Raw genomic sequence first — 113,981 nt, 5'->3', positions numbered from 1 at the left:
AACGGGAAACCCTGGCGCTGACTGAGGAATTGCTGGACATGCGTCAGCAGGGCCGAACCGATGAGGCCCGGGAGTTCCTGCTGGATGAGGTGTCACCCGCCTACACAACCTGGCTCGATCGCATCAATGCGTTCATTGACCATCAGGAAGACTTCATAACCATCAACGTTGATGCGGTGAGGGATGCCGCCGGAGACTTCAACAGAATGATCTTCCTGGTGACCGGTATTGCCGTGTTGCTGAGTATCTTTGTGGCCGTTCTTATTATCCGCAAGATCCGTTCAACCCTGGGGGCGGAGCCGGATGAAGTGGCTGATGCCATTCGCCGGCTCTCCGACGGCATACTGGATCAGGATATCCAGACCAGGTATCCGGACAGCGTCATGGGTGCCCTCAAGGAAACGGTGGAGCAACTGGCCGGAATTATCCGCGAAGTCCGGCAATCCGCCACGGAACTTTCCAGAAGCTCTTCAGAGTTGTTGTCGACTTCCGATAACAACAACCGCCAGATTCGCATCCAGTCCGAGGAAGCGGAACAAATGGCAACGGCCATCAACCAGATGGCAGCCACGGTAAATGAGGTGGCGGGATTTGCCTCCAGTGCCGCCACCGCGACAGGCAAGGCTGATCAGGAAGTGGAAACCGGTAACCGGGTGGTCCAGGAAACGGCTGTGTCCATAGGCGAACTGGCAGACACCCTCGAAAAAGCCGCTATAACCGTACACCGGGTATCCGACGACAGCGCCAACATCGAAAAGATCATTGAAGTCATTAACGCCATTGCCGAACAGACCAACCTGTTGGCGCTGAATGCGGCTATCGAAGCGGCCCGTGCCGGCACTCACGGCCGTGGCTTTGCCGTGGTGGCCGACGAGGTGCGTTCACTGGCAACCCGTACCCAGGATTCCACCCGCGAGATCCAGGAGATGATCGGCAAGCTGCAGAATGGGGCCTCGGAGGCGGCGGAAGTGATGGAGACCAGCCGTGACCTGGCAAAAACCACGGTAGAAAAGACCCGCTCGGCAGAGCAGGCACTGGCGCAGATTCGTCAGGAAGTGGGCGAGATCAACGATATGAACGCGCAGATTGCCAGTGCAGCGGAGGAGCAAAGCAGTGTGGCGGAAGAGGTGAACCGCAATATCAGCCGTATTCACGACTCCACCGTGGAAACCTCGGCCGGGTCCGAGCAGGTGGCCGGTGCCAGCCGCAATCTTGCCACCCTGGCGGAGCAGCTGAGTGGGCGGGTCAGTGTGTTCCGGCTCAGAGGCTGAGGCCGCAGATCAGTAATGCCATGGTGGCCAGCAATACCGCGACATTCACACCCAGAACCGTATTGAGCCGTTGCGGATCGGCAAGCAGTGACGGTAATCGGAAGGTGATCCAAAAGGCTGCCGGCAGCGGTGCCAGTGCAAGGGTGCTCCAGGGGGGTAACCAGCCCGTCACCAGCCCCGCTGACAGCACGCCGTAACCGGCCAGTAACATGATACCGACGAACCTGGCAGCAGCCGGTTTGCCAAGCGCGATGACAAGGTGGCGCCGTCCGGCCTGTCGGTCGGCGTCGGCATCGGGGATCTGGTTGATCAGCAAGAGCTCGCTTACCAGCAGCAGGCTGATCGCGGACACGGTCAGGGCCGCCGGGTCCATCCGGGCATCCAGGGCCACCAGGCTGCCCAGTATCATTACCGGCCCGAAGCCCAGCCCCGGCGCCAGAAGACAAATGACGGGAGAACGGGTAATCCACCGGGTATAGGTCAGTACCAGCAGAACACCGGCCGCGCCGGGAACCAGCATCGGTAAGCCCCGAAGCCAGACAAAATACAGTCCGATTGCGACCACCAGTAATAATGCGCCGGCGGCAGCAAATAACACCCGCTTCGCGGCGGAAGGCAGCTCCGGAAGCGCCCCGCTGCCACCGGAGAACGGGGTACGCTGAGTGATCAGATCCAGCCCCGAGATAAAGTCCTCGTATTCGTTGAGCAGATTGACCGCTGCATGAGCCAGCACCGCACCTGTCAGAACCAGCAGGGTATCCAGTAGTGCCGGCGGTTCACCTTGCTGCCAGGCCAGTGCCACGCCAAGACCCGCACACAGGGGTGCGAGTACCAGGAAATTGGGACGGGAGGCGCGAACGACCGCGGCAGATTCAGACATAGCCGGCAGCGAATACCAGCCCGAGGACAATGGGCATCACTACGAGACTGCCCAGGTTGCTCAGCAATACCAGCGAAGCCACCTTGTGAGGTTCCTGCTGGTACTGCTCAGCCACCATGTAATTGAGCACCGCCGGGGGAAGGGCTGCAAAGACCCACAATGCCGCCACCTGCATACCGGGAAGATCCAGCAGGGCGATCATTGGCCATGCCAGGATCAGCCCCGAGGCCGGGCAGGCAATGGCACCCAGCATGCCCAGCTTCCAGTCACTGAAGTCCACATCGAGCATGCGCACCCCCAGCGCAAACAGCATCAGTGGAATACAGACACCGCCGAGCATGTTCAGGGTTTCCAGTAGCCATTCCGGCAGGGGAATACCCGAGAAATTGACCGCCAGGCCGGCAATGCTGGCAAAGACGATGGGCAGGCGCAGCCGCTTCAGGATCGAGGTGTGGGGGTCCAGCATGTACAGGCCCACTGAAAAGTGCAGCAGCATTTCAACGATGAACAATACGATAGCCGCCGGCAGTGCTGCATCGCCAAAAGCGAACACCAGAACGGGGATGCCCATGTTGCCGGAATTGTTGAACATCATCGGCGGCAGGAAGGTTTTCAGGTTCAGGTTCAGCACCCGCGCCAGCGGATACAGGACAATCCCGGAGCCCAGCACGACCACCGTTGCGGCCAGAGCCAGACCGGTATACTCCTGCAGCGGCGCCTGCTGGTCAGCCAGCACAGCGAACACCAGCATGGGGACGAACAGCTCCATGTTCAGCGTATTCAGGCCCTGGATATCGGGTGTGCGATAGCGACCATAAAGCGCGCCACAGCCGGCAATCAGGAACACCGGCAACATCGTGGACAGGATCTGGGCAACCATGGAAAAGCTCCGAACAGGTACCGGGGTGGAAATCAAACCGTTAGGTTCGCAAGTATTGGCGGCTCCGGGCAAGCAAAACCTGTGACACTGCGACCAAAGGCGGATCGTGCCCCTGTGCCATGAATCAAACACCGGGTTGCAGGGGCTGTCGCTACTGCCACAGAATAAAGCGGCACTTGTCCACATCATAACGGAGGTTTTCCGTGCCCGACGCCTTTGATCTGCCCCTTTCGCGGGAAAACACCTGTTCCGTCAAGTTTGATGCCCGCAAGGCGGTATTCGGCAGGGAGGATGTGATTCCGCTGTGGGTCGCGGACATGGATTTCCCGGCCCCGGAGGCCGTCACTGAGGCACTTGAGCAGCGCGCAAGACACCCTGTCTATGGTTATACACTGTTTCCCGAAAGCCTGTATGAGGCGATGATTGACTGGTTTGGCAATCGCCATGGCTGGGTCATTGAGCGTGACTGGGTGATGATGGCGCCCGGGGTGGTGCCTTCGCTGCATGCCGCGGCAATGGCGTTTGCGGGTAAGGGCGAAGGAGTGATCATCCAGCCTCCGGTGTATCCCCCGTTCTTCAGTTCCGTTCGCAAAACCGGCAGGACAGTGATCGAGAACCCGCTTGAGCAGATGGACGGCCGTTACCAGATGAACCTGGAGCACCTGGAGGCCTGTGCCGCGCGGGAAGATGCCAGGGTATTGCTGCTTTGCTCGCCCCACAATCCGGTCGGTCGGGTCTGGAGCGAACAGGAGTTGCGGGCGGTACTTGAGATTACCCGTCGCCACGGGGTGCTGGTTCTGTCCGACGAGATTCACTGCGATCTGACCTACACCGACAAGCCCGCTCACCACATGCTGGCCAGCCTGGCCACCAGCGAGGATGCCCTGGTAACAGCGGTGGCGCCCAGCAAAACCTTCAACATGCCGGGGCTTGGGCTGTCGGCCCTGGTGGTGCCGGATGCCGGGCACCGCAAGGCATTGAAGGAAGTATTCGATACCATGCACATGAATCAGTGCAATCCGTTCAGCGTTGCCGGCTTTGAGGCGGGCTATCGCCATGGCGGAGAATGGCTGGATCAGCTCATGGCCTATTTGCAGGGCAATCGTGATTTCGTTCTGGACTACATCAAGACAAAGCTGCCGGAGATACGGGTGACCGCGCCGGAGGGAACCTACCTGTTATGGCTGGATTGTCGTGCACTGGAGATGACCGATACCGAACTGAAGCACTTTTTTGTACACAAGGCCGGCATCGGCATGAATCCGGGCCTCAGCTTCGGTGAGGCCGGCGGTGGATTCATGCGAATGAACATCGGTTGCCCGCGGCAGGTGCTGGAAACGGCCCTGGAACAGATCCGGCAGGCGGTGGCACCCGGGCCGAACTGATTCCCCCAACGCCTGCCGGTTGTCCGTTCAGCGATATTTGCGGCGAAGTTCGGTGGTGCGGGTGGCGAGGAAAAGCCCCGCCAGGATCAACAGGCCACCCACAACGTGGAACAGGCCAAGCCGCTCACCGAGGAAAATACCGGCCATCACGGAGGCGAATACCGGGGTCAGGTACATGAAAATGGCGGCCTTCGCGGGACCAATCCGGTGCACACCATGGTTCCAGAATGCGTATGCCAGAATACCGGGGAAGATCGCAAAATACATCATGGGCAGTGCAGTGGCGCGGTTCACCTCGAATCCACCGGAGAAGAACAGCAGGTCCACCAGATAGAAAGGCAGTATGACCAGTGCGCCGCAGGAGATCTGAACCGTGAGAAACGTCAGAGGAGGCAGTGGTACGGCCTGCCGCCGGAGTAACACTGAAAACAGGCCCCAGCTGAAGACGGCCAGAACCATGATCAGGTCGCCGGGCTGCGCCTGCAGGCCGGTCAGCACGGAAAGGTCCCCCCGGGCAACCACCGCCAGGATGCCCAGAACCGCCAGTGCGATCCCCACTGCCTGTATCGGACGGGTCCGGTCACCCAGCAGTATCCATGCAAGCAACGCCACCATGATAGGGATGGTGGCGTTGATCAGGGCAATATTGGTGGCACTGGTTGTGACCGCGGCCAGGTAAAGCAATGAGTTGAAGGCGCCTACGCTGAAGGTGGCGAGGGCCAGTATCGAAAGCCAGTGCTGGCGGATGACCTGCCGCTGACGCCACACACCGGGCAACCCGAAAGGCAGCAGGATCGCCAGGGCGATCACCCAGCGCCAGAAAGACATGGACATGGGTGGAATGTCAGCCACTGTCCCCTTGGCCACAACCGCATTGCCGGCCCAGAATAACGGGGTCAGAACCAGCCCGGTGTAGGCCAGCCACAATGAATTCGGTTTATTGTCAGGCACGCCGGCTCCTGTCTGGGATCAAAGGGCTCCCGCTTTTCTCCGGGAGCCCGACAGGATACTACTCTCCGGGTACTTCTGCCTCCGTACCAACGTGGTAGGCTGCAAAACCGGCCATCACCACCTGATCCACGGCCATGCCGATTACCCGGCCGTTGCTTCTTGCCCTGATCGGGTGCTGCGCGTTGGTGATGGGGTCAGACACATAACCAAGGATTTCACCTTCATCGACATTGGCACCCAGCTTCGTTTCGCTGAACAGAATGCCTCCATTTTCGGCCCGCAGCCATTCCGAGTCGTAGTACACCGGCTCGGGATCCCCCCAGACAAACATTCTGGAGATCATGCCTTCCTTGTCCATCAGGCTGGTCAGGCTGTTGACTCCGGCCTTGATCTGGTCTTCCTGGATACGGAGGGACTCGCCGGCTTCCATGGTGACGGACCGGATGCCCGCCTCAACCGCAGCATAGCGGAGCATGCCCGCGCTTCCGGTGCTGTGCACCACTGCCATACGATCAAACCCGCGGGTAAATTCAGCCACGTCGGAATTGTTCATGTCTGCCCTCAGCTGGGGGAGATTGGTGCGCTTGAGTGAGCCGGTGTGAATATCCACCAGCATGTCACAGTGCCGGATCACGTCCTCGAACAGTGAATGGGCGATCCGGTCTGCGAGACTGCCATCGGTACTGCCGGGAAAGTGGCGGTTAAGATCCCGGCGGTCGGGCAGGTAGCGGCTGCCCTGCTGGAATCCGGGCAGATTGACAATGGGTACGCCGATAACCCGGCCCGCCAGTTTGTCCGGCTCCAGGTCATAAATGGTGCGGCGTATAATTTCGATGCCATTGAGCTCATCTCCATGCACGGCACCTGTCAGGCAAAGATTGGGGCCCGGTTTGGAACCGTTGACCACGAGCACAGGCGTGGGCTGGGAAAGGCCGGCGATCTGTATGTTCGGTGCCCAGGACAGCCGGGTGGAGGTACCGGGTGAAACCTCCGAACCCAGCAGTTCCAGGCTGGTTGCCTCTTCCGGCTCCTGCTGTCCTTCAGCGGGTTGCGAAGCCTCGGACTCTTCAGCAATGGCTTCCCGATTGTCCTCGATCACCTCAAAGGGATCCGCAGAACCGGTTTCCACGGACGGTTCCATGTCTTCCTGCTGTTCCGCCGGTGCGGTGTCATCCGATCCGGATTCCGACGGTTGCAGGGGGCGGGATTGCTCCACATCCTCTACGCTTTCGTCTTCGGCGAGTTCCGCGATGAGTACGTCCTGGTTGTCGGAGTCACCGGATTGCTCGGCGTATGCAGCCTGCGGCGCTAACACGCCAATACAGAGTGTAAGGGTAAAGCCAGCGCGAAACAGTGGTGTCAGCCAGCGGTACAGCATAGTTCCTCTCGGGTCGTCAGCCAGTCGGGGGCCGGTTGTCCGGAATTTGGAGGACAGCCAACAGGATAGGGGCCCCGGACTCCCATGAATACGGCTGTGACAAAGGTTTAATGCCACTTTCATGAAGTCTTTGTGGATTTCCGCAAAATAGCCTATTCATTGAGACTACAGGATGCATATTACGGTTCTGTATCCGTTATACGTCTGTCAGGGAGTTAACAGTATGGATCTTTTGCGTATTCTGGTTGCGATTTTGTTACCGCCATTAGGGGTTTTTTTGCAGGTGGGTATTGGCAAACACTTCTGGATCAACATCCTGCTGACGATTCTGGGGTACATTCCGGGCATCGTCCACGCCGTGTATATCATCGCCAAGAAATAACCGCACTCCTTCTGAGGGGGTGCGGTTGACAGGGCTGCATCCCTGAATCAGGTGTGCTGTGTGGCATGCCAGGTGTCGTCTTTTCGGGACGCCCTGCCATCTGCTTCCAGTTTCAGCAGGTGCGCCAGTGCGGACCGTGAGGCAACACCGTGAATAGCCGCCGGAACGTCATCATACGCCTCGGCGGTCAGATCCCTGAGGCTGGCGGTGGTCAGGCTCTTCAGCACCCGGGCCACCTTGTGCTCCCGGGCCAGCCTGTGGGTGATGAGGTAATCGATCACCGCTTCGGGATGCCCCATCAGGAAACCGTGCGCGGGTGCGATGTAACGCACTGGTTCATCCAGCAGGTCGTAGAGGGATTCCAGGTAGGCCTTCATATCCCCGTCCGGGGGATTGATCACCACCGTGGACCCCTGCATGATGTGATCGCCGGAAAACAGCAGCTCCTGCTCCATCAACAGATAGCACAGGTGATTGGAGGCGTGCCCTGGGGTGTGGAGCACTTTGAGCGTTCCCGCGTCGGTGGCTATCAGATCACCGTCGACCGGTTCTTCATCGGGAACAAAGGTCTGGTCCTGGCTGGCGCCAGCGGGCGCCGGCCAGCCATATACCCGACAGCCGGTGCCGGCCTTGAGAGCCGCCACAGCCGGGGAATGATCCAGATGGGTGTGGGTCACCACCACTTTGTCGATGGCACCACCCGTGAGTTCCAGTATCCGATCGATATGTGCTGAATTGTCAGGGCCCGGGTCCAGCACCGTGAAGCGCTTGTGCCCCAGTACATAGGTGTTGGTGCCCGGGCCGGTCATCATTCCCGGATTGGGCGCCGTCAGCCGCACCACACCCGCTGCCACTTCAACCGGCTCGCCGGGAACAATCTCCGCATGGGTGGAGCCCTCCCCCTCCGGATCCAGCTTCGCGGCCTCGTCATAGGCCGGCGCCCCCGGCTCCAGAATCACGGACTTGCCTTTTTTCAGTGCCGGCCAGGGCTTGCTGGGATATGGCTCGGGCGGGTTGGCGTGAGCGTAGCGCATCAGCGCTTCGGTGGTGTCAAAATCACTCAGAATGCGCAGCGTGCGTATGGTAGGCAGCCCCAGCAGCCGCCGCCCGCAGCGATGGTCTTCCAGCGCCTCCGATGGGCTGATCCAGGCATGGTCTATCGTCTCCACCCCGTCATGGCTGGCAAGCTGGTCATCCGGTGCCACCGTCACGAAAAAGCGCGTATCAAACCGCCGGGGCGGCCCGGGCGGGGTAATCCAGTGGCCGAGATAGGCAAGCCGATCCAGAGGAATTGTCAACTTGTGGCGCTGGCACACCTCCGACAGCGTCAGTTCACCCCGGAACAGCGCATCCCGATCCTCATGAACCGGATGATCGCCTGCAACCGGTTGATCCTGCTCATCCAGCGCCAACAAAACACCGGCTTCCTCAAAACACTCCCGCACCGCGGCCAGCATATAGTCCGCACCGCCTTCGTCGAGACTCATGGTCTGACTGATATCCGAATCGCCCCGACCAATGGCATAAGCCCGGCCCTGAATATCCTGCTCGTCTACAGAGCCACCGGGAAAAACAAAGAAGCCGGGCATGAACACTGCTTCCCAGGTACGCTGCAACAGCAATACCTGCAGGCCTTCGGTAGTGTCTTTTGTCAGAACCAGCGTCGCAGCAGGGCGAATATCCATAGAGTATCCATATCTTTTTGTCAGACTATGGCTGCAGGAAAGAGGTTGGGAGGCTACTGTCAAAACAAGCTCAAGCACTTCCATGTGGCGCTTGAGCTCCGCCATCCATGGCTCCGCACAGTTTTGACAGTAGCCTCCCAACCTCTTTCATCCGGCAACGGTGTAAGCGGTCAGTAATAAATCCACAATAACGAATGTTCAACCTTATGTCCCGAGATGAAGGTGAGACGATAACAAAGTATCATTGGCTTTCCGTTAAAGCCCCTCCAGACAGGATCTTGCACTTGGCTCGAATCAAGCTCTCTTTCCCGGATGACGTTTTTTACTTTGAAACCAGGATGCCGGTGCGGATCACCGATATCAATGGCGCCAACCATCTTGGCAACGATGCCCTTATCTCAATGCTTTCCGAAGCCAGGGCACAGTTCCTGGTGAATTATGGGATTCAGGAGACTGACAACGAGGGTGTGGGCATCATCGTCACCGACCTGGCAACCATGTATCAGTCCGAATCCTTCTTCCCGGAAATGCTCCGCTTCGAAGTGGGGCTGATGGACTTCAACAAATACGGCGGCGACTTCGTATTCCGGGTAACCAAGGCTGAAAGCGGGCAGCCCGTGGCGCTGGCCAAATACGGTTTCGTGTTTTTCAATTACCGTCGCAAGTCCGTTGTGCCCATGCCCGGGAGCTTCCGGGCGCGCTTTGACGGTCACTGATCCGGCGGGCCCTGCCGGGTCCGGGGTGAGCATGGCAGTTTCCGGTGCAATGCCGCCTTGGCCATCATGTGGGCACTGACAGGCGCCGTCACGAACAGGAACAGAGTGATCAGAGCCTCCTGCACGGAAAGCCCGCCCTTCAGGAAACTGAAATAAAGCAGCGAGGCAATCAGGATACAACCCACACCGAGCGTGCTGGCTTTGGTGGGGCCATGCAGGCGCATATAGACGTCTTTCAGCCGTGCCAGGCCGATGGAGCCGATCAACGCAACAATGGCGCCGGCAACCAGGAAAAAGACAATCACCAGCTCCAGCAACAGGGGCATCTCCGAACCGTTCATTCGATCACATCCCCCCTCAAAAGGTACTTGGTCATGGCCACGGTGCCGACGAATCCCATCAGGGCAATCAGCAGGGCCGCTTCAAACAGAATGCCCAGTGACATCTGGATATCGGCCAGAACGATCAGCGCGATACTGTTGATCATCAGGGTATCAAGGGCAAGTATCCGGTCGACAATGTCGGGCCCGATGGCCAGGCGGTAAAGGTTGAGCAGGACACCAAGGCAGAACAGTCCGATCACGAATGGAATCACGGTGGCAATCACTGGAAGATCTCCTTCAGGGGCCGTTCGTAGCGTTCCTTGATCTGCTGCACCAGTTCATCCTCATCGGTCACATGAAGCGTGTGAATCAACAAGGTCTTGGCCTGGCTGTCGTAGTGGGCAGAAACCGTGCCCGGTGTCAGTGAAATGGTACTGGCCAGGATGGTGATGGCGAAATCGTCATCCAGCTCCAGCGGGAAGGTGACAAAGCCCGGTGTAAGCTGGTCGGGGTACCAGAGGATGCGCCTGGCCACGATCAGGTTCGAGAGTACGATATCAACCATCAATACAGCAAAGTACCGGAGCAGCGGCAACAGGTATCGAACCTTGGCCTGTTCCGGCCAGAAGGCCCGGGTAATGAACGGAATAGAGATACCCAGGGCCAGCCCCAGAAGCATATGAGCCACCGAGAAGCTGTTAACCATCAACAGCCAGAGCAGTGCCAGGAAAAGCGAGAACAACGGCCTTGGCAGCCAGAATTCACGACGGTTCATTCGGTCATCTCCCTGCCCGGGTGGATATAATCCCCCAGAACCGCGTCCACATAACCGGACGGCTGATAGATCAGCCTTGTGGCAGCTTCCAGGTAGTCCATCACCGGCTGGGCAAAGAGGGCGAGTGAGAAACTGATGGCGATCATCACACACACGGTGGCTGTGCGGGCATGGTCCAGCGGTCGGGTTTTGTGAATAGCCAGGGCTCTGGTAGCCGAATGCTCTTCCGGCCGCCAGAACCACCCCGAGCCCGCTCTGCTCAGGGCTGCAATGATCATCAGGCCGGAAATGAGAATGGCCGCCCAGAGCCAGAGATAGTCTGGCAGCGGGGACGATGTCTGCAGAATCCAGGCTTTGCTGACAAATCCGCTGAAGGGAGGCAGGCTGGCCATGCTGACCGCCGCCACCAGGAACACACTCCCGAGAACCCAGCGGTGGGAAAGCGGTGAGATAACGGAGAAACGGTCGTAACCGTTGTCGCGGTAACGCCCGATCAGGTCCGCCAACAGGAAGAATACGGCCGTCATACAGGTACTGTGCAGCAGATAGAACAGGCTGGCGGCCAGCAGCTGTTCGTCGTTACGTGAGAATGTGGCCAGCAGTATGCCGACGGACACAATGACCATGTACGCAGTGAGTGTCCGCAGGCTGGCGGCGCCCAGTACCCCGATACCCCCGAGTGCCAGTGTGATCAACGCGGCAGGCCAGAGCCACGCCATGACGGTGTCGTTGGCAGGCGCTGCGTCATCGAGCCCGAATACCACCAGAAACACCCGCACCATGGCGTAAAAGCCAACCTTGGTCATGATGGCGAACAATGCCGCCACCGGAGCGCTGGCAGCGGAATAGGCCCGTGGCAGCCAGAAAAGCAGCGGTAGCAGGGCGGCCTTGATACCGAATACCACCATCAGCAGCAGCGAGGCTGATTTCAGCAGGGGCAGATCCGCCTCCGGCGCGTTGGCAATCACGTGGGCAAGATCCGCCATGTTGAGTGTGCCGGTCAGGCCATAGAGGATGCCCAGCGCCAGCAGGAACAGGGCGGAGCCGGCCAGGTTGATGATCACATAGTGCAGCCCGGCCCGACTGCGCGCACGGCCACCACCGTGGAGCAGCAGCGCATAGGAGGCGATCAGCAATACCTCGAAAAACACGAACAGGTTGAACAGATCCCCGGTAAGGAAGGCGCCGTTTATCCCCATCAGCTGGAACTGCAGCAGGGCATGGAAGTGCGAGCCTTCCCGGTCAGAGCCGCGGCTGGCATACAATACGCAGAACAGGCTCAACAGGGCGGTCAGCAGCAGCATGATGGCCGTGAGCCGGTCGAGCACCAGCACGATCCCGAATGGCGGTTGCCAGTTACCGAGGCGATAGAGGGTGTAGTCGGTCAAACCGGCCTGAAGTACGGCCCACACCGCGAACACCACCAGCAGCAGGGTGGAGCCGATGCTCAGGGAACGCTGGCGGCCGATGTTATAGCGGTACATGACCAGCAGGAAGGCGCCAGTCAGCAGGGGGATGACGATGGGCATGATCATCAGATGGTTCATTGGCGATCCTCGTTCGGGTCTTCGCCATCCACATGATCACTGCGCAACTCCACCGCCGCCTTGAGCGCCAGTACCACCACGAACGCGGTCATCGAAAAACTGATTACAATAGCGGTGAGCACCAGGGCCTGTGGGAGAGGGTCGGTATAATTCTCCACCAGTCCGATCACCGCCGGGGAGGCCGTGGTCAGCCGGCCCATACTGAACAGAAACAGGTTCACGCCGTGGGACAGCAGCGTCAGGCCCAGCACCACCGAGAAGGTGCGTGCCCGCAGGATCAGGTAGACACCGGTGCTGGTGAGCATCCCCAGAGTAATGGCAACCACCAGTTCCATCAGCCAACCTCCTGGCCGGGCCCGGCCACGGTCATGAGTTTGCCGAGGTTCGCCAGTATCAGCAGCGTGGCCCCCACCACGGTCGTGTAAACCCCCAGGTCAAACAGTAAGGCTGTGGCCAGCTCGAACTCGCCGATCAGCGGCCAGTCCATATGGCTGAAAGTCGACGTCAGGAACGGATAGCCGACAAACCAGCTGCCCAGACCGGTGATGGTGGCAATCAGCAGGCCGGCGCCGATCAGTGGCCGGAAATGCGTAAGCATACGCTCCTGGGCCCATACCAGGCCGCCCGCCATGTATTGCAGGGTAAGGGCGACCGCTGTCACCAGGCCGGAAATAAACCCGCCACCGGGCATGTTGTGCCCCCGCAGGAAGATATAGGCGGATACCAGCAGGGCGATGGGCAGGGCCATGCGGGAAATCATCTGCAGGATCACCGGATGTGGCTCGGCAAAACCCTGAGCGCTGCCGGCGCTGGCCACCCTTTCCTTCAGGTGCAGGTCACGGGTGAAGGCGAAGACCGCCACGGCGGCGATACCCAGTACCGTGATTTCCCCCAGGGTGTCGAAGCCCCGGAAGTCCACCAGGATGACATTGACCACATTGGTACCGCCCCCGCCGGGAACACTGTTGGCGAGGAAGTATCCGGAGATGGTTTCGGCGGGCCGTGTCAGCACCGCATAGGCAAACAGGGCAATGCCAATGCCTGCCAGCCCCGCCAGGCTCAGGTCACGAAAGACCCGCCCAAATCCGGATTCCCTAGGGGAGGTCTGGGGCAGGAACGAGAGCGCCAGCATCATGATGACCACCGCCATGACCTCCACGGAGAGCTGGGTCAGTGCCAGGTCCGGTGCCGAAAACTGGGCGAAGGCCAGGGTTACGAACAGCCCGGTGACAGACAGCAGGAGCAGGGCCGGCAGACGTTGATGGTGGAACAGGGCGACGCCGATAGCGGACAGGCACAGGATGACGGCGCCGAAAACCACCATCGGATTGACTGCCGTCAACTCGGAGGGGCCCTGCCAGCCACTGTACCCGCTGAGCATCCCCAGGGCCGGTGCAATAGCCGCGATCAGGATAAAGGCCAGATACCGTTGCAGTGAACCGTTTTCCAGGCGATAGACCAGCGACTGGGCGAAACGGATGCTCTGCTGCATGATCTGTTCAAAAATGTTCTTGGCGTCCACTTCCGGCAACTGGCGATGAATGGCAAACAAGGGGCCGCGGGCAAGATAGAATACGACTCCCCCGATCATTGCGATCGTGCTCATCATGGCCGGCACATTGGCGTTGGCCAGGTCCGAGAAGTCATACAGCGGCAGGTGGGTCATGGAAGTGGCCATGACGGCCAGGTGAATCAGCTCGTTGTAGATGGCCTGTGGCGCCAGCCCAATCGCCAGCGAGGCGAGCGCAAGAATGAACAGCGGTACCAGCATGCCTGCAGGTTTCCGACGTGGCGGCCAGTGGGGAAGATCGACCGGCTGGCCATTGAAAAACACGTTATGAAAGATGCGAACGGAATACGCTACGGAAAACAGCCCGGCAATGGTGACCCACGTCGGAATCAGGCTGTTGGCCCAGTGGGGCGCGGTAACCAGCAAACTCTCCGAGAACAGCATCTTCTTGCTCAGATAACCGCTCATCAGTGGCAGGCCGGCCATGGCCGCCGCCGGTATGGCGGTGATCAGCATCAGCGCCGGCATGGTGCGCCACAGGCCGTTGATATTGCGCATGTCCCGGCTTCCCGTGGCCTGGTCGACAATGCCTGCCATCATGAACAACGGCGCCTTGAACAGGGCATGGGTGGTCAGGTGGAACAGGGCGGCCGCCATGGCCATTTCACTGCCCATGCCAATCAGCAATGTGATCAGCCCCAGGTGAGAAATGGTGGAGTAGGCCAGCAGGCCCTTGATGTCGTGCATGAACATGGCCACAAAGGCACCCACCATCAGGGTAACCATGCCGGTGATGGTAATCAGACTGAACCAGAGTTCGGTGTCACCCATGGCCGGATGCAGCCGGGCCATCAGGAACAGGCCCGCTTTCACCATGGTGGCCGAGTGCAGATAGGCAGACACCGGTGTGGGGGCGGCCATGGCATGGGGAAGCCAGAGGTGGAATGGTGCCTGGGCGGACTTGGTAAACGCACCGAGCAATATCAGTGTCAGGGTCAGCGGGTAGCGATCATCGCTGACGATGGTATCGGTGGCTGTCAGTATATCGCTGATCTGATAACTGCCGACAATCTGCCCCAGCAACAGAATGCCACCCAGCAGCGCCAGCCCGCCGCCCCCGGTAATCACCAGCGACATACGCGCACCCCGGCGGGCATTGCGGCTGGACCAGGTAAATCCGATCAGCAGGAAGGACACCAGGCTGGTGAGCTCCCAGAACACCAGCATGAACAGCAGGTTCTCGGACAGCACAATGCCCAGCATGGCGGTCATGAACAGCTGGATCAGAATAAAGAAGCGGCCGGCGGTGTCCTTGCCGGCAAAATAATAGCGGGCATAGAGAATGATCAGGCAGCCGATGCCGGTAATCAGTGTGGCAAACAACCAGCTCAGGCCGTCCAGCCGGAAAGACAGATCAAGGCCAATTTGTGGTACCCAGGAAAGGGAATAGACCAGTGCTTCACCAGACTGGATCCGGGGAAGATAGCTGAGCAGAAGCAGCAGGCAGATGGCCGGGGCGAGCAGCGCAACCAGCGCGTGGGTCGGCACATGATCCGGGCCGGGCTGCTTCAGCCTTGAGAGGAGCGAAGCAATGGCTCCCAGTACAGGCAAAAAGACAAGAAGCCCAATGTCCATAACGGAATTCAGCCGGTCAGGAGTGAGTTCTTCAGCGCGTTCAGCTTATTAACATCCTTCATGTATAGCTAACGTTTGAGATTTTTTCATTCTTATAAGTCAAGAACCGTTGTGTAGCGCCGCCAGTTTCCGGATGCCCTGGCGGTAGAACCCGTACGCCATGGTTCCGGCCAACAGGTTACCAGCCAGGGCCCCGGACATCAGCCCGTTGATGCCGCCAATCTGGGCACCAATCCAGAGAAAGGGCAGGAAACACAGGAACAGACGAAGGGTGGACACCAGCAGGGCCCGAAGCGCCAGCCCGAGGGCATTGCATACGGACACCATCAGCATGCAGATACCAAGGCCGCTGTAACTGAGCGGCACCCGCACGAGGTAACTGCCAAGTACATCGCTGACCTCACGATCACTGGTAAACAGTTCCGACACCAGCCCGGAGGCCATCAGCCAGATCAGCCCGATCGCCAGCTGCCACACGACGACAAAGCGAACGGCAAGCCGAACCAGTTTGCGAATCTGGCCGATCTCGCCGGCTCCCAGCATGCGACCGACCATGGGAGGCATGGACATGGTCAGCGCAAGCACCACCACAATGGAGAAAAATTCCAGGCGGGTGCCCAGGCCCCAGGCGGCAACAGCGGCGGAGCCAAAGCCGGCTACCAGTGCGGTGGCCAGCATGGCCGCCGCTGGCGGCATCAGCTGGCTGACCATGGCCGGTGCCATAATGCCGTTCAGTTGCCTGAGTGCTTTACCGAGAACGAGCTGCCTCAGGTCAAAGCGCACCCAGCCGCAGCGGAGCAGTTTGGGGTAGATGAACAGGCAGCCGATGCCAAAGGCGGTAATGGTGGCCAGGGCAGCACCGGGCAGGCCCCAGCCGAAAACAAATATGAACAACGGATCGAGGGCAATATTGGCAATGCTGGTGGCCACCATCATGTAGCCCGGCAGTTTGGTGTCGCCATGGGAGCGGCAGACACTGTAGCCAAAGTACAACATGGCACCGGTCCAGGCGGAAAGCAGCCAGGGTATCCAGTAGCTGCGGATCAGGGGCAACAGGCTTTCTTCGGCCCCGAGCACATCCATGATGCGGGTCTGTAACAGCCAAAGGCCTAAACACAGAACCAGGACCAGAGCGGCGCCAACGGTGACCACCAGCCCACCCAGGCGTTCAGCCCGGAGCTGGTCGCCTGCGCCCAGGGTTCGGGAGATGATTGCGGTGGTGGCAATGCCCAGGCCTACCTGCAGGCCGATGATGAGCTGTTGCATGGGCAGGGTGAAGCCCAGGGCCGCCAGCGGGTCGCGGCCAAGCTGGCCGATGAAGGCGCTGTCCACGAGCTGGAAGGTCATCAGTGACAGCACGCCGAAGAGCATGGGCCAGGTCATGGTAAACAACTGGCGCGGCAGGCTGGCTTGGGAGTCGGCGTTGATCACGTTGGGGGTTTCGGTTCCTGGTGTTTTGCCTGGAGGCGTGATTCTAGCAGGTTTGCTGATTTGGGCGGTGGTGCACCGGGCGGGCGGCGTTTCACAGACACGCTACGAGCACGTCCCTGTGCGCTTGACTTCGGCCATCCTTGGCCGAAGACAGTCTGTGAAACGCCGCCCGCCCGGTGCACTCAGACTCGGCAGTTATCTCCCCGCAGGTCGGATTTACCCGTAAAAGGCATAGAAGGCGAAGTCCCGTAGGTCGGATTAGGCAGAGCCGTAATCCGACAACAAGCCCGGTCAAGAATCAAAGCGCCTTCAAAGCCGCCTCATAATCCGGCTCGTCCTTGATGTCGCCCACCAACTCACTGTGCAGAACCTTGTTGTCCTCATCCAGAACCACCACCGCGCGGGCGGTAAGACCGGCAAGGGGGCCGTCCTGAATGGCAACGCCATAATCCTGCTGGAAGCTGTAGTTGCGGAAGCTGGACAGTGTAATAACGTCCTTCAGGCCTTCGGCACCACAGAAACGGCCGGCGGCAAAGGGAAGGTCTGCGGAAATAACGAGCACGACAGTGTTGTCGAGGCTGCTGGCTTTTTCGTTGAATTTGCGGGTGGAGGTGGCACAGGTTGGGGTATCGACACTGGGGACGATGTTCAGGATCTTGCGCTTGCCCTTCCAGTTGTCGAGGGTGACGTCTTCCAGGCCCTGGGTGGTAAGGGTGAAGTCGGGGGCGGTGTCGCCGGGTTGCGGTAAGGTGCCGCTGACGGTAATCGGATCGCCGCCGAGTGTTACGTTGCTCATTTTGATCTCCCTGTTTATGGCCCGATGGGTTTGTGTAAAACAACTTACTCTGTGTAGTTCATTTTGGATGCTTTTTCATCCGGTGAGGGAATTAAGTTGTTATCAGGCGGGCTCGAATCCGGGCGCCGGGTGGCGCTGTACCAGCAACAGGTAGCTGGCCAGGGCCGCGATGGCGCAGGTGGCGATGGTGGCGGCCATCACCAGGGAGGTGCCGTCGTGAAAATACCCCACCAGGGCACCGATGGTTGCGGCAACCACCATCTGGGTGAATCCGAACAGAGCGGAAGCGGAGCCGGCCATACGGGGGAAGTTGGCCAGCGCCCCGGCCATGGTCTGGGGCAGCACCATGCCTACGCCAATCATGAACAAAGTCTGGGGCAGGATCACGGCCCAGGCGTTATAGACCTGAGTCACCGCCAGTACGGCCATCAAACCGCCTCCGGCCACGGCAACAACCAGGCCCCGGACCAGTATCTGATCCGGGGCCAGTCTGCTGCCCAGGCGAACAGCGGTGAGATTGCCGACGATATAGCCGGCAACGATGCAGGCAAAGAAGGGCCCGAAGTGCTCCGGTTTTACTCCCAGGAAATCGATCAGCACAAATGATGACCCGGACAGGAAGGCGAACAGGCCGGCAAACGTCAGGGAATTGACCAGGGTATAGCCCAGGAAGCTGATGTCCGAGGCAATGGCCCGGTAGTTCTTTATCAGGCTGCCAATGCGCAGGGATTGCCGGTTTTCCGGGCGCATTGGCTCGGGAATACCAACCGCAATCACTGCTGCCATAATCAGGGCATAACCGCCCAGTGCCAGGAAGATCGACTGCCAGCCCAGCCCCACCACCATGAAACCACCCAGGGTCGGCGCAATGGCCGGTGCCAGCGCCATGATACTGGCCAGAATCGCCATGATCTTTGCCGCTTCCCGGGGCGAATAGATATCCCGCACTGCCGCCCGTCCCAGAACAGGGCCGGCAGAGCCGCCCAGGGCCTGGAGAAAGCGGGAGAGAATCAGCGTTTCAATATTGGTGGCCAGGGCACAGATAACACTGGCAACAGCAAACAGCAGGAAACCACCAATCATGATCGGTTTACGACCAAACCGGTCCGCCAGCGGCCCACAGATCAACTGAGCGAGCGCGAAACCGGCCATGTAAATACTCAGCGTCAGCTGAACCTGCCCGGTACTGGCCGCGAGCGACTCTCCCATACTGGGCAGCGCCGGCAGATACATATCGATCGCCAGCGGCCCGAGGGCGACAGCAGCTGCCAATAGTATCGTTGTCCATACACTGGTGAGTGCGAGCATCATTTATCCCGGCAACTTTGGAGTATCGCACTGGGTGTGAACCGGCCTTCTGAAACACGCTGTGAATACGTCCCTGTACGCTCGGCTCCGCCATCCATGGCTCCGCACGGTTTCAGAAGGCCGGTTCACACCCAGCGCTCTATCTGATATCGGGAGTTTACGCTTGTGAACGGCCGGGATAACGGCTTAACGCTTCATACAATGTATGAACAAATCAGATGGATGGTGTGACCAGGCTATTCATAGTGGCAGCAACACCGTTTACGTGGTTGCGGATCCAGCGGTGGGCGGGGTCATTCTGGTTTCGTTTGTGCCATAGCATCAGCATGGTGAAGGGCTTGTAGTCGAAGGGCAGGTGCGTCCAGGCAAAGTCCTTCAGTAAGTGTTCACTCATGCGCATTGGGGCGGTGGCCAGCATATTGGTTTCGCGCAGGAAACCGGGCAGGCCGGAGAAGTTGGACACAGTGACGGCCGTTCGCCGGGTAAGGCCCCTCGCGGATAGTGAGCCTTCAAAAGCCGTTTTTTCGCCGGTGCCGAACAGGATGCCGATGTGGTCCGCCTGAAGGTAATCCGCCAGGGATTCCGGGGCCTGCCGGTGGGCGGGGTCGTAGAAAACCACCATGCGATCCGCCATCAGGCCCCGTTGCATGATGTCCGTGGCTTCCGGGGCGTGTGGCGAGAGAATCAGGTCGCACAGGTCCTTGCGCAGCATGTCCGCCGTCGGTATGCCGGAGGGAATGACCTGCAGGCGGATGCCGGGGGCTTCCCGCCGGAGGACCGACAGCAGCCCGGGTAGCAGCAGGTCCCGCTGATAGTCGTTGGCGGCGACGGTGAAGGTAAATTCGGCGGTGGCCGGAGTGAACGGCGGGCCGGAGGACAGGGAGTGGAGGTCGTCCAGAATCTGGCGAACGTGGGGCCCGGCCTGGACCGCATAGCGGGTGGGCACAATGCCGCGGCCGGATTTTACAAACAGGGCATCGCCCAGGGCCTGGCGCAGGCGGTCCAGGGTGTGGCTGACGGCGGACTGGCTCACCCCCAGGCGCACCGCCGCACGGGACACGCTGCCTTCGTCCAGCACGGCGATAAAGGTGCTCAGGGAGCGAATGTCCAGGTTGAATGTATCGATCGGGTTCATGAATGGGAGTGTACTCCAGAACGGCGAGTTCCCAATAGTGCTATTGCCGGGGTGCTATTTTTGAATATACATTCAGGCTTCCTTGAGGCATGGTTCAAGGGTGAAATAAGTTGAATGCATGGTGTAGGAGAACCCGATGAAGCCGATTCTGGCGTTTGATGTATACGGCACCCTGGTCGATCCCATGGGCATGGCCGATTTACTGGCACCGGATGCGGGGGGCGCGGCGGAGTCTGTCAGTGCCCAGTGGCGGGAGAAGCAGCTGGAGTTTTCCTTTCGCAAGGGATTGATGCGCATGTATGAGGATTTCGGGGCCTGTACCCGGCAGGCATTGCGTTACGCGATGGCCAGCCATGGGTTTGCGCTGGGCCAGGAGCGGGAGGATGAGCTGATGGCCGCCTACCTTTCATTGCCGGCGTTTGATGATGCGTTGCCAGCGCTGAAATCCCTGGAGGGGGATTATCTGATGTTTGCTTTCTCCAATGGCACCTATCCGGCGTTGGAGAAGGTGCTGGGGCACAATGATCTGTTGGCGATGTTTGATGGGCTGGTGTCGGTGGATGACATCAGGAGTTTCAAGCCGGACCCGGCGGTGTATGCCTATGCGCGGCGGGCGACGGGGGCGATGGAGCAGCCGCTGTGTCTGGTGTCGAGTAATGCCTGGGATGTGATCGGGGCCCGGGCGGCGGGGTTGATGGCCATTTGGGTGCAGAGGGATGCCGGGAAGGTTTTTGAGGACTGGGGGATTGAGCCTAATGCGGTGATTCGCAGTCTTTCGGAGTTGCCTGCTACCTTGAATAACCTGTAACTCTGGTGGAAGCGAAGTGCGTCGATGGCTTTCCAAAACACGCTGTAAATACGTCCCTGTACGCTTGGGCTCCGCCATCCCTGGCTCCGCACAGTTTTGGAAAGCCATAGACGCACTTCGCCCATAGTTGAGAGCCAGCGTTTCAGCTCAATCCGATCTTTTTGCCAACCACTCTGCCATTTCCATCCAGCTTTCCCTCGGCGCCTTGCTGCCGGCCAGGATTCCCATATGACCACCGGGGGTAACCCGGAAGGTGACGTCTTTGGAGCTGACATGGTCTTCGATGCGCTTGACCGCGCCGGGGGTGGCCAGGGTGTCGCTGTCGCCGGCGATGGCCAGTAAGTTGGCGTTTACGTTTTCCAGGCGGGCCACGTCTTCGCCGATCTGGATCTGGCCTTTCGAGAGTTCGTTGTCGATCCACAGGCGCACCACGGCGTCCTGGACGATGCCGCCGGGGTAGGCGACCATGCGGTCGAGGAAGGCGGAGGTGGTGGCGTGGCTGGCGACGAATTCGCGGTCGCCGAGGCGGACGAGGAGTTCCCAGTAGCCCATCACGCTGCCGATGGGGTTGGTGAGCTTGAAGCCGATGGTGTTGGCCCAGCCGGGGGTGTGGAACCAGTGGGGTTTGACGTCGTGGAGGCGGAAGCCGGTGCGTTTGCGGATGAAGTCGGCCACGTCGGATACCCGCTGGTACATCAGCCCCATCAGGCCGGAAGCGTGGCTGTCGATGGGGGAGCCCAGCACGATGGCGTTGCGGATGTGCTGGTCGCGGCTGAGGGCGGAGTAGAACAGCGTGAACATCCCGCCCAGGCTCCAGCCGTGCAGCGACAGCTCCTGCTCGCCACTGTGCTCCCGTACCCGGTTCAGATACGCCGGCAGCAGCTCCGCCACGTAGGTATGAAGATTGTAGTGGCTGTGCTGCCGCGTAGGCACGCCCCAGTCGATCAGGTATACCTCAAACCCCTTCGCCCGCAGGAAGCGCACGAGACTGCGCTGGGGAAACAGGTCGTAGATCAGCATGTTCACCGCCAGCGGTGGCACAATCACAATCGGGGTCTTGTGGGGAGTGCGCTCCACGTTGATCATCTCGCCATCCAGCTCGATAAAATCCTCGGCCAGTGGCGGGTAGTACCGCAGGCTCACCAGCCCATCGGTATACAACGTCTCGAACGGCGTTTGCCCCGCCTGCACCAGGCTGGCGGCGCGGAATACCCGGTCGAACGCGTTGCCGGCATAAAGCGCCGTCTGTCGGGTCAGCCCCGAGGTTTTGTTGAAGACATACTGCAGTGGATCGGGCATCGAAGCATCCATCGTTGGTACGGTTTTCATCCAGAATATCTATTTCGTTTATGTCATTGTGACGGCCAGAAAGCGTTATCTGAAAAGTAACAGGGGAGGAGGGGACAGGCCTTTGGCAGACCGTGCATTGCCAGGGATGGCAATGCCGAGCCCCCATGGATGGGTTCACGGCGTGTCTGACGAAGGCCTGTCCCCTCCTCACCATCGCTCCTCAGCTAACAGGCTAGGGCCAAGATTACCGGCCAACCCCAAATGCGGCTATGGCAAGAACGTCCATCCCCATTGGCAAACCGGTCACTTCAGGCCACTGCCCAAATGCGCCAACCATTGGTATCATTCGCCCATCGCAAAACACCAACAACAGGACAACCATGCTCAGCTTCCTGCCAGCCCCGGTCATCGGCGTCATCAGTTCCTTCCTTCTGGGCCTCAACACCCTGTTCTGGTGTCTGCTGCTCTACATCCCGGCAATCCTGAAACTCATCATCCCTCACCAGGGCTTCCGGATACTGTGCACCAAAGTCATCATCTGGATTGCCGAAGCCTGGGTTGCCTGCAACACCGGCTGGATGAAGCTCACCCAGGGCACCAAATGGACCGTCCACGGCGACGAAAAACTCAAACGGGAAAGCTGGTACCTCGTGCTCAGCAACCACCAGAGCTGGGTCGACATCTTTGCCATGCAGCGGGTCTTCAACCACCGGGCGCCGTTTCTCAAGTTCTTCCTCAAGCAACAGCTGATCTGGGTGCCGGTCATCGGCCTGGCGTGGTGGGGGCTGGATTTCCCGTTCATGAAGCGCTACACCCGCGAGTACCTGATCAAGCACCCGGAAAAACGCGGTGAAGACCTCAAAGCCACCCGCAAAGCCTGCGAGAAGTTCCGCTACACCCCTGTCAGCGTGATGAACTTTGTGGAAGGCACCCGGTTCACCCAGGCCAAGCACGACAAACAGAAGTCAAAGTACACCCACCTGCTGACACCCAAGGCCGGCGGCGTGGCCTTCGTTCTGGATGCCATGGGCGATTCCATTGAAACCCTGGTGGATGTGACCATTGCCTACCCGGGCGGTGCGCCGACCTTCTGGGACTTCATGTGTGGACGGGTTCGGGAAGTAAAGATGGAAATCGACACGGTCGCCATCCCGGAGTACCTGAAGGGCCGGGATTATGCGACGGATGCCGAGCACCGCAAGAACGTAAAGAACTGGCTGGCGGAACAGTGGCAGGCCAAAGATGAACGCCTGTCGAGAATGCTTGAGGAGAACTAGCGGTTGTCGCTGTCCTCGTCGTCTTCGACTTCGTCAGGGTGCTCTTTCTTGTAGCGCTCCCACTCTTCCCAGTCGTGGGGCGTACCGGCATGTGGCCGCTTCAGGTGTTTGGCGTGCTCCATGGCGTTGTGGCGCAGGCTGTGGTCCCGCTCCTCTTCTTCCTCTTCGAAGCCATACTTCTTGAGGAATTCAGTTGGGCTGATAGGCATCCGGATTCACCTCCGCGTTAGATAGCTGCCTCTAGATATCTACGATGGTGCTCCGGCGCCGGATTTTCAAGCATCGCCAGTGCTGTCAGCCCCGCTGTCCGAGGCCGGGCCCTGTGCCGGTGTTTCCACGAGATTGAACAGAATCTGTTTACGCTCATCGTCCACACCGGCGAAGGTTACCGTCACCGGCTGCTCAAGCTGGAAAGTGCGGCCGTTCTTGTTGTGGGTCAGGCGCAGGGTAACCGGATCAAAGCCGAATTTTCCTTCCAGGGTCTTGCAGCTGACAAAGCCTTCCAGGCCGTTGGCATCAAGCCGTACGAAGAAGCCGGAGGGGGTTGTGCGGCTGATGACACCGGTCATCGGTTCTTCACCCAGATTACGGGCGAAATCACTCTTGAGCCAGCTCTCCAGGCTGTTGGCCGCCTGCCGGGCCCGGAACTGGGTCAGTTGCAGTTCGGCCAGCTGGTTTTCGTCAAGGTCTGTCAGCGGTTCCTGCCAAAGGATGGATTTAATCAGCCGGTGAACGTGGAAATCGCTGAACTTGCGCAGCGGTGAGGTAAAGGTGGTGTAGGCGGCCAGCCCCATGCCCTGGTGGGGCGCGGCGGTAAACGACAGCTCGGCGCGGGCAAGCTGGCGGGAAATGATGGCCTTGAGCGGCACTTCCGAGTCCAGCCCCTCGGTCTGCTTCATCAGGTCGCGAAAACCCTCCGCACTGGTGGCATCCACGCCGGCGAGGTCCGGGGCGTAGCCTTCGAGGAGGGCGCGAATATTGTCGGCCCGGTCGTCCCGCAAGCCGGGATGCTGGATAAACAGCCCCTTGTCCTGCTGGCCGAGGAAGTCGGCCGCGCAGCGGTTGGCGGCAATCATGCACTCTTCCACCAGCCGGTGGGCTTCGTTCTGCACTGAGGGTTCGATCAGCCGGACTCTGCGGTTCTCATCCAGCCGCAGGCGGAATTCCGGACGGTCACCGTTGACCAGTGCGTGTTCATTACGCCACTTGCGCAGCGCCGTCGCTGCCTGGTGAAGCTGGTCAAGGCTGTTGGACACGCTGTCCGGCAGCGCCTTGATGTCGTCGTCTTCCCGGCCTTCGATCAGGTTGGACACCAGTTCATAGCTGAGTTTGCCATGGGAACGAATCACCGCCCGATGGAAGCTGTAGTCGCCCAGGCTGCCGTCGTTGTTCACCTGCAGGTCACATACCAGGGCCAGGCGTTTCACGTCGGGCATCAGTGAGCACAGGCGGGTGCTGAGGGTATCCGGAAGCATCGGCAGCGGCTCACCGGGGAAATAGATGGCGGTGGCGCGGCGGAAGGCTTCCTGCTCGGCCGGGCTGCCAGGCTCGATAACCGCTGTGGGGTCAGCAATGGCAATGGACAGTTTCCAGCCGGTGGCATTGGGCTCGGCCAGCAGGGCGTCGTCCATGTCCTGGGTGCCGGGGCTGTCGATGGTGACGTAGGGCTGGTCGGTGCGATCCTCGCGCCCTTCGCCTTTTGCTTCGATGACGGATTCATCCAGTGCCTCGGCCTGCTTCTGAACCGGCTCCGGCCAGGTGTCCGGCAGGTCGAAGGTGGCAACCGTGAAGGAGCGTTCGATACCGGCCTCGCCGGCTTTGCCGATCACTTTCAGGATTTTTGCCTGGCCCTTGCCATCCTTGATTGGATGCTTGTGGATACGGCAGTAGATGTAGTCGTCCGGCTCGGCATTCTGGCGCTCCTTCGGCGGAATGAAAATCCAGCGGTTGATGCCGGGGGTTTCCGGCACCACGAAGTGGCCCTTGCCCTTCACCAGATAACGGCCCACGAAGGTGTCCAGCCTGGTTTCCAGCAGCTCGTCAATCACGCCCTGGGTCTTGCCTTTATCGCCTTCCTGCTCGGTGATATTGACTCGGTCGCCCGGAAGGACTTTCTGCATTTCCTCCGGTGGCAGGAACACATCCCTGCCTTCATCCAGTGCGACAAATCCGAACCGTCCGTTTGTGGCCTTGACGGTACCAGGATACACCACCTTTTTTTCTTCAATATCGGATTTCAGCTGGCGCAACTGGCTGAGGGCGTCGGCATTGAGCATGAACAGAACCTGACTGGATAAAATTTGAGTGTTGCGGAGGAGTATACCGGTTATGACGGTATGAGTCAGACCCGTTACGCGGGGTTAATTTCCCGGTCCTGGCCATCAACAATCAAGACCCGGTTCCGGCCCTGTTGCTTGACCCGGTAAAGCGCCTGGTCGGCCTGTCGCAGGATGGTGTCGACATCGTCGCCGGGTTGGCAGAAATAGCCGCCAACACTGACCGTAACGGGCGTTCCGGTCCGTATGCTGTCCCTTTCGATGGTTTCCCGAATACGTGAGGCGATCTGGTGCAGGGTATCCCGGTCACAGTGGGACAGCACCACAACGAACTCGTCGCCACCCCACCGGCCGGGATGGTCGTAGGGGCGTACACCTGCTTTCAGCCAAAGCGCGACGCGGCATAGGATCTCATCACCTGCCTGATGCCCCAGCTCATCATTGATGGACTTGAAGTGATCGATGTCCAGCCAGATCAGCCCGAAGCCGGTGTCTTGCCGCTGTGCCCGCTGTATCTCCTCGGCCAGTGCCTCGTCGAGCCCGCGACGGTTTTTCAGGCCTGTAAGGGCATCTATGCGCGCCAGACGGTTCAGTTCGTCAGTGCGCTGTTCCACTTTCTGTTCCAGTTCACGGGTTGAGTGTTTGAGGGTGTCCGTCATTTTTTCGAAGTGGCTGGCGAGACGGCCCAGCTCGTTATCCGGCTTGTCCAGTTGTGGGAGGGAAAAGCTGCCACCCTGAACTTTCTGCACAGCGCTCTCCAGGCTGATGATGGGCTTGAGGATGCGCGAGCGGATAATGAGATGAAACAGTATCAGGGTGATAATCAGGCTGAGGAGAAATACTGCAACCAGAGGCCACAGGTAACTGCTGGGCAGGAGGGTGTTCAGGTCCAGCAACGTAATTTCAAACCAGCCGATGGCGGGCAGGAATGCCACACCAGCGAGGTGTTTTCGTCCGTCCACGGTCACAAAGCTGCTTTCCACAGCGCCGGTGGTACCACCCCGGTTTTTCAGGATCTGCAGCATGCCCAGTACTTTCTGTTTGTCCTCGGCGTGGTCAAACAAGAGGTCCACGGTGCTTTTCTGGCCCTCGGGCTTGATGATGCTTGCAAAGTCGATGTAGTTGCGATCACGGTATAACTGGATCGCGCCATTGTAATCAACGAACAGGGTTGTAATACCTTCCTGCTCTATATCAACGATATCCTGCAGGAATGCGTCCAGATCCATGCCGGTGCCGACCATTCCGACAATGCGGTCATTCTCATCGCGCATCAGAACGTCGATCCAGAGCTTGGTGACACCGAGCTCGGTATCGGGGTTCACATTGAGATGGAAATTGCGGCCTTCCTCAATCAGTTGAAAGAACCAGGCGTCTTCGGGCTTGTCCGGATCGAGTTGATAGCGTAACTGATTGTCTTCAAACTCGTTATCGGCGTTGTTGTAGTAGTAATTGCGGGAATCCCGGAGCGCTACGAAATAGCTGTTGTCACGAAAATTGCTCCGAAAGCTTTCCATTTCACGGATGGCTTCGCGTTTTAACGCCTCGTCCTCTGGTGTTGTTGCCCATTTCACGAGGGTAGACGAATCCGCCATCTGGCGCGCAAGGCCGATTTCCCGTTCCAGTGACTGCAACAGGCGGGCACTGTCGTAACGTACCTGTATTTCAGCGACCTGTTGACCCCAGCGTTCGATAATATCCTCGGACAGCGCCCTGTAGGCCAGCCATGACGCCAGTGAAGCGGTGATCATCAGAATAGCGGCAAGACCCAGAAGGCGGGTTTTAAGGCTCAAGAGCGTCTCTCGTATCTATGGAATCTGTCCAGTAGATATCATAGAGCAGGGGTGGCAAAGAGTGTAGGAAAAACAGGCAGGACCGCGATTGCAGCCCTGCGCAGAAGGAATTCCCTGTCAGGAATCTGAGCAGGAGAGCCTGTGGGCAGACAGCCTAGTTGTATTCTGAAAACACCTTGGTCTGGCCACTCTCGTTGAACATCAGCACCTGGTAGGGATCCTTGCGGTCACCCATTTCCATGCCCGGTGAGCCCGCGGGCATACCCGGAACAGCGAGCCCCTTTGCCTTGGGGGCATCGGCAATCAGCTGATGGATGTCTTTGGCAGGCACGTGGCCTTCAATCACATAGTCGCCCACGAAAGCGGTGTGACAACTGGCCAGTGAAGAGGGCAGCCCGGCATCCTGCTTCAGGGGATTCAGGTTGTTGGTTTCCGTCACTTCCACCTTGAAGCCGTTTTCCTTCAGGTGGTCTACCCAGTCCGTGCAGCAGCCGCAGGTGGGGGACTTGTAGACATGAATGTCTTCCAGTCCGTCATCCGCCTGTAGCTGGCTGTTCAGGCCAACGGTGGCGATGAGGCCAAGGGCCAGCATGTGTTTTTTCATGACGTTACCTCAGTGGTGATGGCTGTGATCGTTATCGGGTTTGCTGCCTTCGGAGGGTGACAGCCAGAACCACCAGACAATGGCAGCCATCAGGATCAGTCCTCCGGCATTGACCAGAAGTGTGCTCATTGGTTCCCCTCCTTGCCGGCCTTATGGCTGGTCTTGAACAACCGCAGCCGGTTGGCGTTGGTGACCACCGTCACCGAGGACAGCGACATGGCGGCGCCGGCCAGTATCGGGCTCATCAACATTCCCCATAGAGGGTATAACAGCCCGGCGGCCACCGGTATACCCATGGAGTTGTAGATAAAGGCACCAAACAGGTTCTGGTGAATATTACGTACGGTGGCCCGGGATATCTCAATGGCATCCGCAACACCGTGCAGCGATCCCCGCATCAGGGTGATGCCGGCGCTTTCGATGGCCACGTCGGTTCCGGTGCCGATGGCAAAGCCCACGTCGGCAGCCGCCAGGGCGGGAGCGTCGTTGATGCCGTCGCCCACCATGGCCACGGTGTAGCCCTTGCCGCGCATTTCGCTGACGATGATGGACTTGTCTTCAGGCAACACCTCGGCACGGTAGTCATCGATGCCGGTTTTCTGGGCAATGGCCCTGGCGGTAGCGTCCACATCGCCGGTGACCATCATCACCCGGATGCCGGCATCGTGCAGGCGACGGATCGCGGCCTGTGAATCCGCTTTCACGGCGTCGGCAACGCCGATCACGCCTACCGCCTTGTTACCCAGTGCCAGGAACAGTGGCGTTCCCGCTTCCGAGGTAATGGCATCGGCCTCATCCTGTAATCCGTCCAGATCAATGCCTTCGCTTTCCAGCCAGCGACGGTTGCCCAGGCGCAGGGGCTGGCCTTCCAGTTCGCCCATTACGCCCTTGCCGTTGAGGGCTTCAAAGCCCGTGACTGTCTCCGGGCTGGCGCCTTCATCCTTTGCTTTTGCCATGATGGCTTCTGCCAGGGGATGTTCCGAGTGCTGTTCGAGGCCGGCGGCCAGGGAGAGCAACCTGCGGGAATCCTCGTCCGTGGCGTGGAGACGCGTTACAGCCGGATGGCCCTCGGTAATCGTGCCGGTCTTGTCCAGAATCACCAGGTCCAGCTTGCCGGCAGTCTGCAGGGCATCGCCCTGGCGGATCAGGGCGCCGTATTCCGCGGCCTTGCCCACGCCCACCATCACCGACATCGGGGTAGCGAGGCCCAGGGCACAGGGGCAGGCAATGATCAGCACCGTGGTGGCTGCGACCATCATGTGCACCACCGCCGGCTCCGGCCCGACGTTATACCAGACCAGTGCGGATACCACGGCAATCAGCATCACACTGGGTACGAACACCGACGAAATCCTGTCCGCCAGGCGCCCGATGGCAGGCTTCGACCCCTGGGCTTTCTTGACCAGCCGGATGATCTGGGCGAGGGCGGTTTCGCTGCCGACGCGGGTGGCCTTGTAGATAATCGAGCCGTGGGTGTTCAGGGTGCCGGCGGACACCTCGTCGCCTTCACCCTTGCTCACGGGCATGGGCTCACCGGTGAGCATGCTTTCATCAATGCGGGTATGGCCCTCGGTGATTTCCCCGTCCACCGGCAGGCTCTCCCCGGGGCGCACCCGGATATGGTCGCCGGCGCGTACCTGCTCCACCGGCAGGTCCTGCTCCTCGCCATCGCGGATCACCCGGGCCGTCCTGGCCCGAAGATCCAGCAGCCGCCGTACCGCTTCCGACGTCTTGCCCTTGGCCCGCAACTCCAGGGCCTGGCCCAGGTTGATCAGGCCGATAATCATGGCCGACGCCTCGAAATACACATGCCGCGCCATCTCCGGCAAGGCATCAGGAGCACTGGCCACCACAATGGAGTAAAGCCAGGCGGTGCCGGTACCCAGGGCAATCAGGGTATCCATGTTGGCATTGTGATGCCGGAAGGCCTTCCAGGCGCCGGTGAAGAAGTGGCCGCCAGTGGCAACCATCACACCGAGGGTCAGAACGCCCAACGTAAGCCAGGTCATCTGGTTGTCTTCGGTGACCATCATGGACCCAAAGCCCATACCGTAAACCATCAGCGCGACACCCAGGCCGAGACTGACGGCCATCTTCACCAGCAGGTTCTTGTATTGTTTGCGATCCTCTTGCTGCTTCTGGTCATCCGCCGCATCCGGATCCTCGATCACGCTGGCCCCGTAACCGGAGCTCTCCACGGCCCTGATCAGCGCCTGTGGGTCCGCGTGCCCGGTGGCCGTGGCGGTATTGTCCGCCAGGTTCATATGGGCACCGGTAATGCCATCCACCGACTTCAGGGCCTTTTCAATGGTGTTTACACAGGAAGCACAGGTGGCGCCGGTCACCGCCAGATGGATCTGGTCACCGTTATTGACGACCCCCTGTTTACTCTCCTCCATCTCGGATTCCCGCCCGGTTTCAGGTTCGGGCTGGCGCTCATCAGAATGACAGTGATCGTCCTCCGATGCCGACCCGGTAGCGGACGATTCCTCCAGGGGCGAGGCGGGATAACCGGCCTCCGTCACGATACGGGCGGCCTCGCGGGTATCAATGCCGTCGGGCAGGGCGACCGTCTGCTCATCCAGATTCACCTCAACCTGGTCCGCACTGCCGGTCAGTGGCTCCAGCGCACTACGAATCTTGCGCGCACAGCCCTGACAGGACGCGCCGGAAATCGACAGCGCCGGGTGTAATGCGGTTTTCTCATTCATGGAGCATCACTCCTTACGGGTATTTTCAGGGACAGACTCATCCCAGTGTTCAATCAATCGGCAAATCGTATGACCATCCGGCGTACCGTCCGGCATGTCCTGCCAGGCCGATAGCGCCGCCGTCATACGCTCGCGTAGCTGCTGCAACTCGGCAATCTCCCGCTCCACTTCCGCCAGCCGCTTCTGGAACACATCCCGCACCATGGGACAGGGCGAATGATGATCATCCGCCTGCTCCAGAATCTGGCGGATTTCCGGCAGCGAGAACCCCAGCTGCCGGGCCTTGCGGGCAAATCGCAGCCGTCGCAGGTCTTCTGAATCGTATTGCTGGTAGTTGTTGTCCGGATTCCGGGTGGGTTTCAGTAACCCTTCCCGGGTATAAAACCGGACGGTATCCGGATTAACGCCCGCACCTATCGCTATCTCTTTGACTTTCATAGCTACGATCACCATCGCAAAAGTTAGCCGAGTGGGTGGGTGGAACCATCTTCCGAAACTGTGCGGAGCCATGGATGGCGTAGCCCAAGCGTACATGGACGTATTTACAGCGTGTTTCGGAAGATGGTTCCACCCACCCACGGAGTGCACCCAAGCATGAGTGCTGTAGACATTAAGGATAGCCTAAAACCTGTGAGCTACTCACAGGTCAAAGGTTTTTTCAGGAGGAGTCTTTCGAGCGGAGGAAGGTACCGCAGGCTTTGCACTGGTCAGGTGCCATCAGCTTGGCCTGCCAGCCAATCTTCTGGCCACAGGCCGGACAGGCCAGCCGCAACTGCAGAATGATAATGGGGGTAATCAACAGCGCAATGAGAACGCCCAGCGGCCCCCAGCTCTCACCAGTGGAAAGCCCAAGCTGGCTGCTGAACACCAGGATGACAATCAGCGAAAAGAACGCAAAAATGAAATAGCCCTTGTTCCAGGCCTCCCACCGCCGCAGGCGTTCGTTCTGTTCGGTGGTCAGATAGTTTGAACTCATAGATCGGTACCTTGAAAGCTGATACCGGAATAGTGGTGATTCGGGGCGCTCATTTCAATCAGGTACCGACCGGTGTATCCACATTCAGCACCCCTTCGGTCAGCGCCTTCTCCAGTTCAGCGGCAGGAATCGGGCGGCTGATCAGATAACCCTGGACCAGGTCACAGCGATGATTCTTGAGGAAATCAAGCTGTTCCCGGGTTTCCACGCCCTCGGCCACCACCTGAATGCCCAGGTTATGGGCCAGATTGATCACCGCCCGGGTAATCACCGCATCGTCATGGCGTTCGGTCACATCCGTAATGAAGGATCGATCGATTTTCAGCAGATCCACCGGGAAGTCCCGCAGATAACCCAGCGAAGAATAGCCAACGCCAAAATCATCAATGGCCAGATGGACGCCCAGTTTGTGGAGCTTGGAGAGCTGGTTAAGATTATGTTCGATATTCTGGATGAAGATTTCTTCCGTCAGTTCCACTTCCAGCCGGTCTGCCGGAACACCATGGGATTCCAGTACATCCTGAATGTGGTCAACAATGCTCTCATCATCCAGTTCCCGACCGGACAGGTTCACCGCAATACGCAGGTTGGCATAGGGGCCATCCTGCCATTTCGCCAGCTGGCGGCATGCGGCCCTGACCACCCAGCGACCAATATCGGTAATGCGACCGCTCTCTTCGGCCAGTGGAATGAAATCGAGTGGGGGTAACAGACCTCGGCGGGGATGCTGCCAGCGGATCAGCGCTTCCACACTGTTTATGGATGAGTGATTGAGATCAAGCTGGGGCTGGAAATACAGTACAAACTCATCGTTGGCCAGGGCCTGGTTAAGATCCTTGTCCAGCTCCAGGCGCATGACCTCCCGGTCCTGCATGCCCTCGGTATAGAACTGATAGGTGTTGCGGCCCTGCTCCTTGGCCCGGTAAAGCGCTATATCGGCGTTGCGCAACAGGGTGTCGGTATCCAGGCCACTCTGGGGATAGACCGCCACACCCATGGTTGCAGTAACTCGGTGTTTCTCCCCCTGAACATCAAAGGGCTCGTCAAAACACTGTTTGATCTGGCCCAGCAGGTTGATGACATCGTCGATGTCTTCCACATGCTGCTGGCAAACCATGAATTCATCGCCACCGGAATAGGCGACCATGATTTTTTCATCGCTGAGGGCGTTCAGGCGCTCTGATACCTTGATCAGCAGTTCATCCCCGAACTGGTGGCCAAGGGAATCGTTGAGCATCTGGAAACGGTCAAGGTCGATCATCACCAGGGCAACCTGGCGCATCTGCCGGTCGGCGATACTCAGGGTATGGGCCAGGTCTTCCATGAAAAACCGGCGATTGGCCAGGCCGGTCAGTGTGTCGGTTGTTTCAAGCCGTGCAAGGTTCTGCTGAACGGCCTGGCGTTGATGGATTTCCGCGTCCAGTTCCCGCCTTGTTTTCAGCAGGGCCCGGTTACGCTTGAGAATCTGCTGAACCAGTAATGTTGTAAGGCTGGTCAGAAGTCCCATGCACAACATGACCACGAAAGTGACGAAAGGCCAGTCGCTGCGCTGATTATTGACCCAGGACGCAGAGGGGGTCACTGTCAGCGTCCAGTCGATGGTCGGTAATTCAACGCTGGCTGAGCTTGAAAATGAAGAATTCGTAGTGGCTGACTGGTTCAGTGCGTAAGCCGGTTCGCCATTGTCGAAGATATCAATACGGAATGACTCCAGTGCGCGACTGGTGAGCAGGTGCCTTGCAAGGACTTCCATCCGGAATACACCTGCGATGAAACCATTGTTGGCCTCACCGGAGAATACCGGCGCATATATGACCAGACCCTGCCCACCCTGTTTAAGGTCGATAACACCGGAAATATCCAGGTTGCCGGTTGTCTTCGCCTCTTCGAGTGCCTGGCGGCGTTCGGGCGAAAACGCAACGTTGTAGCCAATGGCGTCTTCGTTGCCCTCATAGGGCTCCATCCAGCGGATTACGAAATTGTCGTCAATCCACTCAATGGCCTGGTAGACGCCAAAATCGGCAAGGTAATTGCGCGCGTCCTGTTCCCAGATTTCCCTGGATATGTCCGGAGCAGCTTCCCGCCGTTTTGCCATGCGCCGTATGGCCTCCGCATGAACCAGGAATTCCCGCTCAAGGCGGTTGGCCATGGACAGGGCTTCGTTGTCCAGATTGGCCTGAATCTGTTTGCTGTCCTGCTTTTCAATACCGAAGTACAAACCCAGGGCTATGGCCAGAAACACCAGAAAAATCAGTACTGGAAACGCCGGGTTCAGCAAGCCCCTGACGAACGGGGTTGGCGCTGATGCAGGTTTGTCCACAGAGTGCTCCGGTTGATGAATTGACAGAACAGGGTATCGGCCGAATTCACCTGATTATGAGGGATAAACGCGATGACCTGTTACTAATTGTTGGATGCGCGCTTGCAATGATATCCCGTATGCGCCGTCAGGCAATGGCTGAACGATCTCGGGTTGTTGGCCTGGCGTGGGTTTTGCCAGATCAATGATTCTTGGCGTAACGGGTTTTTTGTCGGCATCAAGAAGCACCTCGACCCTGGGTTTGAGTTTCTTGCCAGGATGAACAGCGACAATCAGCGCCACGTCTCCGGTCGTCAGTTCAACCAGGGTTCCGGGCGGGTATATACCAACCATCCGGATAAAGGTTTCCACCATGTCGGCATCAAACTGTCTGCCCCGGTTGCGGTACAGAACACGGATGGCATCGGAGGCCGGCATACCGTCCCGGTAACAACGGTCACTGGTCATCGCATCAAAGGCATCGACAATCGATACCAGCCGGGCGAAGCGGCTGATCTGCCATTCCTCCAGTTGCTGCGGGTAGCCACGCCCATCCATTCGTTCGTGATGGTGGCGGGTGACATCAGCGATGATCGGGTCCAGTTCCGGGTCGGACTTCAACAGCTCATAGCCGTAGGTGGTGTGTTTCTGCATGATCGCGAATTCCTCGCGGCTCAGGGCGCCCGGCTTGTTGAGTATCTCTGGCGGCACTTTCAGTTTGCCCAGGTCGTGAAGCAGGCCGCACATGCCGGCAATCTCCAGATCTTCGTCCGGCATGCCAATAAAGCGGGCGAATGCCACGGTAAAAATAGCGACCCGCAGGCAGTGCTCGGCGGTGTAGGCATCCCGCGACTTGATACGGCTCATCCAGAACATGGCGCTGGCGTTGGCCTTGATACTTTCAACACACTCACGAATAACGGGGCGGGCATCCTGGAGGTTGAGATCATTTCCCCGCTCGATGTTACGGGTTACCTGCTCGACAAAATTCTGTGTTTTGCTCCAGGCTTCCCGGGCCCGGGGGATCTCCTGCGCCAGTGGCCGGGTTTCCTGCATCGGGCTGGAGGTAAGCTGCTTGTGCAGCGTGACCTTGTCCAGGGCGCCGGCTAACAGCTCCTCTTCGCCTTCCACCAGCACCCATTCACAGTACTGGCGTAAGATACGGGCCTGTTCGACGTTTTCGATGGTAAAGCCCTGGAACAACACAGGCACCTCGGTCCAGGGGCGGTCGAGTTTGACCACACGCATGCCGGAGGTGAGCAGGTCGACCGGGAGCCGAACCCGCACAATGCCGGATTGGGTATCGTGTGCCAACGACCCTGCCTGGGAGCGGGTTGTCGGCTTTCGCGGGGAGACTTTGCTGGTTTTACGTCGGAACCACATGGCTCTGCCAGTCTTCTGATTGTCTGACCGGAGTATGGCAGAAATCCTGTTTCCAGAACAGGTATGTGGCTACCGTACTACCCCGCCGGCAGAGGGGATCACATTTCCGGTTGTGTCACCGGCGGAATGCCAAGGCGCGGGATTTCCTGCTTGGGGCATTTGTCCATCACAACGGTGAGGCCGGCCTTTTCCGCGCGCTCCGCACCTTCTTCATTAATAACGCCGATCTGCATCCAGATCACCGGTATCTGCTGTTTGATGGCAGAGTCGATGATCGGGTCGGTACGGTCTGGAGCAAGAAAGACGTCCACCATGTCCAGTGGAGTGCTGATGGATCCGAGGTCGGCATGGACAGGTTCTCCGAGAACGGTCTTGCCTGCCAGCCGGGGGTTGACCGGTATCACCCGGTAGCCGCGACCCTGGAGATAGGCCATCACTTCATGGCTGGGACGGTTGTGCTTGTCACTGGCGCCCACAAGGGCAATGGTACGGACAGTTTCAAGTATTCTGCGTAGCTGTTCGGGATTATTTCGGGACATGGGGATACCGGTTTGTCAGGTGGCCCGGTGTGCCTCAAGACAGACAGACACCGATTCCGCGTAGCGTAACGCATGGGGCTTGTCGATTTCCACTGCCGCCCAGCTGACGGCCTCATGTTCCATCACGATGCTGAGCACTTCGTGGGTAAGGCGTTCCAGAAGAGCAAACCGGTTGCCGTCTACGTGGCTGATGATCTGCTTGGTAATGGTGCGATAGTTCAGGGCTGCCCCGATGTTGTTCTGATTGATGGCGTCTGCAGCATCGTAGGTCAGCCGAACATTAATCAGCACATCCTGCTGATTATTGATCTCCTCTTCCTTGATTCCGATATAGGCGCGTAACAGCAGATCCTTGATACGCACGGTTGCCTGGTTGTTACCCGTCACTGCAGTCATCTGGCCTCCTGTTTACCATTGGCTGTTCAGCGGTCCCGAATCAGTGTCAGGAATTCTGTGCGTGTGGCCTGGGATTTCCGGAACTGGCCCAGCATCATCGACGTCTTCATGCGGGAGTTCTGTTTTTCCACACCCCGCATCATCATGCACATATGCTGTGCTTCGATAACAACAGCTACGCCCTTGGCGCCGGTAACCGTTTCGACGGCTTCTGCAATTTCACGGGTCAGGTTTTCCTGGATCTGCAGCCGGCGTGCATACATATCAACAATGCGGGCAAACTTGGACAGCCCGAGTACCTTGCCCTGGGGCAGGTAGGCAATATGACACTTGCCGATAAATGGCAGCATGTGGTGCTCGCACATGCTGTACAGCTCTATATCCTGAACCACCACCATCTCATCCATGGCGGATTCGAACACAGCGTTATTCACCAGGCTTTCGAGGCTCTGCTTGTAACCCTGGGTAAGAAACTGCATGGCCTTCGCTGCCCGCAGTGGGGTGTCTTGAAGGCCCTCTCGGCCCGGATCTTCGCCCAGGCCTGCGATAATCTGCTGGAAATGGCTGGCCAGGTCGTCAAGCTTGTTGGTCATAAAGGATTCCGCTGTCTGTAATCGGTGTAAAGGCGAAAGCTTAAGGGAATTTGCCAATGTCCTCCAGAATTACGACAACAGGGTTCAAAAAGACCACCACAACTGATCCACATCGCAAAATGCCAGGCTGGATATGGCGGGCCCGGTTGGTTTGATTTAGAGTTTCACTCTGAGGCAGGTTTCAGGAAACCGGAATGGAACAGGTAATAGCAGGAGCGCAGGGCCTGACAACCCAACGCGCAGAGACAGGGACGCTGGAAAGCTGGCAGCACGAAGGCAAATGGTTTTCCTACGGTGGGCATGCCATATTCAGCCGCATGGCCGGGCAGGGCGATGCCCTGGTGCTGCTCCATGGCTTTCCCACTGCCAGCTGGGACTGGAACCGGCTGTGGCCAATGCTGACTCAGCACCACACGGTTTTTACCCTGGATATGCTGGGTTTCGGCTTTTCCGACAAGCCGGCGCTTTATGATTACAGCATTGAAGATCAGGCAGACATGATCGAGGGCTGGATCGCCGGCCTCGGGTTAAAAAATGTCAGCCTTTTTGCCCATGACTACGGGTGCAGTGTCGCCCAGGAGTTGCTGGCCCGGGAACAGGAAGGTGTACTGCCGTTTGCGATCACCCGGGTTTGTTTCCTCAACGGAGCGCTGTTCCCGGAGGTGCACAGCCCCCTGCTGATCCAGAAACTGCTGCGCAGTCCCCTGGGAGGGCTTATCAGCCGGGGACTGACCCGCCGCACCTTTGAACGGAATTTCCGGCGGCTGTTCGGGCCGGGTTACGCGCCAGGCCAGAAGGATATGGACGACTTCTGGTATCTGCTGACCTACAACAATGGCCGCGGCATACTCCATAACCTGATTCATTTCATGGAAGAACGCCGATGCCACCGGCATCGCTGGGTTGGTGCACTGCAGAATGCCAAACAGCCGATGCGGCTCATTTCCGGTGTGGCGGACCCGGTTTCAGGTGCGGCAATGGCAAGGCGTTATCGCGAGCTCATACCGGATGCCGATGTGGTCAGCCTGCGCAATGTCGGCCATTACCCCCATTTCGAGAATGCCGGGGAGGTGTACCGGGCCTGGCGGGATTTTTGCCGGAAAGCACAGTAATCAGGCGTCGGTCAAAACCGGGTCGGCGTCCTCCGGTGGTGCCTCTTGCTGGCGCCGGGCCGCATTGGCAACCTGATTCCTGCCCCGGGCCTTGGCTTCATAGAGTGCCTGGTCCGCCCGGTTCAGCCATACGGACCAGGTTTCGCCCTTGTCGACTTCCGCCACACTGGCGCTGGCGGTAACCTGGATACCTTCAACAAATGGGCGGGCACTGATGGTGGTCAGCAGCTCCCTGGCGACTTTGTCGGCGTCTTTCTGGCGGGTTTCCGGCAACACCAGCATGAATTCTTCGCCACCAATTCGGAACAGCCGGTCGTTTTCCCTCAGCCGCTTGCGCAGCCTCGACGAGAGCTCCTGCAGAACTTTGTCACCAGCCAGGTGTCCCCAGCGATCGTTAATCGTCTTGAAATAGTCCATGTCCAGTAATATCAGGCTGGAGACCCGTTCATAGCGTTCGCGCATCTGGATCTGGGCATTGAGAACGTCCGCCAGTTGTGACCGGTTGAGACACCCGGTTAGAGGGTCAGTGGTGGCCAGCCGGGTCAGTTCCCCCTGCAGCCGCCCGACCAGCCAGGCAAAGATCATGACGAACAGGCAGGTCAGGCCCAGGGAGAAAGTAATACGCCAGAAATCCGCCTCAGGAAACTGGATAAACGACACCACGGACATACTGATCACGAAAACGATGTTACTGATCATCGCTTCCCGCAGAGGGAGCAGAAAAAACAGTGCGGCAGCGGCGGGATAGGCCCAGTAAAGGCCCGCATGGCCGTTAAGCAGGGTGGAATAGACCGCACACACCACCGCGAGTATCGGGAAAAGACGCCCGCGCATGAAGTAGCGGCTACGAAACCTCAGAAATGCAATCACCGTTACCGCATTCAGGCAGAAAACGGCCAGTAGCAGTGCCAAAAGGATGTTGTCCTGGCGCCATTGCACCATTACCAGCGGCGCCACGGCGACGAATGCCCAGAAGTGCAGGTGGTAAACGATCTGGCGCTTGAAACCGAGCACCGCCAGGGTAGGGTTTGTGGCCAGTTTGGTTGTGGCGGCAAGAGGGTTCACAGCATACTCCGGCTGTTCATTATAGGGCCATACATCCCGATACAGGCTTTTTCGAAGTCTAGCACGACCTTCCCGGGAAGAAAGGCGGATTTCAGCCATGGCCGCAATGCCACCACTATGGCTGCGCGGCGAGCAGTTCGCTAAACTTGCGGGTCCAGTGCAAGGAGCCGATATGACCGCGATCCACACCCGCCCGCCCGCGTTGACTGTCCGTGCTGGCCGCCGTGCCTTTGAGCGATTGCAGGAAAAGCCCTTTACCGCTGCCGATGTGCACGTTGTTCCCGGCGCGGCCGGTGGCCCGAAGGCGCTGGGCATATCCGGCCTCGACAAGGCCATCTTCGGGGATTTCCTCCCGCGGGTGCCCCAGATACGCTCGCTGATCGGCTCGTCCATCGGAAGCTGGCGGTTTGCAGCGGTGGCGTCCACGGATGACCCCAGGGCACAACTGGCCCGGCTGGCGGAGCTCTATACTTCCCAGCGCTTTGCCAAGGGCGTCAGCATGGCAGAGGTCAGCCGCAAGAGTGTGCTGTTCCTCGAAGAGCTGCTTGGCGGCCATGAAGATCATATCCTCAATCATCCCTGGTACCGGCTCAACATCGTTGTGGTCCGCAGCCGTGGAATGCTGGAGCACGATACCAAAGGCCGTCTCAGCCTGGGTCTGATGAACGCGATCAGCGCGAACATGGTTAGCCGCCGGCATCTGGGCCGGTTCATGGAGCGGGGTATCATCCACGACGCCCGGGTGAAAGCGCCGCTTGCGAAACTGGTGGACTTCCCAAGCCACGAAGTGGCCCTGAGCCGCGACAACCTGATGCCGGCCCTGCTGGCTTCTGCTTCGATTCCCATGGTCATGTCCGGCGTCCGCAACATTCCCGGCGCCCCGGACGGCCTTTACCGCGATGGTGGCCTGCTGGATTACCATCTGGACCTGCCTTACCAGCAACCCGGGGTTATCCTCTATCCCCATTTCACCGACAAGGTCATCCCGGGCTGGTTCGACAAGACCCTGCCCTGGCGCCGGGGCGACGCGACCCGGCTACAGGATGTATTGCTGGTGTCGCCATCACCGGAATACCTGGATTCACTGCCCGACAAAAAGCTGCCGGACCGCAAGGACTTCGAGCGCTACCTCGGCGACGACGCCGGCCGCGAGCGGGCCTGGCGCAAGGCCATTGCCGAGAGTTACCGCCTGGGTGAAGAGTTCATGGAGCTGGTGGATTCCGGCCGCCTGAAAGACGTTTTGCGGCCGTTGGATGGGAAGCGCTGAGTTTTCCTGTATGTTTCAGCCTGCTTGTTGGGGGGCTGCATCGGTGCGGGACACCTGTCGCAAACACGCCCGTAAATACGTCCCTGTAGGGCTCGGTCGCGCCATCCCTGGCGCTCCACGGTTTGCGACAGGTGTCCCGCACCGATGCCCGCAACTTTCCAGATATGGCCAAACGTAGGTCGGATTAGCGAAGCGTAATCCGACAATGGTTGATGCGCGCAAAAATGTCATAGGCCTATGGTTGTCGGATTACGCTTCGCTAATCCGACCTACGAGGCCTGCAACGAGGCAGAGCCTAAACAGCCACAGCCTCACGCTCGGGCAGGAAGTAGACCAGTAACGCCGCCATGGCCACCAGGCCGGATGATATCCACAGGCAGGCCTCCAGACCATAAATCTGATAGACCCAGCCGGACAGAATCGTGCCCAGAAGGCGGCCGGCGGCGTTGGACATGTAGTAGAAGCCCACATCCAGGGAAACCCCATCGCCACGGGCATAACTGACAATCAGGTAGCTGTGCAGGGACGAATTGACCGCAAACAGCACCCCGAACAGCAGCAACCCGCCGATGATGGCCAGTTCCGGCGCAATGCCGGCCATCAGGGCAAGGGCAATAAGCGCGGGAATGGCGGTCAGCACCGCTGCCCAGCCGGCCGCGGCCCGGCCCGGCATGGTATCCGGATTTCGGCCGGTCATCCTGGGGGCAATGGTCTGGATGAAACCGTAGCCAATGATCCAGGTCGCCATGAAGCCGCCCACTTTCCAGAAATCCCAGCCAAAGACCGTGTGCAGGTAGACCGGCAGGGCCACCACGAACCACACATCCCTGGCCCCGAACAGAAACAGGCGGGCGGCGGAAAGCACGTTGATGGCGCGGCTCTTGGACAGGATGTCGGTGAACCTGGGTTTCGCCTTGCTCTTGCCCAGTTCCTGCTTGAGCAGGAACAGACTGCTCAGCCACACCAGCAACAGGGCCCCACCCATGATCAGAACCGCACCGGTAAAGCCGGTGGACATCAGCAGCACGCCACCGAGGAAAAAGCCCACACCCTTGAGGGTGTTTTTCGACCCGGTGAGGATGGCCACCCACTTGTAGAGCTGGCCCTGTTGCTCATCGGGAACCAGCAGTTTGATGCCGCTCTTGGCGGACATCTTGTTCAGGTCCTTGGCAATGCCGGACATGGCCTGTGCCGCCATCACCCATGGCACAGTCAGCATGGCCGCAGGCACCGCAAGCATGCCCAGGGCAATGATCTGCAGCAGAAGCCCAAGGTTCATGGTGCGATTCAGGCCCATACGGGCGCCCAGATACCCTCCTACCAGATTGGTGACCACACCAAAGAACTCATAGAAGATGAACAGCAGAGCAATCTCCAGCGGCGAGTAGCCGAGCTGGTGGAAATGCAGCACCACCAGCATCCGCAGGGCGCCGTCGGTCAGGGTGAATGCCCAGTAGTTACCGGTGATGACCAGGTACTGGCGGATGGCCGGAGTCATGCTCAGGCGGCCCCCACCCGGCGCACCAGTTCAGCGGTGCGATTGGCGTAGCCCCACTCATTGTCATACCAGGCGTAAATTTTTACCTGGGTGCCGTTGACCACCATGGTGGAAAGCGCGTCGATAATGGAAGATCGCGGGTCTGTCTTGTAATCGATGGACACCAGCGGTCGTTCCTCGTACCCCATAATGCCTTTCAGTTCACCGTCTGCGGCTTCCCGGAGCAGGGCGTTCACGGAATCCCGATCGGTGGGAGTGTCCACTTCGAACACGCAGTCTGTCAGCGATGCGTTGGTTAGCGGCACCCGCACGGCGTGTCCGTCCAGGCGACCTTTCAGTTCCGGGAAGATCTCGATAATGGCGGTTGCCGACCCGGTGCTGGTGGGAATCAGCGAGCTGCCGCAGGCCCGGGCCCGGCGCAGATCCTTGTGGGGCGCGTCGATAATGGTCTGGGTGTTGGTCAGGCTGTGGATGGTGGTGATGGAGCCGTGTTTGATACCCAGTTTTTCGTGGATCACCTTTACTACCGGCGCCAGGCAGTTGGTGGTGCAGGAGGCCGCAGTGACGATACGATCCGTGGCCGGGTCGAAAATGTCATCGTTTACGCCCACCACAATATTCTTTGCGCCTTTCTCCTTCACCGGCGCCGTCACCACAACCCGTTTCACCCCCTGGTCCAGGTACGCCTGCAGTACCTCTACCTTCTTCATCTTTCCGCTGGCCTCAATAACCACGTCGCACCCGGACCAGTCGGTCTCGGCAATGGTTTTGTTGGCGGTGACCCGAATTTTCCTGTCTTCGATGAGCAGGTTTCCCTCTCTAGCGGTGGCTTCTCGCTGCCATTTGCCGTGAATACTGTCGAACGTCAGCAAATGTGCCAGGGTGGTGGCATCCGCCCCGGGATCATTGATGGCAACGAATTCCACCTCTGGCCAATCGAAAGCAGCGCGCAGTGCCAGCCTGCCAATGCGTCCAAAACCGTTGATTCCTACTTTTATCCTGCTCATGTCGAGCTCCTTTGAATGGGTCCTGGTTGGGTGCAGGGCGCCGGATTGTGAGGCCCGTTCAAAACACGCTGTGAATACATCCCTGTACGCTCCGCTCCGCCATCCATGGCTCCGCAGGGTTTTGAACGGGCCTCACAATCCGGCTCCGCTAATATATTCAGGTCTCCGCAGCGGCGGGAAACCAGTGGCGGGTGCGGTTGGCCAGCGCAACCAGCGACAGCATCACCGGTACTTCCACCAGGACGCCGACCACCGTTGCCAGGGCAGCACCCGAGGTGAGCCCGAACAGACTGATGGCCACCGCGACCGCCAGCTCGAAGAAATTGGACGTGCCGATCAGCCCGGCTGGTGCCGCCACGTTGTGGGGCAAGGCCATTTTCTTCGCGGCAAAATAGGCGATAAAAAAGATGCCATAGCTCTGGATCAGCAGCGGTATGGCAATCAGCCCGATGGCATAGGGATTATCCAGAATCCGGTCCGCCTGCAGGCCGAACAGCAGGGTAACCGTGGCCAGCAGGCCCATAACCGTGGTTGGCTTGCTATGGTGCAACCAGTTCTCCAGCCGTTGTTCGCCCTGGCGTAACAGCCATCGGCGGGTAACCACGCCGGCAATCAGTGGCGCCACCACATAAAGCAGCACCGACAGCAGCAGGGTCTCCCAGGGCACGGTGATGTCAGAGAGGCCCAGCAGGAAAGCGGCTATCGGCGCAAAGGCGAAGATCATGATGATGTCGTTGATGGACACCTGCACCAGGGTATAGGCGGGGTCGCCTCTGGTGAGGTGGCTCCAGACGAATACCATGGCGGTGCAGGGGGCCACACCCAGAAGAATCATGCCGGCTATGTATTCCGTGGCAGTGGCCGGGTCCACCAGATCGGCGAACAGCACCTTGAAAAACAGCCACCCCAGGGCTGCCATGGTGAAGGGTTTGATCAGCCAGTTGATCACCAGTGTCAGCACCAGCCCCCGGGGCTTGCGACCCACGTTCCTGATGGCGGTGAAATCCACCTGAACCATCATCGGGTATATCATCGCCCAGATGAACACCGCCACTACCAGGTTTACATGGGCGTAGGTTAATGCCGCGACGGACTCATAGAGCCCGGGCAGCAGATGCCCACTGATGATGCCGAGCAGGATGGCCAGGGCCACCCATACCGTGAGGAAACGTTCGAACAGTCCCATCAGGCACAGTCCATTCTTGCCGGCCGGTCGGGCATGGCGGCAAGTCGTTGCCTGAAGGGCTGGAGGAACCCCGGATTATTGCTGGCCGTGGCTGTCAGCAGTTGCTGAATCCACTCGGGTAACATCGGGTGGAGGCGATAGTAGACCCACTGCCCGCGGCGTTCGTCCTCCAGTAGTCCCAGTTCCCGCAACTGCGACAGTTGACGGCTGATGCTCGGCTGGGAGGCATTCAGGGCTTCTGTCATTTCGCAGACGCACAGCTCTTCTTCCTTCTGTACCAGGAGCATGATGGCCAGCCGGTTTTCGTCAGCCAGGGCCTTGAAAACGGCAACCGGCGGATAATGCACGGCGCGACCAACGGCTTTCTGGTGCACCATGACGAACAGGCTGATGCGCTCCCGCAGTTCTTTCATGACCAGTGCAAAGGCGGCATGGCGGTTGGTGGGAACCGGGTCGGGAAAATCCCAGGCAATCCGCTGTGCCGGTTCACAGACCGACTGGCACTCATAGGCCGCCTTGTCGCACAGGGTGATGACGTAGTCCCAGTGCTCATCCAGCAGGGTGTTCATGGATTTGCTGTGAAGGGAGCGTGTGTCCAGCCCGGCTTCCCGGATGCATGCCAGTGCCAGTGGGTGGGGGTTTTCCGGGTGTGTGCCGGCACTTGCCACTTCAAACTGATCGCCGGCCATATCGCGGAGGATGGCCTCTGCCATCAGCGATCTTGCACTGTTGGCGGTGCAGAGGTAAAGCACCTTGCGCTTGTCTGACATCATTACCCCCTTATATGCTGAATCGCGCATATAACAATATGGGAATATATGTCCTTCTGCAAGCGATGAATATCAATTTGAAGACAAAACCCTGGGTCACGACGCCCGGCCGTTATGATGAAGACTCAGGCGATAGCCGGAGAAGCCGTGCAGGGTGTCCTGCAACGCCAGGACCCGCAGAGTGACCGGTACCTGCAGGTTTTCGGCGCTCAGCAATCGCAGATCAATGCGTTGAATCTGCCGTTCCTGGCGGGCCGCCTGAAGGGCCCTGTGAAAATTGTCCCGGTACAGCGGGTCCACTAACTGCTCAAAGGGCTGGCCTGCGAGATCAGCCGGGGCCTTTTGCAGCAGGCCGGCGACCTGGGGCGAGACGTAGCCGGTGATTGCCTGCTCGTCCAGCTCGCAGATGGTTGCGCCGGAGAGCTCTACCAGGTCGCGACTGCGCTGTTCGCTGTCATTGAGGGCCTGCCGCAGGATGGATTTCTCCACCTGCATACTGTTCAGGTGTTGCCGGTATTCCTCGCAGCTCCTGTCGGCATCGCGGTAGCGGTTGCGCCAGCGCCTTATACGCAGGCACAGGAGGGTGACGATCACCACCGCAAGGACAGTCATCGCCAGCCCCGCCAGCCATACGAGCCGAAACGATTGTCGGGCCGGTTGTTCGAGAAACCGTGTGTCCGGCAGGGTGGTTACCAGCCATCGATGGTCGCCAATCGCTATTTCCGAACGCAGGGAGCGGGAGCGATCAGGATTCTCGGTGTGCCTGGTCTGAAACAGCGGAATCTTGGTGTGTCGTTCGAGGGTGTCGATTCGCAGGTTGAGCGTTTCCGGGACGGAATTCCGTAACACGGTCGCGAGCCATAGCCCTACCGCAGCCGGATCCTGCACGGCCTGATCGGGCGCAGCACCATCGCTGGCGGTGACTGGAAATTCGTCGTAGCCGCTCAGCCGCGCAACAAGCGTGTTGTGCTGCCGGTGGTAGATCTCCTCGGCAAGGCTGCGGGACTGATTCTCCAGAGCCTGTGCTGTAACGCCTGTAACCACCAGTCCAGCGGCAAGAATAATTGCCGGCGCCCAGAGATGTGGCAGCGCCAGAATGTGGCCTTTCCCTGTCAGTCCGTGGCTTTCCATAGGTTGATCCGTAACCGTTGGCGATGTTTTGGGGGGACTGCTGCTCCTATACTTTAGTTCACACTTCAGAACACAGCCACAGCCCCGGAGAAACCCTGCCCGTTAAACCGCTGATCAGGCCCGGGACTGACGGGCCGAACCGTAAACCAGCAGAAATACGGTAAAGGCAGTGACAACCACCGACGGCCCCGCTGGCGTATCCAGGTGCCAGGACAGTGTCAGGCCGCCGGAAACAGCAATAAAACCGAACACAATGGCCATCCCCACCATATGCTCCGGATTGTTTGCGAGGCGGCGGGCGGTGGCCGCCGGAATAATCAGCAGTGCGGTGATCAGCAATACGCCGACAATTTTCATGGCCACGGCGATGACGATGGAAAACATCAGCATCAGCGCCAGCCGCAGGCGCTCTACCGGCACGCCTTCAACCCTCGCCAGCTCTTCATGAATCGTACTCATCAACAGGCCACGCCAGAGCACTGCCAGCAGTCCCAGGATCAGCGCAGCCCCGCCATAGATCCAGAGCAGGTCATTGCGGCTCATGGCCAGCAGATCACCGAAAAGCAGGCCGGTCAGATCCACCCGTATATCAGGCATGAAGCTCAGGGTTACCAGGCCAATGGCGAGCGCACTGTGGGCCAGAATCCCCAGCAGTGTGTCGGTGGCCAGGGTTTTGCTGCGGGAAAACATCACCAGGGCAATGGCCAGCACTACGCAGGTGATGATTACCCCAAGGTTGATGGGCACACTGATCAGAAAGCTCAGGGCGATGCCCAGCAGTGCGGAATGGGCCAGGGTATCTCCGAAATAGGCCATGCGCCGCCAGACCACAAAGCAGCCCAATGGCCCTGCCACCAGCGCCACGCCAAGGCCGCCGATCAACGCACGCCAGAAAAAGTCCCCGAGTATCGCGTCAATGATGGGCATGTGAGTGTTCCCTGTGGGCATCGTCCTGGTCGCCGGAGACCACATCACCGTGCAGATCGTGGCTGTGATTGTGGTGGTGATGGTAAACCGCCAGGCTTTCCGCCACCGGTCGCCCGAAGGTTTCAATAAAGGCCGGGTCGTGGGAGATATCGGCAGGGTAGCCGCTGCAACAGATATGCTGGTTCAGGCAGATAACCTTGTCGGTTGCCGCCATGACCAGGTGCAGGTCATGGGAGATCATGATGACACCACAATCCAGTTCGTCACGCAGGCTTCTGATCAGATCATAGAGCGCCGCCTGGCCGTTGATATCAACGCCTTGCGCGGGTTCATCCAGCACCAGAAGGTCCGGCCGGCGAGCGAGGGCACGGGCTAGCAGCAGCCGCTGTTTCTCGCCACCGGAGAGATGATGAACCGACGCATTGAGCAGATGCTCAACGCCGGTCTTTGTCAGAGCATCAACGCAAGCCTGAAGCGGGCGGCCACTGAGCAGCATGAAGCGCTTCACGTTGATCGGCAGGGTGGTCTCCAGGGTCAGATGCTGGGGAACGTATCCGATGGTGAGCCCCGGGGCCATCGCCAGGGAACCGTCGGATATGGGCTGAATACCCAGCACTGCCTTGATCAGAGTGGTCTTGCCGGCGCCGTTCGGGCCAATGATGGTGATGATATCGCCCCGCTGGACACGCAGGTCCACGTGGTCAACCACGGGCCGGTCGTCAAAGCGGACGCTTAACTGTTTCAGTTCAACCAGGGCTTCATCCGTCATGGGCGGCTTCCGCTGAGCAGCGAGGGCAGTAACCGGCCACTTCGATGGTGACGTCGTCCGGCCGGAAGGATTCCTGGGCAGCCGCCTTGGTGACAGCACTGGCAACACCGGGCGCCGTCAACTCGAGGACATTGCCGCAGGAACGACAAATCAGGAACATGCCGTTATGGCTTTTACCGGCATGGGTACAGCCTATGAACGCGTTCAGGGAGGAAATCCGGTGCACCAGGCCATGCTGCTGCAGGAAGTCCAGGGCGCGATAGACGGTTGGTGGCGCCGCATTGTGGCCGTCCTCTGCCAGCACGGCGAGAACGTCGTAGGCACCCAGGGGCTTGTGGGACTGCCAGATCAACTCGAGTACCCGTTCACGGGTGGGCGTCAGCCGGGCGTGATGTTGCTGGCAGATATCTCTGGCCTCAGCCAGGGCCTGGGCAACACAGGCATCGTGATTGTGGGGCCGATAGGGAAGAGCGCTGGTTGGCATGGGCACTGTCCTGCGAAATTTGCAACATTATAACATTAGCAGTAAACAGTGCCACGTCTGCGTTACAGCCGGCAGCGGTTATCCTGCCTGGCGGGATGCTTCCAGGGCGAGGGACTCAAGGTAGCCAAGGTCAGGAATGACGGCCTGTTCGCCTTCGACTTCCACTATCATCAGGTCAGCGGGCCCGGTGTTACCGTCGATTTTCTTGATCTGGTTTTCAGTCAGGCGGGTCTGGCTGGGAATACCCTGGGTAACCAGGGCCATGAAGGGCACCGAGTTGTGATGGTCGCCAATGGTGTTCAGCACCACTATGCGCCCACGATTGCCGCCCGGAACCGTGAGTTTGCCGCCGTTGGCCGCATCGTAGGAAATAACCGGCAGATTCAGGCCACGCCAGTCCAGTTCACTCACCAGCCATTCCGGCGTGTTGGGGGCCGGGTCGGAACTTGCGAAATCCACCACTTCCGCGATGGAAACGTTGGGTAACAGCAATTGTTTTCCGCTCATGGGGATCATTACGCAGGGCAGGGTTTGGCTGGTGTCTGTCATTACTTATTTCCTCAGGCGGAATCCCGTTTTTGCCGGCCCTTGAGCAGGCAGGATTCTTCAATCGTTTTGACGAGTTCTCGGGCCAGCTGTTCCGGCGTACCACAGAACGCGGAACAGCCGGTAGCGGCAACCGAGTCCGGCATCGAGCTGTTACCGCAACTGGAACTTTCCTGAACCCAGATGCGGCTACCGTAAGCCTTCAGCAGAGGGGCCGCAATGGCGCCGTCGTTGCCCATGCCAGAGAACACGATGGCATGGCAGCGGGCACCGTAATGGTCACCGATATTGAGCAGCACCTGGTCAATGGACGGGCCGTAGGGGCCGGGCCAGGGCGTGTCCCTCTGCTGGAGCGCTCCGCTGTCGTCCAGGGTCCATTCGTGTTCCACCGGCATCAGGATAACGTCACCATTGTGGATCCGATACCCGTTCTCGGCCGGTTTCAGCTGGTAGTGAGCGTGTCGCCCCAGTACCCGGGTCAACACTTCGGTGAAGTTGTTGTCAATGTGCTGGGCATAGACGAAACCCACGGGCAAGCCCGGTGGCAGGTTATCGAGAAAGGTCTTGACCGCTGCCGGGCCACCCAGTGATGCCCCCAGAATCCAGATTTCTTCCGCCGGCAGATCGGATGAAGCCGGCGGAATCCAGTGGGGCAGCGTGGGTGAAGTTGTTACCGGCGGTTGTTCGTTGGCCAGCTCTTCGATAGCGGCGGCGGAATCCAGCTTTTCCAGGTGCCCGAGGGACTGCTCCAGTTTGTCCAGCAACCGGCGCTCCCAGCGAAAGTATTCGGTGGTTCCGGATTTCGGGGCCGGATCCAGCCCGAACAGCACCGGGGCCTCGGTGTTCTCCAGAAGGTGATCAAACAGGACCGGATGATCCGCGTCGTCCTCCAGGGTAACCAGCCACAGGCTGGCATCGGGGAATTCGTGATAGCCCTGAAGGCGGTCAGGGTCACCGGAAAAGCAAACGTCCAAGCCGAACCTGGACGTGGCTTCCTGCAGCCGGTGGCGCTGCAGGACGATATCCGAGACGATGCCGACCGCTGGCCGTCCTGGCTGGCCGGCCATCACTGATTCCCGGTCAGCCGCGTGATGGTGTCAAGCAGCTCGGTTTCCTGGAAAGGTTTGCCGAGGTATTCGTTGACACCAATGGCCAGCGCCCGTTCCCGGTGTTTTTCACCAGTACGGGAGGTGATCATGCAGATCGGCGTGTCCTTGAGGTTGTCATCATGGCGCACAAAGCTGGCCACTTCGAAACCGTCCATGCGGGGCATCTCGATGTCCAGCAGGATAATATCCGGTTTGTGGTCCTGCAGTTGCGCCACCGCATCCAGGCCGTCTTTCGCCGTGATCACTTCCATGCCATTACGTTCCAGCAGGCGTGAGGTTACCTTCCGTACGGTGACCGAGTCGTCCACCACCATAACCACGGTTGCCTGCTCCTCCCGGCGTGATGCCTCCTTGGCCTTTTCCAGGTTGGCAATGCGCTGACGCTCGGAAAGGATGTCGGACCGGATCATCGCCGGCAGGTCAAGGATCACGACCACGTTACCATCACCCAGGATGGTGGCACCGGATACCCCCCGAACGGTACTGAACTGTGGGCCAAGGGATTTCACCACGATTTCCCGGCTGCCCATCAGACTGTCAACCTGCAGGGCCATGGGCTGCTCCGCACCCCGTACCAGGATGACGGGCAGAGGCAGAGCCTGGCCCTGGAGCTTGGGATGGTGGTCGCTGTTCAACAGGCTGCCCAGATACTGCAGGCGATACTGCTGGCCGGCGTATTCATACAGGGGCGCGTCGGGCTTGTAGTATTCCTCAAGCTCGTAGGTGCTGACCCGCACAATGCCCTCGATGGTGTTCAGCGGGATGGCGTAGAAGTCCTCACCGGTGGACACCATCAATGCCCGGTTGACGGATACCGTGAACGGCAGGCGGACGGTGAACACCGTGCCCTTGCCGACGGCGGAGTCGATATCGAGACTGCCCCCGAGCTGCTTGATTTCGCTGGCGACCACGTCCATGCCCACACCGCGACCGGATATCTGGGTAACCTGTTGGGCCGTGGAGAAACCGGGTTGCAGGATGAACTGCAGGATTTCCCGCTCGCTCAGGTCTTCATCGGCGGACATCATGCCCTGGCGGATTGCCTTGTCACGGATGACCTGGGCAGGAATACCGGCACCATCGTCGATCATACGCAGTACCACGTCACCGCCTTCGCGGGTCAGCGACAGGGTGACCTCACCGGTTTCCGGCTTGCCGGCTTTCTTCCGGTCGGCTGGCGCTTCGATACCATGGTCCAGTGCATTACGCAGCATGTGTTCCAGTGGCGCAATCATGCGTTCAAGGATGTTGCGGTCCATTTCCCCTTCCGGGTTGCGGACATCAAACTCAACTTTCTTGTTCAGCTCACCGCTGATCTGCCGAACAATACGGCGCAGTCTCGGCACCATGGAGGCAAACGGAATCATCCGGGTCTTCATCAGACCTTCCTGGAGTTCCGTGTTGATCCGCGACTGCTGTACCAGCAGGGTCTCGGTGTCCCGCACCCTGTCAGACAGGGTTTCACGCAGGTCGGCAAGGTCCGAGGAGGATTCCGTCAGTGCCCGCGACAGTTGCTGGATAGCGGAATAACGGTCCATTTCCAGGGGATCGAAGTCGTCGCCATAGTCCGGGCCGTGTTCTTTTTCGGCGCGGAACAGGATCTGGGTTTCGGTTTCAATTTCCATCCGGCGCAGCTGTTCACGCAGACGCTCGATGGTGGCCGCCATTTCGTCCAGGTTGTGGCTGAAGTCACTGGTCTGCTGCTCCAGGCGGCCACGGGTAATACTGGTCTCGCCGGCCAGGTTAACCAGCTCATCCAGCAGGGGCGCGGATACCCGGATGGTTTCCTGGGGGGCGCGCTGGGCGGCAGCGGTTTTGGCAGGCGCCTTGGACGGTGTTTTTTGGGGCTTCCTGGCTGCCGGCGCTGCCGGTTTTTCCGGCTCGGCAGGCTTTTCAGCCGCCGGCTCGGGCGCCTTCGGTGCTTCCGTTTGTTCAGGTTCCGCCCTGGCGGGTTCGGGAACCGAACCGGTGTTTTCAAACCGGTTACGGATATCAGCGACCAGCGCCACAATGGCGTCGTGATCCCTGGTAATAGCCTGCCAGGCCTCGTCGCCCGGCGTGTTGCCACCCAGATCGATCAGCCGGGTTTCCAGGGCGTGGGCTTTATCGCCCAGATTACCCAGTTGTGACAGTCGTGCGCCACCCTTGAGCGTGTGCAGCGCGCGCTGGGCTTCCTGATTGAAGTGGTTGTTGCCCGGGTCTTTACGCCAGTCGTCCAGCAAATGTTCCAGCTGATCCAGAATCTCGCCGGCTTCTTCCAGGAAGATTTCCAGCACTTCGGCGTCAACGGAATCGTCCTCGCTGGAATCGACGGTGGGCTGAGCCGTGGTTTCGGAGGGTTCGTCACCGGACAGTTCATGGGCATCATTCAGCGCCTTGATCAGTACATCGTCAGCGGCCGGTTTGTTGCCCTCCTCCAGGCTGGTGAGCATGTCCCGCAGGTTATTGTGCGCCTTCTCGCTGAGCTCCAGCAGAATTGACTGATTGTTGGAACCGGCAATCAGGGGGTCGAGAGCCTCCGACCAGGCCTGGGCCAGGTCGGCAATGGGGTCAACATCGGAAAGCCGCGCACCCCCCTTGAGGGTGTGCAGTTCCTGTTGCAACTGGGTGACACCGGCCAGTTCTTCCGGTTCGTCACGCCACTGGGCCAGGCATTCGCCAATGGCTTCGTGGATTTCCAGGCCTTCGTCAAGGAATATGCCTACCAGGTCATCGTCGGATGCCGGTGGGATGGCATCTGCGACTGACGCCGTATGGTCCTCAGCGTCACCAGTTACTGTGTCCAGATCTTCTTCCGGTTCCGCAGCAGGTGCCGGTTTGCCGGAGAGAATCGCTTCCACCCGGGCAACCAGTTCTGTCGCTGGCGGACAAGGCTTCTGCGTGGCAACCTGCTCGACCATCTGCGCCAGCCGGTCGTGGCAGGCGAACAACAGATCAATCATGTCGTCGCTGGCGCTGAGCTGCCCTTCAGCCACTTTCTCGAACAGGTCTTCGAGAACGTGGGTCAGGTCGCCAATGGCATCAACACCGGCCATGCGGGCGCCGCCCTTGAGGGTATGCACATCACGCTGCAATTCCGCTGCAACCTCACGGTTGGCGGTATCCTCACTCCAGGAATGCAGGGCACTACCGGTGGAGTTGATCAGGTCGTAGGCTTCTTCCAGGAAGATACCAACCAGTTCCGGATCAAGATGGGAAAGATCCGTGCCGTGTTCCTCTTCCGGAGTGTCTTCCGGGATTTCCGGTTCCGGGCTGTCGTCCTCGTCCAGATCGGCCAGCGGGAGCTCTTCATCCTCTCTGGTGTCTTCGTGGTTCACGTCCGTTACCGGCCGGGAGCCGGCGGCGCTATCCATGTAGGCATGGATTTCACTGATAAGATCCGGTGCCGGCCGGGGTTGTTCGTTCTGCTCCAGGGCATCCACCATGCCGGCAAGGCGATCGTGGCAGCGGAACAGCAGATCCGACAGTTCACCGGTAACGGCCAGCCGCTGTTCGGTCAGGCCTTCGAAGAGGTTTTCCAGTTCATGGGACAGGTCGCCGATCGACGGGATATCCGCCAGCCGGGCACCACCTTTCAGGGTATGCAGGTCCCTTTGCAGCAGACGCAGCAGATCCAGATTGCCGGTATTGTCACTCCAGCTCTGCAGGGCATCGGCGGTGCTGTCGATCAGGTCACGGGCTTCCTCCAGGAAGATTTCCGCCAGCTCCTGATCCATATCTTCATCGGTTTCTGCCAGTGGTGGCAGCTCGTCGTTGTCTTCTGGTGTTTCTTCACTTTCCAGATCAAAACTGCGGTCGATTTCCTCCAGATCACCGGTGAATTCCTGTTCAAAGGCATCCGGCACATCCTCTGCTGCGTCTTCGGGCGCATCCAGGGCGAGGGCGTTGAGACTGGCAATCAGCTCCTCGCCGCTTTCAGTGGCAAGGCCTGCAGCTACCTGGTCCATCATGTTGATCAGGTGTTCATGGCCGGCCCGGATGGTATCGAAGATTTCAGGGTCCGGCCGGAATCCCGGCGAAGCGGCACGCTTGTAGACATCTGTCAGCGCTCCGGAGAGCTCCGCAACGTCAGTCAGGCCAGCCTGCTGCGCGCCGTCGGTCAATTGCTGCAACTCAGCGCGGAGGGTATCCAGGGCAGAGGTCTGTTCGGGGTTTTCTGCCCATTCATCCAGAATCCGGTCGGCATCCAGCAGGATATCGAGGCCTTCGTTCAGGAACAGCTGCACCAACTGCGGCTGATTGTCTTCTTTCGCCTCGTCATCACGGGACTGGGAGCTGCGCAGTGTGGCATTGCTGACCTGTTCCAGTCGTGCCAGGAAGGCGTCTGTTCCGGGAAGATCGCCCTGGGGGTTTTCCCGGATCTGGCCCAGACCCTGGGTCAGGAAATTGCAGGCATCACCAATCAGGCCAACAACCTCCTGGTCAGCGCGCTTGTTCTGGGCACGGGCTTCCTTCACAAACCGTTCCAGCGGCGTGATGACTGCTGCGATCGGGGCTATACCGGCGGTATGGGCGCTGCCCTTGAGAGTATGAAGCGCGCGGGAAAGATCGTCGGTATAGGCTACACTGGCCTTGTCGCCAGCGGCCTGGAGGAAATCCTGCAGGGTTTGCAGGTGGGTTTCGGTTTCACTCTCGAAGATGTCCAGCAGTACCGGGTCTACAGCACTGTCTTCATCATCGGCCCCGGTGGCTCCGGCCTTCGTTGTTTCGTCAGCCGGCGCTTCCGGCTCCGATGGCGGCATGGTGCTCGCGTCGGGAATCTCGCCGTTCGCCAGGGCGGTCGCGCGGGCTTCCAGGACCGAGGTGTCGTGGGATGGCGCACGCCGTTTCTCGAAATCCTCCACCAGGTCAGGCAGAACAGAGGTCACTTCCTCCAGCAAACCGGCAATGTCATCGTTCATGAAAATGCTGCCGTCGATCACGCGGTTCAGCATGTTTTCGACGGACCAGGCCAGCTCACCGACAACCAGCGCGCTGACCATGCGGCCGCTGCCCTTGAGGGTGTGGAAAGCCCGTCGCACTTCGGACAGGGCGGTACGATCATCGTGCTGCCGTAGCAGCATGGGCAGGAATTCCCGGATGGTATCCAGGACCTCGCCGGCTTCCTCGATAAAGATCTCGAGAATTTCGTCGTCTATGAGGTCGTCTTCGTCGCTTTCCTCAGCCACTGATGGTTGTTCGGCAGCCGTGACGTCCGGCTGCGCTGCCACCTCCGGTTCGTCGGTGCCAGCGTCTGCGGCGGGCTCGGCAGCAATGTTGTCACTGTCCGTCTTGCGAGTGGTGGACATGGCTTCGGCGCGTTCGATAAGCGCTGCCACGTCGCCATCAGACTGACCTGTGCGGAAGTCGTTGATCAGCGCCGGGATGCGACTGGTAACGTCGTCGATCAGGCTGAACATCTCATCGTTGGGGCGGAGTGTCTGGTCAATCACCCGGTTCAGCAGGTTTTCTACTGACCAGGCCAGCTCACCGATACTGGTGGCGCCCACAAGCCGGCCGCTACCCTTGAGGGTATGGAACGCACGGCGAACTTCGGTCAGTGCTTCCCGGTCGTCATGATTCTGGCGCAGGCGGGGATAGAACTCGTTGATGGTGTCGAGAACTTCTTCGGCTTCTTCCACAAAGATGCCGAGTATCTCGTCATCCAGCAGTTCCTCGTCCGAGCCTTTGGCTTCATTCGAAGCGGTGTCCGTGGGCACTTCCATATCAACGACAGGGACATCTTCTTCGGTCGGATGCTGCCACGTGGGCTCGGCACCCACCGGGAAGCCAAGGGCGTTGAGGCTGTTTTCGGCAACGCTGAGAATGCTGTCGTTATCCTCAATACCTTCCGCCAGCCGTTCCAGGTAGTACTCGATGCTGGTAATGGCATCCGCCAGAGTGTCCAGCTGCTTCCAGTCGGGAACCTGCTTGCCGCCGAGCAGCACATCAGTGATATAGCGCTCTGCAGAGGCCAGCATGTCGGCAACGCGGTCCAGCGGGATAAGGCTCAGCCCGCCGCGAATGCTGTGGAGCAATCCGGGTACATGCTCGATCTCGCCGGTTTCCCACTGGGATGCGATGAAATTGACGATGGCGGTCTTGACCTGCTCAAGGGTATTGCGGGATTCCCTCAGCAGGGCGCCACTGGCTTCACCCAGTTCCCGCGAGCCCATATTGATCGACTGTCCGTCGCCGGCGGACGGCTCGTTTTCCGGTTGCCGATCACTGTCGAGGCCTGCCAGGCTGGCCTCGACATAAAGCAGGGCGCCGGCAATATCCATCAGGGTGCCGTCATCCACCACTTCTGACTGGGCAGAAAGCTTTTCCACCAGCTCAAGCTGTTCGGTGATCACCTTGCGGGGAATACCCAGGCCCAATACAGCCAGGGTATTGGCTACCTGGCGCAGGCCGGGCAGCAGTTCCTCCAGCTCATCGTTCTGCCGCAGTTCGGAGCGGACAAACAGATCCAGCTGGTCCTTGAGCTTGGCAAGTTCTTCATTCAGGGCGCTGACCACCGAGTGGATGGCATCGCGGCCGGGGCCCGATACCCGGGTTTTGGCGGCGTCTACATCATCCTCGGACGGCAGGGCATGCTCCAGCCGGTAGTCATCCCGCAGCTGGCGTACCAGGGGTGTCTCCAGTTCCCGGGCGCGGGCGACGTAATAGAGCAGGTGTTTGAGCAGGGCCTCGGGTACCTGTTGTTGCAGGATATCCACATGCTCGTCGGTCAGGCGGCGGATTTCCACATCCAGTTCCCGCAACAGTGACTTTACTGCCGTATTGACGGGGTTGATGTGTTGCTGAAGGGTTTCAACGAACGCCCCGGCTGCTTTCCAGAGTTCACCCCTGGGGGTTTTCTGGCACAGACGGATCAGCCGCTGGATAACCTTCTGCATGTAGTCAAAGTGGGCATCCAGGTCGGCCTCGCGAACCACGCCGGCGAGTGCGAACTGATACATCTGGCGAAGCTTGCGGATATGGCCCAGTACTTTCGGATCCTGCAGGCGCTGGGACACGTTGGAGGCCGGAGCAACCCGTGACGGTGCAAGATCGGGCTTGAACAGTGACGTGTCGGACAGCAGGGGTTCGCCCCTTGCCGCCCGCAGGTCATTGAGCAGTGGCAGCAGCACCATCGGGAAATCGTCCTTGCTGCTGGCCAGGTGTTCCAGGTACTGGGGAAGTTGCAGGATAGCCTGCATCAACACTTCCACCGCATCGTCCACGTTGGCGACGGTCTCATTCAGGACAGCCTGGGTGAGCTTCTCCATCTCCTCGGTCAGCAGGGCTGCGCCGTAAAGCTCAACCATCTGCAGGGTACCGTGAACCTGGTGGAGATAGTTCAGGCAGAAGCGCAGGCGTGCGGTGTCGTCGCGATTCTCGACATACGCTTCCAGTGCTTGCTGACCCTGGGTCAGCGTGTCCTGTATTTCGCCCCTAACCCAATCCAGGGCGATGCTGTCATGGTGATTGCCCATAACCACTCCGGTTATTCTTCGTCAGTCTGGCGTTTGATCCACGCCAGCACATGTTCCGAGGGTACCCTCTGTAAGCCAGGAGGCTGCCAGTCGGTCAGTTCCCCCTGGCCCAGGACCAGCAACCCCCCGGGCGCCAGCCGCTCTGCAAGCCGTTTTACGATTTCCCGCCGGCGCCAGCGCCGGAAATAAATCAGCAGATTCTGGCAGAAGATAATGTTCATTCCGTGCATGGGAGCCTGTTTCAGATCCAGCACATTCAGCCTGGTGAAACACACCCGCTCCCGGATGCCTTGTACGATCTCGACGTTATTCCGTTCTGCCGGCCGGAAGTACCTGGCCTTCAGCGCTTCGTCCATACCCACCAGCTTGCGCGCGCTGAACAGGCCGGACTGGGCCTTGTCGATGGCAGGCTTGCTGATGTCGGAGCCGGTTACCCCGAACAGTGGCTGCAGTGACAAGCCTTCCATGCATTCATTCAGCAGCATGGCCAGCGTGTAGGGCTCTTCGCCGGTAGAGCAACCCACACTCCAGGCCTCCAGGGGGCGCTTTTTCAGCGCCTCTCGGGGCCGGGTAAGCACATAGTCAGACACCAGCCGGAAGGCGTCCGGATCCCGGAAGAACCGGGTTTCCTGAACCGTCAGCCGATCCACCAGCGTGGACCATTCAACCACCGCGTCCGGGCCGGATACGATTTTCTCGTAATAGGCCTGGTAGCTGCTGCATCCGATTTCCCGCATCCGGATCCCGAGGTTGGTTTCGAGAAACGACTTGCGGCCGGAAGACAGGGTAATACCGGTGCGGTGTTCCAGCAGTGTCTGCCACTGACTGAACTGCGCCTCATCCATATCCGGAAGCCGGCGCAGGGACCAGATGCCTTCGGCAGGTGACAGATGGTTGCGTGTTTCAGCCATAAACTGTCAGCAGCCTCGGAGCGACGATCAGCTCACCACCGGGACGTCGCTGTCTTCCTCTTCTTCCTGATCGGCCGACTCTTCCTCGGGCAGTGTGAAGCCCGCAACAGAGGACCGCAGCTCGGACGCCATCTCTGCCAGGTTACCGATGGACTTCGCAGTCGCGTTGGTACCGGAGGAGGTCTGCGAGGTGATTTCCTGGATGACGTTCATGGTGTTGGAAATGTGAGCCGCAGAAGACGACTGCTGACGCGCGGCGTTGGAGATGTTCTGGATCAGTTCCGCCAGGGACATGGATACGTTCTCGATTTCCTCGAGGGCGATACCCGCGTCCTGGGCCAGACGGGCACCACGGACCACCTCGGCGGTGGTGTGTTCCATGGAGATTACCGCTTCGTTGGTGTCAGACTGGATCGTCTTGACCAGCGCTTCAATCTGCTTGGTTGCCGCAGAGGAACGTTCCGCCAGACGCTGCACTTCGTCCGCAACCACCGCGAAGCCCCGACCTGCATCACCGGCCATGGAGGCCTGGATCGCTGCGTTCAGGGACAGGATGTTGGTCTGGTCGGCAATGTCGTTGATCAGGGATACGATGTCACCGATTTCCTGGGACGATTCACCCAGGCGCTTGATCCGTTTGGAGGTTTCCTGGCTGCTCACGGATGTTGTCCATGCCGCGGATGGTGTTCTGTACCACTTCCGCGCCTTTCTTGGCGATCGCAACCGACCGCTCCGCAACCGCGGAGGATTCAGCAGCGTTGGAAGATACCTGGTCGATGGATACCGCCATCTCGTTAACAGCGGCGGAGGCGCCGGCAATTTCCTGGGCCTGGTGCTCGGAAGCGTCGGCCAGGTGCATGGCCGTGGCCTGGGTTTCCTGGGCCGCTGACGCTACCCGTACCGCGGTGCCACGAATCGCCTGTACCAGCCCGCGCATCTGGTCGATCGCGTAGTTGATGGAGTCGGCGATGGCACCGGTGAAGTCCTCGGTAACCGTGGCCTCAGTTGTCAGGTCACCATCGGCCAGGTCAGCCAGTTCGTCCAGCAGTCGCAGGATCGCGTTCTGGTTCTGTTCGTTCTGTTCCTGGGTCGTCGCCAGGCGGGCCTGGGCTTCGCGGTAGAGAACCACGCCGATCATCACAACGATACCTACCATGGCCGCCAGGATAATGAAGGCGAGGGTCGGGCTGATCAGGCGTGAACCGGCCTGGCCGGTAAATCCTTCAGCAAGTACCGAAATCTCATCAAGCAGAACCTGGGAGTTGGAGAAGATATCGCTGGCGGCAGTACGCACCTTGAAGAGGTCGGGAGAGGCTTCAAGGATCGCGTCTACGTTCTGGGATACGAACTCGAACAGCTCACCCACGGCTTCGAGGCCGTAGATGGCGTCTTCATCGTCAACCTGGGAGATGCCCATGGCGGAATTGCCGTTCACCTGGCCATCGAGAACCCGGCCGAACAGGTTGGCGTCGCGGCCGAAACGGTCTGCGGCAATAACCGCGTCTTCGTCACCGGACAGTACGTTGTTGACGGAGCGAACAATCCGTTCCGCCAGCAACGACTGGCGCTGGGCCAGGGCGATCTGTTCCGCGGGGGCGTCGTTATCCAGCAGAATCTGAACGATGTCGTCGTATTCCACCTGCAACTGCGGGATGGTTTCGTTCAGGGTGCGGGCAACTTCGTGCAGGCCAAGTACTGCATCCTGGGTGGAGAGAATGCTGTCGGCGTTGTCACGGACTTCTTCCCAGGTTGCCTGGACATCGCTGTCCTGGGCGATCTCGCTCGGGGGCAGGCCGGTATCGGGGTTGCCATCAACCACATAGCCCCAGAGGCGCTCGAATTCGTCACGGGAACGTCGCAGGGCGTCGAAGGCCGAGGCGGTACCGCCCGCTGCTTCCGTCGCGTTTTTTGCAATTTCCTGTGACAGTACCCTCAGCTCCGAAGCGTGGGCGATGTAGGCCTGATCGTTCTGGCTGTCCTTGTTGATAATAAACAGCACTGCAACGAGCAGGACGGTCAATGCGATCAGTGCGGCGATCAGGCCGGCAACCAGTTTGTTGCCTCCCTGTCCCATACTGAGTCTTCCGGCTCTATTCTTCATTTTCTGGCTCCCGGCCTCTTCTTAATATTGGCAAGTTTATTTCTGCGGGCGTTGGGCAGGCGGGAAGGTGTTCCTGCCGACGTCACCACCCTTACCATTGCGCTACATCCAGGAAGCGTTCGTCGCCAAGAAGCTCGGCGGCGGAAAACACTTTCCAGACTTCCTCGTTACGCTCGTAACCGCCATTTACAAACGGCTGAACGCTTGCAGGCACATCCTGTGGCGATGCCACGAAGCTGTCCACTGCGAAATACTGCATGCCTGAGACACCGTCCACCACCAGCCCGCTGAACACATCACCCTGTTCAACAACCAGTACCCGGCGTTCGCGGGGGCTTTTGGAAGAGCGGGGAATTTCAAAAAAGCCGGCAAGATCAACCAGTGGCAGGAGGCGGCCCCGTACATTGGCGGCGCCCATCATGAACTGATGAACCCCCGGTATATGGGTATAGCGAGGGACATGGAGAATTTCAGAGACTTCGCCCATGGGCGCCACGTAGCGCTCACCGGCCAGAACGAAGCCGATACCGTTCCAGAGTTCGACGGCTTCCTGTTGTTCCGGCAGGCCGGCAGCCATGGCGCGGCTGCGTCGGGCGATATCCGTCAGTACTGCAAAGGGGGCGGCCTGGGCGGACATGCTTACTCCACGGTTGGGGATCAGGCAATCAGGCTGTTGATTGTTTTGATCAGGTCGTCTTCAACGACGGGTTTTACAAGGTAACCTTTTGCACCCTGACGGGTGCCCCAGACGCGATCGGTCTCCTGGTCCTTGGTGGTTACAATCACAACCGGGATGGAAGCGGTTTCAGGGGCGCGAGTCAGCTGACGGGTTGCCTGAAATCCATTCAGGCCCGGCATGACGACGTCCATCAGAACCAGGTCCGGAGTTTCCGCACGGGCCTTGGCAACGCCGTCGGCTCCGTTGTCAGCAGTCAGCACTTCGTGCTTGTGCTTCTCCAGAATGGTGGAAATTTTCTTAACCTCGGTCGGGGAATCATCAACAATCAGAATGCGGGCCATGGTGTCCTCAATAGTTCTTTGCTTCAGCAGGTTTATTGTTCCGCCTGGGGAACGTACTGGCGAATCGTGTTTAGAAGCTCGTCCTTGCTGAACGGTTTGGTCAGGTACTGATCTGATCCGACAATTCGGCCTTTGGCCTTGTCAAACAGTCCGTCCTTGCTGGAGAGCATGATAACCGGCGTCTTTTTGAAAGAGGAATTGTTCTTGATGAGTGCGCAGGTCTGATAGCCGTCCAGCCGGGGCATCATGATATCCACGAAAATGATATCGGGCTGGGAGTCGGCAATTTTTGCCAGAGCGTCAAAGCCGTCTGTTGCGGTAATGACCTCGCAACCGACTTTTTTGAGAAGGGTCTCAGCGGTGCGACGAATGGTCTTGCTGTCGTCGATCACCATAATCTTCAGATTCTCGAAGTTGTCATCCATTGTCCAACTGCCTTGCGCTCTGCGACTGTCGTTATTTTTCAACCGGGGGTTTTAACACAAACGTTAGCGTTGTTCTATAAATCCCGCTCATTTATAGAGTATTGGTGGCCGGATAAAAAGTATAACTTTGTGACCAAATGTACTTTTGCCCGGGAAATCACGTAATGGGTAGGGGATTTCTCCGGATGCATTCGCGGCTCGGGTACAATACCATCTGTGAACACAGCATAGCACTTATTGACCAGAGCGCTCTGCAGACCGGTTCGTGTTTTCAACCTTTTACCTGACGAGGCATTATGACAGTCCGACTCGGCATTGTGATGGACCCCATCGAGAAGATCCATTTCAAGAAAGACAGCTCCCTGGCGATGTTGCTGGCGGCCCAGAAACGGGGCTGGCAGATCGAATACATGGAGCTGCCGGACCTTTACCTGAAAGGCGGACAGGCGAGGGCGCGAACCCGTGACCTGACAGTGCACCTGGACCCGGAAGACTGGTTCAGCTTTGCCGGCAGCCAGGACCGGGCACTGGGTGATCTGGATGTCATCCTGATGCGCCAGGACCCGCCGGTGGACCGTGAATTCATCATGGCGACCTATATTCTGGAGATTGCCGAACAGCAGGGTGCTCTGGTAGTCAACCCGGCGGCCACGCTTCGGGACTGTAACGAGAAACTGTTTGCCGCCCAGTTCGAAGACTGCACACCGCCGCTGATCGTGACCCGTTCCGCCCAACGGTTGAAGGAATTTTACGCCGAGCATGGCGATGTCATCATGAAACCGGTGGATGGCATGGGCGGGCGTTCCATTTTCCGGGTCAAGGAAAATGACGACAATCTCGGGGTGATCATTGAAACCCTGACCAACCACGGCGCGCACCAGGCGATGGCGCAGAAATACATTCCCGAGATCAAGCAGGGTGACAAGCGCATCCTGCTGATTGACGGCGAGCCGGTTCCCTACGCACTTGCACGCATCCCTTCCCATGGCGAGAATCGCGGTAACCTCGCCGCCGGTGGTCGGGGCGAAGGCCGTGAACTGACCGCCCGTGACCGGGAGATCTGTGATCGTGTGGCACCGGTGATCAAGGAGAAGGGGCTGATATTTGTGGGTATTGATGTCATCGGCGATTACCTGACCGAGATCAACGTCACCAGCCCCACCTGCATCCGGGAACTTGATGCCGCGTTTGGAATCGATATTTCCAGTCAGCTGATGGATGCCATCGAGCATCGTCTGAAATAATGACCCCCAGCCGGGCCCAACCAGAGTAGCAGCCGGCTCAAACGAGGTAAGCAGCAGGAATGGCAGTTCAGGTCAGCGATTTCGATCGGTTTTCTTTTACGCTTTTTATGGCGCTGGCGCTCCATGCCATCATCGTGCTGGGGATTACCTTCGCACCGGAAGAACCCCGTTCGTCGGCGCAGACCATGGAAATCACGCTGTCCCAGCACGATGATGAAACGGACCCGGAAGAAGCCGACTTCCTGGCCCAGACCAGCCAGAAAGGCAGCGGCTCCGAGGAAGAACCGGTGGAAATGACCTCGCCGCAGCCCACGGAGATGAGCCAGCAGGAGATTGCCGAGGTTCAGCCCGAACCACCCTCGCAGGTCGAGCCGGTGCGCCAGCAGGAGCAGCCGGTGGTCCAGACCGAAGCGAGTAGCGAGCATCAGGTGTCCAGGCCTGAAACCGCCGAACCGGATCAGGAAGAGCCGCTGCCGGTGAAAGAAAAGAAAAGTCTGATGGAGCGCAGCCTGGAAATTGCCAGCCTGGAGGCCCGGCTCGACCAACAGCGGCAGGCATACGCCAAGAAGCCGAGGGTCATGCGTGTGACGGCCGCTTCTACCCTGAAGTCGACCAACGCCTGGTACGTGCAGAACTGGGTCAGCAAGGTGACCCGGGTAGGCAATATCAACTACCCTAAAGAGGCACGACAGCAAGGCATCTATGGCACTCTGCGCATGCTGGTTTCCCTCAAGAAGGATGGGTCCATCAAGGAACTGGCCATACTCGAGTCGTCGGGAAGCACGGTGCTTGATGACGCTGCCATTCGTATCGTAAGAATGGCTGCACCGTTTGCACCTTTCCCGGAGGGTATGCGAGAGAATGTCGACGAACTGGAAATTATCCGCACCTGGGTATTCGAACGGCGGGGGCTGACTTCAGGATGACCGCATCAAAACACTCTCCACACAGCCTGCGACACCAGTTTCTGGTGGCCTCTCCCTATCTGCAGGACCCACGCTTCCACGGCGCGGTGATTTATCTTTGCGAACATTCCGATGAGGGGGCCCTGGGGCTGACGGTGAATCACCCCCTGGATATCCATCTGGGCGAGATTCTTGAGCAACTGGATATGGACGGTGGCGAGCTGGACGTGCCGGTATACGGCGGCGGTCCGGTTCAGCCGGAACGGGGCTTCGTGCTGCATTCCCCCGACGCAGGCTGGCAGAATACGGCCCGGGTGTCCGACGACGTGCTGTTGACCACCTCCCGGGATGTCCTGTCTGATATCGGGGCCGGCAAGGGGCCTGAGCACTATCTGGTGTGCCTGGGTTACGCTGGCTGGAGCGAGAGGCAGCTTGAAGACGAACTGGCCAGCAACGCCTGGCTGACCTGCCCGGCTACCCCTGACATTCTGTTCCGCACGCCCTGGGAAGACCGCTACCAGGCCGTGCTGAAACTGATCGGTGTCGACCTCAAGCAGCTCAGTGAGTTTGTCGGCCATGCCTGAGGCAGGAAACCGTCGGGTCATGGCCTTTGATTTTGGTACCCGCCGCATCGGTGTTGCCAGCGGCCAGGAAATGCTGGGAACCGGCAAGCCCCTGGCCATGCTGCCGGCCCGGGATGGCATTCCGGACTGGGACCGCATCGGCAGCCTGCTGGCGGAATGGAAGCCGGATCTGGTGCTGGTAGGCCTGCCGTTGAACATGGACGATACCGAGAACGACATGTGTGCCCGGGCCCGCAAATTCGGCAAACGGTTACACGGCCGCTTTCACATTGAGGTGGAAATGGTGGACGAACGGCTCACCAGCTACGAGGCCAAAGGCGATGTGATGGCCGCTGGCGGCAGCCGTGATTTTGGCCGTGACGGCATTGACGACCGTGCCGCCGTATTGATACTGGAAACCTGGTTTAACGAGCAGGAAACCCGTTCTGCCTGACCCTGGTCTGGCTGCTGTATAAGAGGACTGAAATGACTGCACTGCTTGATATGGACCAGCTGCTGGATGATCTGGAAGCGGGCCTGCGCAAAGTACTGGAAGACCGGGGCGTCGTCGATCCGGCGCTGATCGGCATCCGTACCGGCGGTGTCTGGCTTGCGGACGTGATGAGCAAACGCCTCGGCCTGCAGGAGCCCTGGGGCGAACTGGATATCTCCTTTTACCGGGACGACTTCAGCCGCATTGGCCTGAACCCGAAAGTGAAGCCCTCCAGCCTGCCGTTCAGCACGGAAGACCGGGACATTATCCTGATCGACGACGTCATCATGAGTGGCCGCACCATTCGCGCGGCGATGAACGAAATCTTCGATTATGGCCGGCCGGCGAGTATCATCCTTGCCACCCTGGTGGACCTGGGTGCGCGGGAACTGCCAATCCAGCCGGACGTGACCGGGAAGCTGCTGTCACTTCAGTCCCATCAGCGCGTCAAACTGCGGGGGCCGGACCCGCTGCACATCGAATTACAGGAAACGGGCAAGTAATCAGCGAACGCATAACACCAACAGGCGACCCATGACGGTAAATGACCCTTCCTCGACCTCCCTGCAGCTTACCGCGGACGGCCAGTTGCGCCACTTCCTGACCCTGGACGGGCTGGACAGGACGCTGCTGACCGAAATTCTCGACACCGCCGATTCCTTTATTGAAGTGGGGGAGCGCAGTATCAAGAAGGTGCCGTTGCTGCGCGGGCGCACTGTTGTGAACCTGTTTTTCGAATCCAGCACCCGCACCCGCAGTACCTTTGAACTGGCCGCCAAGCGCCTGTCCGCGGATGTGCTGAACCTGGACATCAGCACCTCGGCCACCTCCAAGGGCGAGTCGCTCTCCGACACCCTGCTGAACCTGGAAGCCATGGCCAGCGACATGTTTGTGGTACGCCATTCCCAGAGCGGTGCACCCCACTTTATTGCCGAAAGCGTCACCCCTGGTGTGGCCATTATCAACGCCGGTGATGGCCGCCACGCCCATCCCACCCAGGCCATGCTGGACATGCTCACCATTCGCCAGCACAAGGGCCGGTTCGAGGGTCTGAAAGTCGCCATTGTGGGGGATGTACTGCACTCGCGGGTGGCCCGTTCCCAGATCCGCGCCCTGAACGAACTGGGCGCCGCCGAAGTACGCGTGATCGCACCCGCCACGTTGCTGCCAAGGGATGTGGAAAGCCTGGGCTGCAGGGTGGAATATGACATGGCCCGGGGCATGAAAGACCTGGATGTGGTGATCATGCTGCGGCTGCAGAAAGAGCGGATGGAGGGGGCGCTGCTGCCCAGTGAACGGGAGTTCTATCGCCTCTACGGGCTGAACCAGGAAAAGCTGGCCCTGGCCGATCCCGGCTGTATCGTGATGCACCCGGGCCCCATCAATCGCGGCGTGGAGATAGAATCAGCGGTGGCCGATGGCCCGCAGTCGGTGATCCTTAACCAGGTCACCAACGGCATTGCCATTCGCATGGCAGTCATGTCCATGGCCATGGGCGGGCAGGTGGCCGATCGCAACCGCAAGCTGGCAGAGGGAGCCCACGGATGAGCAGCCTGAAAATTACCGGTGGCCGCCTGGCGATTACCGATGAGCTAACCACGATTCTTGTGCGGGACGGGCGCATTGCGGCGCTGGGTAAAGCGGCAGAACAACAGCCGGCAGACAACACTTTCGATGCTTCCGGCTGCATTGTATCGCCGGGTTTTGTGGATCTGTGCTGCAACCTTCGGGAACCGGGCAACGGCCAGAAAGGTAACATCGCCTCGGAAAGCCTGGCTGCGGCCCATGGCGGCTTCACCACTCTCTGTGCCTCGCCGGACACCTCCCCGGTGAACGATTCCGGGGCGGTCACCAATCTTATTCTGGACGTTGCCGCCAAGCGCTCGGCGGTGCGTATTCTGCCGGTGGGCGCCATCACCCGTGGCCTGGAAGGCGACCTGCTCAGTGATATGGCAGGCCTGGCGGGAGCTGGCTGTATTGCCATGGGCAACGGTTCCCGCCCGGTGAAAAATGCCCGGGTACTGCGCCGCTGCATGGCCTACGCCCAGACCTTCGGGCTGACCGTGATGTTCAGCCCCGAGAACCAGGCACTGGCCGCAGATGGCTATGCCCACGACGGCCTTGTGGCATCCCGGCTGGGTCTGCTGGGCATTCCGGAAGTGGCGGAAACCGCGGCGATGATGGAAATGCTGCTGCTGGCGGAGGAAACCGGTGTCCGTCTGCATCTGAGCCAGTTGTCCTGTGCCCGTAGCGTGGAAATGCTGGCGGACGCCCGCAAGCGTGGCATAGCCGTGACAGCGGATGTGGCCATGCACCAGCTGATGTTCACCGAAGAGGCCCTCTCCGGTTTCGACAGCCGCTACCATGTGCGGCCACCGCTGCGCTCGGAAGCAGACCGGCGGGCCCTGTTGGCCGGTGTTCGTGACGGCGTGATCGACGCTATCACCAGCCAGCATCAGCCCCATGATTCCGCCGCCAAGCAGGCGCCGATGGCAGCCACCGAACCGGGTCTTTCCACTGTTGAATCGGCACTGCCCATGGGGTTGTTGCTGGTACAGCGTGGCGAACTGGACATGAAGAGCCTGGTCCGGGCACTCACTGCTGGCCCGGCCGGGGTGGTTGGCCGTTCCGCCGGGCTTCAGGAAGGTGCAGAGGCAGACCTCTGTGTATTCGACCCGAAGGCAACCTGGGTGGCGAACGAACACACTCTCCGCTCAATGGGGCATCACGTGCCACTGCCCGGGAAAGATCTGCCGGGCGTGGTTCGCCTCACCCTGTGTAATGGTCAGCAGGCCTGGCCCCCCAGTCACCTGTAGCTCACTCCAGCATGTCGTAGAAATGTGGCAGAGGTTGCGGAACCTCTGTCGAGCCCGTCACAGTTCCTCACCTTTTTGCTTCAGAGCCCTTGATGACAGGCACCTGTGCCAACGTATTCTTGTCATGGCCGGCCTAATCTCGGCCAGGGAAATGCGGTGAAACACGCACAAACGGATGTGCGGTCGCCCGACAATAATAATTCAGGAGTCATCCCCGTGAAACTAGTCAACCTCCCGCGAAAGGCCACAGCGGTTGCCGCCCTGTGTGCCAGTCTTGCGTTGTCTCCGTTCGCTCAGGCGGAATCGGACCTCATGGAGCGAAGCTTCTGTGTGTTTGATCCGGTCGGGGCCAACGGTCCCCTGTTTGCCATTACCAAAACCTTCAAGCCGGTGGCCCTCAAGGAAGGCATCAAGCTGGACCTGCGTGCCTACACCGACGAGAAAGTCGCCGCTGAAGACTTCAAGGCGGGCCAGTGTGATGCGGTGCTGCTGACCGGCACCCGTGCCCGCGAGTTCAACAAGTTCACCGGCACTCTGGAAGCCATGGGTGCCGTACCCGGCGAAGAGGAAATGCGGCTGCTGTACAACACCCTCAGCCAGGAGAAGGCGCGTTCCTTCCTGATTGACGGCGACTACGAAGTGGCAGGCGTGTTCCCTGGTGGCGCGGTCTATCTGCACACCCGTGACCGGTCTATTGATTCGGTCGAGAAGCTGCAGGGCAAGCGCATTGCCACCCTGGACTTCGACTCCGCATCGGTACGTATGGTCCGCCACGTTGGCGCGTCGGTAGTGGGTTCCAACTCCGCCAATTTTGCCGGCAAGTTCAACAATGGCAGCGTGGACCTGGCATACGCACCGGCCGTGGCCTATTCACCCCTGGAGCTCTACAAGGGTGTGACTCCTGACGGCGGTGTCTTCAAGTATGCGCTGGCTTACATGAACTTCCAGGTGATTATCCATCGTGACCGTTTTCCGGACGATGCCGGCCAGATGGTGCGGGATCAGGCCATCCAACGCATTGATGAGGCGTACGAAATCATCGCCGAGGCTGAAGCCGGCATTCCGGAAGATGTCTGGATGCATCCGCCACAGGAAGACATAGCGGAGTACGACAAAATGCTGCGCAAGGTGCGCCTGTCGCTGCTGGAGGACGGTGTTTACGACGAACGTGCCATCAACCTGATGAAAGCGATTCGCTGCCGGGTGGACGGTTCCCGTTCCGAGTGCGCGTCCTGACCGGATGATACCCGGGAGCCTGGCGGCTCCCGGTTGCCGCACTAGCGGATGGAGTCTTTCAGCGCCTTGCCTGCCTTGAAGCCGACAGTCTTGCTGGCGGGAATGCGGATGGTTGCACCGGTCTGGGGGTTGCGGCCATCGCGAGCCTCACGGCTGCGGATGTTGAAGGTACCGAAACCGATCAGGGTTGTGTCTTCGCCCCGGGCTGCGGCGGCGGAGATCTGGTCGGTGAATGCAGTGATCACTTCGCTGGCCTTCTCCCGGGTGAGTCCGGTCTGATCTGCAACAGCGGCGGCAAGTTCAGGTTTGCGCATCGGGTACTCCTTGTTGTCATTTTTGGTCAAAGGCCGGCGGGTGCGAAACCGCCGGCTGAACAAATCTATAGCGGTTTGTGGGCCAATGTGCAAACCGGCAATCAGAATGCATTTGATTCTCCGCTCTCATTTGCGGGCGGAGTCTCATAAAAACAGGGAGTTGTCGGGGATAATGCTGCTTTGGTTACAAACTGTAACAGATAAAGGGAATGACCCCCGCCTGATAACACTAAAAACCAGAAGGTGCGAAGTTATGTCACATGTTCAGAATCCTGCCAGCCGGACTTCCCAGGGGCTTTTCCGGTTTCGCGGTGCCGTAACGGCTGTGCTGGCGGGTATGGTTCTCAGTGGTTGTGGTGTCGTCAACAACATGATCTACAAGACCACCGGTGATGTGATGCAGGGGTTCTCCCGCAATCACACCGTGCCTTACCTGCTGGAAAATGAGGACCTCGCCATGGGCTGTGCCATGAGCGAAGCGACCGCGCCCCTGCTGATGTCTTTCGGGCGGGTCACCAACGAGCCGGATCAGCTTGCAGTCATGCTTTATCTGTCCGCCGGTGGCTGTGCCGAAGAGCAGGCCCGCGAACATGAGCTCGCCAGCCTGGGGGCATTGCATGCCAGAAACGCCGAGGAAGCCGAAGATGCCACCATTCGCCAGAAGCGTGCACTTTCACTGGCGGCCAAGCGTTACCAGCGGGGCTGGAATCACCACAATGCCTTCTACGGCAAGCCGGATGAGAGCGAGTGCCCGGGATTCGATGACGATCTTGGCGAATTTATCTATATGGCCGGCCTGCTGTCGGGCCTGCAGGCCCTGAACGCTGAGATCCAGTCCACCTCGTCCATCGGTGTTCCCAAGAACATCGGTTCCACTGTTGCCCGCGCCACCAGCTGCCTGGAAAACGAAAAATGGTGGGGTGCGCCCATGGCGCTGCGGGCCACCGTCTGGGCCATGATTCCCGGGGCCCTTCCGGACGGTGAGGACCCCTTCGATCGCCTTGAGATAGCGGACGAGCAGGGCAAGGTTGCCGGCGTCCGAATCAGTCACGTCTTCCACGCCATTGCCGCCCAGAACAAGGGAGACGAAGAACGCCTGCGTTCTGTTATCCGTGACCATGCGGAGGCCATCGACGAAACACCGGCCAATCAGGACTGGCGCTTTGTGGATGCCATGGCCACCCAGATGATCGTCGCCATCTCCGACCGCATGTGGATGGAGAACACCGGGCACCGCACGCCTACCGGCAAGCTTGGAACCTTCTGGGATGACGAGAAGGAAGCCGTCGAAACCATGGATCTGGACGATCTGTTGTAAATCAATGTTCCCAGAGTGAGTTGTTATGTCCCAGGGTGGTTTTCACCGTAGTGGCCGGGAGTGGTTTTCCTCCCTGCCTGCGTGCCTGCTTCTGCTGGCTGTGGTGCTGTTTTCGACAAGTAGTGATATCCACAACCAGATGCTTCGCGGAGGCGAGCAACTGTGGAGCGGGTATTACAAGCTGAGGGCCGACCCGGTGGCACCCAGTTGTGACCCGGACCGGGACATTGAAGCCGCTGTTCAGGAGAAAATGGCAGATGACGGTGGTGATGACCCGATGGCAGCGCTGCTGGGTGAATCCGATAAAGACCCGGACAAGATCCGCCTTTCCATCGAACGCTCCGTGGAGGACTGCCGCAAGAGCTACGCCAGCTATGAAGAGCTGAAGGACAAACTGACACCGGGCGTCAAGGCCTATCGCACGGTGGAGTTGTTCGTGGCCGACCTGATCGCGTTCGGCCTGGAGTCCCAGCGTTACATTCTGGTGATCCTGGTGATGCTGTGCGCGGTAACCGCCACTCTCACGCGACACCATATCGCCATGCGGGCCATGGAAACCCGCCTGGACTACACCGTTTCCCATACCCTGCAGACGGTGGCCAACGCCATGCTGCTGGGCTCCAGCGTGATTTTCCGCCAGTCCAGTTTTGGTTCCGACAATTCCATGTCTTCCGAAGAACTGCTACTCCATAACCTGTGGATCATCGGTTTTGCCGCGCTCACCCTGGCCAGCCTTTACCGGCTGATTCGTGTGCCGGACGATTTGCAGGAAGGCGGTGAAGTGAACAGGGCCTTCCTGGCGGTGCCGCTGTACACGGTTATGTGCCTGATATCCGGCACCTACTTCGCCCTCATAGGCCACGCCTCCGGCATTGGTATCTACCTGGGCAAGATGATGGAGCTGTCGGACATGTTCCTTAACGTGGGCCTGTACGTGTGGGTAGGCATGATGCTGAAACAGACCCGCCTTGCCACCCTTGTGTTCAATGTGTTCCGGCCCTGGCGCATGCCGCCGGAACTGCTGGCAGTGGTGGCGGTGCTGGTTGCCGCGGTGCCCACGGCCTATACCGGTGCGTCCGGTATCTTTGTTATTGCCGCCGGTGCGGTCATCTACAGCGAACTGCGGGCTGCCGGCGCTCGCCGCCAGCTTGCCCTGGCCGCAACCGCCATGTCCGGCTCAATGGGCGTGGTTTTGCGGCCCTGCCTGTTGGTGGTGGTCATTGCCTATCTGAACCGGGAAGTAACCACTGACGAACTGTTCGGATGGGGGATCTGGGTGTTCGTGCTGACGGCGGTGATGTTTACGGCGGTGGCCCTGACGGTCAATCGCCAGAACAGGTTTGAACTGGCACCCGCATCCACTGCCTTTCCGCCCATGATGGGCGCGCTTAAACATCTGGTTCCCTATGCCCTGGTCATTGCTGCAGTGGTGTTGCTGTACCGTTTCGCCCTGGATGTGAAGATGGACGAGTTCTCGGCGCCCCGGCTGCTGCCGGTGATCATGCTGGCCATACTGTTGTACGAGCAAATCAGCCTGAAAAACCGCAAGGGGCGGGCCAGCGGTGAAATCAACCATCAGGGCCTGGAGCGCAGCCTGCGCTCCGCCACCAATGACACCACGGCAGAGATCGGTGCCCTGCTGTTGTTACTCGGTTTGTCGGTCAGCATCGGCGGTGTTATCGAACGTTCCCACCTGATGGAAACCTTTCCCCAGTCATTCGATAGTGCCTGGTCCGCCATGTTGCTGATGGTCGTTATCCTGGTGGTTCTGGGGATGATCATGGACGCCTTCGGCGCCGTCATCCTGGTGACCGCCACTGTCGCCGGCATCGCCTACAGCAGCGGTATCCACCCGATCCACTTCTGGATGGTGACCCTGGTGGCTTTCGAGCTGGGCTACCTGAGCCCGCCGGTGGCGCTGAACCACCTGCTGACCCGGCAGGTGGTGGGTGAAGCGGAAGTGCTGGCAGCACAGCAGGAAGAGGGCACCTTCTACCAGCGCCACGAGCGGATCATCATGCCTCTGATTGCCATGGGCATCTCGCTGGTGCTGGTGGCGTTTGTGCCGTTGCTGTTCTACGCCTGAGCCTGACGCGTGTAAGCGAAGGCATTACTTCATCTCGAAGCCCTTGCCGCGCAGGAAATCCCGCATGTGCGGGCGCAGTTTGGAGGTGAACAGCGGCTTGAGTTGTTCCGACCAGTTGGTGTCCTTGTTGCCACCAGTGCGGGCCTGATAATAGGTGTGCATGGTGGCATCGAACTCCGCCACCAGCTCCGCATCCTGCTCATCCTGGTAGTAATCTTCCTTGAGAATCGACGCCAGGGGCAGACGGGGTTTTATCTCGGGGTTCTGATCCGGATAGCCCAGGCACATGCCGAACACCGGGTAGACGTGGTCCGGCAGGCGCAGCAGCTCGCTCACTTCAGCAGGATTGTTGCGTATGCCACCAATGTAACACACGCCCAATCCCTCGGATTCCGCCGCTGTAGCAATATTTTGGGCAACCAGTGCCGTATCGATACTGGCAACCAGTAATTGCTCGGTCATACCCCGAACCACCTCGGTACCGGCTCGTTCGGCGGCATCCATTGCCCGCTTCATATCCGCACAGAACACCAGAAAATCCGAGCACTTTGCTACATAATGCTGGCCGCCGCTCAGCTCTACCAGAGCTTTCCGATTTTTCGAGCTGACAACATGGATAATGGAATAAGCCTGAACATGACTGGATGTAGCGGCGCTCTGGCCTGCTCGAATCAGATCCTCAAAAAGATCGCGACGAATTTTCCAGTCCTGGAACTTGCGGATCGAGCGGTGTGACTTGAGAAGTTCAATCGTCGGATTCATGGTGCATTCCAGTGCATCCTGAGGGAGTGCTTATCGTGCCATTGGCCAACGTCTTTAGCAAAAAAAGCCCCGCGATATGCATCGCGAGGCTCCTTTAGATATGCACAGGTTTCCAGGCAATGATTACTGGCGGCGACGGAAAGTCAGACCCAGCAACCCAAGCCCCATCAGAGCCAGCGTGCCAGGTTCAGGGACTTGAGCGGTCACTTTAACGTCATCCAGGAAGTTGCCGATGGTGCCATCAGGGCTTACCGAGGTGAACTTAACGGTGGTTGTCGTAGATGTGGCCTCAAACATGCCGTTGAACAAGCTCCACTCGCCCGTCACGTGGTCCGTCAGCGTCCAGTCTGTGCTGATGCTGTCGGAAATTAATGACAGCATAAAACTCTCGGAATTGTTCTGACGGGCGCGGTAAGCAAAACTCAGATTGTAGTTCTGCCCCACGACGGTGTTAATTTCCTGGTAAATGCCAAATGGGCCATCCATATCCGGGTGGGCGTTTAGCTCGGCAAACTGGCTGCCTTCATAGGCATTTACGCCATTGAAACCGCTCTCCCAGATTTCGATGTTGCTGCCGTTCCAGCCATCCACATCATCTGCATTGAAGAATTCCCATGTACCAGTAGTAACGTTAGGATCTTCGAAGCTTCCGTTTTCGATCAAATTAGCGCTTGCGGGGGTGACAATTGCAAGGCTGGCGCCAAGAATACCCAGAGCGGCGAGGCGATTAATGGTCATCATATTGTTTTTCCTTACCCCTTTAGATTAAACGTTATATAACAATCAGCAGGTTGCGGGCCATGACCGCAAATATTTATGGAAAACAAATACATGGGTTTAATTGGAATCCAAAGCCTAAGGTTACGTGTAAATTATTCTGACACACGAAGACCGCGCATATCGCAGTACGAGTGGTTGTAGGAGCGAAGCCGCCGGTCCACTATTAAAGGTACCTTTGTTCGGGGTATCAGAACCTATGCCAAAGAGTGACAAACCAGTCAGCACCCGCTCGGATAAACAGTCGATCGACCAGTTTATTCACCAGGTGCAGAAGATGCCGCAGAAAGGGGGCGGGCAGGGGCGGCTGATCTTTGCCCTGGACGCCACCGCCAGCCGGGAAGCCACCTGGAACCAGGCCTGTGACCTGCAAAGTGAGCTGTTTCTGGCCACCCGGGATCTCGGTGGCCTGGCCATACAGCTTTGTTACTACCGGGGCTTTCGCGAGTTCAAATCCACGGCGTTTGTCACTGAAACCGGGCAACTGCTGAACCTGATGAACGGAGTTTCCTGCCTGGGCGGACGCACACAGATCAGCCGGGTGCTGGCCCATGCCGTCAGGGAAACCCGTGCCCAGCCGGTGAAGGCGGTGGTGTTTATTGGCGATTGTTGTGAAGAGCCGGTGGACGAACTCTGCCATACCGCCGGCGAACTGGGCATGCTCAGAACCCCGGTGTTCATGTTTCATGAAGGCGGTGATGCCCATGCCAGGGCAGTGTTTCAGCAGGTCAGCAAACTCTCTGGTGGCGCCTATGCACCGTTTGACCGCAACAGTCCTAAAATACTGAAGGATCTTATGGCGGCCGTTGCGGTCTATGCATCCGGGGGTGCCAAGGCCTTGCAGGATTTTTCCAGCCGCAGCTCCCCGGAAGTAAAGCGACTGACCCAGCAAATCAGGTAAACGCCACTGTGCCATTAACGTTTCTTGTCATTATTCTCGCGGTTGTTGCGTGGTTCTGGCTACGCAGCCAACCGGCCAGCCAGCGCAAACCGGCCATTATCAAACTGGTGGTGTTTTCCGCCATCCTGATGGTGGTGGTCATGGCACTGACAGGCCGTCTGCACTTCCTGTTTGCCCTGCTGGGGTTCCTGTTTCCCCTGTTACGTCGCTTTTTGCCGGCCCTGCTGGGCGGAGCCATGAGAGGTGGTGCGGGAGGGGACGGTGCCCAGGCTCGAACCGGCAGCCAGTCCCATGTGACCAGCGAAATTCTCGACATGACATTGGACCACGACTCCGGCGACATGACCGGCGAGATCCTGAAAGGGCCCATGGCGGGGCGGGCGCTGGCGGATCTGGGCGAGGACGAGTTTATCGAGCTGCTGCAATATTGCAGACAGAATGACGACGATTCTGCCCGGCTGCTGGAAACCTATCTGGATCGACGATTTGGCGACTCCTGGCGCGCGGATGACCCCGGCACAGGTGACGGCAGCAGCGGGGAAAGCCAGGCGAGTTACCGTGGCGGTGCGCTCTCGGAAAACGAAGCTCGGGATATCCTGGGGGTGGAGCCCGATGCCACCCGCCACGACATCATCCAGGCCCACCGCCGCATGATGCAGAAACTGCACCCGGACCGGGGTGGCAGCAACTACTTTGCCGCCCGCATCAACGAAGCCAAGGAACTGCTCCTTGGCGAATGATGTCAGTCCCCCACTGAATAGGACAGAATCCGTGACAGGTGGCTGTAGGGCAGGCCGGTTTCCCGGTGCCAGTCGTTAAAGGCCGCCTGGGCCTGAACCAGGGCTTTCTTGCTGCCCGGTGAGGCATCCAGCCGCTCTTCCCGGTGCAACCCGGCGGCCACATCCGAAGACAGGATAAACCCGTCCCAGCCTACCCGGCGAAGGAAATACTGGGCCGTGTTGCCGCCCAGACGCGCGCCATTGCGCTTGAGCCACATCAGCAGCCCCACCTGATCCTCCGACGGCCACTGGGCCAGAAACGCCCCGAAACCGCCGTGTTCCCGGGCACCATCCACGATCATGCGGGCATTCTCCGGTACCGTGCGGATTTTCTGCATATTCCGCACAATGCGCTCGTCCCCGGCCAGTTCCTCCAGCACTTCCGGCGGTACCTGCTGCCAGTACAGCGGCACGAAGCCCTTGAACGCTTCTTCAAACCCCGGCCATTTGTTCTCGATCACCCGCCATACAAAGCCGGCCTTGAACACGCAGCGGGTAACCTCGGAGAGGTAACGGTCGTCGCCCATGGCCTCCAGTTCCCCGGGTTCTGCAACCCGGGGCAGAAGTGAGCGCAAAGCAACATCTCCACCCTTGCGGGCGGCCGCCTGATTGTAAATCCGGGAAAAGGACATACCGTAATATCCGAAATCTGGTTGTAGGGCTCAAGGTGTCTGGTCCACTATAAAGGAAACCAATCCAGTCAGGGAGTCACGGTTATGCCAACGATAGGATGGGTATTTCTGCTCGGGGCCATCGCCCTGGTGCTTGGCGGGCTTTTCATGCTTCGCGACAGCGGCAAAATGCCAATTTCAAAGGAAAAAATGAAGAAAATCCAGGCCAGGAAGGCGGAAGTTGAAGCCGAGGAAAGCGCCGAGGACAGGGAGCAGTGGTGAGCCTTGGCATTTAAAACAGATTAATGAGATGGGCACCATAGCTCCCGGGGCAAACGGTAAAGGCAATGTTCACGCAGCCGATGTCCCTCCGCCAAACCCGGATGGTCAAAGGTATTGTTATCGGGCTTCATGCCCAGACGCTCCATCACCGCCCGCGACCGGCCATTGCCAACATAAGTGAAGGACACAATTTCTGCCAGCCCGAGTTGCTCGAACCCGACCGCAAGCGCACCCAGGGCGGCTTCCGTTGCATAGCCCAGGCCCCAATAGGGTCTTGCCAGCCGCCAGCCAATCTCCACGCAGGGGGCAAAGGGGAAATGGTGGGCAGGCCGGTGCAGGCCCACAAAGCCGATAAATTCACCAGTGGCCAGTAACTCCGTTGCCCAGAAGCCCCAGCCGCGCTCGGCAATCAATGCCCTGCACTTTTCCGCCATTGCGTTGCTCTCGCTTCGACCCAGCGTTGCAGGAAAATATTCCATCACCTCGGGGTCCGCGTTAAGCGCGGCAAACGGCTCCTTGTCCGCCTCTCGCCACTGGCGCAGGCGGAGGCGTCGGGTTTCAAATTCAATCAACTGATTCATTATTATTGCCCGCACCCGTCACGGCCGCGTACGGGAATATCAAAATGCAGCACATTCTCCCTGATTCCGAGCTTTGAATATAAGGCAATTGCTGCCTCATCTTCAGGCCCGGTATCGGCCTGAACAAAGATGACATAAGCACCGCAATCCGCCCCTATAGTCTGTAGTTCCTGTATCAGAGATGTCGCAATACCCTTTCGCCGGTGTTCTACAGACACAGCGAGATCGTAAATATAGATCTCGCTGCGCTCCTGTTCGAATTTCCTGAGTGCATAGGCTGCGAGCCCGCCGACAACCTGCCCGTCTTCCAAGGCCGCCAACCCTGCACTCGCCAGATGGTTAGAACTCCAGGGCAAGGTTTCTGCCGCCAAGAAAAAGCACCCAAACCATCACCGTAACCCAATGAATGATCACGGGAACCCAGATGGACCGGGAAATGACGTAACTATAGCCACAGGTGGCTCCCAGAGCGCACACGATAACCAGAAACCAGGGGTCCAGGAACAGAGAAATAGCAGTAGGATTAAACGCCAGCGCGTTGACCGGATGCCATACCACGAACGCTACCGTACTGGTTCCGATAGCCCGGGCAGCCGCGTGGACACCGGACTCCAATATGTCCCGCGGTATGAGAATGCCCCTGAAGAAGGCTTCCTCAAGCAACGAGGGGAACACAAACAATATAAGGGGTAACACGGGCGCAATTTTCGAATCCAGCCATCCGACCTTCAATAACCCCGCCTCAAAGCCAACAGACACCGATACAATTGCCAGCACCGGCACCAGTGCCCAGGCCTTCAGTGGGGCCTTGAAAGGTGAGGTCAATAAACCCTGACCAAGGTTGTTTCGAAGGTATCCTGCCATCTTATGATTGCCTGAGCGCATAGTCATAAACACGGAAGGCATAGATGGTATACAAAACCATTAACACCGACTCGATAATGCCTACGATTGGATCCAATATGTCTGCATACAGGCCCGCCTCATTCAGAACTGAGGCCAGCAGAAAGTAGGGCGCGTAGACCACGAGCGTTATGATCAGCCCGCCGTTCAGCAGAATCCAGAAATGCTCTCTGGTGGACTCCCAGCTCGACTTCAGGCTCTGCAAGGGGGCTTGTTTCTTGAGCAACAGATCGAACTCGGAAAAGGCAAACCTCGCCGCCAGGAAGAGCCCGGGCAATATAAAGAGTGCAAAGCCGAAACCAATGGTGAGAATCAGCAACACGGTTAATACAAAATAGGACGGCCAGTGCTTTAGGCCCAGGGCCCAGGCCTGGCTGGCGGTTAAATCCCGGTCGTTAATGACGGAGGCGATATAAAATACGATTGCAGCACCAAATACCGGATACACAAGGGCATAGGCAATCACTGGAATGAATGACACCAAGCCGGCCTCATCGTCAGCCAGGTTCTGATAGTAGACAAAGGAGAAGATTTCGAGGGGTATAGTGAACGGTACCATGATCAGGCAGATCGCAACAAAGTTTGCCCGGAAAAAAGACCAGGTATCCAGCAAGAAAGTTTTAGTCAATGTCATCTCCGTCTGAAGTGTTGAGGGCCTGGGCCCAGGCACCAGTCCAAACCGCAGCCTAGCCCACACCCCTGTATCCTGCCACGGCGTACCGAAGGCGTGGATGTTTTTCGCAGCCATAAAAAAGCGCCCTGCTCAAAGAGCAGGGCGCTTTTATCGGTAAAGGCGGGCTTCAGGCTTTCGGGCCAGCCTCTACGATGGCGTCGGAAACATCAAACTTCTTGAAGTTTTCAACAAACTGGCCGATCAGTTCGGCGGCCTTGGCGTCGTAGTCTTCCTTGCTGGCCCAGGTATTGCGCGGGTTCAGCAGCTTGTTATCTACGCCGGGCACGTCTACGGGCACGCTCAGGTTGAGGGTGGGCAGGTGCTCGGTTTCGGCGTCGTCCAGGTCGCCATTCTGGATGGCGGCGATGATGCCACGGGTGGTGGGGATGCTGAAGCGCTCACCCACGCCGTGGGGGCCGCCGGTCCAGCCGGTATTGACCAGGAAAACCTTGCTGCCAAACTCGTCCATGCGCTTCATCAGCAGCTCGGCGTAAACGCCGGCCGGGCGCGGGAAGAAGGGCGCGCCAAAGCAGGTGGAGAAGGTGGCTTTCAGCTTGGAAGAGGAGCCCATTTCGGTGGAGCCCACCAGTGCGGTGTAGCCACTGAGGAAGTGGTAGGCCGCGGCTTCCTTGCTGAGGATGGACACGGGCGGCAGTACGCCGGTCATGTCACAGGTCAGGAATACAATATGCGACGGCTCGCCGGCACGGTTTTCGATGACGCGCTTCTCAACGTGCTCCAGCGGATAGGCGCAGCGGGAGTTTTCAGTAAGGGAGACGTCGGTGTAGTCCGGCTCGCGGGTTTCCGGGTCGATGGTGACGTTTTCAACGATGGCACCGAAGCGGATGGCGTTCCAGATGATGGGCTCGTTCTTCTGGCTCAGGTCGATGCACTTGGCGTAGCAGCCGCCCTCGATGTTGAAAACGGTGCCCGGACCCCAGCCGTGCTCGTCGTCGCCGATCAGGAAGCGATCGGGGTCGGCGGAGAGGGTAGTCTTGCCAGTGCCGGAGAGGCCGAAGAACAGGCAGGTTTCGCCATCTTCGCCCACGTTGGCGGAGCAGTGCATGGGCAGCACGTCTTTTTCCGGCAGCAGGAAGTTCTGCACGGAGAACATGGCCTTTTTCATCTCGCCGGCGTAGTGCATGCCTGCCAGCAGTACCTTGCGCTTGGCAAAGTTGATGATCACGCAGCCGTTGCTGTTGGTGCCGTCACGCTCGGGCACACATTCGAAGTTGGCGGCATTGAGGATCTGCCATTCCTGCTTGTCGGCCGGGTTGAAGCTGTCCGGGCGAATGAACAGGTTCTGGCCGAACAGGTTCTGCCAGGCGGTTTCGGTGGTCATGCGTACCGGCAGGTAGTGTTCCGGGTCAGAGCCGACGTGTACGTGGCTTACAAAGCTGTCTTTCTCGGCGATGTAGGCTTCGACACGGTCCCACAGGGCATCAAACTTTTCCGCGTCAAACGGGCGGTTGATGGGGCCCCAGTGGATGTCGTCGGAGGTGCTCGGCTCCTCGACGATGTAACGGTCCATCGGGGACCGGCCTGTGCGCTCGCCGGTCTTTACCACCAGTGAACCGTTTGCGGCCAGTTGGCCTTCGCGTCTTTCCAGTGCCAGCTCAACCAGTTGCGCTGCACACAGATCATTATAAGTGTTACTCACTTCGACCTCGCCCTCGGGATGTGATCGTGATTACCCAGGCCGTCCCCCCTGAAAAAATTGACGGAAATCTGAGCAATCGGGTCAATTCAGGCGCGCTATTATGCCAGAGACGCCGGTAAAAAACGACTGCCCCGGAAGCCGCACTGCGACTGGCTTCCGGGCCATCCAGCCAGGAATTCAGTGTAACGTATGACCGGTGAAAAGGTGATCAATATCATTTCTATCGAAGCGATAGTGAGCGTGACAGAACTGGCAATCCATTTCGATGGAGCCCTGTTCGTCAAGGATGCTGTAGCACTCTTCCTTGCCGATGGCCTCGAGCGCGCCGAGGGTCCGTTCCCGTGAACAGCTGCAACGGAAAGCGACCGGCTCGGCGTCAAACAGTCGCACCGTTTCCTCGTGAAACAGGCGGTGGAGTACTGTTTCGCTGTCCAGAGTCAGCAGCTCTTCGGCTTCTAGGGTGCTGGCCAGGTGGTTGAGACGGTCCCACAGGTCGGAGTCCTGTTCGGTATCGCCGGGCAACTTCTGCAGCATCAGGCCGGCGCTGCAGTTTTCGTCGGCAAACAGGAAGAAGCTGGTGGGGATCTGTTCGGACCGTTCGAAATATTCCTTCAGGCAGCCAGCCAGGTTTTCCTCTTCCCTCGGCACCACGCCCTGGTAGCGCTGGCCCTTGTCGGGAGAGATGGTAATGGCCATGCGGCCCTGACCCAGCAGGGCATCCAGGGATTCCTCCGTCACCGCGTGTTCGTCGTATCGGGCCAGGCCGCGAATGAATCGGTCATGGCTGCATTCAGCCATCAGCGTGCGCAGGGGGCCTTCGCCCTGGGCCTGCAGGGAAAGGGTGCCTTCAAATTTGAGAGTGCTGCTCATGAGCACACTGGCTACCAGGGATTCCCCCAGCATACGTCGCACGGATGCGGGATAAGGCGCCTGGTTGCCGATTTCGCTGTAGCTGTCGTTAAGCTTCACCCAGGCGCCCCGGACCTGGCTGTCTTCAAAGATAAATCGCTGGAACTGGTCCCGGGATGCCATGGTGTTTTCTCCTGAGCGTTAAATTGGGAATCGGTTAGTCATCGAGGCGGGGCGCTAGAGCCCGTTCTGCTCGCGGAAGCGCTGGATATCCCGGCGGTCTTTCTTCGAGGGCCTTCGTGCCGGAGGCAGTTGTGCCGCCTGCATGGTCTTGCGCTGCCAGGAGAGTTCTTCCCGGCGTTTTACGCTGTCTTCGGTCTCGTGGTAGAGCTTCTGGGCTTCGGGTGCGCCCCGGCGCCGATCACTGATGTCGTCGACCACAACAATGCGCTCCTGCCATCCCTGCCGCAGGGTCACTTTTGCGCCCGTCTCCACCAGTTTTCCGGGCTTGGTTCGCTGGCTGTTGTAGTGAACCTTGCCCCCTTCGATGGCCTGCTTGGCGAGGTTGCGGGTTTTGTAGAAACGTGCTGCCCACAGCCATTTGTCGAGTCTTACGCGGTTGTCGTCAGTGGTGGTCGCCGTCATGTCTCCTCACCTGATGAGCGTATAGCCATAGTATAGCTGGCTCACTGGCCGGATGGCAGGGGCTGGCGTTGACGCAGGGCCGGCAGGATTTCATCAAAATGATGAATCGAGGGGATGTCCGGGTGCCTGTCCCGGGCGGCCTGTTTGCTGTCGGGCGCCAGAATGGCCAGGCATTGCGCAATGCCGGCGGTGCGGGCGCTTTCCAGTACCGGGAAGCTGTCGTCCACCATCAGGGTGGCAGCAGGCCGGTAGGGCTCAAGCTGTGTAAGATCCTGCCAGAAGGCCGGGTCTTCCTTGGGCTTGCCCAGCTGGTGGCTGGAGACAATATTGTCCACTTTGCTGTCCAGCCCGGTGCGTTGCAGTTTCAGGCTCAATGGGTCCGGGTGGCAGTTGGTGACGATGACTGAGCGCAGGCCGGCACCGCGCACGGCATCAAGGAAATCCGTGACATGGGGGCGGTAACCAATGCGCTCGCCCACTTCGGCTTTCAGGCCGGTAATGTCCAGCTCCAGACGGTTGCTCCAGTAATCGGTGCAGTACCAGTTCAGCGAGCCCCGTTCAGCCATGATCATGGGGATGATGGTGTTGCGGGCTTCGTCAGGGCTGAGGTTATTGTGCTCGGCATAACGCCTGGGCAGGTGTTCAAGCCAGAAGTGGTTGTCAAAGTGCAGATCGAGCAGAGTTCCGTCCATATCCAGGAACACAGTGTCGAGGGAGTGCCAGTCCACCATAAACAAAAACAGCCTGAGGTTGATTGACCTTCAGGCTGCCGAAGTCTGCTCAAATTGGCAAGACGGGATTCTACGGATCAGTCGTCGCTTTGCTCGACGGTTTCCGGCTTCTTGCCGATGCGGGTGCAACCCAGGCAGCGCACAAAGGTCGCTTTGGCCGGATTGACCACCAGCACTTCACCGGCTTCACCTGCGTTACCGCCAAGTGCGGAAAAGGGCAGGGAAACCAGGTAAACCACACTTCCCACAACGGTGGTGGCAAACAGGGCGGGACGAACAAAGAGCGCATCTCCGGTCATTGCCAGCGCGGAGGGTTCTTCGTCAATAGCCTGGGCATGGCCGACGGAGGAAAAAGCCAGCAGGCAAACCGCTAAGGCTGTAATAACGATATGGGAAATCTTACCGGTCATTTCTTGTTTCTCCTGAGCTTGTCGGCGCTTTCTATCAACTGGTTCAGTGTTACCGGGTTAACTGGCCGATGGTCGCCCCGCCTTGGGTGGCTGACGATACATAGTTCACTTATTGTAGCTTAAGAATATGGATACTCTGTTAACTATGAATCATATTTGCGTATTTTCAAACGAATTTTCTGTTTCAATAGTTGTCTGGCTACTGCCTAACGCTGGCATCTGCTGCAGTAAACCGTGGAACGCCCGTTCATCCTGATTTCCTTCAATGTTTGCCCGCATTCGTGGCAAAGCTCCCCGGTACGGCCATAAACCAGCAGCGACTGGGCAAAGTAACCGGGTTTGCCGTCGCTGTTCACGAAGTCCCGCAGGGTGGTGCCACCCATGAGGATGGCGGCACTGAGGGTTTCGCGAATCGCTTCAGCCAGGCGTTTGTAGCGGTCCAGGCTGATCCGGCCGGCGGCGCGGCGCGGATGAATGCCAGCCTTGAACAGGGCTTCGTTGGCGTAGATGTTGCCCACGCCAACCACCACATGGTTATCCATGATGAAGGACTTCACCGGCGTTTTCCTGCCACGGGACAGGCGGTAGAGCATGGGCCCGTTGAACTCCGGCGCCAGGGGTTCCGGCCCCAGGCTGGCAATCAGCGGGTGCTGGTCGGGGGTTTCCGACCATAGCCAGCAGCCGAACCGGCGTGGGTCGTTGAAGCGCAGGCGGGTGCCACTGTCCAGTGCCAGTTCCACGTGGTCATGGAGCATGGGTTCACTCTGGTCGGTAATGACCCGAAGGCTGCCGGACATGCCCAGATGTACGATCAGCGTGCCCGATGCAGTGGCCGAGGTTACACCGATCAGCAGGTATTTGGCCCGGCGGTCCACGGTGTGGATCACGGCGCCTTCCAGTAATTCCGCCAGATTGCCCGGCACCGGCCAGCGCAGGCGGCCGTCGCGCACGGTTACCCCTGTAATGGTCCGGTTCTCGCAGTGGGGTGCTATACCTCGGCGGGTGGTTTCTACTTCAGGTAATTCGGGCAAGGCGTTCTACTCCAGAGGCACGGGCGGTAACGGATCAGTGTAATCAGTAACAAATTCCCGGCCAAATGCGGTTGTCCCGGCTAACAAGTGTACGCTAAAGTGCAAGGATACGGTTGTCGGGCAGTACCGGATCCACCAGGCAGAGAACTGGCTGGCGGGTCTGCCATGCACCTTGCAACCCTATGATTACGAACGAGGAAAACTATATGTGGTACAACGGTCTTCTGGACCTTTCGGTGATGCAGCTGGTTCTGGTTGCGCTGGGTCTTACCCACATCACGATTATCAGCGTTACGCTTTACCTGCATCGTCATTCTGCCCATAACTCGCTGGATCTGAATCCGGTGCTGGCGCATTTTTTCCGTTTCTGGTTGTGGCTGACCACGGCCCAGAACACCAAGCAATGGACGGCTATCCACCGTAAACACCATGCCAAGTGCGAAACCGAGGAAGACCCTCACAGCCCGGTGGTTCTGGGCATCCGCAAGGTGCTGTTCGAAGGCGCGGAATTGTACGACCAGGCCGGCACCCAGGAAACCCTGGATCGCTACGGCCAGCGCACCCCGGAGGACTGGGTAGAGAACAATGTCTACAGCCGCTACCGGATGCTGGGCATCCAGTTGATGGCGGTGATTGACCTGATGCTGTTTGGTGTCAACGGTATCTGGATCTGGGCGCTGCAGATGATGTGGATTCCGGTCTGGGCAGCTGGTGTGGTCAATGGTATCGGCCACTTCATGGGTTACCGCAATTTTGAATGTGCCGACAATGCCCGCAATATTTCCCCCTGGGGCATCCTCATCGGCGGTGAAGAGCTGCATAACAACCACCACACCTATCCCAACTCGTCCAAGCTGTCCCGCCGGTGGTACGAAGTGGATATCGGTTGGGGCTATATCCGTCTGTTCCAGTTCTTCGGTCTGGCCAAGCCCAAGGGTTTCAAGCCAATTGCGCACTATGTGCCGGGCAAGCAGGAAATGGATGTTGAAACCGTGCAGGCGATTACCAACAGCCGGTTCGATATCATGCGCCAGTACCGCAAGCGGGTGATGGAGCCGGTGTTGAGGCAGCAGAAGTCGCTGATGGACGATGAGATTCGCCCGCGTTATCGCAAGCTGAAGCAGCTGTTGTCCCGTGAGGTGACGCTGATTCAGCCGAAGGACAAGGAGCATCTGGAGACGGTGCTTGAGCGCAATGCGGTGCTGCGGCAGATTTATGAGAAGAGCAATGAGTTGCAGCAGCTGTGGCGTCGCCGTGGGTTGAAGCCTCAGGAGAAGTTGCACGCGTTGATGGAGTGGTGCCGGGAGGCTGAGGCCAGTGGTATTCGCTACCTTGAGGATTTTGCGGCGCACCTTCGGGCTTATTCTTTGCGGCCTGCTGCCTGAGTAGCCTGCGGGTTAGGGTGTCTGGTCCCGAGGTGGGGTGCCTTTTCTTCTGGGAAAAGAACTCGCTTCGCTCAGACACCTTTTCCCGGCAGAAAAGGCACCCCACCCCGAGACTGATCCCACCGTTGTGATAGCGCAGTGAAGCCAAGTCGAGGGCTTTGCTGCGTTTGTTTTTCAGTTCTGTTGTTCCCCCACTTTAAATAAACAGTATGTGACCTGGCCTGCGGATTTTTGTCTGTGCAGGGTCCAGTTGGCCGGTGCCGTGGGCGTCGGTAATTCACTTTCATGTTCCACGTAGATCCAGCCGCCGGTTTTTACCCAGTGGTTGGCCGCGATCAGTGGGAAGAGTTTTTCCAGCCAGCCCTGTCGGAACGGGGGGTCCATGAAGAGGATGTCGAAGGGGCTGGCCGTGGTCTGGGTCAGGTAGGTTTCTATGTTCTGGCAGACGACTTCGCCGTTTTCCGATTTCAATAATCTCAGGTTGCTGAGCAGGGCCTGGGCCAGCTCCGGGGTGTGGTCGACGAAGACGGCGGTGCCGGCGCCTCGAGAAAGGGCTTCGAGGCCGAGGGCGCCGGAGCCGGCGAAGAGGTCGAGGCAGTGGCTGCCGGCGAGGTGAAACGACAGCCAGTTGAACAGGGTTTCGCGGGTGCGCGCGGGGGTCGGGCGCACGCCGCCGGCTTCGGGGAATCGGAGTTTTCGGCTACGCCAGTCGCCGCCGATGATGCGCAGTTCACCGCCGCTGGCTGGCCTGGGTTTCTGGTTGCGCGCCATGGTGGAGTGGGCCTCTTTCTCGCAGTGTCTGGTTGTTCGCGGGTTTGGGTTGCGCCATGTTACGAAGGTTTATCCCGCGAGTCATCTGTGGCCCTCACTTAGGCCAAGCAGTCTGCTAGAATACCGGCTTTCTTGTGTCCCGCGAATCACAACCAATGGTATGACTATGTCGGCAGAGTGGATTGCTATCGGCCTTCTGGCCCTTCTTGTCCTGGTGTTTGTTCTGGATGTGGCGGCCAATCGCCAGCGGGTTCCGCGACCAAAGCCGGTTCCCCAGAAGAAACCGGAACCCACCGAAGGTGCTACACCGAAGTCAGAGCCAGAGGCAGAAGAAGCGCCTACCGAAGCCGAGGCTGCTCCGGAGCGAGTGCCGGAACCGGCAGCAGAGCCGGCCCCGGAGCCGCAAGAAACACAGGTCAGCGTTTTTGAGCGTATCCGCAGTGGCCTGGGAAAAACCCGGGCCAATCTGACCGGTGGTCTTGCTGATCTGTTCTCGATCGGCAAGAAGGTGGACGAAGACCTTCTGGAGGAGATCGAAACCACGCTGCTGATGGCGGATGTGGGTGTTACCGCGACCTCGGAAATCATCGACTCCCTTACTGAAAAGCTGCAGCGCAACCAGCTCAAGGACGGCGAAGCCCTGCGCAAGGCCCTGCGGGATGAGCTCCACGGCCTGCTGGCGGATGTCACCAGACCCCTGGAAATCGACGCCAGCAGGAAGCCCTACGTCATCCTGATGGTGGGCGTGAATGGTGTTGGCAAGACCACCACCATTGGCAAGCTCACCAAGCTGTTCCAGCGTGATGGCAAGTCCGTCATGCTGGCGGCGGGGGATACCTTCCGTGCGGCCGCGGTTGAGCAGTTGCAGGTATGGGGCGAGCGTAACAATGTGCCGGTCGTTGCCCAGCATACCGGCGCAGACAGCGCATCGGTGATCTTCGATGCCGTCCAGTCGGCCCAGTCCCGGGGTGTGGATGTGGTGATTGCTGACACCGCCGGCCGCCTGCAGAACAAGGACAACCTGATGAGCGAGCTGGAGAAGGTGGTCCGGGTGATGAAGAAACTGGATGATACTGCGCCCCACGAAGTGATGCTGGTGCTGGACGCCGGTACCGGCCAGAACGCCCTGAGTCAGGCCCAGGTTTTCCAGCAGGCGGTGGGTGTCAGCGGTATTACCCTGACCAAGCTGGACGGCACGGCCAAGGGTGGTATTGTGTTTGCCATCGCCCGGCAGTTGCAGCTGCCCATTCGCTACATCGGTGTCGGGGAGCAGGTGGATGATCTGCGCAGTTTTGATGCCCGCACCTTTGTGGACGCGCTGTTTGACGAAAACACCTGACAACATCCCAGAGAAGTATCCCTGAATGATCGAGTTTCGACAGGTCACCAAACGTTACGACAGCGACCATACCGCGCTGCGTCAGGTCAATTTCGGCCTGCAGCGGGGCGAGCTGGCATTTCTTACCGGTCACTCAGGGGCCGGGAAAAGCACCCTGCTGAAACTGATCATGGTGATGGAGCGCCCCAGTGCCGGCGAAGTGATCGTAGGTGGGCAGGTGCTCAATACCCTGCCGCGTCGGCAGGTACCTTATATCCGCCGACACATTGGCGTGGTTTTCCAGAATCACCAGCTACTGTTTGATCGCACCGTGTTCGATAACGTCGCCATGCCGCTGGAAGTCATGGGTACACCTGCCCGTGATATCGGCCGCCGGGTTCGTGCCGCCCTGGACAAGGTAGGGTTGCTCAGCAAGGAAAAGATGAACCCGATGCAGCTTTCCGGCGGTGAGCAGCAGCGTGTGGGCATAGCCCGGGCGGTGGTGAACAAGCCTCCGGTGCTGCTGGCGGATGAGCCCACGGGTAACCTTGACCCGGAGCTTTCCGCCGACATCATGCGGCTGTTTGCGGATTTCAGCCAGGTTGGTGTCACAGTGCTGATTGCTACCCACGACATTGCCCTTATCAACGAGCTCGGCCGGCGCACTCTCACGCTTGATCATGGCCGCCTGGTGCCCGGGGCTGGCGCAGCGGGAGGCCGGCATGGCTAATGAACCCCGCAAACAGCAGAGCCGCGGCGCGAAAAGTGCCCGTGCGCCCTGGCGCGAACAGGCTGAGAGCTACCTGAACCATCACCGCAAGGTGGCCCGTGACAGTGCCCGGCGCATGTGGCAGTCGCCGGTGGCAAGCATGATGACCTGGGCAGTTATGGGCGTGGCCCTGGCATTGCCTGTGGCGTTGATGCTTTTGCTGGCCAGCCTGGAAGGGGTCAGTGCCGGCTGGGAAAGCTCTGCGCGGGTTACCGCCTACCTGAATGATTCAGTATCCATAGAAGAGGCCCGCGAGCTGAAGGCCGAGGTGGCCGACGACAGCCGGGTTGCCGACGTTGAACTGATCGACCGGGAAACCGCGCTGGAGGAATTTCGTGCCTCTTCCGGGCTTGAGGATGCCCTGGATTACCTGAACGAAAACCCGTTGCCCCATACCCTGCTGGTAACACCGAGCGAAAGCTCCCGTACTGCCGATGGGGTGGAGATGCTGTTGACGGTCATTGAAGGGCTGGATGGCGTCGAGCGAGTGCAGGTGGATCTGGGGTGGTTGCAGCGCCTGAACGCGATGACGGACCTTCTGGGGCGGGCAGTCTGGGCGCTGGCGCTGCTGCTGGCAGCAGCGGTGGTGCTGGTTATCGGTAATACCGTGCGCCTTGCCATTGAGAACCGGCGGGATGAAATCCTGGTGGCCAAGCTGGTAGGCGGAACCGATGCCTTCGTGCGCAGGCCATTTTTGTATACCGGGGCCTGGTTTGGCCTGGGTGGTGGCGTAGTGGCGTGGACACTGCTGCAGCTGTCGCTCTGGTGGCTCAGCGGGCCGGTGGAGCGCCTGGCGGGACTGTACCGGAGTGAGTTTTCCCTCAATGGCCTGACCATCGACGGTGCGCTGGCGTTGATAATTGTCGCCATGCTGTTAGGCTGGTTGGGCGCATGGGTGGCGGTTAAGCGGCATCTTGACGATATCGAGCCCGGAGAGATCGCTGGCGGGTGATCTTCGGTCTCGGCAATACCGTATTGAATGTGTGTCTTCAACTGGCGTAGGTTGAAAGTGGAATCTGGTGAAAGATTTAATGCAGGAGTCAGGTGAATCAGGCATTCATCAGGTTACATTAGGTTAAAAGTACAGAGGCTCCTTTTTCCAGTTTGTTGATTTCAAACGTTTTAGTTGGAGATTCGGGGAACTTTTAAGGTACTTGGCGGTCCAAGTTTCAGTTGGTATATTTATTGGCCGTCATGTTTTGGAGGGTAAAGCATGGGTACGAACTTACAGGTAATCGACAGGCTGGTTCCGGGTGCGAATCTTGAGTCCTATATTCAGGCAGCAAGTCGTATTCCGGTGCTCTCTGTCGAGGAAGAGCGCAGGCTTTCGGAGCGGTTGCATTACGAGGGTGATGTAGAGGCTGCACGTGAGCTGGTTCTTTCGCATCTGCGCTTCGTGATCCACATTGCCCGCAGTTACGCTGGTTATGGCCTGTCTCAGGCCGATCTGATCCAGGAAGGCAACGTCGGTCTGATGAAAGCGGTCAAGCGCTTCAACCCGGAATATGGCGTGCGCCTGGTGTCTTTTGCGGTGCACTGGATCAAGGCCGAGATTCACGAGTTCATTCTGCGTAACTGGCGCATCGTCAAGGTCGCTACCACCAAGGCCCAGCGCAAGCTGTTCTTTAATCTGCGCAGTCAGAAGAAGCGCCTGGCCTGGCTGAGCCATGACGAGGTCAACGCCGTGGCCAGTGATCTTGGTGTCGAGCCCAGGGTTGTACGGGAAATGGAGGGGCGTCTGGCCTCCCATGATACTGCGTTCGATGGACCTCAGGATGATGACGACGACAACGCCTATCAGGCGCCGGCGTATTACCTGGAGGACCATCGCAGCAATCCGGCCACTCAGCTGGAGCAGTCAGACTGGACAGACGATTCCAATGGTCGCCTGATGGCGGCGCTGGAGCAGCTGGATGAGCGCAGCCAGGATATCCTTCGGGAGCGCTGGCTGTCTGACAGCAAGTCTACGTTGCATGAGTTGGCAGACCGGTACGGTGTTTCGGCTGAGCGGATTCGTCAGTTGGAGAAGAATGCCATGAAGAAGATTCGTGTGCAGATGACGACAACGGAAGAAGAAGCCGCATAAGTCCGGCCTGATATCGGGCTTTGATAGAGCGCCACCACCCTTTGCGGGGTTGGTGGCGTTTTTGTTTGTATACTCTGCCTTTAATTCGTTAACTCAAATTTTGGGGTGGACGCGAGTGGGCAGGCTCTTCCAAAACACGCTGTGAATACGTCCCTGTACGCTCGGCTCCGCCATCCATGGCTCCGCACGGTTTTGGAAGAGCCTGCCCACTCACGTCTTCCAGCTTTTGGAATAGGGACTCGAACAATATGACTACAAGAAGTCTTCATTTGGCCTTTCTCGGTATCGGACTGATGGGCGCACCCATGGTTCGCAATCTGCTGGACGCAGGATTTGCGCTGACGCTTTGGAACCGCACTGCCAGCAAGTGCGAGCCCTTCAAGGGTGAGGCAACCATTGCTGACTCTCCGGAGGGCGCAGTCCGTCATGCCGATGTGGTGATTACCATGTTGGAGAACGGGGATGTGGTGGAAGATGTGATGGTAGCCCAGGGTGGTATCGGGACGCTGAAGGCCGGGGCGGTGTATGTGGATATGAGCTCGGTCCAGCCGTCGCTGGCCCGTCGTCATGCTGGGTTGGCCCGGGAGCAGGGTGCAGGGTATGTGGATGCGCCGGTTTCCGGAGGTACCGTTGGGGCGGAGCAGGCGACGTTGAGTATTATGGCCGGGGGCGCGGAGGCGGATATCGACCGGGTTCGGCCGGTGTTTGAGGTGCTGGGGAAATGCACGCCAATCGGGCCGGTTGGAGCAGGGCAGTTGGCGAAGCTGGCGAATCAGGCAATTGTGGGGATTACCATTGGCGCGGTTTCGGAGGCGTTGTTGCTGGCTGCCAAGGGTGGTGCAGACCCTTCCGCTGTTCGGGAGGCGCTGATGGGTGGTTTTGCCGGCAGCCGGATTCTCGAGCTGCATGGCCAGCGGATGATTGACCGGGATTTTGCCCCAGGTGCCCCGGCGCGGATCCAGCTCAAGGATCTGCGCATGATTCTGGATGAAGCCCGATCCGAGGGGCTGACCCTGCCGCTGGCGCAGCAGGTGCATAATGAGTACCAGAGCCTGGTGGCCAATGGGCACAGTGATGTGGACCACAGTGGCCTGTTGCTTGAGCTGGAGCATCTGAATGGCGCCCTGCTGGGATCGTCGCCGGTGATAAAACGTAAGGGGTAACTCATGCCTGTATTCGCTGCCAATCTGTCCATGCTGTTTACTGAGGCGGATTTTATGGACCGCTTCCGCCTGGCGCGGGAAGCGGGGTTTACCGGTGTGGAATATCTTTTTCCTTACGCCTGGCCGAAAGAGGATTTGAAACGCGAACTTGAAAACAACGGGCTGACCCAGGTGCTGTTCAACCTGCCGCCCGGTGACTGGGATGCCGGTGAGCGGGGAATCGCCTGTCTGCCCGACCGCACGGAGGAGTTCAGAGCCGGGGTGGATCAGGCCATTGATTACGCCCGGGTACTGCAATGCAAGCAGGTCAATTGCCTTGCCGGCATCCCGCCAGAATCCCTGGATGAATCAGAGGCCTGGCAAACGCTGGTGGATAATGTCAGCTATGCCGCTGGCCGTCTTGAAGGTGAGGGTATTACGCTGTGCCTGGAGGCCATCAATTCCCGGGTGGATATGCCCGGCTTCCTCCTGGATACCTCCGCCAGGGTGCTTCAGTTGATCGAGGCGGTGGATGGTGGCAACGTAAAACTGCAGTATGACCTTTACCATATGCAGGTTATGGAAGGGGACCTGATTCGCTCCCTGGAGTGTCTGTTGCCGTGGATTGGTCACATACAGTTTGCTGATAACCCGGGCCGTCACGAGCCCGGCACGGGGGAGATTAACTTTCGGAATGTTTTCGCGGCTCTCGACCGCATGGGGTATGGTGGCTGGGTGAGTGCGGAATATCGCCCCTCGGGCGATACGGTGGCCAGCCTGGACTGGTTTCGGCAGGGGGCGTGACCGTCGCCATTGGCGACACCCTCTTACAAGATCGTAACTGGCCGGCAACCGATGTTCTTCGTACCCTAGCCGTTAATATAATCCGCTATCGGGAGGATAACCGGTGAAAGCACTGGTAATTGAAGACGATCAGGACGTGGCAAACTACCTTGTTAAAGGGCTGAAAGAGTCTGATTTTGTCGTGGATCATGCGGCGGATGGCAAGGACGGAATGATGATGGCCGCCAGCGAGGATTACGACATCATGATTGTCGACCGAATGCTGCCGGGTATGGATGGTCTGTCGATTATCAAAACGGTGCGTGCCACTGGTAATCAGGTGCCTGTATTGATTCTCAGTGCCCTCGGCGATGTGGACGACCGGGTGGAAGGCCTGCGTGGCGGGGGTGACGACTACCTGACCAAGCCCTTTTCCTTCACCGAGCTGCTGGCCCGGATTGAATCCCTGGTACGCCGCAACCGTCAGTCCGCGGAAACAGAGACCGTTCTGCGGGTAGCCGACCTGGAGATGGATCTTCTGGCGCGGACCGTAAAAAGGGCCGGTCATAACATTGATGTCCAGCCCCGCGAGTTCCGCCTGCTGGAGTACCTGATGCGTAATGCCGGGCAGGTAGTGACCCGCACCATGCTGCTGGAGAAGGTATGGGACTACCATTTCGATCCCCAGACCAATGTGATAGATGTGCACATCAGCCGCCTGAGGGCCAAGATCGACAAGGAATTCGATACCCCCTTGCTGCAGACCATCCGGGGTGCAGGGTATATGTTGCGTGAAACTGCTTAGCCAGCTCAGAACCTCATCGTTCCAGTTAGCCCTGCTGTATATGGTGGTGTTCGCCACCTCGGTTTTTCTGCTGTTGGCGTTCATCTACTGGCGAACAGCAGGATTCATGACTGCCCAGACCGATGAAACCATCGAGGCCGAGATTGCCGGCCTGGCAGAGCAGTATCGCGGCAGTGGAATCAATGGCCTGATTTCCATTATCCGTGAGCGTGTTGCCCGTGACCCCAACGCCAAGTCCCTTTATCTGCTCACCACCGACGATTTTCTCAAGCTGGCCGGTAATATCGAGACCTGGCCCAAGGGCTCCCGTTCCGAGAGTGGGTGGATCAACTTTACCCTGGATGAATCCATAGGCTGGGATGGCCCCGAGCGCCTGGCTCGTGCCCGAATTTTTGAGGTGCAGGGAGGTTTGCGCCTGTTGGTCGGTCGCGATGTGGACGAACTTACCAACCTGAAAAAAGTGATCGAAACAGCCATCAACTGGGGTATGGGTATTACCCTGGCGCTGGCCTTGCTTGGCGGTTTTCTCATGAGCCGGAGCACCACCCGGCGCATTGAAGTGATCAACAACACCTCCCGACGAATCATGAACGGGCATCTGTCATTACGGATTCCCACCAGGGGCACCGACGACGATTTCGACCAACTGGCGGAGAACCTCAACCAGATGCTGGACCGGATTGTCTATCTGATGGAAGGCATCCGCCATGTCTCTGACAGCATTGCTCATGACCTGAGAACCCCCCTGACCCGGCTGCGCAACCAGCTGGAGAACACCCTGATGTCCGTGGACAACGAAGAAGCACGGGAGCAGGCGGGCAAGGCAGTGGCGGAGGCGGACCAGCTTCTTGCCACGTTCAACGCCCTGTTGCGGATCGCCCGTCTGGAAACCCGCGGCAATGCTGCGGATATGAAACAGGTGTCTCTGGGCGAGTTGGTCAGCGATGCCTGTGAGCTATACGAGGCCCTGGCGGAAGATAAGGATCAGGATTTCGAACAAGCGCTTGAGGACAAGGTGATCATCGAAGGGGACCGGGATTTACTGTTCCAGATGGTCAGCAACCTGATCGACAATGCCATCAAGTACACCCCTGAAAAAGGCAAGATCCGGGTCAATGTCCGCAAGGAAGGGAACGACGCAATTTTTGAGGTGGGGGATAGCGGTATTGGCATTCCCGACGACGAGAAGGACCAGGTGTTCCAGCGTTTTTACCGGGTTGGCAAGAGCCGGTCATTACCGGGTAACGGCCTGGGGCTCAGTCTGGTCAGTGCCGTGGCAGAAATCCACCAGGGCATCATTACCCTGAGCGACCACCACCCTGGGGAGGAGTACCCGGGGCTGATGGTGACGGTTCGTATGCCCGCATATTCACCGAACCGGAAACGCCTGAAGGATACCCAGACAATTCCGGCCTCGGAAGCTGGAGAGCAAACCTCTCCGGGCGAGCTCAGGGGCGCCTGATCAGTTGCCGGAAATACCTCGGAACTGGTTCAGGCGGCTGAGCAGCGGTTTGACCAGCGGATCGGTGCGGGTTTCTATGGCGGTCAGCAGTCCGTCGATCTGGGAGCGGCGGCGATCAAATTTCGCCTGAATGCTGTCCCACTCACCTTCCAGATGTTTCTGTTCCAGCATGATGTAAGCGGCCAGGTTGTGGCGGTTCAGTTTTCCGGTAATACCATACTGATCCAGCTGGTAGCCGATGATGTCCAGTCCGTTCAGCGCGGTATTGATAAGCTTTTTGGTGTCCATGTTCATGCCCCGTTTTCGGAAAGTTTCGATAAGCCAAAGCTTCAATCGGTGATGCAGTTATTTGATCCGGACATTAGCGCTACTCTCTAGAGTGAACAACCTAATATCTGCCCTGAATAAAACGTAATTCTGCAGCCACCACTGTGTAACCTCGACTGTGCAGAATGGAAACTGTAGTTATGGAAGCCAGCGGAAACTCCGCTTGCTTCTCCCTCCAGCACAGCGCTAGCCTTACCCCGTTTTCACGGGGTTTTTTTATTTCTATAAGATGATGCTTGTATGGCCAGAACCCGCTACATAACAGCGGAGGGCGAAAAGGCCCTTCGTGAGGAATTGCGCTATCTGTGGAAGGAGAAGCGTCCGGAGGTAACCCAGGCTGTACGTGAAGCTGCCGCCCAGGGCGACCGTTCGGAGAATGCCGAATACATATACGGCAAGAAGCAGCTACGGGAGATTGATCGTCGTGTCCGCTTCCTGACCAGGCGGCTTGATGAACTGACCGTGGTGGACCGGCTGCCTGATGATCGGGAGAAAGTCTTTTTTGGCGCCTGGGTGACCATCGAGAACGAAGAGGGTGACGAATCCACCTACCGCCTGGTCGGCCCGGATGAATTTGACCTGTCCCGTGGTTACCTGAGCATCGACTCTCCAATGGCCCGGGCCCTGCTGGGCAAGCGCGTTGATGATGAAGCAGGCGTGCGTACACCCGATGGCTGGAGCCACGTGGTGATCACAGGTATCCGTTATGAGCCGCTCACATCCGACAAGTGAGGAGTGTCACAAAACTGACGAACGCCCGGGTTTTTTGTCGCGTATGACGATAGACTGATCAAAAATTGTCAGCCTGACTTGTGTTTGCTAAAACAGCCGTCAGGCAGGACATGGAATAACAAGGCAGTCGTTATGGGCGGATTTGATTCAATCAGGGCAGCGATCGGTTTGACCACGTTGATAGTAGCGTTGTCCCCATTGGTGTGGGCGCAAACCGGTGGCGATAATAAAGATACAGAGACGGTAGAGGGCGGTGCGTTCAGCTACGAGGAGCGTTCAACCCTGGATACCATACCCTTCAGTTCCATGGAGGAGGAGTCCCTGGCCAATACCGTGATCGAAGGCGGGCTGGAAGCGCCTGCCGCTGGTGTACCGGTGCAACCGCGAACGGATGAGGATTTCTATCTCGACCCGCTCGCGCTTCAGCCCAGGGACAGCCGCACGGATCTTGGGCGTAGTGAGATTCCGGTGGAGTTCCGTTTCAGCAACCCGAAGTCTATTCCCGGGCAGGTTCACGGCAACAACTATATCATCAGGCCGCCCACCAACCGGAATTACGGTGCGTTCAATACCAACACCACGGAACGTTAAGCACCGCGCGGGGGGATTTCAGGCAGCCGCAATGCCTTCCGGTTCCGTTCTGCCCAGCACGTCTTCGTAAAAGAACGCCAGTGCCTGCTTTGCCTGGTTCAGGCGTGCCCGGGATACTTCCAGTCGGTCACTCAGATAGGCCAGGAAAAGCTGTCGATCGCCGGGCTGCAGTGTTTCCGGATTCTTGAGGTCGTGGAAAAGCACGAATCGGGAAATCCAGTGAAGGTAGGTCTGTTCGGCGCGTTGGTTCAGTTGGTGTTTGCTGATGGCGCCAGTTACTCGGTTGACAAGGCCGGGCTGGGATTGTTCCAGCGCCTCGGTGATATCCATGGTACGTCTTCCCTGTGAATTGTTGTTCTTATCTTGCGCGCATCTTATGACAATCGTTTGACCGTCGCAAAAATTTTCACGGGGAAAATTGACCGGGAGCAACCGTCGTCATGATTGTTGCTCCTGGTCAAGGCAGAGAACGGAGTTACTTGAGGGCTTCCAGCTTGTCGATGTACTGCTGCATGGCCTGCTCTGGGGAAGTGCCCTTGAGCTTTTCCCAGGCGTCGTACTTGGCGCGGCCCACAAAATCCATCATGCCCGGGCGCTTGCCGCTGACATCACCTTCGGTGGCCTGCTTGTACAGGGCATAAAATTCCAGCTTCAGTTCGTTGGATGGCTTGAAGTCGCCTTCGGCGTTCTGGATGTATTTGACGGCTTCGTCGAAACGGGTTTTCAGGTCACTCATGTCGGGGTCCTTTTTTCTGGTGTAAATCCGTTAGTCACGGTGGGGCAGAGTATAGCCAGACACACTGTGGCCGTCATTGACCGATCGTTCAGATGCCCGGGGCGCGATGGCAGCAAGGGCTGGCTTTGGCCCAAAACATCGACGACTTGGCAATTCCTTGCCCGAGGTTAAAAAATTGCCATGTGCTGGCCATTTTTTGCTTGAGTGCCCGAATTATCCTGTGTAGAGTTCTGCCTGTAGCGTACCAGGACGGTAGGCTCAATGGACTGAAACACTGCAACTGAGTTTGCACAGGGAGCAAGAGCATGTCATCTAAAGACGGTTCCGTCGCGCCTAAAGAGCGCATCAATATCAAGTATGTCCCCGCCACCGGTGATCAGCAGGCTGAAACAGAACTGCCGCTGAAGATGTTTGTCGTTGGTGATTTCAAGGGCCACGCCGAAGAAACCCCGATCGAAGACCGCAAGGCCATTTCCGTGGACAAGAACAACTTCCGTTCTGTCATGTCGGAAGCCGGTCTCACCCTGTCTACCACGGTCACCAACAAGCTGGACGAAGAAGCCGAAGAACTCCCGGTCAACCTCGAATTCCAGACCCTGGACGACTTCTCGCCGGACAGCATTTCCCGCCAGGTGCCCGAGCTGAAGAAGCTGATCGAGCTTCGCGAAGCACTGGTCGCCCTGAAAGGCCCGCTGGGTAACGTGCCATCGTTCCGGTCCAAGCTGCAGGAACTGCTGGACAACGATGACGCCCGTGACAAACTCCTCCAGGAGCTTGAGCTGGCCACGGACGAAAGCGACAAGTAATCCGGACGCTTGATCCGAATTCTGCCAGTGCTGGCAGGTTTCACTTTTCTATTAAAACGTACTGAAGGGATGTGGTATGTCTGATACTGCTGAGCAGCAATCTGCTGCCTCCGAATCCGTTGCGGATGACCGTCAATCAGGAGCTGAAGGCTCTCTGCTGGACCAGGTAATGGCCAACAGTCGCATGGCGCCCGCTGATGAAGGATACGATGTGGCGCGCCGTGGCGTGGCAACGTTTATTTCCAACCTGCTGAAAAGCGACGAGAAAGGCCAGCCCGTCAACAAGGCGCTGGTCGACCAGATGGTGGTGGAGCTGGACCGCAAGATCAGCGCCCAGATGGATGAAATCCTGCACGCACCGAAATTGCAGGAACTGGAATCCTCCTGGCGCGGCCTGAAACTGATGGTTGATCGCACCGACTTCCGCGAGAACATCAAGGTGGATATCCTCCACGCCACCAAGACCGAACTGCTGGAAGATTTCGAGTTTGCACCCGATGTCACCCAGACCGGTTTCTACAAGCACATCTACTCCACCGAATACGGCCAGTTTGGCGGCGAGCCCGTGGGTGCTGTTGTCGGCAACTACGCGTTCACACCGTCCACCCCGGACATGAAGCTGCTGCAGTATGTGTCGTCTGTCGGAGCGATGGCCCACGCGCCCTTCCTCTCCTCTGTGGCCCCGAGTTTCTTCGGCGTCGACAGCTACCAGGAACTGCCGGCCATCAAGGAACTGAAAGCCGTTTTCGAAGGCCCGAAATACGCCAAGTGGCGTTCCCTGCGTGAGTCCGAAGATGCCCGCTATCTGGGCCTGGCGTCCCCGCGCTTCCTGCTGCGTGTGCCCTACGATCCCACCGAAAACCCGGTGCGCAGCTTCAACTACAAGGAAGACGTCTCAGGTGACCACGAGCATTACCTGTGGGGCAACACGGCGTACCTGCTGGCCACGCGCCTGACCGAAAGCTTCGCCAAGTACCGCTGGTGCCCGAACATCATCGGGCCCCAAAGCGGTGGTGCGGTGGAAGACCTGCCGGTTCATACCTTTGAATCCTTCGGCCAGCTCGAAGCCAAGATCCCGACCGAGGTGCTGATCACCGACCGTCGCGAATACGAAATGGCCGACGAAGGCTTCATCGCGCTGACCATGCGCAAGGGCAGCGACAACGCGGCGTTCTTCTCCGCCAACTCGGTGCAGAAACCCAAGCAGTTCCCGAACACCAAGGAAGGCAAGGAAGCGGAAACCAACTACAAGCTGGGTACGCAACTGCCTTACATGATGATCGTCAACCGCCTGGCGCACTACATCAAGGTACTGCAGCGCGAGCAGATCGGTTCCTGGAAAGAGCGTCAGGACCTGGAGCGCGAGCTGAACACCTGGATTCGCCAGTACGTGGCCGACCAGGAAAACCCGCCGGCAGACGTACGCAGCCGCCGTCCGCTGCGCGCCGCCCAGGTCACCGTCTCCGACGTGGAAGGCGATCCGGGCTGGTACCAGGTGTCACTGGCGGTTCGACCGCACTTCAAGTACATGGGTGCGAACTTCGAACTGTCACTCGTCGGCCGTCTGGACAAGGACTGATCCGTGTTCAGGAACGCCGGCACTGACGGTGTTCAGGCTTCGGGCGGCAGCCTGTTCGAACGACTGGAACAGGCTGCCGAACCCGCCGGGCAAAGCATGGGGGAAGTGTCCCATGTGGTGGATTCCATCAAGCGCCATCTGGTGCGCCTGCTGAACGCCCATCCGGGCAACAGCGAGAGCGTGCCGGACCTGGGGCTGGTGGATTTCAACGACGCCACCCTCGGCACCCATGACCTGAGCATCCGTATTCGTGGCGCCATTCGGCAGTGTATTGAAAAGTTCGAACCCAGGGTGAACCGGGTAGATGTAATGGCGATGCCCCAGGGGCCGGATCCATTGCAGTTGCGGTTCCAGGTGACGGTCTACCTTAAGGTGGGTTCGGAGGACGATAAAACGACCATTGATTTGTTACTGGATGACAAGCGCTACTACAGAGTGATTTAACGTCACTGGCAGTAGCAAGCAGACACGGATGAGAGCAGGTGATGCGGGTGGCTGCCCAAAAGTGTGCGGAGCCATGGATGGCGGAGCCCAAGCGCCCATGGAGGGCTTGAGCGTCTTTTGGGCAGCCACCCGCATTGCCTGCTCGGAGTCAGAGGGAATGGGGATACTTTTCTTCTGGGAAAAAAGAACTCGCTACGCTCAGACACCTTTTTTCCCGCCAGAAAAGCATCCCCATCCCCTCGGCCGAACTTTGGTGCAGTAGTCTTTATGAAGTTAAACCGATTTTACAGGGATGAGTTGAGCTTTCTGCGATTGCAGGGACGGGAATTTGCGGATGCACATCCGCAGCTGACCCGGTTTCTGTCGGAGCAGAGCACAGACCCGGATGTCGAACGGCTGCTGGAGGGCTTTGCCTTTCTGACCGGGAAGCTCCGTGAGAAAGTCGAGGACGAGTTTCCCGAGCTGACGCATTCGCTGCTGAACATGCTGTGGCCAAACTATCTCAGGCCCGTGCCCAGTTGCACCATCATGCGGTTTGATCCGCAGCTGCACGCCATTAGCGAGCGCCAGCGGGTGGCCCGGCATACCGAGATCAAGAGCCGTCCGCTGGGCGACGCCACGCGTCAGACCCAGTGCCGGTTCCGGACCTGCCGGGCCGTGGATGTGTTTCCGGTGAGTGTGGCAGATGCCCACGCCGAGCATTCCCGGGAAGTGTCTTCCGTGACCGTAGACCTGGCATTGCACACCGACCAGCCACTGTCATCCCTGGGCCTGGATAACCTGCGGTTTTACCTGGGCGGTGACAGCCACATTTCCGAGACGCTGTACCTGTGGCTGAACCATTACCTCAAGCGGATGGAACTTGTGGTGGGGGATTCGGTGTTTTCCATTCCTGCAAGCCAGCTGAAGCCGGTGGGTTTTGCGACCGATGAGGCGCTGCTGCCTTATCCCAAGAACGCCTATCCCGGCTACCGGATTCTGCAGGAATACCTGAGCTTTCCCGAGGCCTTCCGGTTTGTGGATATCCAGGGATTGAAGGCGCGGTTGCCGGCGGTGCAGGCGGAAGAAATCAGCCTGCGTTTCCACTTCAGTCGCATTCTGCCGCCGGATGCGAAGATCCGGGCGGAGAATTTTCAGCTTTACTGTACGCCGGCCATCAACCTGTTCGGCCATGAGGCTGACCCGGTGGATCTGAACGGTCGCCAGACGGAATACCGCATTGCACCGTCCAGCCGCTCACCGGAGCACTACGAAGTGTTCAGCATTGAGCAGGTTGAGGGCTGGCTGGAAGGCCGCTCCGTGCGGGGTGAGCCGCGGCTGTACACGGCGTTTGAGAGTTTCCAGCACGAAGTGGAGCGGGATCGTGGCCGCACCGCGCTGTATTACCGGGTAAAGGCCCGGGAAAGTGTGCGGGGAGACGGGTTTGATCACTACATTTCCTTTGTGCGGGGGGATGAGTCCGAGTGCATGAATCGCCAGGAAGCGGTGTCACTGACCCTTACCTGCACCAACCGGCAGCTGCCCCATCAGCTGGCGGTGGGGGAAATCTGCATGGCGACGGAGACCACGCCGGCGTTTGCCTCGTTCAGCAACATCACCCGGCCCACCCACACCCTGCGGCCGACACTGGATGGCAGCCTGTTGTGGACGCTGATCTCCAACCTGTCGCTGAACTACCTGTCGCTGCTGGATGTGGACGCCCTGCGCACGGTGCTGCGGGTTTACGATTTCCGCGCGCTGGTGGACCGGCAGGCGGAACGGGTGTCCCAGAAGCGCCTCGCCGGCATTCTGGACATCGAAACCACGCCGGTGGACCGGATGGTAAGAGGGTTGCCGGTGCGGGGGATTCGCTCGGTGATGCGGCTGGATCAGCAGTCGTTTGCCTCGGAAGGGGATCTTTACCTGTTCGGCACGGTGCTGAGCCAGTTTTTCGCGCTTTACGCCAGTATTAACGCATTTCACCAACTGGAAGTGGTGAATACAGACAACCAGGAACGGTACACATGGACGTTACAGCAAGGGCAGCAGCCTCTGATGTAGCCGAGCTGCAGCCCGTTCTGGGCAATGCACGACGCTACAGTTTTTTCCAACTGGTGGACCTGATCCATCGTCACCACGGTGATGATCTGGAACGGTCCCAGGACGAACAGCCCCAGCGGGAGCGTATCCGCTTCTCGGCGTCGGCCGGGCTGGGTTTTCCGGGCAGCGATGTGGTGTCGGCGGCCTCGCCGGAGCATGAGCACGCGCCCTATCAGCTTGAAGTCAGTTTTCTGGGCCTGCACGGTTCCCAGTCGCCGCTGCCGGGTTATTACCTGGAAGATCTGGCCTGGGAGGCCGGGCAGAACCTCGGTATCCGCCGCCACTTCCTGGATTTCTTTAATCACCGGCTGGTGACCCTGTTCCACCGGGCGTGGCGCAAGTATCGCTACTACGTGCGGTTCCAGCCGGAAGCATCGGACGGGTTTTCCGAGCATATTTTTTCCCTGGTGGGGCTGGGCGATCCTCAGGTCAGGGCGGCAACGCCCGTCAACTGGTCGAAAATGCTGGCCTACGCCGGAATGATGGCGGGACGCAGCCGATCACCGGACGTGGTCAGCGGCATCATCGGGCACTGTTTTGATCTGGACAGCGTGGAAATCGAGCAGTGGGTATTGCGCCGGGTCGCCATCCCGGAAGATCAGCAGACCCGCCTGGGGCAGGCCAACGCCGCCCTCGGAGAAGACACGCTGGTGGGCTCGGGCATTCGTGACCGCAGTGGCAAGTTCATTCTGCGCATACGCAACCTGGACCGGCAGCGGTTTGCTGATTTTCTGCCCAACGGCCAGGACCACGGCAGGCTGGTGAAGCTGGTGGAGTTCGTCACCCGGGAACAGCTGGCGTACGACCTGGAACTGCAAATGCGCCCCAGGGACGTGAAGCCCATGCAGATGGGAGCGGATGTACGGCTGGGCTGGAATTCGTTTGTAACGCCGGAGAAGGCCAGAAAGCTGCCGGCGGTACGACTGCAGATACGTCGCTGACCTCAATGGATTGAGTAAAAGGAAACCGGATATGGAACATCAACAGACACGCAGCCTGAAACTGGTGGTCAGCAACCCCACCCAGGTTGCCAGCGGCCTGGCCCGTGAACATGTGTTCGGCATCAGGGGCGGCTCCATCGGCAGCGCCGGCAGCGATACCTGGCAGTTGTCCTCCCATCGCACCGGTGCCGTGCCTGGCCACGCGGAAGTACGGTTTATGGATGGCGTGTTCTGCCTGATCGACCGCAGCGGCCGCACCTACATCAACAGTGGCACCCAGCCGGTGGGTCGTGGCCGCCGGGCCCGCCTGAAGAGCGGCGACACCATCACCATCGGGCGTTACCAGCTCAAGGCAGAGGTGCTCAGTGGCCAACGCCAGAACGGAGCCATGCCCGAGGAAGCCGAAGACACCTCGCTGGTGGATATGGACGAGGGCGAACTGATGCGGGCCGACGAGCGGGAACTGGAAACCGTAGGTGATGAACCACTGCACGGTTTGCCGCCGGCGCCAGGGGAAACTTGCAGCGACGACCCGTTGCAGGCGTGGTCGGATAGTTCGGGAAATCGTGGTGACCGGGAGGCCCAAGGTGAGCGGAACGCCCTGCTGGCGGACAAGCCAGAGTGGTATGCCCGCGATGGCGCGGTCACCGACGAGTACCGGGAAAACCGTGATGTGGCCATTGGCCTGCCCATAGGAAGAGGAGAGCGTGACAGGATGTCTGCAACCACCAAGCCGGCCCGCCGCCGCGAGCCAAATGACCAGAGCCGCCAGCACATCAGCGGTGCGCCGCTGTTGCGCGGCATGGACACCGACCTGGGCTTTGCCGACAGCGATGAAATGCGCCTGTTCCTGGAAGAGGCCGGCCAGACCCTGAAAGCCACGGTGGAAGGACTGCTGGCCCTGCACCAGGGCGAAGACAGCCGTCATCAGGCGTTGCGGACTCGTCTTCAACCCATTGAGGACAACCCGCTGCGCCTGGGTGAGGATTACAACGAAACCGTCCAGACCCTGTTTGCCAGCCAGCGCAGCCCGGTTCACCTGTCGGCGCCTGCCGCCGTCAGTGAAAGCCTGCAGAGCCTTCACCACCACCAGCTTGCCACCCAGACCGCCATTCGCGAGGGGCTGGACGCCATTCTTCACGCCTTCTCGCCGGAGGCGCTGCTGCGCCGGTTCCACGGTTATCGCCGTGGGCTGAAGACTGACGAAGACGAAAGCAACTGGGCATGGGAGATGTACGAACATTATTACCGGGAACTGAGTTCCAGTCGTCAGCAGGGGTTCGAGCGCCTTTTCCAGGAGGTGTTTGAACAGGCTTACGATCAACAACTGCGTCAATTACAGAGGGAGAACCTGTCGTGAAGTACTGCAAATGGAGTTTGCTGGTCGCCATTCTCGTTTTGGTGGGGTGTAGCACCCCCTATAACGCCGTTACCAAAACCGCCAAGGTGATGTGGGATCCGGACATCCCCGTGGGCCACGCCGAGGACCTGCCCAGCCGGGTGGACCTCACCATGCTGGCGGAACCGGATGTGAATCCCAACGAATCCCTGGCGCCTACGCCCATCGCGTTCCAGATCATCGAGATGCGCGACAGTTCGCGGCTGATGGCGGCGGACTTTGACCAACTGCTGGGTGAGTTGGAGCCCTCACTGGGCCGCAACTACATCGACCACAGTGATTACACCCTGGTGCCGGGGCAGTTCAAATTCATCGAGCCATTCGATATCGACGAAGACACCCGTTTTATCGGTGTGATTGCCTTCTACGCCTACCCGAACATGTCCCAGTGGAAGAAGGTGGTGAAGGTGGACCCGGTGGGCGGTCGTTACCACTTGCTGGTCAACCTGCGCGAGCGTGAAGTCAAACTCAGAAGGTCGGACGATACCTGATGCCTGCAACCAATCGAGTCGTCTGGAGTGATGGGCTGTTCATCAAGCCCCAGCACTTCCAGCAGCAGCAAAGATACCTGGAAAACCAGATCAACGAGCGGGCCCTGGCGGTTTCTGATTACCTCTACGGTTTCAGTGACCTGGAGCTCAATGCGGAGTACCTGAGCTTTGGCCGCGTCGGCCTGGTGCGGGCCACCGGCCTGTTCCCGGATGGCACCCGTTTCTGCCTGCCCCAGGATGACGTAATGCCGGAGCCCCTGGAAATCACCGACGCCTCCGTGGCCAACCAGGTGGTGTACCTGGCCCTGCCCCTGGGCAGTGAAAGCCTGGCGGAAGTGGAGTGGCCGGAAGCCGCCATCGCCGGCCGTTTCCGTGCCCAGAGCGAGGAAATCCGCGACCTGCATTCCATTGACGGCGATTCCCACACCATCGATGTGGCCCGTGTGGCCCCGAAGCTGATGCTGGAGCGGGACGATCGCAGTGCCTATGCGGCCCTGGCCATCGGCCGGATTCTGGAGAAGCGCCCGGATGGCAGCCTGGTGATGGACCCGAACTTCATCCCCACCATGCTCAGCGTGCGGGCAGCGCCCCGGTTGCAGCGGTTTGTGGGGGAAATGGCCGGGCTGATGCGGGAACGGGCCAAGAACATCGCCGAGCGAGTCGGCGCCCCCGGGCAGGGCGGTGTGGCGGATGTGGCGGACTTCATGTTGCTACAGATGCTTAACCGCGCCCATCCGCGATTCCTGCACCTGGCGCGGCTGCGGCAGCTGCACCCGGAACGTCTCTACGAGGCGCTGCTGGAGCTGTGCGGTGAGCTGGTGACCTTCACCGATGAAGGCCGGCTGCCCCAGGAGTACACCGCCTATGACCACGACCTGCCAGAGGACTCGTTTACACCGCTGATGCAGGTGCTGAGGCAGTCACTCAGCACGGTACTGGAACCGCGGGCACTGGCTATCCAGTTGCAGCAGCGCCAATACGGCCTCACGGTGGCGCCGATCCAGGATGTCCAGCTCATCGGCCAGGCCGAGTTCATCCTGGCGGTGAAAGCGGATATGCCGCTGGACGACCTGCGCAAGCAGTTCACCCAGCAGTGCAAGGTGGCGTCGGTGGAGAAAATTCGCGATCTCATCAGTCTGCAACTGCCGGGGATTCCGCTGTCGGCCCTGCCGGTGGCGCCCCGCCAGTTGCCATATCACGCCGGGTTTGTGTACTTCCGGCTGGACGACCAGAGCCAGGCCTGGCAGATGCTCGACAACGCCAGCGGCTTTGCGTTCCACGTGGCCGGCAGTTTCCCCGGTATGGAAATGCAGTTCTGGGCAATCAGGAGCTAGATCATGGCAGATGCACCGGTGATGGATTCACCCAACGGCAACACGGAAGCAGGTGGCAGTGCGTTCAATGACCTGATGTTCGGGGGCAGTAACCCCGAGGGTCGCGCGGGCGACCAGGGCTTCGGCAACGACCAGTTCCAGCTGCGGGGCCTGGAGGATAACCGGCTGATCGACGCCGCCACGCCCCTGCTGGGGCTGGTTATCCGGGTGCGCAGGCTGGCGGATTTCCACGGCGTGGAGAACCTGTACCAGCAGGTGGTGGACGAAGTGGCCGCCATCGACCGGGAACTGGTGGAGCAGGGCTACGAACGACCCACCGTGGTGGCCTATCGTTACGTGCTTTGCGCCTTTATTGACGAGGCTGTGCTTGGGACCGACTGGGGCGCCCACAGCGTGTGGTCACAGCATTCGCTGCTGTCCCGCTTCCACAACGAAACCTGGGGTGGCGAGAAGGTGTTCGCGATCACCGCCCGCATGGAGCAGGAGCCTGAGCGGTACCGAGACATGCTGGAGTTCATCTACCTGTGCCTGTGCCTGGGATTCGAGGGCCGCTACAAGGTAATGACCAACGGCCGGGACGAATACGAGCAGATTATCCGCGGGCTGTATGAACAGATTCGCGGGCTGCGTCGCGACGAGGAACCGCAACCGCTGACCAGCCCGCTGGACAACGTTACCGCCGCCCGCAACCGGCTGCGAACCGGCCTGCCCATGTGGGGCATTGGCGGACTGTTTGTGGCGGCCATGGCCGGGGTATTCACGCTTTACAACATGGCGCTGAACGAACGCATCAGGGATGTGCTCAGCGTATTGGAACAACTCCCGAAATAAGGAGATCACTGTGATTCGGGTAGAACTGCCGGCGCTGATAGGGCGCCTTAACGAGATTTGCCGCCAGGGGATGGAATCCTCTGCGGCCCTGTGTATCAGCCGCCAGGGTGCGGAAATCACCCCGGCCCACCTGCTGTTCAAGCTGCTGGAAACACCGTTCACCGATGTGCGCCAGATCCTGGAAAGCACTGGTATTGAGCATCACACACTGCAACCGGTAGTCGGCGACGGCCTCAACGGTGAGCCCCAGTCCGCGGAGCCGTACCCGTCGTTCTCGCCGCTGCTGATCGAACTGCTGCAGGATGCCTGGCTGATTGCCTCCACCGAACTGGGCCACACCGAGCTGCGTTCCGGCGCCATTATGCTGGCGCTGCTGATGAACGCAGACCGCTACCTGATGCCCCAGGTCAGCCAGCGACTGAAAGACATCAACCGGGAACAGCTGCGCCGCCAGTTCGACGCCATGACCCGGGGATCGGTTGAGCAACCCCGCGCCGAAGACGGTCCCAGTGCCGCCAACCAGGCCCAGGTGGATATGGACCCGCTCAAGCGCTATGCCACCGACTTCACCAAACTGGCCCGGGACAAGAAGCTGGACCCGGTGGTGTGCCGCGACACCGAAATCGACCAGATGATCGACATCCTCTGCCGTCGCCGCAAGAACAACCCCATCGTGGTGGGCGATGCCGGTGTTGGTAAGAGCGCCGTGGTTGAGGGCCTGGCCCTGCGCATCGTTAATGGCGATGTGCCCGAGCGGCTGACTGGCGTGGAGCTGTGGACCCTGGATATGGGTGCCCTGCAGGCCGGCGCATCGGTAAAGGGTGAATTCGAGAAGCGCCTGAAAGGCGTGATCGAAGCGGTAAAAAGCTCCGCCACCCCGATCATCCTGTTTATCGATGAAGCTCACACCCTCATCGGCGCCGGCAACAGCGAAGGCGGCTCCGACGCTGCCAACCTGCTCAAGCCGGCCCTGGCCCGTGGCGAGCTGCGCACCATCGCCGCCACCACCTGGCGCGAGTACAAGAAATACTTCGAGAAAGACCCGGCCCTGAGCCGTCGCTTCCAGCCCGTGGCGCTGGATGAGCCGACACCGGCCCAGGCGGTTCACATCCTCCGTGGCCTGCGCACCGTCTACGAAAAGGCTCACCAGGTACTGATCGCCGACACCGCCCTGAAAGCCGCCTCCGAGATGTCCGCCCGTTACCTGGCCGGCCGCCAGCTTCCGGATAAGGCCATCGACGTGCTCGACACCGCCTGCGCCCGGGTCAGTCTAAACCTCAGCACCCCGCCACGCCGCCTCAGCCACGTGCGCAGCGAGCTGCACCAGTTGGGCATGGAGCAGGACCTGATGACCAGGGAACAGACCCTGGGACAGGACATTGATCATCAGCGCGAGAGTGAACTGGTGAAGCGCCTGGAAGCCCTGCGTGTGGAAGCGGAGGAGCTGGAACAGCGCTGGAACGACCAGCGCGAACTGGTGGCACGCCTGGTGGCCATTCGCGAGCAACTGCTGAGCGAAGACAGTGAAGGCTCGGATCCGGAAGTATCGGCGCAAGACGCCACCCCGGAAACCGACGAAGAACGCCCGGACCTGAAAAGCGAAGCCGCCGCCATCGAGCAGGAACTGGCGGAACTCCAGGCCGACGAGCCCCTGGTCCACGCCCGCGTGGACGCCCGCCAGGTGGCCGAAGTCATCGCCGACTGGACCGGTATCCCCGTCAACCGCATGACCGCTGACGAGCTGGAGAAAATCACCCGCCTGCCGGAGTACCTGCAGTCCCACATCAAGGGCCAGGACACCGCCATCGGCGCGTTGCACCAGCACCTGCTCACCGCCCGCGCCGACCTGCGCCGCCCCGGCCGCCCCATGGGCGCCTTCCTGCTGGCCGGCCCCAGCGGCGTGGGTAAAACCGAAACCGTGGTGCAACTGGCTGAACTGCTCTACGGCGGCCGCCAGTTCCTCACCACCATCAACATGTCAGAGTACCAGGAGAAACACACCGTCTCCCGCCTGATCGGCTCACCCCCGGGGTACGTGGGTTTCGGCGAAGGTGGCATCCTCACCGAAGCCATCCGCCAGAAGCCATACTCGGTTGTTCTGCTCGACGAAGTCGAAAAAGCCCACCCGGAAGTCCTCAACCTGTTCTACCAGGCCTTCGACAAAGGCGAACTGGCGGACGGCGAAGGCCGGCTGATCGACTGCAAAAACGTCGTCTTCTTCCTCACCTCCAACCTGGGCTACCAGACCATCGTCAAACACGCAGACGAGCCGGAGAAGATCGAAGAAGCCCTCTACCCGGAACTGGCCGACTTCTTCAAACCGGCATTGCTGGCCCGTATGGAAGTTGTTCCCTATCTTCCGTTGGGCGAGGAAACCCTCAACCGCATCGTTGCAGACAAACTCGACTGCCTGGCCACCCAGATCGGCGACCGTTACCACACCGAAGTGCAACTGGAAGACGGCCTGGTAGAAGCCATCCGCAGCCGCGCCACCCGAAGTGAAAACGGTGCACGGATGCTGGAGTCGATCATTGAGGGCGAACTGTTGCCGCCAGTCTCACTGGCTTTGCTGGAAAAGTTGGCAAGCAGAGAACCCGTCACAAAAGTGACTCTTGGAGTCGAAGACAACAAATTCACCGGGGTTGTTGCCTAAGGCAACGCGAAAGTAGCGGACCCTGTGGTTCGGCTTTCCAGATACCCTGCGGAGCCATGGATGGCGGAGCGGAGCGTACAGGGATGTATTCACAGCGTGTTCTGGAAAGCCGAACCACAGGGTACGCGGTCGGCGAACAACGACTACAGGGAACTGAAAGAATGGGACGGATGCAAATGGAGTTGCACACCGGCATAGACCTGGCAGTTGAGCTACTCCGGCAGGACAACCTGCCAGACTTGCTGAAAGTCGCCTCACGGCAACTGCAAAACACCTTCGGCCTCACCCGCTGCTGGACACTGGAACTCGACCTCAGCGGCCGGACACTCCACTGTGCCGCACTGGGCGAGCAGGGCGAATTCGATTGCGGCGACTTCAGTCATCCCTTTGCTCACCTGCTGCAACAGGGCAAAGCCCGGGAACTGTCCCGCGCTGCCAGCTACCGCCTCGACCACGAAGGCTTCCAGGCCCTTGTCGAAGCCAGCAACCGCCCCCGGTCATTCTGGCTCGAACCCATCAAGGGCGAAGACGGCCGCACCCTCGGCATCCTGGTGCTCTGCAACGAAGAACCCGAGTGGGAGGGCATCACCGCCCAGCCTCTGTACCGGGGCCTGCTGACCCTGTTGTCCCATCAATGGGTCAGCCAGCTCAAAACCAGCGACCAGGTCTGGCAGCGGCGCATGCTCAAGCGCTCCCTGGACCACCTCCACGATGCCGAAACCGTGCGCCAGCGTTGCGAGCAACTGGCCGACACCCTGGTAGGCAACTCGGCGGCGATGACCGAACTGCGCGCCCAGATCATCCGCGCCGCCGGCAGCCAGCTGTCGGTACTGGTGCAGGGCGAAACCGGTTGCGGCAAGGACCTGGTGGCCCAGGGCATCCACCGCTTCTCGGACCGGGCCGAAGGGCCCTTTGTCGTGGTCAACTGCGCGGCCATTCCCGACTCACTGCTGGAAAGCGAACTTTTCGGCCACACCAAAGGCGCCTTTTCCGGCGCTGACCGGGCCAAGGACGGGCTGCTGGCCCAGGCCAATGGCGGCACCCTGTTCCTGGACGAAATCGGTGACATGCCCATGGCCCTGCAGTCCAAACTGTTACGGGTGCTGGAGAGCCGACGCTTCCGGCCTTTGGGAGCGCAGCAGGAACAGCACTCCGATTTCCGCCTGGTGGCGGCGACCCATCAGCCGCTGAGCGAGTGCATCGAGGACGGCCGTTTCCGCCGGGACCTGTTCTACCGGCTCAGCCAGTTCCCCTTGCGGGTCAAGCCCCTGCGGGAGCGCCCGGAAGACCTGGAACCCCTGTGCCGGCACTTTATCCGCGAGTACACCGCCCGGGAAGGCGCTGGCCCCATGGGCATCAGCAGCCACGCCCTGGGCATGCTGGCGGACTACAGCTTTCCCGGCAACGCCCGGGAACTGCGGAACATTGTCGAGTTTGCCTGCCTGCAGACTCCGGTGGGCGACGATATCCAGCCGGAAGTGTTGCGCATCGACGAGCTCTTCCCCAGCCAGGAAAACTGCTACGCCGCCGACTTCCAGGCAGGCGTCGTTCCGGGAGTCCCCCAGGCGGATGAAGTGGACGACCTGCGGGCGGCCGCCCAGGCTTTCGAAGCCGCCATCATCCGTGAGCGGTTGCGTCAGTATGGCGGCAACCGTGCCCAGGCTGCCGAGAGTCTGGGGCTGCCCAAGCGAACCCTGGCCCATAAATGTCTGAAATATCAGGTGACCGAAGCGTGAACCCGTTTATTCGTAGTAACAGCCCCTATGCCATGGCGCTCTGCGCCCTGGGCCTGACGTTTTCCCTGGCCGCCAGTGCGGAGGTAAACCAGCAACTGGCGGCGGCCGAGGCCTGTGTGGAAGAGAGCCAGCGCCTGGAACGGCTGGCCTGTTTCGATGAGGTGTTTGGCACCCCCGTCGCCGTCGCCATCAAGGACGCCGTGGGTGGCAATCAGCCGGAACGCTGGCGCCAGGCCTTCGCCCAGGAACAGAACCGGGAGCCCGGGGATGGCCCGCTTTACCGTGATACCGCGGATCGGGCCGGCCATCTGCTGACCATCAGCGCACTGGGAGTGAAACCGCCAAGGCCGGTATTGGCGGTGCAGTGCCACAACAACATCACCGAGCTCACGCTGATGCTGCCCAAGGCCCTCAAGGAAGAGCGGGTAACCGTTGATTTCGGCCAGGGCCGGCAGATCTGGCGGGTCAGGGACGACGGATTCGTCATCAGCGGTGGCCGGGGATTGCCCGCCATCCGCACCGTTCAGGAAGTGGCCGGGGGCTCGGGTGTCACCGTTGCCTCATCAAGCAGCGCCATCGACGGGCTGATGTTTGACCTTGAGGGTTTCCGGGAAACCCTGCGACCACTGCGGGAAGACTGTGGCTGGTAGCCGCTGAGACATTGAAACACGATTGGTAACGACAGGGATTGGACATGCAGGCAGTAGAGCAGCATCCATATGTTGAACAGGTTTTGAGCACGTTTTCCGGTGAAGCCTCCACGGGTAAGAACCTGATGGACGACGCCACCATGGAGTACCTGGAAAACGAAATCATGAAAGTGGGCTCGCTGGCCCACACCGGAGTTGAATGGGGCAAGGTGGAAAGCGAATCGCTGCGCCTGTTGTCGGACACCAGCAAGGACCTCAAGGTATTGGGCTTCCTGTTGCTGTGCCTGCAGCGTGGCGGCAACGGGGAGCGTTTTGCCCTGTCGCTGTACCTGTTGCACCGGGTGCTGGACAGCTGGTGGGACGACGCCTGGCCCTACCCGGGCGACAAGGGCAAACGCGCCCGCAAGATGTTGATGACCCAGATGATGCAGCGCGCCGGCAAGGAAACGTCAGCGCTGACCTTTGACGGCGGTGTCGGCGACGGCCGCGCATTCTGCCTGACACTCCTTGGCAAACTGGTGGAGCAGGCAAGTGCGCGCGACCTGCCGGATGACGGTCTCATTGATCTGCGCCGGGCCGTGGAAAAACTGCCGTCACCATCCGATACCCCAAAACCTTCGGCGGCGCCTGAAAAGGCAGAAGCGTCGAGTCAGCCGGCCGGCGGTGGATCGTCTTCATCCCCGGTCACCAGCGCTGCTTCCGCCAGCCTCGGCAATCTCACCCTGGACCCGGCCAACGAACGGGCCACCCGCCAGAGCCTGCTGAAAGTGGCGGACATGCTGACCGAATCCTCCCCGGCAGACCCTCTGGGCTATCAGATGCGCCGCTATGGGATCTGGCAAACGATTACCTCCACGCCCCCGACCCGGGACGGCATCAAAAGTGACCTGGCAGCGGTCAGTGCTGACCGAGTGGCGGACTACCGGGAAAGCCTGTCGAAATCACCGGATCTGGCGCTGTGGCAACGTATCGAGCAAAGCCTGTCCGTCAGCCCGTTCTGGCTGGAAGGCCACTGGCTGAGCGCCCAGGTGGCCTCGGCGCTGGGGCACGAAGCCTGTGCCGAAGCCATTCGTACCGCCGTCAAAGCCTTCGTGGAGCGGCTGCCGGAACTGGCCGACATGACCTTCAACGACGGCACACCCTTCCTGCCCAAGGCCGTGGCGGACTGGATGCTCAGTGGCCCGACAAAAGGCGGATCTGCCGGCGGGGCCAGCGCCTGGGAACAGGCCTATGACGACGCCCGGGTTGTTATGGAACAGAAGGGTCTGGCTCCGGCCATGCAGCTGCTGGAACAGGGTCTGGAAGCCGCCCGTGAACCCCGGGACAGATTTTACTGGCGGCTGATGAGCAGCCAGTTACTGAAAGACAGCGGCATGAAAAACCTGGCGAAGCAGCAGGTGCAGGACCTGCGGGAGCAGACCCGGGGCATGAGCCTTGAAGACTGGGAGCCTGGCCTGGTGGCCCGGCTCGACCGACTTGCGTAAACACCGACGGATCAATCAACAGGAATGGACACCATGTGGAGAAATGCCCTACTCATTGGACGACGGATACTGCCCTATGTGCGCAGTGCGGCGCCGGTTACCCTGGCGCTGGGTGTGGTGATACTGCTGGCCGCAACCTGGTGGTTGGGACCCCGCCTGGAAATTAATGGGGAATACCCTCTGGCGGCCTGGCAGATGCGTGCCCTGGTGACCCTGGGGGTTGTACTGCTGGTGACCATGGTCTGGGGAATGGCGCTGGCCCGCAAGCTCAGCAGGATCAACGCAGCCAAGGCAGAGGAACAGAAGGAAGAGGAAGATCCCATCCTGCCACTGGAGCGCCGCCAGCAGCGCCTGCTCGA

At 59.3% G+C, this 113,981-nt stretch carries 107 protein-coding genes and 2 pseudogenes (2 of these 109 cut by a window edge); 46 read left to right on the top strand and 63 right to left on the bottom strand.

Translation table 11 applies throughout. The features are described from left to right. Positions 1-1,271, top strand: partial view of a methyl-accepting chemotaxis protein gene (locus HLUCCO03_RS17145; RefSeq protein WP_027830157.1) — the 3' portion only. 373 nt of this gene lie to the left of the window's left edge; only the last 1,271 of its 1,644 coding nucleotides appear in the window; the start codon falls outside the window, past its left edge; the stop codon is at positions 1,269-1,271. Here HLUCCO03_RS17145 and HLUCCO03_RS17140 read toward each other — a convergent pair. Continuing rightward, positions 1,261-2,151 carry a prenyltransferase gene (locus HLUCCO03_RS17140; RefSeq protein WP_027830156.1) on the bottom strand — a complete coding sequence of 297 codons (891 nt, stop codon included), beginning with the start codon at positions 2,149-2,151 and terminating at the stop codon, positions 1,261-1,263. The genes HLUCCO03_RS17145 and HLUCCO03_RS17140 overlap by 11 nt on opposite strands. After that, complete coding sequence (locus HLUCCO03_RS17135) at positions 2,144-3,031, bottom strand: AEC family transporter (RefSeq protein ID WP_027830155.1); 888 nt, start codon at positions 3,029-3,031, stop codon at positions 2,144-2,146. The genes HLUCCO03_RS17140 and HLUCCO03_RS17135 overlap by 8 nt, the downstream gene beginning before the upstream one ends. Before the next feature lie 203 nt (positions 3,032-3,234). Between HLUCCO03_RS17135 and HLUCCO03_RS17130 the strand changes: the two genes are divergently transcribed. Next, complete coding sequence (locus HLUCCO03_RS17130) at positions 3,235-4,416, top strand: MalY/PatB family protein (RefSeq protein WP_027830154.1); 1,182 nt, start codon at positions 3,235-3,237, stop codon at positions 4,414-4,416. A gap of 27 nt (positions 4,417-4,443) precedes the next feature. Here HLUCCO03_RS17130 and HLUCCO03_RS17125 read toward each other — a convergent pair whose 3' ends face one another. Both HLUCCO03_RS17125 and HLUCCO03_RS17120 read right to left on the bottom strand, forming a co-directional pair. Continuing rightward, on the bottom strand, positions 4,444-5,367 hold the full coding sequence (locus tag HLUCCO03_RS17125) for a DMT family transporter (protein ID WP_027830153.1): 924 nt from the start codon (positions 5,365-5,367) through the stop codon (positions 4,444-4,446). A gap of 58 nt (positions 5,368-5,425) precedes the next feature. Next, complete coding sequence (locus HLUCCO03_RS17120; RefSeq protein WP_036197095.1) at positions 5,426-6,745, bottom strand: succinylglutamate desuccinylase/aspartoacylase family protein; 1,320 nt, start codon at positions 6,743-6,745, stop codon at positions 5,426-5,428. 223 nt (positions 6,746-6,968) lie between these two features. On the opposite strand from HLUCCO03_RS17120, the gene HLUCCO03_RS17115 reads away from it, so the two are divergent. After that, entirely contained in the window at positions 6,969-7,127 is a 159-nt protein-coding gene (locus tag HLUCCO03_RS17115; protein ID WP_012137981.1) for a YqaE/Pmp3 family membrane protein, read from the top strand. 47 nt (positions 7,128-7,174) lie between these two features. On the opposite strand, the gene HLUCCO03_RS17110 is transcribed toward HLUCCO03_RS17115, so the two are convergent. Then, entirely contained in the window at positions 7,175-8,812 is a 1,638-nt protein-coding gene (locus HLUCCO03_RS17110; RefSeq protein ID WP_292016751.1) for an MBL fold metallo-hydrolase, read from the bottom strand. 284 nt (positions 8,813-9,096) lie between these two features. Between HLUCCO03_RS17110 and HLUCCO03_RS17105 the strand changes: the two genes are divergently transcribed. Next, positions 9,097-9,528 (top strand): thioesterase family protein, encoded by a 432-nt coding sequence (locus HLUCCO03_RS17105; RefSeq protein ID WP_027830151.1) that lies wholly within the window; start codon positions 9,097-9,099, stop codon positions 9,526-9,528. On the opposite strand, the gene HLUCCO03_RS17100 is transcribed toward HLUCCO03_RS17105, so the two are convergent. The 10 genes from HLUCCO03_RS17100 to HLUCCO03_RS17055 form a co-directional block, all read right to left on the bottom strand. Continuing rightward, positions 9,522-9,869, bottom strand: a complete 348-nt coding sequence (locus HLUCCO03_RS17100) for a Na+/H+ antiporter subunit G (protein ID WP_292016750.1) — start codon at positions 9,867-9,869, stop codon at positions 9,522-9,524. The genes HLUCCO03_RS17105 and HLUCCO03_RS17100 overlap by 7 nt on opposite strands. Further along, entirely contained in the window at positions 9,866-10,135 is a 270-nt protein-coding gene (locus tag HLUCCO03_RS17095) for a K+/H+ antiporter subunit F (protein WP_027830149.1), read from the bottom strand. The genes HLUCCO03_RS17100 and HLUCCO03_RS17095 overlap by 4 nt, the downstream gene beginning before the upstream one ends. Further along, a complete protein-coding gene (locus HLUCCO03_RS17090) occupies positions 10,132-10,626 on the bottom strand; it encodes a Na+/H+ antiporter subunit E (protein WP_027830148.1) in 495 nt (164 codons plus the stop codon). Before HLUCCO03_RS17090 ends, HLUCCO03_RS17095 begins: the two co-directional genes overlap by 4 nt. After that, positions 10,623-12,173 carry a monovalent cation/H+ antiporter subunit D gene (locus HLUCCO03_RS17085; RefSeq protein WP_051603728.1) on the bottom strand — a complete coding sequence of 517 codons (1,551 nt, stop codon included), beginning with the start codon at positions 12,171-12,173 and terminating at the stop codon, positions 10,623-10,625. The genes HLUCCO03_RS17090 and HLUCCO03_RS17085 overlap by 4 nt, the downstream gene beginning before the upstream one ends. Beyond that, on the bottom strand, positions 12,170-12,508 hold the full coding sequence (locus HLUCCO03_RS17080; protein WP_027830147.1) for a Na+/H+ antiporter subunit C: 339 nt from the start codon (positions 12,506-12,508) through the stop codon (positions 12,170-12,172). Before HLUCCO03_RS17080 ends, HLUCCO03_RS17085 begins: the two co-directional genes overlap by 4 nt. Beyond that, a complete protein-coding gene (locus HLUCCO03_RS17075) occupies positions 12,508-15,318 on the bottom strand; it encodes a monovalent cation/H+ antiporter subunit A (protein WP_027830146.1) in 2,811 nt (936 codons plus the stop codon). Before HLUCCO03_RS17075 ends, HLUCCO03_RS17080 begins: the two co-directional genes overlap by 1 nt. 99 nt (positions 15,319-15,417) lie before the next feature. Further along, a complete protein-coding gene (locus tag HLUCCO03_RS17070) occupies positions 15,418-16,701 on the bottom strand; it encodes an MATE family efflux transporter (RefSeq protein ID WP_051603945.1) in 1,284 nt (427 codons plus the stop codon). Positions 16,702-17,047: 346 nt separating this feature from the next. Next, complete coding sequence (gene tpx / locus HLUCCO03_RS17065; protein WP_027830144.1) at positions 17,048-17,545, bottom strand: thiol peroxidase; 498 nt, start codon at positions 17,543-17,545, stop codon at positions 17,048-17,050. 102 nt (positions 17,546-17,647) lie between these two features. Next, the gene (locus HLUCCO03_RS17060; RefSeq protein WP_027830143.1) at positions 17,648-18,853 is read right to left on the bottom strand and encodes a Bcr/CflA family multidrug efflux MFS transporter; all 1,206 of its coding nucleotides are present in this window, start codon (positions 18,851-18,853) and stop codon (positions 17,648-17,650) included. A gap of 214 nt (positions 18,854-19,067) precedes the next feature. Further along, the gene (locus HLUCCO03_RS17055) at positions 19,068-19,988 is read right to left on the bottom strand and encodes a LysR family transcriptional regulator (RefSeq protein ID WP_027830142.1); all 921 of its coding nucleotides are present in this window, start codon (positions 19,986-19,988) and stop codon (positions 19,068-19,070) included. 136 nt (positions 19,989-20,124) lie between these two features. Between HLUCCO03_RS17055 and HLUCCO03_RS17050 the strand changes: the two genes are divergently transcribed. Then, the gene (locus HLUCCO03_RS17050; protein ID WP_027830141.1) at positions 20,125-20,796 is read left to right on the top strand and encodes a haloacid dehalogenase type II; all 672 of its coding nucleotides are present in this window, start codon (positions 20,125-20,127) and stop codon (positions 20,794-20,796) included. A 147-nt stretch (positions 20,797-20,943) separates the two neighbouring features. On the opposite strand, the gene HLUCCO03_RS17045 is transcribed toward HLUCCO03_RS17050, so the two are convergent. Continuing rightward, positions 20,944-22,095 carry an alpha/beta fold hydrolase gene (locus HLUCCO03_RS17045; RefSeq protein WP_027830140.1) on the bottom strand — a complete coding sequence of 384 codons (1,152 nt, stop codon included), beginning with the start codon at positions 22,093-22,095 and terminating at the stop codon, positions 20,944-20,946. Between the two features lie 371 nt (positions 22,096-22,466). On the opposite strand from HLUCCO03_RS17045, the gene HLUCCO03_RS17040 reads away from it, so the two are divergent. Beyond that, positions 22,467-23,363, top strand: coding sequence for an acyltransferase (locus HLUCCO03_RS17040; protein ID WP_027830139.1), 897 nt, complete (start codon positions 22,467-22,469; stop codon positions 23,361-23,363). Here the strand turns inward: HLUCCO03_RS17040 and HLUCCO03_RS17035 are convergent. The 12 genes from HLUCCO03_RS17035 to folE all read right to left on the bottom strand — a co-directional run bounded on the left by HLUCCO03_RS17035 (position 23,360) and on the right by folE (position 36,933). Continuing rightward, a complete protein-coding gene (locus tag HLUCCO03_RS17035; RefSeq protein WP_027830138.1) occupies positions 23,360-23,572 on the bottom strand; it encodes a hypothetical protein in 213 nt (70 codons plus the stop codon). The two genes, HLUCCO03_RS17040 and HLUCCO03_RS17035, sit on opposite strands and share 4 nt — an antisense overlap. A 66-nt stretch (positions 23,573-23,638) precedes the next feature. Then, positions 23,639-25,639 (bottom strand): ribonuclease R family protein, encoded by a 2,001-nt coding sequence (locus HLUCCO03_RS17030; RefSeq protein WP_027830137.1) that lies wholly within the window; start codon positions 25,637-25,639, stop codon positions 23,639-23,641. A 74-nt stretch (positions 25,640-25,713) separates the two neighbouring features. Continuing rightward, positions 25,714-27,432, bottom strand: coding sequence for a diguanylate cyclase (locus HLUCCO03_RS17025; protein ID WP_027830136.1), 1,719 nt, complete (start codon positions 27,430-27,432; stop codon positions 25,714-25,716). A 154-nt stretch (positions 27,433-27,586) separates the two neighbouring features. Beyond that, positions 27,587-28,036, bottom strand: coding sequence for a DUF411 domain-containing protein (locus tag HLUCCO03_RS17020; RefSeq protein ID WP_027830135.1), 450 nt, complete (start codon positions 28,034-28,036; stop codon positions 27,587-27,589). Positions 28,037-28,161: 125 nt separating this feature from the next. Then, the gene (locus HLUCCO03_RS17015; RefSeq protein WP_027830134.1) at positions 28,162-30,747 is read right to left on the bottom strand and encodes a heavy metal translocating P-type ATPase; all 2,586 of its coding nucleotides are present in this window, start codon (positions 30,745-30,747) and stop codon (positions 28,162-28,164) included. A gap of 6 nt (positions 30,748-30,753) precedes the next feature. Beyond that, on the bottom strand, positions 30,754-31,185 hold the full coding sequence (locus HLUCCO03_RS17010; protein WP_027830133.1) for a MerR family DNA-binding protein: 432 nt from the start codon (positions 31,183-31,185) through the stop codon (positions 30,754-30,756). Between the two features lie 220 nt (positions 31,186-31,405). Continuing rightward, on the bottom strand, positions 31,406-31,723 hold the full coding sequence (locus tag HLUCCO03_RS17005) for a hypothetical protein (RefSeq protein WP_027830132.1): 318 nt from the start codon (positions 31,721-31,723) through the stop codon (positions 31,406-31,408). Positions 31,724-31,781: 58 nt separating this feature from the next. Next, complete coding sequence (locus tag HLUCCO03_RS17000; RefSeq protein WP_036197089.1) at positions 31,782-34,043, bottom strand: EAL domain-containing protein; 2,262 nt, start codon at positions 34,041-34,043, stop codon at positions 31,782-31,784. Between the two features lie 54 nt (positions 34,044-34,097). After that, positions 34,098-35,405, bottom strand: coding sequence for an HD-GYP domain-containing protein (locus HLUCCO03_RS16995; protein ID WP_027830131.1), 1,308 nt, complete (start codon positions 35,403-35,405; stop codon positions 34,098-34,100). Between the two features lie 98 nt (positions 35,406-35,503). Continuing rightward, positions 35,504-35,944, bottom strand: a complete 441-nt coding sequence (locus HLUCCO03_RS16990; protein ID WP_027830130.1) for a CoA-binding protein — start codon at positions 35,942-35,944, stop codon at positions 35,504-35,506. A gap of 15 nt (positions 35,945-35,959) precedes the next feature. Further along, the gene (gene folX, locus HLUCCO03_RS16985; protein ID WP_027830129.1) at positions 35,960-36,340 is read right to left on the bottom strand and encodes a dihydroneopterin triphosphate 2'-epimerase; all 381 of its coding nucleotides are present in this window, start codon (positions 36,338-36,340) and stop codon (positions 35,960-35,962) included. Between the two features lie 26 nt (positions 36,341-36,366). Beyond that, positions 36,367-36,933: a GTP cyclohydrolase I FolE gene (gene folE, locus HLUCCO03_RS16980; RefSeq protein ID WP_027830128.1), complete on the bottom strand. Its 567-nt coding sequence runs from the start codon at positions 36,931-36,933 to the stop codon at positions 36,367-36,369. A gap of 194 nt (positions 36,934-37,127) precedes the next feature. Here folE and HLUCCO03_RS16975 point away from each other — a divergent pair, with 194 nt between their 5' ends. Further along, complete coding sequence (locus tag HLUCCO03_RS16975; RefSeq protein ID WP_027830127.1) at positions 37,128-38,045, top strand: alpha/beta hydrolase; 918 nt, start codon at positions 37,128-37,130, stop codon at positions 38,043-38,045. Here HLUCCO03_RS16975 and HLUCCO03_RS16970 read toward each other — a convergent pair whose 3' ends face one another. Then, entirely contained in the window at positions 38,046-39,110 is a 1,065-nt protein-coding gene (locus HLUCCO03_RS16970; RefSeq protein WP_027830126.1) for a diguanylate cyclase, read from the bottom strand. A 172-nt stretch (positions 39,111-39,282) separates the two neighbouring features. Here HLUCCO03_RS16970 and HLUCCO03_RS16965 point away from each other — a divergent pair, with 172 nt between their 5' ends. After that, positions 39,283-40,377, top strand: a complete 1,095-nt coding sequence (locus tag HLUCCO03_RS16965) for a patatin-like phospholipase family protein (RefSeq protein ID WP_027830125.1) — start codon at positions 39,283-39,285, stop codon at positions 40,375-40,377. 295 nt (positions 40,378-40,672) lie between these two features. Here HLUCCO03_RS16965 and arsJ read toward each other — a convergent pair whose 3' ends face one another. From arsJ to pilG, 16 genes and pseudogenes are all read right to left on the bottom strand, one after another. Further along, positions 40,673-41,875, bottom strand: a complete 1,203-nt coding sequence (gene arsJ, locus HLUCCO03_RS16960; protein ID WP_027830124.1) for an organoarsenical effux MFS transporter ArsJ — start codon at positions 41,873-41,875, stop codon at positions 40,673-40,675. 2 nt (positions 41,876-41,877) lie between these two features. Then, the gene (locus HLUCCO03_RS16955) at positions 41,878-42,882 is read right to left on the bottom strand and encodes an ArsJ-associated glyceraldehyde-3-phosphate dehydrogenase (RefSeq protein ID WP_027830123.1); all 1,005 of its coding nucleotides are present in this window, start codon (positions 42,880-42,882) and stop codon (positions 41,878-41,880) included. Positions 42,883-43,039: 157 nt separating this feature from the next. Further along, a complete protein-coding gene (gene arsB / locus HLUCCO03_RS16950; RefSeq protein WP_036197085.1) occupies positions 43,040-44,068 on the bottom strand; it encodes an ACR3 family arsenite efflux transporter in 1,029 nt (342 codons plus the stop codon). After that, positions 44,068-44,841, bottom strand: coding sequence for a metalloregulator ArsR/SmtB family transcription factor (locus tag HLUCCO03_RS16945; protein WP_292016749.1), 774 nt, complete (start codon positions 44,839-44,841; stop codon positions 44,068-44,070). The genes arsB and HLUCCO03_RS16945 overlap by 1 nt, the downstream gene beginning before the upstream one ends. Positions 44,842-44,934: 93 nt before the next feature. Next, positions 44,935-45,969: a PAS domain-containing protein gene (locus tag HLUCCO03_RS16940; protein WP_051603727.1), complete on the bottom strand. Its 1,035-nt coding sequence runs from the start codon at positions 45,967-45,969 to the stop codon at positions 44,935-44,937. Positions 45,970-46,083: 114 nt separating this feature from the next. Continuing rightward, complete coding sequence (gene znuB, locus HLUCCO03_RS16935) at positions 46,084-46,896, bottom strand: zinc ABC transporter permease subunit ZnuB (RefSeq protein ID WP_027830119.1); 813 nt, start codon at positions 46,894-46,896, stop codon at positions 46,084-46,086. Then, positions 46,883-47,665 carry a zinc ABC transporter ATP-binding protein ZnuC gene (gene znuC, locus HLUCCO03_RS16930; protein ID WP_027830118.1) on the bottom strand — a complete coding sequence of 261 codons (783 nt, stop codon included), beginning with the start codon at positions 47,663-47,665 and terminating at the stop codon, positions 46,883-46,885. Before znuC ends, znuB begins: the two co-directional genes overlap by 14 nt. After that, complete coding sequence (locus HLUCCO03_RS16925) at positions 47,655-48,149, bottom strand: Fur family transcriptional regulator (RefSeq protein WP_027830117.1); 495 nt, start codon at positions 48,147-48,149, stop codon at positions 47,655-47,657. The genes znuC and HLUCCO03_RS16925 overlap by 11 nt, the downstream gene beginning before the upstream one ends. A 78-nt stretch (positions 48,150-48,227) precedes the next feature. After that, positions 48,228-48,698 (bottom strand): chemotaxis protein CheW, encoded by a 471-nt coding sequence (locus tag HLUCCO03_RS16920; protein ID WP_027830116.1) that lies wholly within the window; start codon positions 48,696-48,698, stop codon positions 48,228-48,230. A gap of 11 nt (positions 48,699-48,709) precedes the next feature. Beyond that, positions 48,710-49,762, bottom strand: a complete 1,053-nt coding sequence (locus HLUCCO03_RS16915) for a chemotaxis protein CheB (RefSeq protein ID WP_027830115.1) — start codon at positions 49,760-49,762, stop codon at positions 48,710-48,712. Beyond that, a complete protein-coding gene (locus HLUCCO03_RS16910; RefSeq protein ID WP_027830114.1) occupies positions 49,762-57,261 on the bottom strand; it encodes an Hpt domain-containing protein in 7,500 nt (2,499 codons plus the stop codon). Before HLUCCO03_RS16910 ends, HLUCCO03_RS16915 begins: the two co-directional genes overlap by 1 nt. A gap of 11 nt (positions 57,262-57,272) precedes the next feature. After that, positions 57,273-58,172, bottom strand: coding sequence for a CheR family methyltransferase (locus tag HLUCCO03_RS16905; RefSeq protein WP_027830113.1), 900 nt, complete (start codon positions 58,170-58,172; stop codon positions 57,273-57,275). Between the two features lie 27 nt (positions 58,173-58,199). Beyond that, a pseudogene (locus tag HLUCCO03_RS16900) lies at positions 58,200-60,273 on the bottom strand (methyl-accepting chemotaxis protein). Between the two features lie 91 nt (positions 60,274-60,364). Beyond that, positions 60,365-60,910, bottom strand: a complete 546-nt coding sequence (locus tag HLUCCO03_RS16895; RefSeq protein ID WP_027830111.1) for a chemotaxis protein CheW — start codon at positions 60,908-60,910, stop codon at positions 60,365-60,367. A gap of 20 nt (positions 60,911-60,930) precedes the next feature. Next, positions 60,931-61,293, bottom strand: a complete 363-nt coding sequence (pilH, locus tag HLUCCO03_RS16890; RefSeq protein WP_007154227.1) for a twitching motility response regulator PilH — start codon at positions 61,291-61,293, stop codon at positions 60,931-60,933. Between the two features lie 32 nt (positions 61,294-61,325). Further along, positions 61,326-61,718 (bottom strand): twitching motility response regulator PilG, encoded by a 393-nt coding sequence (gene pilG, locus HLUCCO03_RS16885; protein ID WP_008175635.1) that lies wholly within the window; start codon positions 61,716-61,718, stop codon positions 61,326-61,328. Between the two features lie 296 nt (positions 61,719-62,014). On the opposite strand from pilG, the gene gshB reads away from it, so the two are divergent. The 8 genes from gshB (at position 62,015) to HLUCCO03_RS16845 (ending at position 68,975) form a co-directional block, all read left to right on the top strand. Then, positions 62,015-62,962 (top strand): glutathione synthase, encoded by a 948-nt coding sequence (gene gshB / locus HLUCCO03_RS16880; protein WP_027830110.1) that lies wholly within the window; start codon positions 62,015-62,017, stop codon positions 62,960-62,962. 59 nt (positions 62,963-63,021) lie between these two features. Then, positions 63,022-63,888 carry an energy transducer TonB gene (locus HLUCCO03_RS16875; protein ID WP_027830109.1) on the top strand — a complete coding sequence of 289 codons (867 nt, stop codon included), beginning with the start codon at positions 63,022-63,024 and terminating at the stop codon, positions 63,886-63,888. Beyond that, complete coding sequence (locus HLUCCO03_RS16870; protein ID WP_027830108.1) at positions 63,885-64,451, top strand: YqgE/AlgH family protein; 567 nt, start codon at positions 63,885-63,887, stop codon at positions 64,449-64,451. The genes HLUCCO03_RS16875 and HLUCCO03_RS16870 overlap by 4 nt, the downstream gene beginning before the upstream one ends. Further along, on the top strand, positions 64,444-64,884 hold the full coding sequence (ruvX, locus tag HLUCCO03_RS16865) for a Holliday junction resolvase RuvX (protein ID WP_027830107.1): 441 nt from the start codon (positions 64,444-64,446) through the stop codon (positions 64,882-64,884). The genes HLUCCO03_RS16870 and ruvX overlap by 8 nt, the downstream gene beginning before the upstream one ends. A gap of 32 nt (positions 64,885-64,916) precedes the next feature. Continuing rightward, the gene (pyrR, locus tag HLUCCO03_RS16860; RefSeq protein ID WP_027830106.1) at positions 64,917-65,426 is read left to right on the top strand and encodes a bifunctional pyr operon transcriptional regulator/uracil phosphoribosyltransferase PyrR; all 510 of its coding nucleotides are present in this window, start codon (positions 64,917-64,919) and stop codon (positions 65,424-65,426) included. Between the two features lie 31 nt (positions 65,427-65,457). Further along, positions 65,458-66,471 (top strand): aspartate carbamoyltransferase catalytic subunit, encoded by a 1,014-nt coding sequence (locus HLUCCO03_RS16855; protein ID WP_027830105.1) that lies wholly within the window; start codon positions 65,458-65,460, stop codon positions 66,469-66,471. Then, positions 66,468-67,739 carry a dihydroorotase gene (locus HLUCCO03_RS16850; RefSeq protein WP_027830104.1) on the top strand — a complete coding sequence of 424 codons (1,272 nt, stop codon included), beginning with the start codon at positions 66,468-66,470 and terminating at the stop codon, positions 67,737-67,739. Before HLUCCO03_RS16855 ends, HLUCCO03_RS16850 begins: the two co-directional genes overlap by 4 nt. A gap of 312 nt (positions 67,740-68,051) precedes the next feature. Next, the gene (locus HLUCCO03_RS16845) at positions 68,052-68,975 is read left to right on the top strand and encodes a putative solute-binding protein (RefSeq protein ID WP_292016755.1); all 924 of its coding nucleotides are present in this window, start codon (positions 68,052-68,054) and stop codon (positions 68,973-68,975) included. Between the two features lie 41 nt (positions 68,976-69,016). Here the strand turns inward: HLUCCO03_RS16845 and HLUCCO03_RS16840 are convergent, their stop codons facing one another. Then, the gene (locus tag HLUCCO03_RS16840) at positions 69,017-69,289 is read right to left on the bottom strand and encodes an HU family DNA-binding protein (RefSeq protein WP_027830102.1); all 273 of its coding nucleotides are present in this window, start codon (positions 69,287-69,289) and stop codon (positions 69,017-69,019) included. A gap of 253 nt (positions 69,290-69,542) precedes the next feature. Between HLUCCO03_RS16840 and HLUCCO03_RS16835 the strand changes: the two genes are divergently transcribed. Both HLUCCO03_RS16835 and HLUCCO03_RS16830 read left to right on the top strand, forming a co-directional pair. Next, positions 69,543-70,607 carry a hypothetical protein gene (locus tag HLUCCO03_RS16835; protein ID WP_027830101.1) on the top strand — a complete coding sequence of 355 codons (1,065 nt, stop codon included), beginning with the start codon at positions 69,543-69,545 and terminating at the stop codon, positions 70,605-70,607. Positions 70,608-70,632: 25 nt separating this feature from the next. Then, on the top strand, positions 70,633-72,693 hold the full coding sequence (locus tag HLUCCO03_RS16830; protein ID WP_027830100.1) for a TRAP transporter large permease subunit: 2,061 nt from the start codon (positions 70,633-70,635) through the stop codon (positions 72,691-72,693). A 24-nt stretch (positions 72,694-72,717) separates the two neighbouring features. Here HLUCCO03_RS16830 and nfsA read toward each other — a convergent pair whose 3' ends face one another. Further along, the gene (gene nfsA / locus HLUCCO03_RS16825) at positions 72,718-73,455 is read right to left on the bottom strand and encodes an oxygen-insensitive NADPH nitroreductase (protein ID WP_027830099.1); all 738 of its coding nucleotides are present in this window, start codon (positions 73,453-73,455) and stop codon (positions 72,718-72,720) included. A gap of 123 nt (positions 73,456-73,578) precedes the next feature. Further along, positions 73,579-74,196: a PEP-CTERM sorting domain-containing protein gene (locus HLUCCO03_RS16820; RefSeq protein WP_027830098.1), complete on the bottom strand. Its 618-nt coding sequence runs from the start codon at positions 74,194-74,196 to the stop codon at positions 73,579-73,581. 235 nt (positions 74,197-74,431) lie between these two features. Here HLUCCO03_RS16820 and HLUCCO03_RS16815 point away from each other — a divergent pair, with 235 nt between their 5' ends. Next, positions 74,432-75,133 carry a hypothetical protein gene (locus HLUCCO03_RS16815; protein ID WP_027830097.1) on the top strand — a complete coding sequence of 234 codons (702 nt, stop codon included), beginning with the start codon at positions 74,432-74,434 and terminating at the stop codon, positions 75,131-75,133. An 8-nt stretch (positions 75,134-75,141) separates the two neighbouring features. Beyond that, complete coding sequence (locus HLUCCO03_RS16810) at positions 75,142-75,873, top strand: DnaJ domain-containing protein (RefSeq protein WP_027830096.1); 732 nt, start codon at positions 75,142-75,144, stop codon at positions 75,871-75,873. A 2-nt stretch (positions 75,874-75,875) separates the two neighbouring features. On the opposite strand, the gene HLUCCO03_RS16805 is transcribed toward HLUCCO03_RS16810, so the two are convergent. Further along, on the bottom strand, positions 75,876-76,544 hold the full coding sequence (locus HLUCCO03_RS16805; protein WP_027830095.1) for a DNA-3-methyladenine glycosylase I: 669 nt from the start codon (positions 76,542-76,544) through the stop codon (positions 75,876-75,878). An 84-nt stretch (positions 76,545-76,628) separates the two neighbouring features. Between HLUCCO03_RS16805 and HLUCCO03_RS16800 the strand changes: the two genes are divergently transcribed. After that, the gene (locus tag HLUCCO03_RS16800) at positions 76,629-76,805 is read left to right on the top strand and encodes a DUF2897 family protein (RefSeq protein ID WP_081813463.1); all 177 of its coding nucleotides are present in this window, start codon (positions 76,629-76,631) and stop codon (positions 76,803-76,805) included. Positions 76,806-76,825: 20 nt separating this feature from the next. Here HLUCCO03_RS16800 and HLUCCO03_RS16795 read toward each other — a convergent pair whose 3' ends face one another. The 10 genes and pseudogenes from HLUCCO03_RS16795 to mutM form a co-directional block, all read right to left on the bottom strand. Further along, positions 76,826-77,386 (bottom strand): GNAT family N-acetyltransferase, encoded by a 561-nt coding sequence (locus tag HLUCCO03_RS16795; protein ID WP_036197080.1) that lies wholly within the window; start codon positions 77,384-77,386, stop codon positions 76,826-76,828. 2 nt (positions 77,387-77,388) lie between these two features. Further along, positions 77,389-77,706 (bottom strand): annotated as a pseudogene (locus HLUCCO03_RS16790) (GNAT family N-acetyltransferase); the annotation flags it as partial. 19 nt (positions 77,707-77,725) lie between these two features. After that, on the bottom strand, positions 77,726-78,250 hold the full coding sequence (locus HLUCCO03_RS16785) for a CPBP family glutamic-type intramembrane protease (RefSeq protein ID WP_027830093.1): 525 nt from the start codon (positions 78,248-78,250) through the stop codon (positions 77,726-77,728). Position 78,251: 1 nt separating this feature from the next. Then, a complete protein-coding gene (locus HLUCCO03_RS16780) occupies positions 78,252-79,037 on the bottom strand; it encodes a YciC family protein (protein ID WP_081813460.1) in 786 nt (261 codons plus the stop codon). Between the two features lie 52 nt (positions 79,038-79,089). Next, on the bottom strand, positions 79,090-80,622 hold the full coding sequence (locus HLUCCO03_RS16775; RefSeq protein ID WP_027830091.1) for a phosphoenolpyruvate carboxykinase: 1,533 nt from the start codon (positions 80,620-80,622) through the stop codon (positions 79,090-79,092). 177 nt (positions 80,623-80,799) lie between these two features. Beyond that, on the bottom strand, positions 80,800-81,654 hold the full coding sequence (gene hslO, locus HLUCCO03_RS16770) for an Hsp33 family molecular chaperone HslO (RefSeq protein ID WP_027830090.1): 855 nt from the start codon (positions 81,652-81,654) through the stop codon (positions 80,800-80,802). 54 nt (positions 81,655-81,708) lie between these two features. Beyond that, on the bottom strand, positions 81,709-82,116 hold the full coding sequence (gene hslR, locus HLUCCO03_RS16765; protein WP_027830089.1) for a ribosome-associated heat shock protein Hsp15: 408 nt from the start codon (positions 82,114-82,116) through the stop codon (positions 81,709-81,711). Positions 82,117-82,157: 41 nt separating this feature from the next. Then, entirely contained in the window at positions 82,158-82,847 is a 690-nt protein-coding gene (gene yrfG / locus HLUCCO03_RS16760) for a GMP/IMP nucleotidase (protein ID WP_027830088.1), read from the bottom strand. Between the two features lie 77 nt (positions 82,848-82,924). After that, positions 82,925-83,257, bottom strand: a complete 333-nt coding sequence (locus HLUCCO03_RS16755) for a hypothetical protein (protein WP_027830087.1) — start codon at positions 83,255-83,257, stop codon at positions 82,925-82,927. 206 nt (positions 83,258-83,463) lie between these two features. Beyond that, a complete protein-coding gene (gene mutM / locus HLUCCO03_RS16750) occupies positions 83,464-84,288 on the bottom strand; it encodes a bifunctional DNA-formamidopyrimidine glycosylase/DNA-(apurinic or apyrimidinic site) lyase (protein ID WP_027830086.1) in 825 nt (274 codons plus the stop codon). A gap of 206 nt (positions 84,289-84,494) precedes the next feature. Between mutM and HLUCCO03_RS16745 the strand changes: the two genes are divergently transcribed. Further along, a complete protein-coding gene (locus tag HLUCCO03_RS16745) occupies positions 84,495-85,673 on the top strand; it encodes a fatty acid desaturase (protein WP_027830085.1) in 1,179 nt (392 codons plus the stop codon). 174 nt (positions 85,674-85,847) lie between these two features. Here the strand turns inward: HLUCCO03_RS16745 and rsmD are convergent, their stop codons facing one another. Beyond that, the gene (gene rsmD / locus HLUCCO03_RS16740) at positions 85,848-86,444 is read right to left on the bottom strand and encodes a 16S rRNA (guanine(966)-N(2))-methyltransferase RsmD (RefSeq protein WP_027830084.1); all 597 of its coding nucleotides are present in this window, start codon (positions 86,442-86,444) and stop codon (positions 85,848-85,850) included. A gap of 166 nt (positions 86,445-86,610) precedes the next feature. Between rsmD and ftsY the strand changes: the two genes are divergently transcribed. The 8 genes from ftsY to HLUCCO03_RS16700 all read left to right on the top strand — a co-directional run bounded on the left by ftsY (position 86,611) and on the right by HLUCCO03_RS16700 (position 94,809). Then, a complete protein-coding gene (gene ftsY / locus HLUCCO03_RS16735) occupies positions 86,611-87,783 on the top strand; it encodes a signal recognition particle-docking protein FtsY (RefSeq protein ID WP_027830083.1) in 1,173 nt (390 codons plus the stop codon). A gap of 25 nt (positions 87,784-87,808) precedes the next feature. Next, positions 87,809-88,492, top strand: coding sequence for a cell division ATP-binding protein FtsE (gene ftsE, locus HLUCCO03_RS16730; RefSeq protein ID WP_027830082.1), 684 nt, complete (start codon positions 87,809-87,811; stop codon positions 88,490-88,492). Next, on the top strand, positions 88,485-89,483 hold the full coding sequence (gene ftsX, locus HLUCCO03_RS16725) for a permease-like cell division protein FtsX (RefSeq protein WP_027830081.1): 999 nt from the start codon (positions 88,485-88,487) through the stop codon (positions 89,481-89,483). Before ftsE ends, ftsX begins: the two co-directional genes overlap by 8 nt. Positions 89,484-89,744: 261 nt before the next feature. Beyond that, positions 89,745-90,617 carry an RNA polymerase sigma factor RpoH gene (rpoH, locus tag HLUCCO03_RS16720; RefSeq protein WP_027830080.1) on the top strand — a complete coding sequence of 291 codons (873 nt, stop codon included), beginning with the start codon at positions 89,745-89,747 and terminating at the stop codon, positions 90,615-90,617. A gap of 248 nt (positions 90,618-90,865) precedes the next feature. Beyond that, positions 90,866-91,780: an NAD(P)-dependent oxidoreductase gene (locus HLUCCO03_RS16715; protein ID WP_027830079.1), complete on the top strand. Its 915-nt coding sequence runs from the start codon at positions 90,866-90,868 to the stop codon at positions 91,778-91,780. A gap of 3 nt (positions 91,781-91,783) precedes the next feature. Continuing rightward, positions 91,784-92,563, top strand: a complete 780-nt coding sequence (gene hyi / locus HLUCCO03_RS16710) for a hydroxypyruvate isomerase (protein ID WP_027830078.1) — start codon at positions 91,784-91,786, stop codon at positions 92,561-92,563. Positions 92,564-92,666: 103 nt separating this feature from the next. Further along, positions 92,667-93,347, top strand: a complete 681-nt coding sequence (locus HLUCCO03_RS16705) for a response regulator transcription factor (protein WP_027830077.1) — start codon at positions 92,667-92,669, stop codon at positions 93,345-93,347. Continuing rightward, positions 93,334-94,809 (top strand): HAMP domain-containing sensor histidine kinase, encoded by a 1,476-nt coding sequence (locus tag HLUCCO03_RS16700; RefSeq protein WP_027830076.1) that lies wholly within the window; start codon positions 93,334-93,336, stop codon positions 94,807-94,809. Before HLUCCO03_RS16705 ends, HLUCCO03_RS16700 begins: the two co-directional genes overlap by 14 nt. Here the strand turns inward: HLUCCO03_RS16700 and HLUCCO03_RS16695 are convergent, their stop codons facing one another. After that, positions 94,810-95,097: a hypothetical protein gene (locus HLUCCO03_RS16695; protein WP_027830075.1), complete on the bottom strand. Its 288-nt coding sequence runs from the start codon at positions 95,095-95,097 to the stop codon at positions 94,810-94,812. A 279-nt stretch (positions 95,098-95,376) separates the two neighbouring features. Between HLUCCO03_RS16695 and greB the strand changes: the two genes are divergently transcribed. Both greB and HLUCCO03_RS16685 read left to right on the top strand, forming a co-directional pair. Continuing rightward, the gene (greB, locus tag HLUCCO03_RS16690) at positions 95,377-95,868 is read left to right on the top strand and encodes a transcription elongation factor GreB (protein ID WP_027830074.1); all 492 of its coding nucleotides are present in this window, start codon (positions 95,377-95,379) and stop codon (positions 95,866-95,868) included. A 198-nt stretch (positions 95,869-96,066) separates the two neighbouring features. Continuing rightward, complete coding sequence (locus HLUCCO03_RS16685; RefSeq protein ID WP_051603944.1) at positions 96,067-96,459, top strand: hypothetical protein; 393 nt, start codon at positions 96,067-96,069, stop codon at positions 96,457-96,459. Positions 96,460-96,477: 18 nt separating this feature from the next. Here HLUCCO03_RS16685 and HLUCCO03_RS16680 read toward each other — a convergent pair whose 3' ends face one another. Both HLUCCO03_RS16680 and HLUCCO03_RS16675 read right to left on the bottom strand, forming a co-directional pair. Beyond that, entirely contained in the window at positions 96,478-96,789 is a 312-nt protein-coding gene (locus tag HLUCCO03_RS16680; RefSeq protein WP_027830072.1) for a site-specific integrase, read from the bottom strand. A 145-nt stretch (positions 96,790-96,934) separates the two neighbouring features. Further along, positions 96,935-97,195, bottom strand: coding sequence for an acyl-CoA-binding protein (locus tag HLUCCO03_RS16675; protein ID WP_027830071.1), 261 nt, complete (start codon positions 97,193-97,195; stop codon positions 96,935-96,937). A 305-nt stretch (positions 97,196-97,500) separates the two neighbouring features. On the opposite strand from HLUCCO03_RS16675, the gene tssB reads away from it, so the two are divergent. The 14 genes from tssB to tssM form a co-directional block, all read left to right on the top strand. Further along, on the top strand, positions 97,501-98,001 hold the full coding sequence (tssB, locus tag HLUCCO03_RS16670; protein ID WP_027830070.1) for a type VI secretion system contractile sheath small subunit: 501 nt from the start codon (positions 97,501-97,503) through the stop codon (positions 97,999-98,001). Positions 98,002-98,077: 76 nt separating this feature from the next. Beyond that, positions 98,078-99,580 carry a type VI secretion system contractile sheath large subunit gene (gene tssC, locus HLUCCO03_RS16665; RefSeq protein ID WP_027830069.1) on the top strand — a complete coding sequence of 501 codons (1,503 nt, stop codon included), beginning with the start codon at positions 98,078-98,080 and terminating at the stop codon, positions 99,578-99,580. Positions 99,581-99,583: 3 nt separating this feature from the next. Beyond that, positions 99,584-100,024 carry a type VI secretion system baseplate subunit TssE gene (gene tssE / locus HLUCCO03_RS16660; RefSeq protein WP_027830068.1) on the top strand — a complete coding sequence of 147 codons (441 nt, stop codon included), beginning with the start codon at positions 99,584-99,586 and terminating at the stop codon, positions 100,022-100,024. Positions 100,025-100,291: 267 nt separating this feature from the next. Next, complete coding sequence (tssF, locus tag HLUCCO03_RS16655) at positions 100,292-102,064, top strand: type VI secretion system baseplate subunit TssF (protein ID WP_027830067.1); 1,773 nt, start codon at positions 100,292-100,294, stop codon at positions 102,062-102,064. Further along, entirely contained in the window at positions 102,028-103,044 is a 1,017-nt protein-coding gene (gene tssG / locus HLUCCO03_RS16650) for a type VI secretion system baseplate subunit TssG (protein ID WP_027830066.1), read from the top strand. The genes tssF and tssG overlap by 37 nt, the downstream gene beginning before the upstream one ends. A gap of 31 nt (positions 103,045-103,075) precedes the next feature. Beyond that, positions 103,076-104,404, top strand: a complete 1,329-nt coding sequence (gene tagH / locus HLUCCO03_RS16645) for a type VI secretion system-associated FHA domain protein TagH (protein WP_027830065.1) — start codon at positions 103,076-103,078, stop codon at positions 104,402-104,404. Then, the gene (tssJ, locus tag HLUCCO03_RS16640) at positions 104,401-104,934 is read left to right on the top strand and encodes a type VI secretion system lipoprotein TssJ (protein WP_027830064.1); all 534 of its coding nucleotides are present in this window, start codon (positions 104,401-104,403) and stop codon (positions 104,932-104,934) included. The genes tagH and tssJ overlap by 4 nt, the downstream gene beginning before the upstream one ends. After that, positions 104,934-106,268, top strand: a complete 1,335-nt coding sequence (tssK, locus tag HLUCCO03_RS16635; protein ID WP_027830063.1) for a type VI secretion system baseplate subunit TssK — start codon at positions 104,934-104,936, stop codon at positions 106,266-106,268. Before tssJ ends, tssK begins: the two co-directional genes overlap by 1 nt. A 3-nt stretch (positions 106,269-106,271) precedes the next feature. After that, complete coding sequence (icmH, locus tag HLUCCO03_RS16630) at positions 106,272-107,099, top strand: type IVB secretion system protein IcmH/DotU (protein WP_027830062.1); 828 nt, start codon at positions 106,272-106,274, stop codon at positions 107,097-107,099. Between the two features lie 10 nt (positions 107,100-107,109). Beyond that, complete coding sequence (tssH, locus tag HLUCCO03_RS16625) at positions 107,110-109,752, top strand: type VI secretion system ATPase TssH (protein ID WP_027830061.1); 2,643 nt, start codon at positions 107,110-107,112, stop codon at positions 109,750-109,752. Between the two features lie 170 nt (positions 109,753-109,922). After that, positions 109,923-111,488 (top strand): sigma-54-dependent Fis family transcriptional regulator, encoded by a 1,566-nt coding sequence (locus tag HLUCCO03_RS16620; RefSeq protein WP_036197072.1) that lies wholly within the window; start codon positions 109,923-109,925, stop codon positions 111,486-111,488. Continuing rightward, positions 111,485-112,138, top strand: coding sequence for a type VI secretion system-associated protein VasI (gene vasI, locus HLUCCO03_RS16615; RefSeq protein WP_081813458.1), 654 nt, complete (start codon positions 111,485-111,487; stop codon positions 112,136-112,138). Before HLUCCO03_RS16620 ends, vasI begins: the two co-directional genes overlap by 4 nt. 44 nt (positions 112,139-112,182) lie before the next feature. Further along, positions 112,183-113,622, top strand: coding sequence for a type VI secretion system protein TssA (gene tssA, locus HLUCCO03_RS16610; protein ID WP_027830058.1), 1,440 nt, complete (start codon positions 112,183-112,185; stop codon positions 113,620-113,622). 33 nt (positions 113,623-113,655) lie between these two features. Then, a protein-coding gene (tssM, locus tag HLUCCO03_RS16605) for a type VI secretion system membrane subunit TssM (RefSeq protein ID WP_081813457.1) crosses the window boundary here: on the top strand, positions 113,656-113,981 show its start. 3,259 nt of this gene lie beyond the right edge of the window; the window shows 326 of its 3,585 coding nt (coding positions 1-326); its start codon is at positions 113,656-113,658; its stop codon lies off the right edge, out of view.

This window comes from Marinobacter sp. HL-58 (assembly GCF_001314605.1).
Taxonomy (GTDB): domain Bacteria; phylum Pseudomonadota; class Gammaproteobacteria; order Pseudomonadales; family Oleiphilaceae; genus Marinobacter.
Note: the sequence above shows the minus strand (reverse complement) of the source record. Positions and strands in the feature narration are given on the sequence as shown.

What these genes read in the sequence shown, in the direction of transcription:
- HLUCCO03_RS17140 (WP_027830156.1), bottom strand. Translation starts at nt 2,151, where the DNA reads ATGTCTGAATCTGCCGCGGTCGTTCGCGCCTCCCGTCCCAATTTCCTG.
- HLUCCO03_RS17135 (WP_027830155.1), bottom strand. Translation starts at nt 3,031, where the DNA reads ATGGTTGCCCAGATCCTGTCCACGATGTTGCCGGTGTTCCTGATTGCC.
- HLUCCO03_RS17120 (WP_036197095.1), bottom strand. Translation starts at nt 6,745, where the DNA reads ATGCTGTACCGCTGGCTGACACCACTGTTTCGCGCTGGCTTTACCCTT.
- HLUCCO03_RS17115 (WP_012137981.1), top strand. Translation starts at nt 6,969, where the DNA reads ATGGATCTTTTGCGTATTCTGGTTGCGATTTTGTTACCGCCATTAGGG.
- HLUCCO03_RS17110 (WP_292016751.1), bottom strand. Translation starts at nt 8,812, where the DNA reads ATGGATATTCGCCCTGCTGCGACGCTGGTTCTGACAAAAGACACTACC.
- HLUCCO03_RS17100 (WP_292016750.1), bottom strand. Translation starts at nt 9,869, where the DNA reads ATGAACGGTTCGGAGATGCCCCTGTTGCTGGAGCTGGTGATTGTCTTT.
- HLUCCO03_RS17090 (WP_027830148.1), bottom strand. Translation starts at nt 10,626, where the DNA reads ATGAACCGTCGTGAATTCTGGCTGCCAAGGCCGTTGTTCTCGCTTTTC.
- HLUCCO03_RS17085 (WP_051603728.1), bottom strand. Translation starts at nt 12,173, where the DNA reads ATGAACCATCTGATGATCATGCCCATCGTCATCCCCCTGCTGACTGGC.
- HLUCCO03_RS17080 (WP_027830147.1), bottom strand. Translation starts at nt 12,508, where the DNA reads ATGGAACTGGTGGTTGCCATTACTCTGGGGATGCTCACCAGCACCGGT.
- HLUCCO03_RS17075 (WP_027830146.1), bottom strand. Translation starts at nt 15,318, where the DNA reads ATGGACATTGGGCTTCTTGTCTTTTTGCCTGTACTGGGAGCCATTGCT.
- HLUCCO03_RS17070 (WP_051603945.1), bottom strand. Translation starts at nt 16,701, where the DNA reads ATGACCTGGCCCATGCTCTTCGGCGTGCTGTCACTGATGACCTTCCAG.
- tpx (WP_027830144.1), bottom strand. Translation starts at nt 17,545, where the DNA reads ATGAGCAACGTAACACTCGGCGGCGATCCGATTACCGTCAGCGGCACC.
- HLUCCO03_RS17060 (WP_027830143.1), bottom strand. Translation starts at nt 18,853, where the DNA reads ATGCTCGCACTCACCAGTGTATGGACAACGATACTATTGGCAGCTGCT.
- HLUCCO03_RS17055 (WP_027830142.1), bottom strand. Translation starts at nt 19,988, where the DNA reads ATGAACCCGATCGATACATTCAACCTGGACATTCGCTCCCTGAGCACC.
- HLUCCO03_RS17050 (WP_027830141.1), top strand. Translation starts at nt 20,125, where the DNA reads ATGAAGCCGATTCTGGCGTTTGATGTATACGGCACCCTGGTCGATCCC.
- HLUCCO03_RS17045 (WP_027830140.1), bottom strand. Translation starts at nt 22,095, where the DNA reads ATGCCCGATCCACTGCAGTATGTCTTCAACAAAACCTCGGGGCTGACC.
- HLUCCO03_RS17040 (WP_027830139.1), top strand. Translation starts at nt 22,467, where the DNA reads ATGCTCAGCTTCCTGCCAGCCCCGGTCATCGGCGTCATCAGTTCCTTC.
- HLUCCO03_RS17035 (WP_027830138.1), bottom strand. Translation starts at nt 23,572, where the DNA reads ATGCCTATCAGCCCAACTGAATTCCTCAAGAAGTATGGCTTCGAAGAG.
- HLUCCO03_RS17030 (WP_027830137.1), bottom strand. Translation starts at nt 25,639, where the DNA reads ATGCTCAATGCCGACGCCCTCAGCCAGTTGCGCCAGCTGAAATCCGAT.
- HLUCCO03_RS17020 (WP_027830135.1), bottom strand. Translation starts at nt 28,036, where the DNA reads ATGAAAAAACACATGCTGGCCCTTGGCCTCATCGCCACCGTTGGCCTG.
- HLUCCO03_RS17015 (WP_027830134.1), bottom strand. Translation starts at nt 30,747, where the DNA reads ATGAATGAGAAAACCGCATTACACCCGGCGCTGTCGATTTCCGGCGCG.
- HLUCCO03_RS17010 (WP_027830133.1), bottom strand. Translation starts at nt 31,185, where the DNA reads ATGAAAGTCAAAGAGATAGCGATAGGTGCGGGCGTTAATCCGGATACC.
- HLUCCO03_RS17005 (WP_027830132.1), bottom strand. Translation starts at nt 31,723, where the DNA reads ATGAGTTCAAACTATCTGACCACCGAACAGAACGAACGCCTGCGGCGG.
- HLUCCO03_RS16995 (WP_027830131.1), bottom strand. Translation starts at nt 35,405, where the DNA reads ATGTGGTTCCGACGTAAAACCAGCAAAGTCTCCCCGCGAAAGCCGACA.
- HLUCCO03_RS16990 (WP_027830130.1), bottom strand. Translation starts at nt 35,944, where the DNA reads ATGTCCCGAAATAATCCCGAACAGCTACGCAGAATACTTGAAACTGTC.
- folX (WP_027830129.1), bottom strand. Translation starts at nt 36,340, where the DNA reads ATGACTGCAGTGACGGGTAACAACCAGGCAACCGTGCGTATCAAGGAT.
- folE (WP_027830128.1), bottom strand. Translation starts at nt 36,933, where the DNA reads ATGACCAACAAGCTTGACGACCTGGCCAGCCATTTCCAGCAGATTATC.
- HLUCCO03_RS16975 (WP_027830127.1), top strand. Translation starts at nt 37,128, where the DNA reads ATGGAACAGGTAATAGCAGGAGCGCAGGGCCTGACAACCCAACGCGCA.
- HLUCCO03_RS16965 (WP_027830125.1), top strand. Translation starts at nt 39,283, where the DNA reads ATGACCGCGATCCACACCCGCCCGCCCGCGTTGACTGTCCGTGCTGGC.
- arsJ (WP_027830124.1), bottom strand. Translation starts at nt 41,875, where the DNA reads ATGACTCCGGCCATCCGCCAGTACCTGGTCATCACCGGTAACTACTGG.
- HLUCCO03_RS16955 (WP_027830123.1), bottom strand. Translation starts at nt 42,882, where the DNA reads ATGAGCAGGATAAAAGTAGGAATCAACGGTTTTGGACGCATTGGCAGG.
- arsB (WP_036197085.1), bottom strand. Translation starts at nt 44,068, where the DNA reads ATGGGACTGTTCGAACGTTTCCTCACGGTATGGGTGGCCCTGGCCATC.
- HLUCCO03_RS16945 (WP_292016749.1), bottom strand. Translation starts at nt 44,841, where the DNA reads ATGATGTCAGACAAGCGCAAGGTGCTTTACCTCTGCACCGCCAACAGT.
- HLUCCO03_RS16940 (WP_051603727.1), bottom strand. Translation starts at nt 45,969, where the DNA reads ATGGAAAGCCACGGACTGACAGGGAAAGGCCACATTCTGGCGCTGCCA.
- znuB (WP_027830119.1), bottom strand. Translation starts at nt 46,896, where the DNA reads ATGCCCATCATTGACGCGATACTCGGGGACTTTTTCTGGCGTGCGTTG.
- znuC (WP_027830118.1), bottom strand. Translation starts at nt 47,665, where the DNA reads ATGACGGATGAAGCCCTGGTTGAACTGAAACAGTTAAGCGTCCGCTTT.
- HLUCCO03_RS16925 (WP_027830117.1), bottom strand. Translation starts at nt 48,149, where the DNA reads ATGCCAACCAGCGCTCTTCCCTATCGGCCCCACAATCACGATGCCTGT.
- HLUCCO03_RS16920 (WP_027830116.1), bottom strand. Translation starts at nt 48,698, where the DNA reads ATGACAGACACCAGCCAAACCCTGCCCTGCGTAATGATCCCCATGAGC.
- HLUCCO03_RS16915 (WP_027830115.1), bottom strand. Translation starts at nt 49,762, where the DNA reads ATGGCCGGCCAGCCAGGACGGCCAGCGGTCGGCATCGTCTCGGATATC.
- HLUCCO03_RS16910 (WP_027830114.1), bottom strand. Translation starts at nt 57,261, where the DNA reads ATGGGCAATCACCATGACAGCATCGCCCTGGATTGGGTTAGGGGCGAA.
- HLUCCO03_RS16905 (WP_027830113.1), bottom strand. Translation starts at nt 58,172, where the DNA reads ATGGCTGAAACACGCAACCATCTGTCACCTGCCGAAGGCATCTGGTCC.
- HLUCCO03_RS16895 (WP_027830111.1), bottom strand. Translation starts at nt 60,910, where the DNA reads ATGTCCGCCCAGGCCGCCCCCTTTGCAGTACTGACGGATATCGCCCGA.
- pilH (WP_007154227.1), bottom strand. Translation starts at nt 61,293, where the DNA reads ATGGCCCGCATTCTGATTGTTGATGATTCCCCGACCGAGGTTAAGAAA.
- pilG (WP_008175635.1), bottom strand. Translation starts at nt 61,718, where the DNA reads ATGGATGACAACTTCGAGAATCTGAAGATTATGGTGATCGACGACAGC.
- gshB (WP_027830110.1), top strand. Translation starts at nt 62,015, where the DNA reads ATGACAGTCCGACTCGGCATTGTGATGGACCCCATCGAGAAGATCCAT.
- HLUCCO03_RS16875 (WP_027830109.1), top strand. Translation starts at nt 63,022, where the DNA reads ATGGCAGTTCAGGTCAGCGATTTCGATCGGTTTTCTTTTACGCTTTTT.
- HLUCCO03_RS16870 (WP_027830108.1), top strand. Translation starts at nt 63,885, where the DNA reads ATGACCGCATCAAAACACTCTCCACACAGCCTGCGACACCAGTTTCTG.
- ruvX (WP_027830107.1), top strand. Translation starts at nt 64,444, where the DNA reads ATGCCTGAGGCAGGAAACCGTCGGGTCATGGCCTTTGATTTTGGTACC.
- pyrR (WP_027830106.1), top strand. Translation starts at nt 64,917, where the DNA reads ATGACTGCACTGCTTGATATGGACCAGCTGCTGGATGATCTGGAAGCG.
- HLUCCO03_RS16855 (WP_027830105.1), top strand. Translation starts at nt 65,458, where the DNA reads ATGACGGTAAATGACCCTTCCTCGACCTCCCTGCAGCTTACCGCGGAC.
- HLUCCO03_RS16850 (WP_027830104.1), top strand. Translation starts at nt 66,468, where the DNA reads ATGAGCAGCCTGAAAATTACCGGTGGCCGCCTGGCGATTACCGATGAG.
- HLUCCO03_RS16845 (WP_292016755.1), top strand. Translation starts at nt 68,052, where the DNA reads ATGGAGCGAAGCTTCTGTGTGTTTGATCCGGTCGGGGCCAACGGTCCC.
- HLUCCO03_RS16840 (WP_027830102.1), bottom strand. Translation starts at nt 69,289, where the DNA reads ATGCGCAAACCTGAACTTGCCGCCGCTGTTGCAGATCAGACCGGACTC.
- HLUCCO03_RS16835 (WP_027830101.1), top strand. Translation starts at nt 69,543, where the DNA reads ATGTCACATGTTCAGAATCCTGCCAGCCGGACTTCCCAGGGGCTTTTC.
- HLUCCO03_RS16830 (WP_027830100.1), top strand. Translation starts at nt 70,633, where the DNA reads ATGTCCCAGGGTGGTTTTCACCGTAGTGGCCGGGAGTGGTTTTCCTCC.
- nfsA (WP_027830099.1), bottom strand. Translation starts at nt 73,455, where the DNA reads ATGAATCCGACGATTGAACTTCTCAAGTCACACCGCTCGATCCGCAAG.
- HLUCCO03_RS16820 (WP_027830098.1), bottom strand. Translation starts at nt 74,196, where the DNA reads ATGATGACCATTAATCGCCTCGCCGCTCTGGGTATTCTTGGCGCCAGC.
- HLUCCO03_RS16815 (WP_027830097.1), top strand. Translation starts at nt 74,432, where the DNA reads ATGCCAAAGAGTGACAAACCAGTCAGCACCCGCTCGGATAAACAGTCG.
- HLUCCO03_RS16805 (WP_027830095.1), bottom strand. Translation starts at nt 76,544, where the DNA reads ATGTCCTTTTCCCGGATTTACAATCAGGCGGCCGCCCGCAAGGGTGGA.
- HLUCCO03_RS16800 (WP_081813463.1), top strand. Translation starts at nt 76,629, where the DNA reads ATGCCAACGATAGGATGGGTATTTCTGCTCGGGGCCATCGCCCTGGTG.
- HLUCCO03_RS16795 (WP_036197080.1), bottom strand. Translation starts at nt 77,386, where the DNA reads ATGAATCAGTTGATTGAATTTGAAACCCGACGCCTCCGCCTGCGCCAG.
- HLUCCO03_RS16785 (WP_027830093.1), bottom strand. Translation starts at nt 78,250, where the DNA reads ATGGCAGGATACCTTCGAAACAACCTTGGTCAGGGTTTATTGACCTCA.
- HLUCCO03_RS16780 (WP_081813460.1), bottom strand. Translation starts at nt 79,037, where the DNA reads ATGGCTGCGAAAAACATCCACGCCTTCGGTACGCCGTGGCAGGATACA.
- hslO (WP_027830090.1), bottom strand. Translation starts at nt 81,654, where the DNA reads ATGGCATCCCGGGACCAGTTCCAGCGATTTATCTTTGAAGACAGCCAG.
- hslR (WP_027830089.1), bottom strand. Translation starts at nt 82,116, where the DNA reads ATGACGGCGACCACCACTGACGACAACCGCGTAAGACTCGACAAATGG.
- yrfG (WP_027830088.1), bottom strand. Translation starts at nt 82,847, where the DNA reads ATGGTGGACTGGCACTCCCTCGACACTGTGTTCCTGGATATGGACGGA.
- HLUCCO03_RS16755 (WP_027830087.1), bottom strand. Translation starts at nt 83,257, where the DNA reads ATGACCGGTAAGATTTCCCATATCGTTATTACAGCCTTAGCGGTTTGC.
- HLUCCO03_RS16745 (WP_027830085.1), top strand. Translation starts at nt 84,495, where the DNA reads ATGTGGTACAACGGTCTTCTGGACCTTTCGGTGATGCAGCTGGTTCTG.
- rsmD (WP_027830084.1), bottom strand. Translation starts at nt 86,444, where the DNA reads ATGGCGCGCAACCAGAAACCCAGGCCAGCCAGCGGCGGTGAACTGCGC.
- ftsY (WP_027830083.1), top strand. Translation starts at nt 86,611, where the DNA reads ATGTCGGCAGAGTGGATTGCTATCGGCCTTCTGGCCCTTCTTGTCCTG.
- ftsE (WP_027830082.1), top strand. Translation starts at nt 87,809, where the DNA reads ATGATCGAGTTTCGACAGGTCACCAAACGTTACGACAGCGACCATACC.
- ftsX (WP_027830081.1), top strand. Translation starts at nt 88,485, where the DNA reads ATGGCTAATGAACCCCGCAAACAGCAGAGCCGCGGCGCGAAAAGTGCC.
- rpoH (WP_027830080.1), top strand. Translation starts at nt 89,745, where the DNA reads ATGGGTACGAACTTACAGGTAATCGACAGGCTGGTTCCGGGTGCGAAT.
- HLUCCO03_RS16715 (WP_027830079.1), top strand. Translation starts at nt 90,866, where the DNA reads ATGACTACAAGAAGTCTTCATTTGGCCTTTCTCGGTATCGGACTGATG.
- hyi (WP_027830078.1), top strand. Translation starts at nt 91,784, where the DNA reads ATGCCTGTATTCGCTGCCAATCTGTCCATGCTGTTTACTGAGGCGGAT.
- HLUCCO03_RS16695 (WP_027830075.1), bottom strand. Translation starts at nt 95,097, where the DNA reads ATGGACACCAAAAAGCTTATCAATACCGCGCTGAACGGACTGGACATC.
- greB (WP_027830074.1), top strand. Translation starts at nt 95,377, where the DNA reads ATGGCCAGAACCCGCTACATAACAGCGGAGGGCGAAAAGGCCCTTCGT.
- HLUCCO03_RS16680 (WP_027830072.1), bottom strand. Translation starts at nt 96,789, where the DNA reads ATGGATATCACCGAGGCGCTGGAACAATCCCAGCCCGGCCTTGTCAAC.
- HLUCCO03_RS16675 (WP_027830071.1), bottom strand. Translation starts at nt 97,195, where the DNA reads ATGAGTGACCTGAAAACCCGTTTCGACGAAGCCGTCAAATACATCCAG.
- tssB (WP_027830070.1), top strand. Translation starts at nt 97,501, where the DNA reads ATGTCATCTAAAGACGGTTCCGTCGCGCCTAAAGAGCGCATCAATATC.
- tssC (WP_027830069.1), top strand. Translation starts at nt 98,078, where the DNA reads ATGTCTGATACTGCTGAGCAGCAATCTGCTGCCTCCGAATCCGTTGCG.
- tssF (WP_027830067.1), top strand. Translation starts at nt 100,292, where the DNA reads ATGAAGTTAAACCGATTTTACAGGGATGAGTTGAGCTTTCTGCGATTG.
- tssG (WP_027830066.1), top strand. Translation starts at nt 102,028, where the DNA reads ATGGACGTTACAGCAAGGGCAGCAGCCTCTGATGTAGCCGAGCTGCAG.
- tagH (WP_027830065.1), top strand. Translation starts at nt 103,076, where the DNA reads ATGGAACATCAACAGACACGCAGCCTGAAACTGGTGGTCAGCAACCCC.
- tssK (WP_027830063.1), top strand. Translation starts at nt 104,934, where the DNA reads ATGCCTGCAACCAATCGAGTCGTCTGGAGTGATGGGCTGTTCATCAAG.
- icmH (WP_027830062.1), top strand. Translation starts at nt 106,272, where the DNA reads ATGGCAGATGCACCGGTGATGGATTCACCCAACGGCAACACGGAAGCA.
- HLUCCO03_RS16620 (WP_036197072.1), top strand. Translation starts at nt 109,923, where the DNA reads ATGCAAATGGAGTTGCACACCGGCATAGACCTGGCAGTTGAGCTACTC.
- tssA (WP_027830058.1), top strand. Translation starts at nt 112,183, where the DNA reads ATGCAGGCAGTAGAGCAGCATCCATATGTTGAACAGGTTTTGAGCACG.